This window comes from Mesorhizobium sp. WSM4807, assembly GCF_055811615.1.
This window is the reverse complement of record NZ_JBVVQY010000005.1, coordinates 160,686-269,165: the sequence shown is the minus strand read 5'-3', so window position 1 is coordinate 269,165 and position 108,480 is coordinate 160,686. Positions and strand designations below refer to the sequence as shown.

Annotated in this window: 123 protein-coding genes, 1 tRNA gene and 2 pseudogenes (1 of these 126 cut by a window edge); 67 read left to right on the top strand and 59 right to left on the bottom strand. The window is 61.4% G+C overall.

Translation table 11 applies throughout. The features are described 5' to 3' along the window. From AC0L3N_RS09205 to AC0L3N_RS09170, 8 genes are all read right to left on the bottom strand, one after another. Window positions 1–164 carry the start of a 5-(carboxyamino)imidazole ribonucleotide synthase gene (locus AC0L3N_RS09205; RefSeq protein ID WP_473547207.1) on the bottom strand. It extends 913 nt beyond the left edge of the window, so only the first 164 of its 1,077 coding nucleotides appear in the window; the start codon lies at window positions 162–164; its stop codon lies off the left edge, out of view. Beyond that, complete coding sequence (purE, locus tag AC0L3N_RS09200; protein ID WP_123150292.1) at window positions 161–658, bottom strand: 5-(carboxyamino)imidazole ribonucleotide mutase; 498 nt, start codon at window positions 656–658, stop codon at window positions 161–163. Before purE ends, AC0L3N_RS09205 begins: the two co-directional genes overlap by 4 nt. A gap of 103 nt (window positions 659–761) precedes the next feature. Beyond that, window positions 762–1,967, bottom strand: a complete 1,206-nt coding sequence (locus AC0L3N_RS09195; RefSeq protein WP_473547205.1) for an aminotransferase class V-fold PLP-dependent enzyme — start codon at window positions 1,965–1,967, stop codon at window positions 762–764. 24 nt (window positions 1,968–1,991) lie between these two features. Further along, window positions 1,992–2,453 carry a RidA family protein gene (locus AC0L3N_RS09190; RefSeq protein ID WP_473547203.1) on the bottom strand — a complete coding sequence of 154 codons (462 nt, stop codon included), beginning with the start codon at window positions 2,451–2,453 and terminating at the stop codon, window positions 1,992–1,994. 36 nt (window positions 2,454–2,489) lie between these two features. After that, entirely contained in the window at window positions 2,490–3,284 is a 795-nt protein-coding gene (locus tag AC0L3N_RS09185; RefSeq protein WP_473547201.1) for an amino acid ABC transporter ATP-binding protein, read from the bottom strand. A 4-nt stretch (window positions 3,285–3,288) separates the two neighbouring features. After that, window positions 3,289–3,939, bottom strand: coding sequence for an amino acid ABC transporter permease (locus tag AC0L3N_RS09180; protein ID WP_123150180.1), 651 nt, complete (start codon window positions 3,937–3,939; stop codon window positions 3,289–3,291). 1 nt (window position 3,940) lies between these two features. Beyond that, window positions 3,941–4,606 (bottom strand): amino acid ABC transporter permease, encoded by a 666-nt coding sequence (locus AC0L3N_RS09175; protein ID WP_258121662.1) that lies wholly within the window; start codon window positions 4,604–4,606, stop codon window positions 3,941–3,943. 70 nt (window positions 4,607–4,676) lie between these two features. After that, window positions 4,677–5,558: a transporter substrate-binding domain-containing protein gene (locus AC0L3N_RS09170; protein WP_473547199.1), complete on the bottom strand. Its 882-nt coding sequence runs from the start codon at window positions 5,556–5,558 to the stop codon at window positions 4,677–4,679. A 140-nt stretch (window positions 5,559–5,698) separates the two neighbouring features. On the opposite strand from AC0L3N_RS09170, the gene AC0L3N_RS09165 reads away from it, so the two are divergent. Beyond that, the gene (locus tag AC0L3N_RS09165) at window positions 5,699–6,502 is read left to right on the top strand and encodes an IclR family transcriptional regulator (protein ID WP_473547197.1); all 804 of its coding nucleotides are present in this window, start codon (window positions 5,699–5,701) and stop codon (window positions 6,500–6,502) included. 32 nt (window positions 6,503–6,534) lie between these two features. Here AC0L3N_RS09165 and AC0L3N_RS09160 read toward each other — a convergent pair whose 3' ends face one another. Next, entirely contained in the window at window positions 6,535–6,738 is a 204-nt protein-coding gene (locus AC0L3N_RS09160) for a YdcH family protein (RefSeq protein WP_077380473.1), read from the bottom strand. A 239-nt stretch (window positions 6,739–6,977) separates the two neighbouring features. Here AC0L3N_RS09160 and AC0L3N_RS09155 point away from each other — a divergent pair, with 239 nt between their 5' ends. The 5 genes from AC0L3N_RS09155 (at window position 6,978) to AC0L3N_RS09135 (ending at window position 11,707) form a co-directional block, all read left to right on the top strand. Next, on the top strand, window positions 6,978–7,157 hold the full coding sequence (locus tag AC0L3N_RS09155) for a YdcH family protein (RefSeq protein ID WP_095495322.1): 180 nt from the start codon (window positions 6,978–6,980) through the stop codon (window positions 7,155–7,157). Between the two features lie 414 nt (window positions 7,158–7,571). After that, entirely contained in the window at window positions 7,572–8,825 is a 1,254-nt protein-coding gene (gene ispG / locus AC0L3N_RS09150; protein WP_473547195.1) for a flavodoxin-dependent (E)-4-hydroxy-3-methylbut-2-enyl-diphosphate synthase, read from the top strand. A 4-nt stretch (window positions 8,826–8,829) separates the two neighbouring features. Continuing rightward, a complete protein-coding gene (locus tag AC0L3N_RS09145; RefSeq protein ID WP_473547193.1) occupies window positions 8,830–9,699 on the top strand; it encodes a transglycosylase SLT domain-containing protein in 870 nt (289 codons plus the stop codon). An 89-nt stretch (window positions 9,700–9,788) separates the two neighbouring features. Then, window positions 9,789–10,526 (top strand): class I SAM-dependent methyltransferase, encoded by a 738-nt coding sequence (locus tag AC0L3N_RS09140; protein ID WP_473547287.1) that lies wholly within the window; start codon window positions 9,789–9,791, stop codon window positions 10,524–10,526. A gap of 272 nt (window positions 10,527–10,798) precedes the next feature. After that, window positions 10,799–11,707: a LysR family transcriptional regulator gene (locus AC0L3N_RS09135; protein ID WP_473547191.1), complete on the top strand. Its 909-nt coding sequence runs from the start codon at window positions 10,799–10,801 to the stop codon at window positions 11,705–11,707. Between the two features lie 27 nt (window positions 11,708–11,734). On the opposite strand, the gene AC0L3N_RS09130 is transcribed toward AC0L3N_RS09135, so the two are convergent. Continuing rightward, window positions 11,735–12,652, bottom strand: coding sequence for a polyprenyl synthetase family protein (locus AC0L3N_RS09130; RefSeq protein WP_473547189.1), 918 nt, complete (start codon window positions 12,650–12,652; stop codon window positions 11,735–11,737). A 78-nt stretch (window positions 12,653–12,730) separates the two neighbouring features. Here AC0L3N_RS09130 and AC0L3N_RS09125 point away from each other — a divergent pair, with 78 nt between their 5' ends. The 3 genes from AC0L3N_RS09125 to AC0L3N_RS09115 all read left to right on the top strand — a co-directional run bounded on the left by AC0L3N_RS09125 (window position 12,731) and on the right by AC0L3N_RS09115 (window position 14,467). Then, the gene (locus AC0L3N_RS09125) at window positions 12,731–13,501 is read left to right on the top strand and encodes a biosynthetic peptidoglycan transglycosylase (protein ID WP_473547187.1); all 771 of its coding nucleotides are present in this window, start codon (window positions 12,731–12,733) and stop codon (window positions 13,499–13,501) included. Between the two features lie 137 nt (window positions 13,502–13,638). Beyond that, a complete protein-coding gene (gene rpmF / locus AC0L3N_RS09120) occupies window positions 13,639–13,821 on the top strand; it encodes a 50S ribosomal protein L32 (protein ID WP_029348751.1) in 183 nt (60 codons plus the stop codon). Window positions 13,822–14,065: 244 nt separating this feature from the next. Continuing rightward, entirely contained in the window at window positions 14,066–14,467 is a 402-nt protein-coding gene (locus AC0L3N_RS09115; protein ID WP_095495317.1) for a hypothetical protein, read from the top strand. Between the two features lie 130 nt (window positions 14,468–14,597). Here AC0L3N_RS09115 and AC0L3N_RS09110 read toward each other — a convergent pair whose 3' ends face one another. After that, window positions 14,598–14,828, bottom strand: a complete 231-nt coding sequence (locus AC0L3N_RS09110; protein ID WP_095495316.1) for a hypothetical protein — start codon at window positions 14,826–14,828, stop codon at window positions 14,598–14,600. Between the two features lie 79 nt (window positions 14,829–14,907). Next, a complete protein-coding gene (locus tag AC0L3N_RS09105) occupies window positions 14,908–15,435 on the bottom strand; it encodes a winged helix-turn-helix transcriptional regulator (RefSeq protein WP_473547185.1) in 528 nt (175 codons plus the stop codon). 100 nt (window positions 15,436–15,535) lie between these two features. On the opposite strand from AC0L3N_RS09105, the gene AC0L3N_RS09100 reads away from it, so the two are divergent. The 6 genes from AC0L3N_RS09100 (at window position 15,536) to AC0L3N_RS09075 (ending at window position 19,040) form a co-directional block, all read left to right on the top strand. Continuing rightward, entirely contained in the window at window positions 15,536–16,417 is an 882-nt protein-coding gene (locus tag AC0L3N_RS09100; RefSeq protein ID WP_473547285.1) for an alpha/beta fold hydrolase, read from the top strand. Between the two features lie 63 nt (window positions 16,418–16,480). After that, window positions 16,481–17,137 carry a glutathione S-transferase family protein gene (locus AC0L3N_RS09095; RefSeq protein WP_473547183.1) on the top strand — a complete coding sequence of 219 codons (657 nt, stop codon included), beginning with the start codon at window positions 16,481–16,483 and terminating at the stop codon, window positions 17,135–17,137. A gap of 5 nt (window positions 17,138–17,142) precedes the next feature. Continuing rightward, on the top strand, window positions 17,143–17,487 hold the full coding sequence (locus AC0L3N_RS09090; RefSeq protein ID WP_473547181.1) for an ArsR/SmtB family transcription factor: 345 nt from the start codon (window positions 17,143–17,145) through the stop codon (window positions 17,485–17,487). A gap of 10 nt (window positions 17,488–17,497) precedes the next feature. Continuing rightward, the gene (locus tag AC0L3N_RS09085; RefSeq protein ID WP_473547179.1) at window positions 17,498–17,953 is read left to right on the top strand and encodes an SRPBCC family protein; all 456 of its coding nucleotides are present in this window, start codon (window positions 17,498–17,500) and stop codon (window positions 17,951–17,953) included. Between the two features lie 44 nt (window positions 17,954–17,997). After that, complete coding sequence (locus tag AC0L3N_RS09080) at window positions 17,998–18,606, top strand: glutathione S-transferase family protein (protein WP_473547177.1); 609 nt, start codon at window positions 17,998–18,000, stop codon at window positions 18,604–18,606. A 161-nt stretch (window positions 18,607–18,767) separates the two neighbouring features. After that, window positions 18,768–19,040: a hypothetical protein gene (locus AC0L3N_RS09075; protein ID WP_473547175.1), complete on the top strand. Its 273-nt coding sequence runs from the start codon at window positions 18,768–18,770 to the stop codon at window positions 19,038–19,040. A 148-nt stretch (window positions 19,041–19,188) separates the two neighbouring features. Here the strand turns inward: AC0L3N_RS09075 and AC0L3N_RS09070 are convergent, their stop codons facing one another. From AC0L3N_RS09070 to AC0L3N_RS09060, 3 genes are all read right to left on the bottom strand, one after another. After that, window positions 19,189–19,476: an ArsR/SmtB family transcription factor gene (locus AC0L3N_RS09070; protein WP_473547173.1), complete on the bottom strand. Its 288-nt coding sequence runs from the start codon at window positions 19,474–19,476 to the stop codon at window positions 19,189–19,191. A 31-nt stretch (window positions 19,477–19,507) separates the two neighbouring features. Further along, a complete protein-coding gene (locus AC0L3N_RS09065) occupies window positions 19,508–20,755 on the bottom strand; it encodes an MFS transporter (protein ID WP_473547171.1) in 1,248 nt (415 codons plus the stop codon). 84 nt (window positions 20,756–20,839) lie between these two features. Next, the gene (locus AC0L3N_RS09060) at window positions 20,840–21,034 is read right to left on the bottom strand and encodes a DUF1192 domain-containing protein (RefSeq protein ID WP_202365646.1); all 195 of its coding nucleotides are present in this window, start codon (window positions 21,032–21,034) and stop codon (window positions 20,840–20,842) included. Window positions 21,035–21,224: 190 nt separating this feature from the next. Between AC0L3N_RS09060 and AC0L3N_RS09055 the strand changes: the two genes are divergently transcribed. Beyond that, window positions 21,225–22,238, top strand: coding sequence for an NAD(P)H-quinone oxidoreductase (locus tag AC0L3N_RS09055; RefSeq protein WP_473547169.1), 1,014 nt, complete (start codon window positions 21,225–21,227; stop codon window positions 22,236–22,238). Between the two features lie 131 nt (window positions 22,239–22,369). Beyond that, window positions 22,370–22,510, top strand: coding sequence for a DUF1127 domain-containing protein (locus tag AC0L3N_RS09050; protein WP_065011316.1), 141 nt, complete (start codon window positions 22,370–22,372; stop codon window positions 22,508–22,510). Window positions 22,511–22,702: 192 nt separating this feature from the next. Here the strand turns inward: AC0L3N_RS09050 and AC0L3N_RS09045 are convergent, their stop codons facing one another. Continuing rightward, window positions 22,703–23,251: a LysE family transporter gene (locus AC0L3N_RS09045; RefSeq protein ID WP_473547167.1), complete on the bottom strand. Its 549-nt coding sequence runs from the start codon at window positions 23,249–23,251 to the stop codon at window positions 22,703–22,705. Between the two features lie 420 nt (window positions 23,252–23,671). Here AC0L3N_RS09045 and AC0L3N_RS09040 point away from each other — a divergent pair, with 420 nt between their 5' ends. Beyond that, complete coding sequence (locus AC0L3N_RS09040) at window positions 23,672–24,367, top strand: DUF1013 domain-containing protein (RefSeq protein ID WP_473547165.1); 696 nt, start codon at window positions 23,672–23,674, stop codon at window positions 24,365–24,367. Between the two features lie 64 nt (window positions 24,368–24,431). Here the strand turns inward: AC0L3N_RS09040 and AC0L3N_RS09035 are convergent, their stop codons facing one another. From AC0L3N_RS09035 to AC0L3N_RS09015, 5 genes are all read right to left on the bottom strand, one after another. Next, window positions 24,432–25,151 (bottom strand): helix-turn-helix transcriptional regulator, encoded by a 720-nt coding sequence (locus tag AC0L3N_RS09035; RefSeq protein ID WP_095487267.1) that lies wholly within the window; start codon window positions 25,149–25,151, stop codon window positions 24,432–24,434. An 18-nt stretch (window positions 25,152–25,169) separates the two neighbouring features. Beyond that, complete coding sequence (locus tag AC0L3N_RS09030) at window positions 25,170–25,580, bottom strand: hypothetical protein (protein WP_473547164.1); 411 nt, start codon at window positions 25,578–25,580, stop codon at window positions 25,170–25,172. Window positions 25,581–25,587: 7 nt separating this feature from the next. Beyond that, on the bottom strand, window positions 25,588–25,953 hold the full coding sequence (locus AC0L3N_RS09025) for a VOC family protein (protein ID WP_473547162.1): 366 nt from the start codon (window positions 25,951–25,953) through the stop codon (window positions 25,588–25,590). Window positions 25,954–26,006: 53 nt separating this feature from the next. Further along, the gene (locus tag AC0L3N_RS09020; protein WP_473547160.1) at window positions 26,007–26,609 is read right to left on the bottom strand and encodes a DJ-1/PfpI family protein; all 603 of its coding nucleotides are present in this window, start codon (window positions 26,607–26,609) and stop codon (window positions 26,007–26,009) included. Window positions 26,610–26,693: 84 nt separating this feature from the next. Beyond that, entirely contained in the window at window positions 26,694–26,861 is a 168-nt protein-coding gene (locus AC0L3N_RS09015) for a hypothetical protein (protein ID WP_082982284.1), read from the bottom strand. A 269-nt stretch (window positions 26,862–27,130) separates the two neighbouring features. Here AC0L3N_RS09015 and AC0L3N_RS09010 point away from each other — a divergent pair, with 269 nt between their 5' ends. Both AC0L3N_RS09010 and AC0L3N_RS09005 read left to right on the top strand, forming a co-directional pair. Continuing rightward, window positions 27,131–28,084: a ring-cleaving dioxygenase gene (locus AC0L3N_RS09010; protein WP_473547158.1), complete on the top strand. Its 954-nt coding sequence runs from the start codon at window positions 27,131–27,133 to the stop codon at window positions 28,082–28,084. Window positions 28,085–28,141: 57 nt separating this feature from the next. Beyond that, window positions 28,142–28,321 (top strand): hypothetical protein, encoded by a 180-nt coding sequence (locus AC0L3N_RS09005; RefSeq protein WP_292213750.1) that lies wholly within the window; start codon window positions 28,142–28,144, stop codon window positions 28,319–28,321. A gap of 13 nt (window positions 28,322–28,334) precedes the next feature. Here AC0L3N_RS09005 and AC0L3N_RS09000 read toward each other — a convergent pair whose 3' ends face one another. The 7 genes from AC0L3N_RS09000 to tkt form a co-directional block, all read right to left on the bottom strand. Continuing rightward, on the bottom strand, window positions 28,335–29,066 hold the full coding sequence (locus AC0L3N_RS09000; RefSeq protein ID WP_473547156.1) for an SGNH/GDSL hydrolase family protein: 732 nt from the start codon (window positions 29,064–29,066) through the stop codon (window positions 28,335–28,337). Window positions 29,067–29,165: 99 nt separating this feature from the next. Beyond that, entirely contained in the window at window positions 29,166–29,906 is a 741-nt protein-coding gene (locus AC0L3N_RS08995; RefSeq protein ID WP_473547154.1) for a DUF899 domain-containing protein, read from the bottom strand. A gap of 117 nt (window positions 29,907–30,023) precedes the next feature. Then, a complete protein-coding gene (locus tag AC0L3N_RS08990) occupies window positions 30,024–31,049 on the bottom strand; it encodes a class I fructose-bisphosphate aldolase (RefSeq protein WP_473547152.1) in 1,026 nt (341 codons plus the stop codon). 129 nt (window positions 31,050–31,178) lie between these two features. Further along, window positions 31,179–32,375 carry a phosphoglycerate kinase gene (locus AC0L3N_RS08985; protein ID WP_473547150.1) on the bottom strand — a complete coding sequence of 399 codons (1,197 nt, stop codon included), beginning with the start codon at window positions 32,373–32,375 and terminating at the stop codon, window positions 31,179–31,181. 109 nt (window positions 32,376–32,484) lie between these two features. Beyond that, window positions 32,485–34,374 (bottom strand): potassium/proton antiporter, encoded by a 1,890-nt coding sequence (locus AC0L3N_RS08980; RefSeq protein WP_473547148.1) that lies wholly within the window; start codon window positions 34,372–34,374, stop codon window positions 32,485–32,487. A 253-nt stretch (window positions 34,375–34,627) separates the two neighbouring features. Then, window positions 34,628–35,638, bottom strand: a complete 1,011-nt coding sequence (gene gap / locus AC0L3N_RS08975) for a type I glyceraldehyde-3-phosphate dehydrogenase (RefSeq protein ID WP_473547146.1) — start codon at window positions 35,636–35,638, stop codon at window positions 34,628–34,630. A 154-nt stretch (window positions 35,639–35,792) separates the two neighbouring features. Then, complete coding sequence (gene tkt / locus AC0L3N_RS08970) at window positions 35,793–37,784, bottom strand: transketolase (RefSeq protein WP_473547144.1); 1,992 nt, start codon at window positions 37,782–37,784, stop codon at window positions 35,793–35,795. 305 nt (window positions 37,785–38,089) lie between these two features. Between tkt and AC0L3N_RS08965 the strand changes: the two genes are divergently transcribed. The 4 genes from AC0L3N_RS08965 (at window position 38,090) to AC0L3N_RS08950 (ending at window position 40,598) form a co-directional block, all read left to right on the top strand. Continuing rightward, a complete protein-coding gene (locus AC0L3N_RS08965) occupies window positions 38,090–38,362 on the top strand; it encodes a DUF4164 domain-containing protein (protein WP_023797069.1) in 273 nt (90 codons plus the stop codon). A gap of 12 nt (window positions 38,363–38,374) precedes the next feature. Then, entirely contained in the window at window positions 38,375–38,740 is a 366-nt protein-coding gene (locus tag AC0L3N_RS08960) for a cell division protein ZapA (protein ID WP_095495292.1), read from the top strand. Between the two features lie 175 nt (window positions 38,741–38,915). Further along, entirely contained in the window at window positions 38,916–39,575 is a 660-nt protein-coding gene (locus AC0L3N_RS08955; protein WP_258121696.1) for a peroxiredoxin, read from the top strand. A gap of 150 nt (window positions 39,576–39,725) precedes the next feature. Continuing rightward, entirely contained in the window at window positions 39,726–40,598 is an 873-nt protein-coding gene (locus AC0L3N_RS08950) for an MBL fold metallo-hydrolase (RefSeq protein ID WP_473547142.1), read from the top strand. Between the two features lie 251 nt (window positions 40,599–40,849). Here the strand turns inward: AC0L3N_RS08950 and AC0L3N_RS08945 are convergent, their stop codons facing one another. Beyond that, on the bottom strand, window positions 40,850–41,467 hold the full coding sequence (locus AC0L3N_RS08945) for a hypothetical protein (protein ID WP_473547140.1): 618 nt from the start codon (window positions 41,465–41,467) through the stop codon (window positions 40,850–40,852). 92 nt (window positions 41,468–41,559) lie between these two features. Here AC0L3N_RS08945 and AC0L3N_RS08940 point away from each other — a divergent pair. Then, window positions 41,560–41,649: pseudogene (locus AC0L3N_RS08940) on the top strand (DUF2274 domain-containing protein); the annotation flags it as partial. A 105-nt stretch (window positions 41,650–41,754) separates the two neighbouring features. Here the strand turns inward: AC0L3N_RS08940 and rpoH are convergent. Further along, a complete protein-coding gene (gene rpoH, locus AC0L3N_RS08935; protein WP_095495287.1) occupies window positions 41,755–42,666 on the bottom strand; it encodes an RNA polymerase sigma factor RpoH in 912 nt (303 codons plus the stop codon). A 207-nt stretch (window positions 42,667–42,873) separates the two neighbouring features. Then, window positions 42,874–43,959 (bottom strand): RluA family pseudouridine synthase, encoded by a 1,086-nt coding sequence (locus AC0L3N_RS08930; RefSeq protein ID WP_473547138.1) that lies wholly within the window; start codon window positions 43,957–43,959, stop codon window positions 42,874–42,876. Window positions 43,960–43,984: 25 nt separating this feature from the next. On the opposite strand from AC0L3N_RS08930, the gene AC0L3N_RS08925 reads away from it, so the two are divergent. The 5 genes and pseudogenes from AC0L3N_RS08925 to AC0L3N_RS08905 form a co-directional block, all read left to right on the top strand. Continuing rightward, complete coding sequence (locus AC0L3N_RS08925) at window positions 43,985–44,362, top strand: fimbrial protein (RefSeq protein ID WP_473547136.1); 378 nt, start codon at window positions 43,985–43,987, stop codon at window positions 44,360–44,362. Beyond that, on the top strand, window positions 44,359–44,766 hold the full coding sequence (locus tag AC0L3N_RS08920) for a VOC family protein (RefSeq protein ID WP_473547134.1): 408 nt from the start codon (window positions 44,359–44,361) through the stop codon (window positions 44,764–44,766). Before AC0L3N_RS08925 ends, AC0L3N_RS08920 begins: the two co-directional genes overlap by 4 nt. Window positions 44,767–44,857: 91 nt before the next feature. After that, window positions 44,858–44,932: transfer RNA gene (locus AC0L3N_RS08915), tRNA-Glu, on the top strand. A gap of 104 nt (window positions 44,933–45,036) precedes the next feature. Then, window positions 45,037–45,336: a hypothetical protein gene (locus tag AC0L3N_RS08910; protein WP_473547132.1), complete on the top strand. Its 300-nt coding sequence runs from the start codon at window positions 45,037–45,039 to the stop codon at window positions 45,334–45,336. 155 nt (window positions 45,337–45,491) lie between these two features. Then, window positions 45,492–46,241, top strand: a pseudogene (locus AC0L3N_RS08905) (Abi family protein); the annotation flags it as partial. Between the two features lie 54 nt (window positions 46,242–46,295). Here AC0L3N_RS08905 and AC0L3N_RS08900 read toward each other — a convergent pair. Continuing rightward, on the bottom strand, window positions 46,296–46,640 hold the full coding sequence (locus tag AC0L3N_RS08900; RefSeq protein WP_473547130.1) for a hypothetical protein: 345 nt from the start codon (window positions 46,638–46,640) through the stop codon (window positions 46,296–46,298). Window positions 46,641–47,274: 634 nt separating this feature from the next. On the opposite strand from AC0L3N_RS08900, the gene AC0L3N_RS08895 reads away from it, so the two are divergent. Beyond that, window positions 47,275–47,439 (top strand): type II toxin-antitoxin system antitoxin, encoded by a 165-nt coding sequence (locus AC0L3N_RS08895; RefSeq protein ID WP_473547128.1) that lies wholly within the window; start codon window positions 47,275–47,277, stop codon window positions 47,437–47,439. Window positions 47,440–47,454: 15 nt separating this feature from the next. On the opposite strand, the gene AC0L3N_RS08890 is transcribed toward AC0L3N_RS08895, so the two are convergent. From AC0L3N_RS08890 to AC0L3N_RS08865, 6 genes are all read right to left on the bottom strand, one after another. Continuing rightward, window positions 47,455–47,748, bottom strand: coding sequence for a hypothetical protein (locus AC0L3N_RS08890; RefSeq protein WP_473547126.1), 294 nt, complete (start codon window positions 47,746–47,748; stop codon window positions 47,455–47,457). Between the two features lie 443 nt (window positions 47,749–48,191). Next, window positions 48,192–48,491 (bottom strand): hypothetical protein, encoded by a 300-nt coding sequence (locus tag AC0L3N_RS08885; RefSeq protein ID WP_473547124.1) that lies wholly within the window; start codon window positions 48,489–48,491, stop codon window positions 48,192–48,194. Between the two features lie 78 nt (window positions 48,492–48,569). Then, the gene (locus tag AC0L3N_RS08880) at window positions 48,570–48,815 is read right to left on the bottom strand and encodes a hypothetical protein (RefSeq protein WP_473547122.1); all 246 of its coding nucleotides are present in this window, start codon (window positions 48,813–48,815) and stop codon (window positions 48,570–48,572) included. 306 nt (window positions 48,816–49,121) lie between these two features. Beyond that, window positions 49,122–49,631 (bottom strand): ferritin-like domain-containing protein, encoded by a 510-nt coding sequence (locus AC0L3N_RS08875; RefSeq protein WP_095488657.1) that lies wholly within the window; start codon window positions 49,629–49,631, stop codon window positions 49,122–49,124. A 647-nt stretch (window positions 49,632–50,278) separates the two neighbouring features. After that, window positions 50,279–50,455, bottom strand: coding sequence for a hypothetical protein (locus AC0L3N_RS08870; RefSeq protein WP_023801603.1), 177 nt, complete (start codon window positions 50,453–50,455; stop codon window positions 50,279–50,281). A 504-nt stretch (window positions 50,456–50,959) separates the two neighbouring features. Continuing rightward, entirely contained in the window at window positions 50,960–51,883 is a 924-nt protein-coding gene (locus AC0L3N_RS08865; RefSeq protein WP_473547120.1) for a glycoside hydrolase family protein, read from the bottom strand. A gap of 417 nt (window positions 51,884–52,300) precedes the next feature. On the opposite strand from AC0L3N_RS08865, the gene AC0L3N_RS08860 reads away from it, so the two are divergent. Next, window positions 52,301–53,473 (top strand): glycosyltransferase, encoded by a 1,173-nt coding sequence (locus AC0L3N_RS08860; RefSeq protein ID WP_473547118.1) that lies wholly within the window; start codon window positions 52,301–52,303, stop codon window positions 53,471–53,473. 2 nt (window positions 53,474–53,475) lie between these two features. Then, window positions 53,476–54,642, top strand: a complete 1,167-nt coding sequence (gene glf / locus AC0L3N_RS08855; protein ID WP_473547116.1) for a UDP-galactopyranose mutase — start codon at window positions 53,476–53,478, stop codon at window positions 54,640–54,642. Window positions 54,643–54,665: 23 nt separating this feature from the next. Here glf and AC0L3N_RS08850 read toward each other — a convergent pair whose 3' ends face one another. Both AC0L3N_RS08850 and AC0L3N_RS08845 read right to left on the bottom strand, forming a co-directional pair. Then, a complete protein-coding gene (locus tag AC0L3N_RS08850) occupies window positions 54,666–55,814 on the bottom strand; it encodes a glycoside hydrolase family 1 protein (RefSeq protein ID WP_473547114.1) in 1,149 nt (382 codons plus the stop codon). A gap of 947 nt (window positions 55,815–56,761) precedes the next feature. Continuing rightward, window positions 56,762–57,253 (bottom strand): inorganic diphosphatase, encoded by a 492-nt coding sequence (locus tag AC0L3N_RS08845; RefSeq protein WP_473547112.1) that lies wholly within the window; start codon window positions 57,251–57,253, stop codon window positions 56,762–56,764. A 311-nt stretch (window positions 57,254–57,564) separates the two neighbouring features. Here AC0L3N_RS08845 and AC0L3N_RS08840 point away from each other — a divergent pair, with 311 nt between their 5' ends. Then, window positions 57,565–59,025 carry a glycoside hydrolase 5 family protein gene (locus AC0L3N_RS08840; protein WP_473547110.1) on the top strand — a complete coding sequence of 487 codons (1,461 nt, stop codon included), beginning with the start codon at window positions 57,565–57,567 and terminating at the stop codon, window positions 59,023–59,025. Between the two features lie 151 nt (window positions 59,026–59,176). On the opposite strand, the gene AC0L3N_RS08835 is transcribed toward AC0L3N_RS08840, so the two are convergent. Then, window positions 59,177–60,226: a YihY/virulence factor BrkB family protein gene (locus AC0L3N_RS08835; RefSeq protein WP_473547108.1), complete on the bottom strand. Its 1,050-nt coding sequence runs from the start codon at window positions 60,224–60,226 to the stop codon at window positions 59,177–59,179. Between the two features lie 693 nt (window positions 60,227–60,919). Here AC0L3N_RS08835 and AC0L3N_RS08830 point away from each other — a divergent pair. The 5 genes from AC0L3N_RS08830 to AC0L3N_RS08810 all read left to right on the top strand — a co-directional run bounded on the left by AC0L3N_RS08830 (window position 60,920) and on the right by AC0L3N_RS08810 (window position 64,690). Continuing rightward, entirely contained in the window at window positions 60,920–61,177 is a 258-nt protein-coding gene (locus AC0L3N_RS08830) for a DUF3606 domain-containing protein (RefSeq protein ID WP_473547106.1), read from the top strand. Window positions 61,178–61,371: 194 nt separating this feature from the next. Further along, entirely contained in the window at window positions 61,372–62,097 is a 726-nt protein-coding gene (locus AC0L3N_RS08825) for a Crp/Fnr family transcriptional regulator (RefSeq protein ID WP_473547104.1), read from the top strand. 657 nt (window positions 62,098–62,754) lie between these two features. Continuing rightward, window positions 62,755–63,423: a hypothetical protein gene (locus AC0L3N_RS08820; protein WP_473547102.1), complete on the top strand. Its 669-nt coding sequence runs from the start codon at window positions 62,755–62,757 to the stop codon at window positions 63,421–63,423. Continuing rightward, entirely contained in the window at window positions 63,420–63,815 is a 396-nt protein-coding gene (locus tag AC0L3N_RS08815; RefSeq protein WP_095486764.1) for a phage holin family protein, read from the top strand. The genes AC0L3N_RS08820 and AC0L3N_RS08815 overlap by 4 nt, the downstream gene beginning before the upstream one ends. After that, window positions 63,812–64,690, top strand: a complete 879-nt coding sequence (locus AC0L3N_RS08810; RefSeq protein WP_473547100.1) for a hypothetical protein — start codon at window positions 63,812–63,814, stop codon at window positions 64,688–64,690. The genes AC0L3N_RS08815 and AC0L3N_RS08810 overlap by 4 nt, the downstream gene beginning before the upstream one ends. A gap of 51 nt (window positions 64,691–64,741) precedes the next feature. Here the strand turns inward: AC0L3N_RS08810 and AC0L3N_RS08805 are convergent, their stop codons facing one another. After that, entirely contained in the window at window positions 64,742–64,951 is a 210-nt protein-coding gene (locus AC0L3N_RS08805) for a KTSC domain-containing protein (protein ID WP_473547283.1), read from the bottom strand. Between the two features lie 278 nt (window positions 64,952–65,229). On the opposite strand from AC0L3N_RS08805, the gene AC0L3N_RS08800 reads away from it, so the two are divergent. The 4 genes from AC0L3N_RS08800 to AC0L3N_RS08785 all read left to right on the top strand — a co-directional run bounded on the left by AC0L3N_RS08800 (window position 65,230) and on the right by AC0L3N_RS08785 (window position 69,057). Further along, on the top strand, window positions 65,230–65,652 hold the full coding sequence (locus AC0L3N_RS08800; RefSeq protein ID WP_473547098.1) for a YidB family protein: 423 nt from the start codon (window positions 65,230–65,232) through the stop codon (window positions 65,650–65,652). Window positions 65,653–66,278: 626 nt separating this feature from the next. Next, complete coding sequence (locus AC0L3N_RS08795; protein WP_473547096.1) at window positions 66,279–66,806, top strand: hypothetical protein; 528 nt, start codon at window positions 66,279–66,281, stop codon at window positions 66,804–66,806. Between the two features lie 752 nt (window positions 66,807–67,558). Next, a complete protein-coding gene (locus AC0L3N_RS08790) occupies window positions 67,559–68,140 on the top strand; it encodes a VOC family protein (protein ID WP_473547094.1) in 582 nt (193 codons plus the stop codon). 26 nt (window positions 68,141–68,166) lie between these two features. Next, the gene (locus AC0L3N_RS08785) at window positions 68,167–69,057 is read left to right on the top strand and encodes a glutathione S-transferase family protein (protein WP_473547092.1); all 891 of its coding nucleotides are present in this window, start codon (window positions 68,167–68,169) and stop codon (window positions 69,055–69,057) included. Window positions 69,058–69,518: 461 nt separating this feature from the next. Here AC0L3N_RS08785 and AC0L3N_RS08780 read toward each other — a convergent pair whose 3' ends face one another. Further along, on the bottom strand, window positions 69,519–70,403 hold the full coding sequence (locus tag AC0L3N_RS08780) for a GNAT family N-acetyltransferase (RefSeq protein WP_473547090.1): 885 nt from the start codon (window positions 70,401–70,403) through the stop codon (window positions 69,519–69,521). Window positions 70,404–71,076: 673 nt separating this feature from the next. Here AC0L3N_RS08780 and AC0L3N_RS08775 point away from each other — a divergent pair. Continuing rightward, window positions 71,077–71,223: a hypothetical protein gene (locus tag AC0L3N_RS08775; RefSeq protein WP_473547088.1), complete on the top strand. Its 147-nt coding sequence runs from the start codon at window positions 71,077–71,079 to the stop codon at window positions 71,221–71,223. A 114-nt stretch (window positions 71,224–71,337) separates the two neighbouring features. Here the strand turns inward: AC0L3N_RS08775 and AC0L3N_RS08770 are convergent, their stop codons facing one another. Together AC0L3N_RS08770 and AC0L3N_RS08765 are read right to left on the bottom strand one after the other, a co-directional pair. Then, the gene (locus tag AC0L3N_RS08770; RefSeq protein ID WP_473547281.1) at window positions 71,338–71,553 is read right to left on the bottom strand and encodes a hypothetical protein; all 216 of its coding nucleotides are present in this window, start codon (window positions 71,551–71,553) and stop codon (window positions 71,338–71,340) included. Window positions 71,554–71,929: 376 nt separating this feature from the next. Then, a complete protein-coding gene (locus tag AC0L3N_RS08765; protein WP_473547086.1) occupies window positions 71,930–72,292 on the bottom strand; it encodes a hypothetical protein in 363 nt (120 codons plus the stop codon). Window positions 72,293–73,108: 816 nt separating this feature from the next. Between AC0L3N_RS08765 and AC0L3N_RS08760 the strand changes: the two genes are divergently transcribed. The 6 genes from AC0L3N_RS08760 to phoB all read left to right on the top strand — a co-directional run bounded on the left by AC0L3N_RS08760 (window position 73,109) and on the right by phoB (window position 79,506). Beyond that, entirely contained in the window at window positions 73,109–74,113 is a 1,005-nt protein-coding gene (locus tag AC0L3N_RS08760; RefSeq protein ID WP_123150221.1) for a PstS family phosphate ABC transporter substrate-binding protein, read from the top strand. A 118-nt stretch (window positions 74,114–74,231) separates the two neighbouring features. Beyond that, window positions 74,232–75,620, top strand: a complete 1,389-nt coding sequence (gene pstC / locus AC0L3N_RS08755) for a phosphate ABC transporter permease subunit PstC (protein ID WP_473547084.1) — start codon at window positions 74,232–74,234, stop codon at window positions 75,618–75,620. After that, complete coding sequence (gene pstA / locus AC0L3N_RS08750; RefSeq protein WP_473547082.1) at window positions 75,613–77,226, top strand: phosphate ABC transporter permease PstA; 1,614 nt, start codon at window positions 75,613–75,615, stop codon at window positions 77,224–77,226. The genes pstC and pstA overlap by 8 nt, the downstream gene beginning before the upstream one ends. 12 nt (window positions 77,227–77,238) lie before the next feature. Further along, the gene (gene pstB / locus AC0L3N_RS08745; protein ID WP_077373276.1) at window positions 77,239–78,054 is read left to right on the top strand and encodes a phosphate ABC transporter ATP-binding protein PstB; all 816 of its coding nucleotides are present in this window, start codon (window positions 77,239–77,241) and stop codon (window positions 78,052–78,054) included. 38 nt (window positions 78,055–78,092) lie between these two features. Then, a complete protein-coding gene (gene phoU / locus AC0L3N_RS08740; protein ID WP_123150226.1) occupies window positions 78,093–78,800 on the top strand; it encodes a phosphate signaling complex protein PhoU in 708 nt (235 codons plus the stop codon). A gap of 16 nt (window positions 78,801–78,816) precedes the next feature. Then, window positions 78,817–79,506 carry a phosphate regulon transcriptional regulator PhoB gene (phoB, locus tag AC0L3N_RS08735; protein ID WP_006328038.1) on the top strand — a complete coding sequence of 230 codons (690 nt, stop codon included), beginning with the start codon at window positions 78,817–78,819 and terminating at the stop codon, window positions 79,504–79,506. 190 nt (window positions 79,507–79,696) lie between these two features. Here the strand turns inward: phoB and AC0L3N_RS08730 are convergent, their stop codons facing one another. After that, entirely contained in the window at window positions 79,697–80,944 is a 1,248-nt protein-coding gene (locus tag AC0L3N_RS08730) for an ROK family protein (RefSeq protein ID WP_473547079.1), read from the bottom strand. A gap of 267 nt (window positions 80,945–81,211) precedes the next feature. On the opposite strand from AC0L3N_RS08730, the gene xylF reads away from it, so the two are divergent. The 4 genes from xylF (at window position 81,212) to AC0L3N_RS08710 (ending at window position 86,372) form a co-directional block, all read left to right on the top strand. Further along, window positions 81,212–82,252, top strand: coding sequence for a D-xylose ABC transporter substrate-binding protein (xylF, locus tag AC0L3N_RS08725; RefSeq protein WP_095494387.1), 1,041 nt, complete (start codon window positions 81,212–81,214; stop codon window positions 82,250–82,252). Between the two features lie 142 nt (window positions 82,253–82,394). Further along, entirely contained in the window at window positions 82,395–83,726 is a 1,332-nt protein-coding gene (locus tag AC0L3N_RS08720) for a sugar ABC transporter permease (RefSeq protein ID WP_473547077.1), read from the top strand. A gap of 94 nt (window positions 83,727–83,820) precedes the next feature. Beyond that, entirely contained in the window at window positions 83,821–84,615 is a 795-nt protein-coding gene (locus tag AC0L3N_RS08715; protein ID WP_065007457.1) for an ATP-binding cassette domain-containing protein, read from the top strand. 113 nt (window positions 84,616–84,728) lie between these two features. Continuing rightward, window positions 84,729–86,372, top strand: a complete 1,644-nt coding sequence (locus AC0L3N_RS08710; RefSeq protein WP_473547279.1) for a CHASE domain-containing protein — start codon at window positions 84,729–84,731, stop codon at window positions 86,370–86,372. 95 nt (window positions 86,373–86,467) lie between these two features. On the opposite strand, the gene AC0L3N_RS08705 is transcribed toward AC0L3N_RS08710, so the two are convergent. The 6 genes from AC0L3N_RS08705 to AC0L3N_RS08680 form a co-directional block, all read right to left on the bottom strand. Further along, the gene (locus AC0L3N_RS08705) at window positions 86,468–86,710 is read right to left on the bottom strand and encodes a YMGG-like glycine zipper-containing protein (protein ID WP_123150232.1); all 243 of its coding nucleotides are present in this window, start codon (window positions 86,708–86,710) and stop codon (window positions 86,468–86,470) included. 82 nt (window positions 86,711–86,792) lie between these two features. Next, window positions 86,793–87,119 (bottom strand): hypothetical protein, encoded by a 327-nt coding sequence (locus AC0L3N_RS08700; protein WP_473547075.1) that lies wholly within the window; start codon window positions 87,117–87,119, stop codon window positions 86,793–86,795. A gap of 221 nt (window positions 87,120–87,340) precedes the next feature. Then, on the bottom strand, window positions 87,341–87,523 hold the full coding sequence (locus AC0L3N_RS08695) for a hypothetical protein (protein WP_473547073.1): 183 nt from the start codon (window positions 87,521–87,523) through the stop codon (window positions 87,341–87,343). Between the two features lie 163 nt (window positions 87,524–87,686). Further along, on the bottom strand, window positions 87,687–88,721 hold the full coding sequence (locus AC0L3N_RS08690) for a sensor histidine kinase (RefSeq protein ID WP_473547071.1): 1,035 nt from the start codon (window positions 88,719–88,721) through the stop codon (window positions 87,687–87,689). A gap of 150 nt (window positions 88,722–88,871) precedes the next feature. Beyond that, on the bottom strand, window positions 88,872–89,039 hold the full coding sequence (locus tag AC0L3N_RS08685; RefSeq protein WP_023797107.1) for a DUF1328 domain-containing protein: 168 nt from the start codon (window positions 89,037–89,039) through the stop codon (window positions 88,872–88,874). Between the two features lie 245 nt (window positions 89,040–89,284). Further along, window positions 89,285–90,079, bottom strand: a complete 795-nt coding sequence (locus AC0L3N_RS08680) for a response regulator (RefSeq protein WP_258121726.1) — start codon at window positions 90,077–90,079, stop codon at window positions 89,285–89,287. 236 nt (window positions 90,080–90,315) lie between these two features. Between AC0L3N_RS08680 and AC0L3N_RS08675 the strand changes: the two genes are divergently transcribed. Together AC0L3N_RS08675 and AC0L3N_RS08670 are read left to right on the top strand one after the other, a co-directional pair. Then, window positions 90,316–90,510 carry a NepR family anti-sigma factor gene (locus tag AC0L3N_RS08675; RefSeq protein ID WP_473486924.1) on the top strand — a complete coding sequence of 65 codons (195 nt, stop codon included), beginning with the start codon at window positions 90,316–90,318 and terminating at the stop codon, window positions 90,508–90,510. 3 nt (window positions 90,511–90,513) lie between these two features. Beyond that, complete coding sequence (locus AC0L3N_RS08670; RefSeq protein ID WP_029348707.1) at window positions 90,514–91,065, top strand: RNA polymerase sigma factor; 552 nt, start codon at window positions 90,514–90,516, stop codon at window positions 91,063–91,065. Window positions 91,066–91,105: 40 nt separating this feature from the next. Here the strand turns inward: AC0L3N_RS08670 and AC0L3N_RS08665 are convergent, their stop codons facing one another. After that, window positions 91,106–91,477: a response regulator gene (locus AC0L3N_RS08665; RefSeq protein ID WP_473547277.1), complete on the bottom strand. Its 372-nt coding sequence runs from the start codon at window positions 91,475–91,477 to the stop codon at window positions 91,106–91,108. Window positions 91,478–91,816: 339 nt separating this feature from the next. Here AC0L3N_RS08665 and AC0L3N_RS08660 point away from each other — a divergent pair, with 339 nt between their 5' ends. Both AC0L3N_RS08660 and AC0L3N_RS08655 read left to right on the top strand, forming a co-directional pair. Next, complete coding sequence (locus AC0L3N_RS08660) at window positions 91,817–92,143, top strand: ElaB/YgaM/YqjD family protein (RefSeq protein WP_123150242.1); 327 nt, start codon at window positions 91,817–91,819, stop codon at window positions 92,141–92,143. An 11-nt stretch (window positions 92,144–92,154) separates the two neighbouring features. Further along, the gene (locus AC0L3N_RS08655) at window positions 92,155–92,619 is read left to right on the top strand and encodes a hypothetical protein (protein WP_473547069.1); all 465 of its coding nucleotides are present in this window, start codon (window positions 92,155–92,157) and stop codon (window positions 92,617–92,619) included. A gap of 101 nt (window positions 92,620–92,720) precedes the next feature. On the opposite strand, the gene AC0L3N_RS08650 is transcribed toward AC0L3N_RS08655, so the two are convergent. Further along, window positions 92,721–94,238 (bottom strand): sensor histidine kinase, encoded by a 1,518-nt coding sequence (locus AC0L3N_RS08650; protein WP_473547067.1) that lies wholly within the window; start codon window positions 94,236–94,238, stop codon window positions 92,721–92,723. 196 nt (window positions 94,239–94,434) lie between these two features. Here AC0L3N_RS08650 and AC0L3N_RS08645 point away from each other — a divergent pair, with 196 nt between their 5' ends. After that, a complete protein-coding gene (locus AC0L3N_RS08645; RefSeq protein WP_473547065.1) occupies window positions 94,435–94,635 on the top strand; it encodes a hypothetical protein in 201 nt (66 codons plus the stop codon). A 29-nt stretch (window positions 94,636–94,664) separates the two neighbouring features. Here the strand turns inward: AC0L3N_RS08645 and AC0L3N_RS08640 are convergent, their stop codons facing one another. After that, the gene (locus AC0L3N_RS08640) at window positions 94,665–95,585 is read right to left on the bottom strand and encodes a diacylglycerol/lipid kinase family protein (protein ID WP_473547063.1); all 921 of its coding nucleotides are present in this window, start codon (window positions 95,583–95,585) and stop codon (window positions 94,665–94,667) included. A gap of 293 nt (window positions 95,586–95,878) precedes the next feature. On the opposite strand from AC0L3N_RS08640, the gene AC0L3N_RS08635 reads away from it, so the two are divergent. Further along, window positions 95,879–97,333 carry a PRC-barrel domain-containing protein gene (locus tag AC0L3N_RS08635; protein ID WP_473547061.1) on the top strand — a complete coding sequence of 485 codons (1,455 nt, stop codon included), beginning with the start codon at window positions 95,879–95,881 and terminating at the stop codon, window positions 97,331–97,333. Window positions 97,334–97,383: 50 nt separating this feature from the next. Here AC0L3N_RS08635 and AC0L3N_RS08630 read toward each other — a convergent pair whose 3' ends face one another. Beyond that, window positions 97,384–98,961 carry an alkaline phosphatase family protein gene (locus tag AC0L3N_RS08630; RefSeq protein WP_473547059.1) on the bottom strand — a complete coding sequence of 526 codons (1,578 nt, stop codon included), beginning with the start codon at window positions 98,959–98,961 and terminating at the stop codon, window positions 97,384–97,386. A 217-nt stretch (window positions 98,962–99,178) separates the two neighbouring features. Between AC0L3N_RS08630 and AC0L3N_RS08625 the strand changes: the two genes are divergently transcribed. The 6 genes from AC0L3N_RS08625 to AC0L3N_RS08600 all read left to right on the top strand — a co-directional run bounded on the left by AC0L3N_RS08625 (window position 99,179) and on the right by AC0L3N_RS08600 (window position 104,395). Next, window positions 99,179–100,111: a VOC family protein gene (locus tag AC0L3N_RS08625; protein WP_473486991.1), complete on the top strand. Its 933-nt coding sequence runs from the start codon at window positions 99,179–99,181 to the stop codon at window positions 100,109–100,111. A gap of 10 nt (window positions 100,112–100,121) precedes the next feature. Beyond that, complete coding sequence (locus AC0L3N_RS08620; protein WP_473547057.1) at window positions 100,122–100,745, top strand: alpha/beta hydrolase; 624 nt, start codon at window positions 100,122–100,124, stop codon at window positions 100,743–100,745. A 3-nt stretch (window positions 100,746–100,748) separates the two neighbouring features. After that, window positions 100,749–101,048 (top strand): GNAT family N-acetyltransferase, encoded by a 300-nt coding sequence (locus AC0L3N_RS08615; RefSeq protein ID WP_473547055.1) that lies wholly within the window; start codon window positions 100,749–100,751, stop codon window positions 101,046–101,048. A 184-nt stretch (window positions 101,049–101,232) separates the two neighbouring features. Then, the gene (locus AC0L3N_RS08610) at window positions 101,233–102,291 is read left to right on the top strand and encodes a dipeptidase (protein WP_473547053.1); all 1,059 of its coding nucleotides are present in this window, start codon (window positions 101,233–101,235) and stop codon (window positions 102,289–102,291) included. Window positions 102,292–102,427: 136 nt separating this feature from the next. Further along, window positions 102,428–103,714: a flavin monoamine oxidase family protein gene (locus tag AC0L3N_RS08605; RefSeq protein ID WP_473547051.1), complete on the top strand. Its 1,287-nt coding sequence runs from the start codon at window positions 102,428–102,430 to the stop codon at window positions 103,712–103,714. A 276-nt stretch (window positions 103,715–103,990) separates the two neighbouring features. Then, entirely contained in the window at window positions 103,991–104,395 is a 405-nt protein-coding gene (locus tag AC0L3N_RS08600) for a hypothetical protein (protein WP_473547049.1), read from the top strand. Window positions 104,396–104,481: 86 nt separating this feature from the next. Here the strand turns inward: AC0L3N_RS08600 and AC0L3N_RS08595 are convergent, their stop codons facing one another. Together AC0L3N_RS08595 and AC0L3N_RS08590 are read right to left on the bottom strand one after the other, a co-directional pair. Further along, on the bottom strand, window positions 104,482–106,569 hold the full coding sequence (locus AC0L3N_RS08595; RefSeq protein ID WP_473547047.1) for a GAF domain-containing sensor histidine kinase: 2,088 nt from the start codon (window positions 106,567–106,569) through the stop codon (window positions 104,482–104,484). Window positions 106,570–106,626: 57 nt separating this feature from the next. After that, a complete protein-coding gene (locus tag AC0L3N_RS08590) occupies window positions 106,627–107,406 on the bottom strand; it encodes a response regulator (protein WP_189522455.1) in 780 nt (259 codons plus the stop codon). A gap of 47 nt (window positions 107,407–107,453) precedes the next feature. Here AC0L3N_RS08590 and AC0L3N_RS08585 point away from each other — a divergent pair, with 47 nt between their 5' ends. Further along, window positions 107,454–108,140, top strand: coding sequence for a response regulator transcription factor (locus tag AC0L3N_RS08585; RefSeq protein ID WP_123150254.1), 687 nt, complete (start codon window positions 107,454–107,456; stop codon window positions 108,138–108,140). A gap of 39 nt (window positions 108,141–108,179) precedes the next feature. Here the strand turns inward: AC0L3N_RS08585 and AC0L3N_RS08580 are convergent, their stop codons facing one another. Continuing rightward, on the bottom strand, window positions 108,180–108,347 hold the full coding sequence (locus tag AC0L3N_RS08580) for a hypothetical protein (protein ID WP_123150255.1): 168 nt from the start codon (window positions 108,345–108,347) through the stop codon (window positions 108,180–108,182). Window positions 108,348–108,480 lie beyond the last annotated feature (133 nt).

The window sequence follows — 108,480 nt, the reverse complement described above, 5'->3', positions numbered from 1 at the left end:
TAGGTGGCGGTGATCTGCCGGTTTGCGACCTGTGCCGCCGGGCAATTCGGCTGCGGTTCCAGCACGACTATGCGGTAGCCGAGGCGGGCCGCGGCCATGGCCAGCATGCGGCCGAGCTGGCCGCCGCCGACGATGCCGATGGTCGATCCCGCGGGCAGGCTCATGGCGTGTCCGTGGGCTCGGCAGCGACCCTGGCGGTCTGGGCGGCGCGCCAGGCATCGAGTCGGGCAGCGAGCTTTTCGTCGGTCAGCGCCAGCACGGCCGCGGCCAGAAGGGCGGCATTGGTGGCGCCCGCCTTGCCGATGGCCAGCGTGCCGACCGGAATACCGGCCGGCATCTGCACGATGGAGAGCAGCGAGTCCTGTCCGGAAAGCGCCTTCGATTCTACCGGCACGCCAAAAACCGGGAGCGGCGTCATCGCCGCCGTCATGCCGGGCAGGTGCGCCGCACCGCCGGCGCCGGCGATGATCACCCGAAAACCGGCGGCCTTGGCGCCCTTGGCAAAATCATAGAGCCGGTCGGGAGTGCGATGAGCCGAGACGATCAGCCGCTTGTGCGGAATGCCCAGTGCCTCCAGCGTTTCGGCGGCGTGGCGCATCGTCGCCCAGTCGGACTGGCTGCCCATGATGACGGCGACGTCGGCGCGGTGATCGTCCAAGCTTCTGCTCCCGGCGGCAAAGGCGCGCATTAGCGGAATTCGGGATCGACGGCAAGGATGTGGTGCCTCCGCGCAGCATTCGGGCGCGAGGCACCATCATTACCTAATCCGGCCAGCGCAAGGCGCCGGCGCTATCCTTGCGGGCGGACTTCATCGCATCCGCCGGACGCTCGGCCGCGCTCAACACGGCCCGCAGGCGTTCGGCGACGATCTCCGCCTCGCCAGGATGAAGATTGCACGGGTCGAGGAAGAAGTGACCGCGCTCGACCTCGTGGTTGCGGACGATAATAGGGGGCGAACCGGCCGCCAGCGCCGAGGCAAGGCCGGCGGCGGTGAACCTGCTTTCGGGCGTAACAAACACCTGCAGGCGGTCGAGCGGATTGCCGGTCGGATCGGGAATGATATGCGCAGCGATACCGGGCGAGCCCTGCAATGCGTCCTTCCACAGATGCAGAGCGGCTTCTTCCCGCTTGCGGATGCCGGCGTGGTCGCGCCGCTCCCAGGCCTCCAGCGCGGCCATGGTTCCGGCGATGCTTTCCTTGCCGACCTTCATCGCCCGCGCAACGCCACGATTCTGCAGATAGGCGGCCCGCACCAGATCCTTGCGCCCCGTCACGATGCCGCTTGTCGGTCCGCTGAGGAATTTGTGCCCACTATAGACGACGATGTCGACGCCGCGTGCGAGAAAGCCGCGCAGGTCGTATTCGGAGGCGGCGTCGACGATCACCGGGACACCCCTGGCGTGGCAGATCTCGCAGAATTCCTCGAGCGAAAGCATGCCGTATTGCACCGTGTGATGCGCAACGACGTAGAGGCCGGCCGCGGTGCGGTCGCGGATCGCGTCGCGCACATGATAATCCTGCGTCACGCTGACCGTGCCGGCCGCTATGGTCCTGGCCCCGGCAAGCCGGATCGACTGGTCGATCGGCGCGCCGTAATTGACGATGTGGCCGAGCTGGACGATGACCTCCGACTTGAGGCCCTCGGTGTCGTCCGGCAGCCGCTCGATCGCGAGAAGGTTGGTGCCGGTCATCGTGCCGGCAATCGCCATGGTGATGCCGCTGGCGCAGCAAGCCGTGATGAAGCCGGCCTCGCCTCCTGTGAGGCGCGCGACGACCGTGCTTGCGGCGCGTTGCAGATCGTCCATTTCCACCCATTGCGAAGCGATCTCCGACATCGCGGCGATCGCTTCCGGGACGATGATCGAGGCGCCGAGCGCCGTCATCGTGCCGGAAACATTGATAATCGGGCGAAGGCCGAGCCGTTCGCGGATTGTCGTATTGGAGCCGTTTGCGGAATAGTTTTTCATCTCGAGAGATCCCATTGGTGGATGTCAGGCAGCGATCTCGACGACCGCCTCGATTTCGACCGTAATGTTTCCCGGCAAGGAACCGACACCGATCGCCGAGCGGGCGTGCCCGCCGATACTATCGAAGACTTCGGCGAAAAGATCGGAACAGCCATTCACCACCTGCGGATGGTCGCTGAAGGTCGGGATGGCGTTGACGAAGCCAAGCAGCTTGACGACGCGCACGATACGGCAGAGGTCGCCTGCCGCGGCGTGCATGACGGCGAGCAGGTTCAGGCCGGTGAGACGGGCATGCTTATAGGCCTCTTCAACGGTGACGTCCTCGCCCACCTTGCCGGTGCAAAGCGTGCCATCGGCGCGCAGCGGCCCTTGGCCGGAGAGGAAGATCAGCCGCCCGCTTTCGGCGTGGGTGACGAAATTGGCGATCGGCGTCGGCGGCTCGGGCAGCGTCAGGCCCAATTCGGCGAGCCGGATGTAAGGCGTCATGAAAAGGCTCCTTGCGACAGCTTTCGCCGCCCGGTGTCAGAAATGCGAGGCACGAAACCGCGCCAGGAAGCTGCGAAGACGCTCATTGTCGATCTCGGTGCCTAGAATGTCGGCAGGCGGGCCCGCGGCGCTGACACCGCCATCCGCCATGAAGACGATGCGGCTCGACGCGTCGCGCGCAAAGGCCATCTCGTGCGTGACCATCACCATCGTCATGCCGTCCTCGGCCAGGCTGCGCACGACCTCGAGCACCTCGCCGACGAGTTCCGGGTCGAGCGCGGAGGTTATCTCGTCGAGCAGCAGGATTTTCGGCTCCATCGCCACCGCCCGGGCGATGCCGACGCGCTGCTGCTGGCCGCCGGAAAGCTCGGCGGGCAGGCTGTCGGCCTTGTGGGCAAGTCCGACCCGGCCCAGCCAGTGTTCGGCAATGGCGTGTGCTTCGGTACTGCTCTTGCCGCGCACCTTGCGCAGGCCAAGCATGATGTTGCCGGCCGCCGTCAGATGCGGAAACAGGTTGAAACTCTGGAACACCATTCCGGTCTCGGCGCGCATCTTCGCCAGGTCGCGCTCGCTGCGGCGCTGGCGTGTTCCCGTGTCGCGGAAGCCGACCTCCTTGCCGTCGATGCGGATGGAGCCGCTGTCGTAGCTCTCCAGGAAGTTGACGCAGCGCAGCAGCGTGGTCTTGCCGCTGCCGGAAGGTCCGATGACAGTCACCACTTCGCCGCGTGTCACCTGCAGGCTGACGGAGCGCAGGACCTCGACGGATCCAAAGGATTTGGAAACGTCGGAGATGTCGAGAAGCGCCGGATTGGCGGGCGGGGAGATGGACATCTTGCTATTCCCGGATGAAGGAGAAACGCCGCTCCAACCGTCGGCTGGCCAGGGAGAGCGCGTAATTGACGACGAAATAGATGACCGCACCGAGGATGTAGAGCGGCATCGCTTCGTAGGTGCGGCCGATGACCTGGTTGATGGCGTGCATCAGGTCGGTGATGCCGAGCAGCGAGACCAGCGCGCTGCCCTTCACCGCATCGGTGACGCCATTGATCCAAGGCGGCAGGAAGCGCCTGAACGCTTGCGGGAAGATGACGTAAGCCAGTCGCTGGCGAAAGGTCAGCCCGATCGCCATCGCCGCTTCGGACTGCCCCTTTGGTATGGAACCAACCGCACCGCGCAGATACTCGATGACCTGTGCCGTCTTGAACAGAGTGAGCGCCAGCACGGCTGCCCAGAAGGATTCCAGATGGATGCCGACGGCAGGCAGGCCGTAATAGACGAAGAAGATGAGCACCAGGATCGGAATGCCGCGAATGGTGTCGCTGAAAATGCGCACTGCCCAGCGCAGCGGAGCCGGGCCATAGACAAGGCCGACGCCCATCATCACACCGGCGATGAGCGACAATACCACGACCAGCAGCGACACCCACAGTGTCACGGCAAAACCCTGGGCCAGGAAGGGCAAGGCATAGGCGATCTGGCCAAGCATCCTAGTGCGCCGCCCTGAACCGGCGCTCGACAAGCCGAAGCGCATAAAGAAGCGCGTAGCCCGTCAAGAGGTACATCGCCGTCACCACAAGGTAGACCTCGACGATCCGGAAGGTGTTGAAGTTGATCCACTGGGCGCCGTAGGTGAGCTCGGGCACCGAAATGACCGAAGCAACGGACGTGTCCTTGAACAGCGATAGGAACGTGTTGGAAAGCGCGGGCAGCGTTATGCGCAGCATCGTCGGCAGGCGCACATGGAGCAGCCTTTGCCATGGCGTCAGGCCAATCGCCTTGCCGGCGTCGAGCTGCCCGCGCGGAACCGCTTCGAGCCCCGAGCGGAACACCTCGACCAGATACGCGCCGCTATAGAGCGACAGCGTGGCAATGAATGAGGTCTGCGCGCTGTAGGCGATGTCGACCACCGTCGGCAGGCCGTAGAAGACGAGATAGACGAGCAGGATCAGCGGTACGTTGCGGATGAATTCGACATAGGCGGCGATGGCGGTCCGGACCAGCCGCCCGGCCGATACGTACCAGACCGCCAGAAGCAGCCCGATGACGATGCCGATCGCGATGGAGATCACTGCCAGCTCAAGGCTGAGCAGCAGCCCGCCCCAGAGCTTGTCGAAATGCCGCCAGATCAGGTTGAAGTTTAGGGTATAGCCCATGTGTCCCTGTCATATCGAGGGCTGTCGACGAGAAGGAGGCGGAAGGGCGCGGCCCTTCCGCCGGCTTGCATCAGATGACCGGGAAGCCGGGATGGCGCGCCGGCGGCTCCTGTCCGAAATAGTCCTTGAATGCAGCGTCATAGAGCGCCGTCTCATGGCCGAACATGGCGGTGTCGAAGGTCGTGTTGACGAAGGTCAGCCAGTCGGGGTCGCCTTGCCGAAGTGCGGCGCCGTAAAGCATCGAGAACCAGCTCTTGCCAGCATCGAAGTATTTGTCCGGATTACGTGAGGCGAGCCAGCGGACCGTCGACAGATCGACGGCGGCGGCGTCGACGCGCTTCGATTCCAGTGCCTGCAGCACGTTGGCCTGCGTGTCAATCTGCATCACCAGCGCCTCCGGCAGGACGATGTGCACATTGGCCTCGGCATCGACGTTTTGCAGGATGGAAATCCGTGTCGCCGAACCGCCGGCAAGCAGCTTGTCGAAGGTCTTGTTTTCGGCGTTCGGAAGGGTCAGCAAGGCGATGCCTTCGACGTAATAGGGCCGGGAGAAGTGGATCAGCTGCGAGCGCTGGGCGGTCATGGTCATGAACTGGATCGAGATGTCGACCTTGTTGGTGGTCACGTTCGGAATGCGCTGGGCCGGATCCTGCATGACGAATTCGACCTTGGTCGGATCGTCGAAAAGCCCCTTGGCAAGAATGTGCCCCATGGTGATGTCCATGCCGACCAGTTCGCCGGCATCGTTTTCGAAGTGCCATGGCGCGTTGGTGCTGCCGGTGCCGACGATCACCTTGCCGCGCTCGAGAATGGTGCGCAGCAGGCTGTCCGGTGCCGCTTGCGCCGCCGCCTTCTGAACATCGACCGTTGCTGCTGCGCCCACTACTCCGGCCGTTGCAAGCCCGGCCATTCCCAGTTTCAGAAATTCACGTCTTTTGGATGTGTCGTTCACGGCGACCTCCTTTTCGTGTTGTGTTCCCCTTTGCCGATACATGCATCAGTGATCTGCTGGATTGAGTGATCTGCTGGATTGTCTCTTACAAAAGACACATGTATCCTGTACAAGACAGATACTAACATCAGGAATAAGTAATGCAAGATGGCAATGCCTTGGCAGTTCGGCCGGACGCTGGTCCGGACGAAGACAGGATTTCGGGCTCTCGCGAGAAGGGTCTCAACCGGGTGCTCCATATCCTGGAGTTTCTTCACGCGAACCAGCGTGCGATCGGGATTGGTGATCTCGCCAAGGGAGTGAATGCGCCGCGCTCGACGATCTACACGCTCGTGCGCTCGCTCGTGGATGCGGGCCTGCTGGAAATGGCCGGCGACGGTAATCGGGTCTATTTCGGGAAGAAGCTTTATCTCTACGGAATGGACTATGTGCGCGGCAACGACCTGCTCAGGCGAGGGCGTCAGGAAGTCGACAACCTGTCGCGCGAGACAGGCGAGACCTCCGAATTGTGCATGCTGCAAAGCGGCCGCTACACGATTGTCCATTCCAGTCCAGGTACCAGGCCGTTCCGGATCAGTTCGGCCACAGGTCTGCAGATCCCGCTTCCCTGGACCGCTTCCGGGCGGTTGCTTCTCGCCGGTTTCGAAAGGGCGGTGATCGAAGACATGGTGTCCGAAGATGATCTCGTCCTGCCAGACGGCCGCAGATTGCTGCTGGACGACTTCATAGCCGATATCGCTACGGCTGGGGCTGCCGGCTACTGTGTAACCTCAGGTCTTGTCGACGCCTATACAAAATGCCTTGCCGCGCCGGTCTTTTCAGCTGCCGGCAAGGTCGAGGCGACGATATGCCTGGTGGTTCCAATCGATACCTCCGAGGAGAAGACCGGCGATCTCATCGCCCTGCTGCGCGAACGCGCCGCGAGGCTTTCGATCATGGGATGAGCAGAATTGTCGCGACCGTAAGTGGGATTCGCTCACGCGATGATGTCGGGGATGATCCGGTCTTCCAGTGCCATCAGCCGGTCTTTCAGGAAAAGTTTTTTCTTCTTCATGCGCTGGATCTGCAGAGGGTCGCAGTTCATGGCGATCATCGCGTTGATGGCCGCGTCGAAATCGGCGTGCTCCTGCTTCAGCCGAGAATATTCGAGGCGGATATCAGCCTGTTCCTGTTCGGACATTATCTACCGTCTGCACGTCTGCGGCGCCCAAAAATGGGCCTGATTGGGCGAGGCCGGAGGTATCTTGCACCGGCGCGCAGCCAATACCACATTTCGTATTGTCGTGGAATGCTACCACGCAGCATTCGACATCGATGCCCGATAGTGGCACACTGTCATTATGCCGTCACAGAAGCGAACTTGCGGTGGACGCGCCTTGACGGCTGCGATCGAGGAAACCATGAAAGGGAGAACCAATCATGTCTCTTGCATCCCATCTTGATGAGCTGCAGCGGAAACACGGCGACATCGAACGCGAAATCGATGATGCGATGAACCATCCATCGGTCGACGACCTCGAAATCGTGAATCTCAAGCGGCGCAAGCTGGCACTCAAGGACGAGATTGAAAAACTGAAGGCGAAACCGACCAAGCACTGACGCTCTTCTACAGCGCCGCGCGTCCTTTGGACGCGCAAAGGACGCTGGAGTACTCCTGATTTGGCGCATGATCCCACCGAAAATCGATTTTGATTTTCGGTCATGCGCAGGGGTAACTGCGCCGCTTTGGCGCGCGACATCTTTTCCGGTGGCAACCAACGCCGCCGGAGCGTTCTTTTATTTTGTTGCAGCGACATGGACAGGAAAGATGGCTTGCCACCGTCTTCCTGTTATCGATTTGGCAGGTCTGCCTGCCTGTCGCCATTGACAAGCCATCTTTGCTCCTCCACCTCATGCCGGGACCTTCTACAGCGCCGCGCGTCCTTTCGGACGCGTAAACGACGCTGTATTTTGATTTTTGCGCATCATTCTTTCCGGAATTCGGGGTGATGGGCTAACAAAGGGCAACCGGCCATGACCGGATATTTTTCCTCTCCCTTCCCGCGCCGCACCTCGGTCGGTGTCGATGTCGGCGGCGTGATGGTCGGCGGGGGTGCCCCTGTCGTCGTCCAGTCGATGACCAACACCGACACCGCCGATGTCGACCAGACAGTCGCTCAAGTTGCGGCGCTGCATCGCGCCGGCTCCGAGATCGTGCGCATCACCGTAGACCGCGACGAGAGTGCTGCCGCCGTGCCCGCCATCCGCGAGCGGCTCGGACGGCTCGGCATCAACGTGCCGCTGGTCGGCGATTTCCACTATATCGGCCACAAGCTGCTTGCCGACCATCCGGCTTGCGCCGAGGCGCTGGCCAAATACCGCATCAATCCCGGCAATGTCGGCTTCAAGGACAAGAAGGACCGGCAGTTCGCGGCGATCGTCGAGATGGCGATCCGGTACGACAAGCCGGTGCGTATCGGCGTCAACTGGGGGTCGCTCGACCAGGAGCTTTTGACCCGGCTGATGGACGACAACCAGCGGCAGGGCTTTCCGCTGACCGCGCAGGAAGTAACGCGCGAGGCGATCGTGCAGTCGGCGATCCTATCGGCCGAAATGGCCGAGGAGATCGGCCTTGGCCGCGAGAAGATCATCCTGTCGGCCAAGGTCAGCGGCGTGCAGGATCTGATCGCGGTCTACACCGAGCTTGCCACCCGCTCCAACCACGCGCTGCATCTCGGCCTCACCGAGGCCGGCATGGGTTCGAAAGGCATCGTCGCCTCGTCCGCAGCGATGGGCATCCTGCTCCAGCAAGGCATTGGCGACACGATCCGCATCTCGCTGACCCCGGAGCCGAACGGCGACCGCACGCGCGAGGTGCAAGTGTCGCAAGAACTGCTGCAGACCATGGGGTTCCGGCAGTTCGTGCCGATCGTCGCCGCCTGCCCCGGCTGTGGCCGCACGACCTCTACCGTGTTCCAGGAACTCGCCCAGAATATCCAGGCGGATCTGCGCAGGAACATGCCGGTGTGGCGTGAAAAATATCCCGGCGTCGAGAACCTCAAGGTCGCGGTGATGGGTTGCATCGTCAACGGTCCGGGTGAATCCAAGCATGCCGATATCGGCATTTCGCTGCCCGGCACCGGCGAGACGCCGACGGCGCCGGTATTCGTCAACGGCAGCAAGGCGGCGACGCTGCGCGGCCCTTCGATTGCCGCCGACTTCGAAAAAATGGTCGCCGATTATATCGAGCAGCGGTTTGGGCAACCTGGCAAGGCTGCGGCGGAGTAGGTCGATGCGGGGCTTCCCGTGGGCGACGCCGATTTTGCTTGGATTGGTTTTGCTTGGCGGGCTGGGCTGGGCGACAGCCGCCCACGCCGATCCGCCGCGCCCCGCCAAGCAGCGGCTGCTCGACCGTGTTTGCAACTTGATCGAGGCCCATGCGGATCAAAACGGCCTGCCCAAGGATTTCTTTGCCCGGCTGATCTGGAAGGAAAGCCGCTTCGATCCCAACGCGGTCAGTCCGGTCGGCGCCGAAGGCATAGCCCAGTTCATGCCGGGTACCGCCAAGATACGCGGTCTCGCCAATTCCTTCGATATCGAACAGGCCATCCCCGCCTCGGCAAAATATCTTGCCGAGATGAAAACCGGCTTCGGCAATCTGGGCCTGGCGGCCGCCGCCTACAATGCCGGTGAAAGCCGGGTTTCGCGCTGGCTGAGTTCCGGTGGCTTCCTGCCGATGGAGACCGAAGACTACGTTCTGGATATCATGGGCGAGCCGGCCGACAGGTTCACCGACATCGCCTATGCCGGCATCATCCAGCCGCTCGACAAGAAAGCGAGCTTCGCGGTCGCCTGCCGCAAGCTGCCGGTCATCAAGTCCCAAACCGTGGCCATGGCGTCGATCAACATCAAGCCGTGGGGCGTGCAGGTGGCCGGCAATTTCCGCCGCGCCGCCGCGCTCAATCAATGGAATGGTGTGAAGCGCCGGTTTCCGGCCTTGCTTGGCGGCCATAATCCGGTAGTCAGCCGGGTGCGCTCGCCGATCGGCAGGCGCGGCATCTATGCGGTCCGGATCGGCGCCGACTCCAAAGCCAAGGCCGACAAGATCTGCCAGAAACTGCAAAGCGTCGGCGGTGCATGCATTGTGGTGCGGAATCGGTAGGGTTACCGACTGATTGGCCGCCAAACCGCCGAAGCTGTGCTTTCATTTCACGAATTCTGCTGATCCATGGCTCGAGCTATAGGCCCATGATGACCGACCGTCTCTACAGCGATCCCGATCTCGTCCAGCTTTACGATATCGAAAACGAAGGCGGCGTGGACTTCGACAATTGCCTCGGCTTTGCCAAGAATGCGGGCTCGGTTCTCGACCTCGGCTGCGGCACCGGACAATTGGCCGCCGCGCTCGCCGACCGGCGCAGCGTGACCGGCGTCGATCCGGCGCCGGCGATGCTCGATATCGCCCGCCGCAGAGCCGGCGGGCAGAGGGTCGACTGGGTCGAGGCCGATGCGCGAAACGTCCGGCTCGGACGACGCTTCGATCTGGTGCTTTTGACCGGGCACGCCTTCCAGGTGTTTCTCACGCCAGAAGATCGAGAGGCGGTACTTCGCACGATCGCCGCTCATCTGGCTCCCGATGGGCGCCTCATCTTCGACACGCGAAATCCAGCCACGGAGGAATGGCTCGAGTGGACGCCGGAACGGTCGCAACGGGAACTCAGTCATCCCGGATTGGGCACGGTAAGAGCGTGGAACGATTTCCGGCACGATCCCGCTACCGGTGTCGTCACTTACTCGACCCATTACGAAATTCCCGACAGCGGACGGGTGCTCAGCGCCGAATCGAAAATAGCCTTCCCGACAAAGGAAAGCCTTGCGCAGATGCTGGACCAGACCGGGCTGGTCGTCGAAGAATGGCTCGGCAGCTGGCGTGGCGAGCCATACGCTCCGACATCGCCCGAAATCATTCCGATCGGCCGGCTGCGCTAGCCCGGACGTTGCTCCTTGAGCGGTTCCTCATTTTTTGCCGTGACCGAATGAGCACGCGGACAATCCGAAGGCATAACCGGCCAATTGCGGCGCTGCGCTGGCGACGTGCCCACCGATGCAGTTCGTGAGCATCGCGCAGGTTTGGCTGTTCTGAACTCATCGCACTCTCTGCCAGTATTTTTGGATGCTGAGGAGGAAATTATATTATGTAGTGCGTGCGCCGATAATCGGTGATAAATTCCGATTATCTGTGACGAAATGGAATAGATGACATGGACCGGCAAGAAACGATGGGTGTGTTCCTGTCGGTTGTTGAGGAAGGCGACTTCTCGGCGGCGGCGCGCCGGCTGCGGATGACCCCCTCGGCCGTCAGCAAAATCGTAGGTCGCCTGGAATCCCGCCTCGGCGTGCGCTTGCTGCAGCGCTCGACGCGGCGCATCAGCTTGACGGCGGAAGGCAGCACCTATGCCGACAGCGCTCGCCGTATCCTGAGCGACATCAAAGAGGCTGAAATCGCGATTCAACCCGGCGCAGAACCGCGCGGCCGGCTGCGCGTCAGTCTTCCGAGCGCCTTCGGCCATCTTGTGATCGTGCCGTTGTTGCCGGCTTTCATCGATCGCTACCCGGCTATTGAGCTCGAGCTGATGTTTACAGATGCGATCATTGACCTGTTGGCTGAGGAGACGGATGTCGCCGTGCGTGTTGCCGCCCAGAGCGATTCCAGGCTGGTGATGCGGCGGCTGGCGCCCAATCACCGTGTCATTTGCGCGTCAGCTCGGTATCTCGAAAAACACGGCACACCGATGACGCCAGGCGACCTTCAACATCATACATGTCTCGGCATCACATCACGCGGCGGCCTCAACATCTGGGAATTCGATGGCCCGGACGGTCCGCAAAGCATGCGTATCCGCAGCCCGATAGAGGCCAACAGCACCGAAGCCCTGCGCCGGCTGGCGCTCGCCGGTGTCGGCATCATCCGCATGTCGGAGATATTGGTCGGGCCGGACATCAGGGTAGGCAGGCTGACCGCATTGCTCACCGGATACAATCATCATGACGGACCGCCAATCTGCGCTGTTTATCCGCCTGGTCGAATTCTGTCGCCGCGTGTGCGCGTGTTCGTGGATTTTCTGGCCGAACAGTTCACCAACCCTCCTTGGCTACACGGCGCGCCGTAAGACGTCGGGAGTACAGTTGGAACAGCGTCAGCTGTTGCGGGCCGCCACGAATTTCGCTGCCTGCTTCAGAAGCACGGCGTGTTCGCCATAGGGATGAAGCAAGGCGTGGGCCTGATCGACGAGGCCTTGAAGCTGGTCGCGCGCCCAGTTGGCGCCGTGCAGTTCCACCAGCGTCGCCTTGCCGGCGGCGGCATCCTTGCCGGTCGCCTTGCCCATCTGGTGCGCATCCGCCGTCAGATCGAGCAGGTCGTCGGCAAGTTGAAAAGCAAGTCCGATCGCCGAGCCGAACTCCGCCAGTCTCTCACGGTCGGCCGCTGCCGCGCCGGCAAGGATTGCGCCCGCCTCGCAGGCGAAGCGGATCAACGCGCCGGTCTTCATCGCCTGAAGCCGGATGATGCCGGCTTCGTCCGGCCTGATACGCTCGGCTTCGAGATCGAGCATCTGGCCGCCGACCATGCCGCCGGCTCCGGCGGCGCGGGCCAGCGCCAGCACCAGCGCCGCCCGTCGCTCGGCCGGCAGCATCGTCGCTTCGTCGGCAATGATGTCGAAGGCGAGCGCCAGCAAGGCGTCGCCGGCGAGGATGGCGGTCGCCTCGTCGAAGGCCTTGTGCACGGTCGGCTGGCCGCGGCGCAAATCGTCGTCGTCCATGGCCGGCAGATCGTCATGGATCAGCGAATAGCAATGCACGCATTCGAGCGCGGCCGCTACGCGCAGCGCCGCCTCGCCGTCGGCGGAAAACAGCGCGGCGCTTTCCATGACCAGGAAAGGGCGCAGGCGCTTGCCGCCGTTCAGCACGCCGTGGCGCATCGCCTCCATCAGACGCTGCGGCCGCGCGATCTCGCCTGAAAGCGGGCGGTCGCCGAGCAACTGCCTGAGCAGCGCCTCGATCGGCCCTGTGCGTGCGACAAGCGCTGCCTCGAACGGTATTTGATCGTCTTTCGTCATGCCGGGGACGGGTAGCCGACACTCAGACGTTGCGCAAGAAGCCAAGCGCCATTATGCCGGGGCAGGGAGCAGCATGGATTGAGCGGCTTGGCGGAACCGATCGTCGATCACGAAACCGAAGGGCTGGACATGGTGAGGCCGAAACGCGGCAACCGCATCGGTCTCAAACGTTGGCCCCGGCACTGGGTCCGGCGCGGTATCACTGTCGCCGTCGTGCTGGCGCTGATGCCAGTGGTGCTGACCTTTCTCTATCTGCCGCCGTTCGTGCATCCGGTATCAACACTGATGCTGAAGGATTTGGCGATGTTTTCCGGCTATGACCGACGCTGGATCTCGATCGACGATGTGGCGCCGGCGCTTGCGAATTCGGTCATCATGTCGGAGGACGGGCAGTTCTGTTTCCATCGCGGCATCGACCTTGGCGAGTTGAGGGGCGTCGTCGACGACGCGCTGGCCGGCGAGATGACGCGCGGCGCATCGACCATTACCATGCAGACCGTGAAGAACCTTTATCTGTGGTCGCGGCCGCTGGGCTCGGTCCGGAAAGTCGTCGAGCTGCCGCTGGCGGTCTATGTCGACATGGTGATGTCGAAACGGCGCATCATGGAAATCTATCTCAATATCGCCGAATGGGGGCCAGGCATCTATGGCATCGAGGCCGCCGCCCAGCATCATTTCGGAGTTTCGGCAAAACGATTGTCGCGTCGCCAGGCGGCACTGCTTGCCGTCACCTTGCCGAACCCGATCGCACGCAACCCGGCGAAGCCCGGACCGGGGCTGAGGCGGCTGGCGGCGCTGATCGAGCGGCGCGCGGGTCGGTCCGGCGCCTATGTAGGCTGTCTGCGATAGCTTAAAAAAAATTGCGACGGCGCTGGCCAAAACGGCGCAGGGCGTGTATAGGCACCCGACTTTCTCAGATTCCGGCCCTGAAGCGGCCCTTTCACGAGGGCAGCCGGGGCATTTTGACCATGTAGTGGAGCATATCCATGGCCGTACCGAAACGAAAAACCTCTCCGTCGAAGCGCGGCATGCGCCGTTCGGCCGACGCCTTGAAGGCCCCGACATATGTCGAGGACAAGAATTCCGGCGAGATGCGCCGCCCGCATCATATCGACATGAAGACCGGCATGTATCGCGGTCGCCAGGTTCTGGAACCGAAGGAAAGCTGAAACAGCTTTCGACGGTTTGTGACTATCGAAGGACCGGCCATTGCGCCGGTCTTTTTGCATTGTGCGCAGATGATCGCCCACCAGTTCATTTTCGAACAGCCCAGCAGCCATGCCGGGTGGCAGCCGGGCCGGCTGGCACTGTTATTTCGCACGGTCTTTGTCCGTGTTCGCGGTCATGTGCGAAATTTCTTGACGGCGAACGCCCAGCGCATACTAGAGAAGGTTGTCCAACCGGAGCCGCCTGATGTTCGGTGCCATCCCGCTGCTGATCGTGCCCTTCGTCCTCTATAATCTCGGGCTTCTGGGAATATTCGGCGGCGGCGACGACCCCTGGGCAAGCGAAATGTTCTCGATCCGCATGATGTCGGGCGGGGTGTTCTCGATGACGCTCGGCGATCTGATCGTGCTGATCGGGCTGATCCTCTTCTTCATCGAAATCGTGAAATCGACGCGCACGTCAAACGCTTCGGTCATGGACCACCTGTTGTCGACCTTCGTCTTCGTGGCGTTCCTGGTCGAGTTCCTGCTGGTGAAGGGTGCGGCGCACTCGGTCTTCTTCACGCTGATGGTCATCGCACTGGTCGACGTCCTGGCCGGTTTCTCGGTGTCGATGCGGGCGGCCACTCGTGACATAAACGTGAACTAGAGGCCCGGCCTTAGCCTGGATCGGCGGTGAAGCCAGCCGTCTTGATGCCCGCGGTGGCGGCTTTGAATCAGCGCATGATCCTTTCCGGAAACCGATTCCGGCTTCCAGTGTCATGCTCAAGGAACCAGCTCTATTTTTTCTTGGCGCGCGGCTTCTTTGCCGGAGCAGCCGGCGCATTGGCGAGATCTTCCGCTTCCTTGGCGAGGCGCAGCGCCCTCAGTTTGTTGGTCTTTATTTGGCGGGCGTCGCTCTCGGCGACATATTCCGCCATCGCCTTCTGACGAACCGTGGCTGCCTCTTCCTGCTTCTTGAAACGCAAATCGGCCCGCGCGCGGGCAGTATCCTTAGAGTTCTCAACCAAGGGCTTTTCCAATCCCGTAAATTATAGCTTTCAATCCCTTTAATAGCAGAGCCGGCTTGCGATGGGGAAAATAAGTTGGTCAGGCGCCAGGGTCGCACCCGGCGCCCGGCGCCTTTCGGGCGACAACCGCCTCGTATCCAGCCTGCAAACTCGCACGCACGGTGGCATCCGGCGGCGTGTCGGAAGGTGTGCCCAGATGTTCGTGGCGCAGCTCGTCCATGAACTTTTCCCACATCGGCGGGCCGCCCTTTTCCAGAAGCTCGGCGCGGATCGAGAGTTCCTCGCTGACCGGCAGCCAGACGCGACCCCAGGCGCCGAGATGCGCCAGGATCGGCACCAGCGTTATCGCCATTTCGGTCAGGCTGTAGATCGCCTTCTGCTTGTGGGTGGGGTCGTCGGCCCTGGTCAGCATGCCGAGTTCCATCAGCCGCTTCAGACGATCGGCGAGGATGTTGGAAGCGATGCGTTCCAGCGATCCGTTGAGCAGGTCGCGAAAGTGGCGTTTGCCGCCGAAAATCATGTCGCGAAGAATGATCAGGCTCCACCGGTCGCCAAACACTTCAAGCGACAGGTTGATCGGGCACCCAGACCGACGATCGATGCTCATGCGATTCTCCAACAGAAACCGGTTGCATTATCATATCAGTTTTATTATCGTGCAACTGATTGCAAAATGCAATCAGTTTAGAGAGGAGGAGACTGCAATGATGATGAAGGCTGCGGAACCAGAAATCGCGTCGCAGACGTTTGGCGACCCCACGCACCCATCGGTGCTGCTGATCATGGGCGCCATGGCTTCTATGCTCTGGTGGCCGGAGGCGTTCTGCTGGACACTGGCCGGCAAGGGTCTGTTCGTGATCCGCTATGACAATCGCGATACCGGCCGTTCGATCAAATATGCGCCGGGCGAGCCGCCGTACACATTCGATGACATGGCAGACGACGCCATCCGCGTTCTCGACGGCCATGGCGTCGCGAAAGCGCATGTGGTCGGCATGTCGATGGGCGGCATGATCGCGCAGCTTGTGGCGCTGAAACATCCATCACGGGTCGTCTCGCTTACGGCGATCAGCACTTCTCCTGTAGGAATCGACACGTCGCATCTGCCTGGCACGACCGAGGCCTATATGAAGCATTCGGCCGAAGGCGCGAAGGTCGACTGGTCTGACCGAGCCCAGGTGGTCGACTTCATCGTCAAGGACGCGCATGCGATCGCAGGCACCGCGCATCCATTCGACGAGAAGCGAACGAGGGCTTTCGTCGAACAGGACTACGAGCGGTCCGGCGGTTTTCTAAGCGCGACCAATCATTTCATGCTCAAGGGCGGGGAGGACTGGAAGGGGCGGCTGGGTCAAATGACGGCGCCGCTCCTCGTTATCCACGGCACCGAGGATCCGATCTTTCCGGTCGAGCATGGCGCCGCTCTTGCCGAAGCAGTTGCCGGCGCGAGGCTTGTCCGCATTGAAGGCGGCGGCCACGAACTCCATCCCGACGATTGGGCCGCGATCGTTGATGCCATCGTCGCCCATAGCCAAGCCCAGATAAGCGCGGAGCCGGACCTCGACACACCATCGGCAATAGTTAAGTAATCGCTTTAGTGTTGAGCTCTGTAAGCCATGCAGCGGCGAACCATCAAGGGAACGAGCAAAACGATGTCCTTGACGATGCATCTCCATCCGCTGGCCTCCTTCTGCTGGAAGCCGCTGATCGCGCTCTATGAGAACGGCACGCCGTTCACGTCGGTCGTCGTCGATCTCGGCAATGAACAGTCGCGCGCGGCGTTCCTGAAATTGTCGCCGGCGGGCAAGATGCCGGTGCTGCGCGATGAAGCGCTGGACCGGACGGTGCCGGAATCGACGATCGTCATCGAATATCTCAACGCGTATTATCCCGGCCCGGTCGAGCTGATCCCTGCCGATATCGATCTCGCCCGCCAGACCCGCCTCGCGGACCGCTTCTATGACTTTTACGTGCAGCACCCGATGCAGAAGATCGTCGGCGACCGCCTGCGGCCGGAAGGCAAGACCGATCCGTTCGGCGTTGAGGAGGCTCGCGCCCAGCTGCGCAGCGCCTACGCCATCATCGAACAGGACATGCAGTCGAGGACATGGGCGATGGGCGAGGCCTTCACGATGGCCGATTGCGCCGCCGCCCCGGCATTGTTCTACGCCAACAAGGTCGAGCCGTTCGGCGACAAATATCTGGCGGTGAGACGCTACCACGACCGCTTGCTGCAACGCCCGTCTGTCGCCCGCGTGATCGAGGAAGCGCAGCCCTATTTCAAGCTCTTCCCCTACAACAACGGCTAAGCCCGATGCTGCAGGATACCGCCAAACTCGACCTGATGTTCCGGGCGCTCGCCGACCCGGCCCGGCGGCACATGGTGGAGCGGCTGTCGTGCGGCCCCGCCTCGGTAAGCCAGTTGGCCGAGCCGCTGGCGATGTCGCTGTCGGCGGTCGTCCAGCACCTGAACGTGCTCGAGGCGAGCGGTCTCGTCTGCACCGAAAAGCTCGGCCGGGTGCGCACCTGCCAGATCGAGCCGAAGGCGCTGAGGACCGCCGAACACTGGATCAACGAACGGCGCCTGGCCTGGGAACAGCGGCTCGACCGACTCGGCGCCTTTCTCGCGGAAACCAACGACGAAACCGAAGGAAACTGAGGAGGCCACCATGAGCGAACGCTCCGTCGTCCATTCGACCATAGTGCTCGAACGCAGCTACGACGCTTCGCCGGCGCGGGTGTTCGCCGCCTGGTCCGATCCCGCCGCATTGCAGCGCTGGGGCTCGCCCGGCGAGGAGTGGGAAAGCAGCATTGACTGCTTCGAGTTCCAGGTGGGCGGCATTGCGCTCAGCCGTTTCGGACCGAAGGGTGGCGAGAGTTATGTGAACGAGACGCGCTACCTCGACATCGTCCGCGACCAGCGCATCGTCTCGGCTGGTGGCATGACCAGCAGCGGCCAGCGGTTGTTTGTCGGCCTGCTGACGGTTGAATTCAGTCCAGAAGGCACAGGCTGCCGGCTGGCGATGACCGAGCAAGGCGCCTTTCTTGACCGCCATGATCAGCACGAAAACCATCAGGCTGGCTGGAGCCAGATGCTCGACAACCTGCGGGTGGAATGCGCGTGAGCGCCGCAGCCTGAGCCAAAGACCAGCAGAATCGGGAGGATAGTATGAAACTCTACTGCGGCATTGGTCCGAATTCCTACCGCGTTCGCATCTTCATGGCTGAGAAAGGCATCGACGTTCCGCGGGTTGAAGTCGACCTGACAAAAGGCGAGCACAAGACGCTGCAATTCCTTCAGCTCAACTCACTGGGCCAGATTCCCGTGCTCGTGCTCGACGACGGGACGGTGATCACCGAAAGCATCGCCATCTGCCGCTATCTGGAGGCGCTTCATCCAACGCCGGCACTGTTCGGCTCAGACGCGGTCAGCCAAGGCAAGGTCGAGATGTGGAACCGCCGCGCCGAGATCGAGATCTTCGGAACGATCGGCAGCATTGCCCAGCATTCCGATCCCATGTTTGCGGAGCGGCTCGTGCAGTTCCCGGCTTTCGCCGAAACGCAGCGCGAGGCCGTTCCGGCAAAGTGGGCGTGGCTTGACCGCGAGATCGTCGATGGCCGCCCGTTCATCGCCGGCGACCGGTACTCCGTCGCCGACATCACCGCCGCCGTCGCAGCGTGGCTTGGCGCCTTCTTCGGAGCCGACATCCCGGACTCGCTCGTCAATGTCCATCATTGGCTCGACCGTGTTCAGAAACGTCCAAGTTGGAACGCTTAGGCCGATGCCCGACACTGTTTCATGGGACGATATGCGGCTCAACGCCAAGCACCTGAATCCTAAGGAGCTTTCGCCATGCCTGTCAAAAGCAGAACGGACCTGGTCCGCAGTTACTTCACTTCGCCGCCTACCGGGCCAACGACCGCAGCGTCATCGAGGCGGTGCTGACAGACGATTTCACCTTCACCTGCCCCTATGACGACGCCATCGACCGCGCGACCTACTTCGCGCACTGCTGCCCGAACAGCACGATCGCCGTCGAGAGGATTTGCGAGGACGGCAACGGTGCTTTCGTTCTCTATCGCTGCGAAAGGCTCGACGGCAAGGTCTTCCGCAACACCGAATTGCATTCGTTCCAGGACGGTAGGCTGCACAGCGTCGAGGTCTCGGCGCTACCTACAAGGACAGCGTTTTCATCCCGCAACAACCATTGAGCTAGCTCATCGGCCTGCCAAGGAGGTATGACGGAGCAGTGTGCCTTTCTCGACAGCCATGATGATCTCGGCACCCGTAAGCAAGCATGGCACGGGCGAGCTGCTCGACGCGCCTGGTGCGCTACTGGCAAAGATGCGACGGCGCATCTCAGTTTCCGGGCGAGCCAAGCTGCTCTGCATCCCAGAACTGGTCGAGCCAGATGTTGAGCTTCCGGAAGCCGGCATTGCTGACCGTATAGACGCGCCTTGTCCCTTCCGGCTTGGCGTTGACCAGTCCGGCATCGAGCAGCACCTTTAGATGCTGCGAAACAGCCGGGCGCGAGACCGGCAACCCGGCGGCCAGTTCGTTGACGGTCTTCGGGCCGCGCCGGAGCTCTTCCAAAAGATGGCGCCGGTTGGGATCGGCAATCGCCATGAAGGCGTCAGAAAACATCATGCCTTATTTGTGGGGCAAAGTTTTCTAAATCTCAACCGTTGGTTTCAGGCTTTCTGCGCGGATCGAGCCGCAATGCTTCCGGCGTGATCGAGCGCTCGGCCGGTTGCGTCTTGAAGGCGTCGCGGTCTTCGATCGGCACCGGCGCGCGCCGGCTGATGCGCAGCAGCGTATAGCCCGCCAGGCAAAGGTGCGCGAAGGCCGTCGCAAGGAACAGTCCTTCCGGCCGCATCCAGCCCATCAGGCCGGCGGCCAGCAGCGGCCCGATCATCGTGCCGAAACCATAGAGCAGCAGCAGGCCGCCCGACACCTTGACGAAATCCTCCGCCCGGGCGTGGTCGTTGGCATGGGCCACGGCGATCGAATACAGCGTATAGGCAAAAGCGCCGTAGGCGGCGGTGCAGACGATGACGAAGACGCCGGAGCGCGGCTCGAACAGGAAGACCGCGACGGCGAACAGCGCCGCGCCGAAGGCCAGGCCCGCCAGCACAAAGCGGCGGTCGGTCTTGTCGGAGAGACGTCCGGCCGGAAGTTGCATGGCGGCACCGGCGACGACCACCAGGCTCATCATCAGCGCGATCTCGGCCGTGGAAATGCCGATGCGGGCACCATAGACGGCACCGAGCGTGCCCCAGGCGCCGTTAGCAATGCCGATCAAAACGCAGGCAATCGCCGACACCGGCGAATTGACATACAGCCCCTTGACGTCGAGCGAGACGTCCTGCAACGGCTTGGGGTGCGAAGCCGTCGACACCGCGGTCGGAATGAGCGACAGGCAGAACAGGATGCCGGTGATCATGAACAGCGAGGCCGACTTCACGTCGCCGCCGGCAACGATCATCTGGCCGCCCATGATCGAGGCATAGGTGACCATCATGTAGAGGCCGAAGACGGCGCCGCGGTTCTCGTTGGTGGACTTCTCGTTCAGCCAGCTTTCGATGACCATGAAGGCGCCGGCCATGGTAAAACCGGTGAAGGCGCGCAGCAGGATCCAGACATATTCGTCGATGATCAGTCCGGTGAGCAGTGCGACGATGGCTCCCGATGCCGCAAAGGCGCCGAAAGCGCGTACGTGACCGGCGCGGCGCACGATGCGCGGCGCAAAGAAGCAGCCGGTGACGAAGCCGCCGGCCCAGGCCGTGCCCATCAGGCCGAGCGATGCGGTCGAGAAACCTTCCAACTGGCCGCGCAGCGGCAACAGCAGCCCGTGCAGTCCGGTCGCCGCCAGCAGGAAAGCGGTGCCGCGAAGCAGCGAAAGGATCGGTCGGTAGCTTGCAAACATTTAGCTGATCCGGCTGGAATTTAGGGAGGATCTGAAGACAGTCGCATTCGAGCTTTTCGGCGGCGGGCGCTTCGGCTCTGGAAACTATTCGCGGCGGAACAGCGCCTCGGCTGCTGATTTGGTGGTGCTCTTGGTCTTGAGCTCGGCTTCGAGCCGGGCGATCTCGTCGCGCAAGATGCCGATCCGCTCAGACAGTTCGTCGACGGAGAGCAGCGACAGATCCTGCCCGATCTCATGCGGGCGGGCTTTCTTTTTGGGTTCGTCGTCGAAGATCGCCATCGTCGCTCCTCGCTCATGCGCAAAATTTGACTGCTACAGCGTCCTTTGCGCGTCCGATCCGACGCCCGGCGCTGCAGTGGCCATTTGCCTGATTTGGCAATCAGCATACATAGGGCAGGGGCACGGATGCAAATAGTCGGCAACAAACCGGCAGCTGGCAAGAAACTGGCGAAGCGAGACGGGAAAATTCATGGCGAGTGGACAGGACAAGATTCCGGCGACGATGACGGCCATTGCAATCTCGGAACCCGGTGGACCGCGGGTGCTGAAACCGGAAACGCGCGACGTGCCCGTGCCCGGTCCCGGCGAAATCCTGATCCGGGTGCGCGCTGCAGGTATCAACCGGCCGGATGTGCAGCAGCGCAAGGGCGTCTATCCGCCGCCGCCCGGTGCGTCGGACCTGCCGGGTCTCGAAGCGTCGGGCGAAGTTGCAGCTCTTGGCGACGAGATATCGCGCTGGCGCGTTGGCGACCGGGTCTGCGCGCTGACGCCCGGCGGCGGCTATGCCGAATATGTCAAGGTCCATGCCGGCAGCGTGCTGCCGCTGCCCGCCGGCTTTACCCACACCGAAGCAGCGGCGGTGCCGGAAAACTACTTCACCGTCTGGCATAATGTCTTCGAGCGCGGCGGCCTGAAGAGCGGCGAGACGCTGCTCGTCCATGGCGGCTCTTCCGGGATCGGCACCACGGCGATCCAACTCGCCTCGGTCTTCGGCGCCTATGTCATCACCACCGCCGGCAACCAGGAGAAGTGCGACGCCTGTCTTAAGCTTGGCGCCGACCGGGCGATCAACTACCGCGAGGAGGACTTCCTCGCGGCGGTCAAGGACGCGACCGGCGGCAAGGGCGCCAACGTCATCCTCGACATGGTCGGCGGCGACTATGTGGCGCGAAACTACGAGGCCGCGGCTGTGGAAGGCCGCATCGTCCAGATCGCCACGCAGAGCGGGGCGGTGGCAAGCGCCGATTTCTCGAAGATGATGGCCAAGCGGCTCACCCACACCGGCTCGATGCTGCGGCCGCGCACCGTCGAATTCAAGGCGGCAGTCGCCGCAGCACTGGAGGCGCAGGTGTGGCCGCTGCTCGGCACCCGCAAGGTAGCACCCGTCATGGACATGATCTTCCCGCTCAAGGAAGCGTGGCGGGCGCATGAGCGGATGGAGGAGGGCGAGCATATCGGCAAGATCGTCCTCGATGTCGGCTGACGGTCGGTGAACAAGCTGAACAAAAGCTTAATTGTGCAATGCAACAACGCATTGCGGCCATGCACAAGCGTCTGTTCAACTTTTCATCAACGATGCCTATTTGAGCGGCATCGAAACGATGGAGGACTACCATGAACCCGATCCGTGCTTTCCGTAACTGGCGCATGTACAATGAAACCGTGCGCGAACTGAACCGCCTGAACGCCCGTCAGCTCAACGACCTCGGCATCAACCGTGGTGACATCGAGAGGATCGCCCGCAAGGCGCTTTGATCTCGAGCGTGATCTCGCCCGAAAGCATCAAGCCGCTTTTTCGCGAAGTGGTGCTTCGGTCCGAGATCATGCTTTAGAAGCCAGAGCCGCAGCAGACGGGTTTCCGTCGCCGGTTCCGAGCCCGCTGGACCCTGTCCGGCGGGTTTTGTCGTTTTGAGGTCCGTCAAGCAGCGGCGGTTGCGTGTACCTGGCTCAATAGCCAAGTGCGGCGAAGCCGAGCGCCACCAGGGCTCCTCCCAGCACGATGTCCGCATGCTTTCGGAAACGACTGTAAAATCGTCGTGTCGCCGGTTGGGAAATGGAAAGGCCGAGAAGACCAAACCAGGCGATCGCAATGGCAAACACCAGTGCGACCACGGACAGGTGAGTTGCCCCACGAGCATTTAAATTCAGCGTGGAGGATGCGAAAAACAGCGCGGTGGCAGGATTTGCCACTGCCGTGACAAAGCCCAGCCGGAAGTATCGAGCGATTGGAACCGGCCTCGGCTCGTTGATGCCGGTCTTGATAGACTGCGCCCGCCGCATCGAATTCCAGCCGATGAAGACCAGCACTGCGCCGTATAGGCTGGCGGCCATCTGGTGTGCGATGCCCCCCGGCGGCAGCGCGCCGGCTCCCGTCGCGACGATAGCCGCCAACGAACTCGCGCCAAGGGCGATACCAGCGGCTGCCGAAAGCGCTGTGGCACGCGAAGCGGTTAGCCCGGCCTGCGCGACGACAGCAAAATTGGCGCCCGGCAGCATTGCCAACAGCGCATAGGAAATGGCGAACGGAAACAACCCCGCCGCGACAGCGTGCCCGGTTTCCAACATCGATCAGCCCACATCGGCGGCGGCCTGCTCTCCTGAAGGCAGCCGCTGCCGCCGAGGGCGAAATGTCTATGAAACATGTCCCTTCTAACAGTCGGCAAATGCCGACATGAGGACGTTTTTGTTGACGGATTATCGGCCGCGCCCGCTGAGCGGCTCACCGAAAGCACGGTGCCGAAGCCAAACCGGTTGATTTGACGCGTTTCGATCTCTCCCGCCAATCTCGCGAGTACCTTCCAAAACCGTTGCGAAACGGCAACGGAGTGGTTATATACGCAGCGAATTTCCCATTTTGGTGGCTCTAAAACCACCGCCCGCGCGGGAACGCGGGCGAACGAGAAGGATATTTTGCAAATGGCCAATACGCTGCTGATGCCCAAGGCGACCGCCGTCTGGCTGGTCGACAACACCGCGCTGTCCTTCGAGCAGATCGCGCAGTTCTGCGGGCTGCATCCGCTCGAGGTCAAGGCAATCGCCGATGGCGAGTCGGCGCAGGGCATCAAGGGCATGGACCCGATCATGACCGGCCAGCTGACCCGCGACGAGATCGCACGCGCCGAGAAGGACCCGAACCATCGGCTGAAACTGTCCGATCCCAAGGTGCGGGTGCCGGAATCCAAGCGCAAGGGTCCGCGCTACACGCCGCTGTCGAAGCGCCAGGACCGGCCCAACGCCATCCTCTGGCTGGTGCGTAACCATCCCGAGTTGAAGGACGCGCAGATCGCGCGCCTCGTCGGCACCACCAAGTCGACGATCGACCAGATCCGCGACAGAAAGCATTGGAACTCGGCCAATCTGCAGCCGATGGATCCGGTGACGCTGGGTCTCGCCTCGCAGATCGATCTCGACATGGAAGTCAACCGCGCCTCGCGAGGCCGCGAGCAGGCACAGCCGGCCGGCGACACGCTGCTGCCGGCGGCATTGACCGAGCGCCTGGTGCCGGCGCCGGAGAAGCCGAAGGACGAGGATGCGGAGCTCGACGCCAACGCCGTCTTCGCCAAGCTTTCGGCACTGAAGTCGAAGGACGAGGATAAGGACGACGAGAAGTGAGTCGGCCATAGCCGATCAATTACAAAAAGCCCGCCTCACGCGGGCTTTTTTCGATCTCGCGGTGTCAGGTTCGCGCGGCCCGGTCCGGCGCCATGCCGTAGTCTTCGCTGCGCTCCACCGCACGATAGAAATCGGCGAGCTGCTTGCCGCGCTCCGGCTTGAAGACGCGGCCGGCGATGACCACTGAAGCGATGCGGTCGATGCGGAAAGCGCGAAAATCGTCGCGCATCTCGCACCAGGCGACCAGCGTCCACACCTTGCCCCAGAACCACAGGCCCAATGGTCTGATGTCGCGCGCGGTGCTGCGGCCTGCTTCGTCGGAGTAGTCGATTGTCAGCACCTGGCGTTTTTCCACCGCGCGTTCGATCAGGTCGATTGCTTCGCGGGCGGCGTCGCTCACCACCCACATCGGCGTGTGGATCTCGGTGCGGGCGATGCGGTCTTTTTCGGCATCGGGCAGCACGGCGCCGATCTTGACCAGCGCCTCGTCGGCGGCCCGCGCCATCGCAGCGCCGCCAAACGCGCGCACCATGCGGGCACCGGCGACCAGCGCGACGATCTCGTCACGCGTGAACATCAGCGGCGGAAGGTCGAAACCCTCCCTCATCATGTAGCCGACGCCGGCCTCGCCGTCGATCGGCACGCCGGTCGACTGCAGGTCGGCGATGTCGCGGTAGATTGTTCGCTCGGAAACCTCGAGCCACGTGCCCAGCTTCTGGGCGGTGACCAGACGGCCACCGCGCAGATGCTGGACGATCTGGAAGAGCCTGTCGGCGCGGCGCATCGTATGGTCCCTCGGTGTTTATGATTTCAGCCCTTCGCACTTGCGCTGCGCGGCGACGAATGCCGCGCCGAAGGACAATTTCCCTGTTGTCGGCGTCTTTGCATCCAGCACCCGCCAGAACGGCGCGATGTCGCTCAGCGTCATGCCGCGTTCCAGATCCTCGTTGGCTGCCTCGGCGACAGTGCGCAGATGATAGCCGATGGTGACCGGACATGTCACTTCGGCGCCGTGCTCGTTGGCGAGCGCAGCGCGCAATGCGCGGACATCCATGTCAACGCCCCTTGGAATGGAGCGGATGAAATCATCGACCTGCCGTGCCGTGGGCACCAGCATCGGCTGGCCCTCGACAATGTCGCCAACAGTGCGCGGCGTCGGCTTGATACCGTTGATGCCTGGCGTGTTCAGCCTGTCGTTCCAGCTCTTTACCATGCGTCACCTAGACGAAGAGTCCAAAACTGTTGCCGTCCGGGTCGAGGCAATAGGCGAATGTGCCCGCCGGAATTGAGATCACAGGCGAGACGACCTGACCGCCGTTCTGCTTCACCCGTTCGATGGCATCCTCGATCGGCGCGGCAACCGACAGATGGATGGTCGGGCCGGTTCCCGGTGCTGCGGGTTTCCCGGGGTAGACGTGCCCGGAGGCCGTTCGGTCCTGCGCGGTGAACATGGCCATCGGGTTCGGGCCGCTCTCCTCCAGAATGAGATCGTTCTGAAGCACCGACCCATAGAAGGCGCGCGCCCGATCCATGTCGGTGACCGGGATCTCGAACCATGCCGAGGCTTTTGCCGGGATGAATGCCATGTCTGTCTCCTGATACTGTCGCACTATTGCACGCCGCTCCTGACACCATACTGTCAGGAGGCTTCAGCATATTCCCCTTCGGCATACTCCTTGGCGAACAGCGTACGCATCTGTGCGAGATCGCTGCTTCTCTGGGGATAGAGCGTCTTCAAATAGGCAAGAGCGAAGGTGCCGGGAGCCGAACCCGGCGCGGACACGATGCGGCCGTCGGCGACGGCATAGGGCACGTCCTGACAGTTCTGGGCACCCGGGTAACCCGGTTCCTTTTCATTGATCCAGTCACGGCCATTGCTGGTGTGTTTGGCCTTGTCGAACAGGCCGGCACGCGCAAGTGCCAGCGTTCCGGCGCAGATGCCGCCAACCACGCCGCCGCGCGCCGCAATCGCCGTCAGCAGTCCGGAGACATCAGGCGGGGCATCGACCCACTGGTCGGAGCCGATGACCGCGACGGCGTCGAGATCGGTGTTTTCATCAACCTCGGCGGAGCGGTCGGGCGCCAGCACAAATCCGCTGGCCGAGGTCACCGGCTTGCCGTTCGGGGTCAGCGACACCGCGCGTGCACCGAACCATTCGACCGCCGAAGCCGCCAGCAAGCCGTATTCCCAGTCGGCGAAGCGATCGATGAAAAGAACGCCGATGGTCTTCTGTTCGGACATTTCCTGCTCCGTCTTTCGGCCCGCCGACTTATTTATCTGGGCGCTGTGGCGTCCGCATCCAACTGCTGCCACGAAAAAATCGCCTCAATGGCCGCGGCCGTGGCGGCCTTCGTAATTATCCGGCCAACCGATGTCCTTGCGGATGCTCTGCGGCAAGCCATTCATGAAACGCCGGGTGCGGATTTCGTTGCGCATCGTCCTGATCTTGCCGACATAGTGCTGCACGCTGCGCAGAATGGTAAAACCGTTCATAGCTGGTCTCCTCTCTTTCGATGGAGACACTATCGCACACCCCTCCTGACAGCAGTCTGTCAGGAGGCTTGATGGCCTTGGTTATGCTGCCGGTTGTCTTCCCGATCTCGCCGGTGCGAGGCACGCCGGCCTGTTCATCGCATGTCCCTGTCAGAGTTGAGATCGTTCAGCTTGCAGCGACGGATTGTCGGAATTCGCATCCTTCTGCGATAGGGTCGGCGTTCTGATATTGAAGGAGAAAAATTTTCCAGAGATCACGGAGGACGACCATGGGCCTGCAACTGACGGGAATCCACCATTTAACCGCTATCACCGCGAATGCGCCGGAAAACCTTCGTTTCTACACCGGCACTTTGGGGCTGCGGCTGGTCAAGAAGACAGTCAATCAGGACGACACGTCAGCCTATCACCTTTTCTATGCCGACGCCGAGGCGACGCCTGGCACCGATCTTACCTTCTTCGATTGGCCGGTCGGACGCGAACGGCGCGGCACCAACAGCATCGTGCGGACCAGCCTGAGGGTCGCCAGCCCCGAAAGCCTTGCCTGGTGGAAGGAGCGCCTGGCCGGCGAGACCGTCGCGACGGGAGAGATCGGCGATGTTGGCGGCTACCCGTCGCTGGATTTCGAAGACCCAGAAGGCCAGCGCCTGCGTCTCGTCAGCGATGGCGGCAAGGGCTGCAGTCATCCCTGGGCTCAAAGCCCGGTCCCAGTCGAGCACCAGATACGCGGGCTCGGGCCCATCGTTATCAGCGTTCCCGACATCACCAACACTGAAACCGTGCTGACCAGGGTGATGAATATGCGCAAGGCGGGGGACTATGCCTCGCCGGATGGTCAGGGCCAGGTCCATGTCTTCGAAATGGGAGCAGGCGGCCCGGCGGCGGAGCTTCATGTCGCGGTGCAGCCAGGCCTTGCGCCGGCAAGGCAAGGCGCCGGCGCGGTCCACCACGTCGCATTCAGGGCGCCGGACCAGGAGATTTTGCACCAATGGACGGCGCGGTTGGCCGAGTTCCGCCTGCCGTCAAGCGGTGAGGTCGAACGATACTACTTCCGTTCGCTCTACTTCCGTGAGCCGAACGGCATATTGTTCGAGATTGCCACCGACGGCCCCGGGTTCACGGCCGACGAGCCACTGGAAACGCTGGGCGAAAGGCTGGCTTTGCCGCCATTCCTCGAACCGAAACGGGCTGCGATCGAGGCCGGTCTCAAGCCGCTGGCATAATACCTCTCAGCGTTATGGCGATCTGGTGCCAGCGGAGCACTTTGACAGCCGACCGCGATGCTGATCAAAAGCGGCATGTCGAAACTCCTCGCGCTCGTTATCGTCGCCATGATGGTCATTCAGCTGATCAAGCCGCTTGGCTGGCCGGGGCTGAAGCGGCGCAGCGATTTTTGGAAGCTGGCGGTGCTGGCGATGGCGGCGATTTCGATAACAGCGGCGCTGGGGCATTGGACGTAGGGCTGGCGGCCCGCTATGCGAGGCGTGGTTCCTTGGCCAGCACCAAGTCGACGAGATGTTCCGCCCAGGCCCGGTAGCCGGCTTCCGAGGCATGAAATCCGTCGGAGGCAAAACCGGCGTCGGCATCGGTGATCGGCAGGCGCGGCGCCGGCACCGCGCCGCGTTCGAGGCAGAGGCGCTCGCCCATCCGGTTCATCTCGGCGGCGCGGATCTCCAGGATTTTTCCGAGCAGCGGCGGCATTGCCGGTGCCCGGGTGAATTCCAGCACCGGCGACCACACCACGCGCGCCTCCGGCCATTTGGCGCGCAGCGCGTAGAGCAGGCCGCCAAAATCGCTCTTGAAGCGTGGCACCGAGTGAAAGTTCTTGGTGTCGTTGGTGCCGATGGCGAGCACGATATGCGTCCAAGGATCGGCCGACAGATTGGGCAGCACGTGGTCGCGGATCTGGCCTGAGGTCGCCGAGTTGAAGCCGGCTGCCCGCCAGCGCACCGCACGGCCAGTGCGTTTCGAGATCAGATCGGCCAGTTGCGCGGCCAGCCCGTACTCGGAATTGCCGATGCCGACCGAGGCGGCGGAAGAATCGCCAAGCATCAGAAGCGAGACCGCCGGCACCTGGCCTGATATCTCGTGCATGACCGGACCTTGCGCCGGCAGCATGCGGGTGGTGCGGCGGCGCACGCCGAGCCCCTGCCAGACATAGACCGGAAAGACGAGCCAGGTGAGGAGGGCTAGAAAGCGCTGCATCGCAAACCGTTAATGGGGCAAGTCCGTTTAAGGGCATAGCGAGCAGCACTTAGCGCATATCGGGCCAAAGGCGAAAGACCTTGCGTCGGCTGCCGGTCGTCAATGACAACAGGCGTCCTGCATTTCGGACCTGTCTGCGTATTCGTCATGCAGCCGCACCCAGTCCATCAGGCTGTGGTGGGGACCGGTCTCGTTGCGGCCCTTCGGCGTCAGGTCGAGATAGTGATAAGCGCCGATCAGCGGATCGCCGCCCCTGGAGCGCGACATGAAGGTCAGGAAGATGTCGCCGTTCTCATCCCTGTAGAACACGCTGGTGCCGGGAAGGTCCTTCGATTTCAGCGGGCGCTGCTCGAAATTGTAGGTCGTGTCGCCGGATGCGATCTGCTTGTCGGTGAAGGAAACCTGCATGTCGAAGTTGAAGTCCGAGGCGTAGGACGACACCCAGTCGAATTTCCAACCCATGCGCTGTTTGTAGGGCAGGAACTCGGCCAACGGCGCCCGCGAGATCACGACCAGCGACACATCGTGGTGCTTGAGGTGCTGGTTGGCGCCGTCGATGTGGTCGGCAAGGAAGGAACACCCTTCGCAACGGTAGTCGGCGCCCGGCCCGAACATGAAGTGGTAGACGATCAGCTGGCTTGCGCCGGCGAATAGTTCGGCCAGTTTCTTCGGCCCTTGTTCGGTCTCAAAGACATAGTCCTTCCGGATCTTCAACCAAGGCAATTCCCGCCGTTCGGCGGCGATGCTGTCGCGAAATCGCGTCAATTCCTTCTCACGCGCCAGATGCGCCTTGTGTGCCTGGAACCAGTCTTCCCGTGAAACAATCTTGTTGTTTGGCATCAGCCTGCTCCTCTTTGAGCCCTAAGGACGTTTGGGCTCAACGCGAGCCGACACGGCCCTCGCTTTTTTCCGGAGCAAGAGGAACCCGGGCACACGGCCCGGGTTCGAAAAATCCGGTCAGGCGGCCTGTTCCAGTTCCGGCTGCCATTTTCCAAGCGCGGCCAGATGGTTCATGTGGGCGCGGTGGGCGAAGGCGGCCTGGGCAGCGGCGACGTTGGCCGCCTTGCCGCTCCACGCCTTCTGTGGCGCCGCCTGCAAGGCTCGGCCATAGGAGAAAGTCAATTTCCATGGATGCGGGCCGATGGCATTGATGGCATTGAGGTTGGCGGTCGCCTCCTCGTCCGATTGCCCGCCGGAGAGAAAGGCGATGCCCCCAATCGCGGCCGGCACCGTTTCGCGGAACAGTTTTATGGTCTTTTCGGCGACTTCCTCGGGGCTGCTGATCTTGCCCGACTTCTTGCCGGCGAGAACCATGTTCGGCTTCAGGATGGTGCCTTCGAGGACGACGCGAGCCGCGTAGAGCTCGGTGTAGAGTTTTGTCAGCGTTGCCTTGCTGATCTCGTAGCAGGTACCGATGTCATGGGCGCCGTCCATCAGCACCTCCGGCTCGACGATCGGCACGATGCGGGCCTCCGCGCAAAGCGCCGCATAGCGGGCGAGCGCATGGGCGTTCGAGCCGATCGACGTGGCGGAAGGCACGCCTTTGGCGACGTCGATGTCGATCACCGCACGCCATTTGGCGAAACGGGCGCCGAGCTTGTAATAGTCGGCGAGCCGCTCGCGCAAGCCGTCGAGGCCTTCGGTGATCGTATCGCCGGGGTACCCAGCCAGAGGCTTGGCGCCGGCATCGACCTTGATGCCTGGGATGGCGCCGGTCGCCTTGATGATGTCGACGAGCGGCGTGCCGTCCGCGGCCTTCTGGCGGATGGTCTCGTCATAGAGGATGACGCCGGAGATGTATCTGGTCATCGCCTCCTTGGCGCGGAACATCATCTCGCGATAGTCGCGGCGGCTGTCGGCGGTCGATTCGACGCCGATCACGTCGAAGCGCTTCTTGATGGTGCCGGAGCTTTCGTCGGCGGCCAAAAGACCCTTGCCGTCGGCCACCATCGCGGCGGCAATGTCCTCGAGACGTTCGCTCATTGTGCATCCTCCTGAAACAGTTGTTCCAAACTAGCAGACCACTAGTGCAAGGCAGGTTCAAGTCGAACCATTCCGAGTGGAAAACTCGAATCGATTGAAACGCGCAAACGCCCTCGTTCGCCTCTCGCCTCAGCGCTTCAGCACATCGACACCGGGCAGCGGCTTGCCCTCCATCCATTCCAGAAAGGCGCCGCCGGCGGTTGAGACGTAGGTGAAGTCGTCGGCCACGCCGGCATGGTTGAGTGCTGCCACCGTGTCGCCGCCGCCGGCGACCGAGATCAATTTGCCGGCCTTGGTGCGGGCCGCGGCGTGCTTGGCTGCCGCCACCGTCGCCCGGTCGAACGGCTCGATCTCGAAGGCGCCGAGCGGACCGTTCCAGACCAGCGTCGCGGCGCGGTCGATCCAGTCGGCAACGGTCTTCACGGTCTTTTCGCCGACATCGAGGATCATGGTGTCGGCCGGCACCTCTGATATGGCGACGGTTTCGCTGGCGGCGCCCGCCTTGAATTCCCTGGCGACGACACCGTCGACCGGCAGGATGACGGCGCAGCCGGCTTCGGCCGCCTCGATCATGATCTGCTTGGCGGTGTTGGCGAGATCATGCTCGCACAGTGATTTTCCGACATCGGTGCCGCGCGCGGCCAGGAAGGTGTTGGCCATGCCGCCGCCGATGACCAGCGCGTCGACCTTCTTCACCAAATTCATCAGCAGGTCGATCTTGCTCGAGACCTTGGCGCCGCCGACGATGGCGACGACAGGGCGCGCGGGATTGCCGAGGCCCTTTTCCAGGGCGTCGAGCTCGGCCTGCATGGTACGGCCGGCGAAAGCCGGCAGCAGGTGCGCAAGCCCTTCCGTCGACGAATGGGCACGGTGGGCGGCGGAAAAGGCGTCGTTGACGAAGACGTCGCCATTGGCGGCGAGCTTTTCGGTGAAGGCCGGGTCGTTCTTCTCCTCGCCCTTGTAGAAGCGGGTGTTTTCGAGCAGCAGCACATCGCCGTTGTTCATGGCGGCGACGGCGCTCGCGGCCTTGTCGCCGATGCAATCGGCCGCGAAGCCGACAGGGCAGCCGAGCACCTCCGCGGTCGCCTTGGCGATCGGCTCAAGCGAGAATTCGGGCGACGGTCCATCCTTGGGCCGGCCGAAATGGGCAAGCAGGATGACCTTGGCGCCCTTGCCGGAAAGCTCGGCGATGGTCGGCGCGATGCGCTCGATGCGGGTGGCGTCGGTGACCTTGCCGTCGGCGACAGGAACGTTGAGGTCGACGCGCACCAGCACGCGCTTGCCATCGATATTGCCAATGTCGTCCAGTGTCTTGAAGGCGGCCATGCTGTTCCCTTTCGCAAAAAACGCCGGGACCTTAACCCGCACCAACGACGATGCAAGACCTGCAATGGTGCTACGCGGAAAATATGACCACGGCCTGTGTCGGGAGCCGTCAGCCCCCGTCGGTTGCCTTTTCCACCGCCGGCTGTGGAGCGGGTTCCGCGTCCGCCGGCGCCTCGGCCCTCCGCTTTTTGATCCGCTTGCGCCAATTGCGCACAAAGGCAACGATGCGGTCGGCGATCTCGCCGGCACTCAGGAACACCGGCACCCGTGCCACCGGCGCGGTCGGCTCGAGGGAAAGACCGAGACCAGTAATCTTGCCCTTGTCGTCGACGTCGCGGACGATCAGCTCGATCGGACCAATCAGCACGCGGTCGGCATATTCGGCATGGCCGCCGAGCCGCTCCGTCACAAGGTCACCGACGGTCAGCTTGCGTTCCTCCTCGGTCAGGCCCGGCGCGTAAGCGGCTTCCAGTTCCGCGGCGGAGCGCGCCGGATCGACTGCGAAGGCGCCGAAGAAGTCCGCATCCTCGGGATCGACCACGGCGCGGCTGGCGAACAGCTTGTCGAGCAGTGCTGGATAGCGATCCGGCACGAAGATGTAGACATGGTCGCCGGCGGCGAGCCTGCCCATGTCCTGGAAGCGCATGGAGCGTCCGTCGCGCAGCACCAGTGATGGCCGCGCCCAGCGCGGAATGCGCTCACCGCGCGCCACCGGGCTGCCAGGTGCTACGCGATAGGCGAGCAGTTCGTGATGGGCGGAGCCCGGCAATTCGAGTTCGACCTTGTCCAACGGACCCAGGCGGGCCGGCACGATCAGGCCGAGGCGGCGCGCCAGCGGTCCGACGGTCCATCCCTGGATCACCAGCGACACCAGCACGACGATGAAGGCGGTGTTGAAGATGAGGCGGCCATTCTCAAGGCCGCCAAGCAGCGGCGTGATGGCGAGCAGGATCGACACGGCGCCACGCAGACCCACCCATGAGACGAAGGCGACTTCCGGGCGCGGCAGACGGAACGGCATCAGGCAGAGCCAGACGGCGATCGGCCGCGCCACGAATATCAGGAACAGGCCCAGCAGCACCGCCGGCAGCAGGATCGCCGGAAATTGCGAGGGCGTCGCGAACAGGCCGAGGATCAGGAACATGATGATCTGTGCCAGCCACGACATGCCGTCCTGGAAGCGCTTCAGGATGGTGACGGCGCGGATGTCGGAATTGCCGGCGATGAGGCCGGCGAGATAGACCGCCAGAAAACCGGAGCCGCCAATGGCGCCGGCGGCGGCGAACACCATCAGCGACAGCGTCAGCACGAAGATCGGCAGCAGCCCGTGGTCGAGATTGAGCCGGTCGACGAGGCGCACGATGGCGAGGCCGCCGAAAATCCCGACGATGGCGCCAAGCCCCATGTTGAGAAGGAAGCCGAGGACGAGGTCGGTAACCAGCACCCTGGCCTCGGGATTGGCGTTGGCGGCGATGATCTCGACCAGGCTGATGGTCAGGAAGATGGCGATCGGATCATTGGTGCCGGATTCCACCTCGAGCGTGGAACGCACGCGTTCGCGCAAATTGATCTCGCCGGCGCGCAACAGGAAGAACACGGCTGCCGCGTCGGTCGACGCGACAGCGGCACCGAGCAGGAAGGATTCCAGCCAGCTGAGATCGAGCAGATAGTGGGCGACGACGCCGAACAGGCCAGTGGTCAAAAGGACGCCGATAGTCGCCAGCGCCAGTGCCGGTCCCGCCGCCTGTCGCAAAGCGTTGAGCGGTGTGCCGAAACCGGAATCGAACAGGATGACCGCCAGCGCCAGTGAGCCGGCAAAATAAGCCAGCCGCGCATTGTCGAACTGGATGCCGAGGCCGTCGGTTCCCGTGGCCAGGCCAATGCAGAGAAACAGCAGCAAGAGAGGGGCGCCGAAGCGGAAGGCGATCAGGCTCGAAAACGCGGCGGCAACGACGAGTGCGGCGCCGACCAGTGTCACGAGATAGATCGCATGCTCCATCCGCCAATCGCCCCTCGAATTCGTGTTCCTCTCGCTTTACGAGAGAGTGAGGCGAAGACATGACCGCTGCAAGGCGGGAGGGTGGTTTTTTGCCCTATGCCGCTGATTTTTGAGTGTTTTGGCGCTCAAGGCGCGGTCTTGCCAATCAAACCGTCAGAGCGCCGTTTGCGCATCCAAAAGGGCGCTGGGCGCTCTCATGAAAACGCCCGGACAGAGCCGGGCGTTTTCAAGTCGCAATAAGATGGTTCTGCGATCAGGCGATGGTCTTGCCGAACGCGACGGCGGTGTCGGCCATGCGGTTGGAAAAACCCCATTCATTGTCGTACCAGGACAGCACCGAAACGAAGTTGCCGTCCATGACCTTGGTCTGGTCGAGCGCCATGATCGAGGAATGCGAATCGTGGTTGAAGTCGATCGATACGTTCGGGTGATGGGTAACGGCGAGAATGCCCTTCAGCTTGCCGTTGGAGGCGGCGATAACTGCCTCGTTGATCTCCTGCACGGTCGTCGGCCGCTTTGCGATGAACTTGAAATCGACGACCGAGACGTTCGGGGTCGGCACGCGAATGGAGATGCCGTCGAGCTTGCCCTTGAGGTCGGGCAGCACCAGGCCGATCGCCTTGGCCGCACCGGTCGAGGTCGGGATCTGCGACAGGGCCGCGGCGCGGGCGCGGTAGAGATCCTTATGCATGGTGTCCAGCGTCGGCTGGTCGCCGGTGTAGGAGTGGATCGTCGTCATCATACCCTTCTCGATGCCGACGGCCTCATGCAGCACGGCTGCCAGCGGCGCCAGGCAGTTGGTGGTGCAGGAGGCGTTCGAGATGACGATGTGGTCCTTGGTCAGCTTGTCATGGTTGATGCCATAGACGACGGTGAGGTCGGCGCCCTCCGCAGGCGCCGAGACGAGGACGCGCTTGGCGCCAGCGGTCAGATGCGCCGCGGCCTTGTCGCGGGCGGTGAAGATGCCGGTGCATTCGAGCGCAATGTCGATGCCGAGCTCCTTCCACGGCAACTGCGTCGGGTCCTTGATCGCGGTGACCTTGAATTTTTCGGTGCCGACGGTGATCTGGTCACCGTCAACCGTCACATCATGCGGGAAGCGGCCATGCACGCTGTCGAAGCGCAGCAGATGCGCGTTGGTCTCGACCGGGCCGAGGTCGTTGACGGCGACGACGTCAATGTCCTTGCGGCCGGATTCGTGGATGGCGCGCAGGATGTTGCGGCCGATGCGGCCGAATCCGTTGATGGCAACTCTGACGGTCATTTTTCTCTCCCTGGGAGTTGGAGGCCGAAGATCAAGTCCGCAGCTTCATAACGGCGGGCTGCCAAAGAATCCAGCCGTCGATGGGTTGGATTTAAGTCCACCAGGCGGAGGCTGCCCGCAAAACCGCTATGCGCGGTCTCGCGGGCGCCTGGCTTTACTCACCGTGCAGGCGGGCTTCCGCTGCCCTCACCGTCGCTTCGGCGGTGATGCCGAAATGCGGATAGAGCTGTTCGATCGTGCCAGAGGCGCCGAAGCCGGTCATGCCGATGAAGATGCCGTCGGTGCCGATGAAATGATCCCAGCCCTGGCGGATACCGGCTTCGATGGCGATCTTGATCGGTGCGTTGCCGATCGTCTTGTTGCGATAGTCGGCGCTCTGCTTGTCGAACAATTCGAAGCATGGGACAGAGACGACGCGGGTCGGATGGCCGCGCTTCTCCAATGCCTCGCGCGCCGCCAGCGCAATCTCGACCTCGGAACCCGAAGCAAAGATCGTCACCGCCGCATCGCCAGTGGCGGCGGCCAACTCATAGGCGCCCTGGCGGCTGAGGTTTTCCGCAACGAAGTCGTTGCGCACCGCCGGCAGGTTCTGCCGGGTCAGCGCCAGCGTCGAAGGCGTCTTTTCCTGTTCGATGGCCAATTGCCAGCATTCGGCGGTCTCGACCGCGTCGGCCGGGCGGAAGACATTGTGGTTCGGAATGGCGCGCAGCGCGGCCAGATGCTCGACCGGCTGATGGGTCGGGCCGTCTTCGCCGAGACCGATGGAATCATGGGTCATGACGAAGATCGAGCGGATGCCCATCAGCGAAGCAAGCCGCATCGATGGACGGGCGTAGTCGGAAAAGCACATGAACGTGCCGCCATAGGCGATGATGCCGCCATGCAGCGTCAGTCCGTTGAGCGCGGCCGCCATCCCGTGCTCGCGGACGCCGTAGTGAACGTAGCGCTGGCCGTAATCGTCTGATGTGATGTTCTTGGTCTGGCTGGTCTTGGTGTTGTTGGAGCCGGTCAGGTCGGCCGAGCCGCCGATGGTTTCCGGCACCGCGCCGTTGATGATTTCGAGCGCCATTTCCGACGATTTGCGGGTGGCGACCTTTGGCTTGTCCGTGCTGAGCTTCTTCTTGTAGTCGGTGATGACGGCGTCGAAATTCGCCGGCAACGTGCCACTGATGCGACGCTCGAATTCGCTGCGCAATTGGGCGTCGGCCTTGGCAAGGCGGCCTTCCCAGTCGGTGCGTGCCTTGATGCCCGTCTTGCCGGCGTCGCGCCAGGCATCGAGGATATCGGCAGGAAGCTCGAAAGGCGGATAATCCCAACCGAAGAATTTTCTCGCGCCGGCGATTTCCTCAGCGCCAAGCGGCGAGCCGTGTGCCTTGTTGGTGCCGGCCTTGGTCGGCGCGCCGAAGCCGATCGTCGTCTTGCAGGCGATCATCGTCGGCTTGTCGGAATGGCGGGCCGCCTCGATGGCATAGGCGATCGCTTCCGGATCCTGGCCGTCAATGTGGCTGGCGTTCCAACCGGATGCCTGGAAGCGGGCAACCTGATCGGTGTTGTCGGCCAGCGACACCGGGCCGTCGATCGAGATGTTGTTGTTGTCCCAAAAGACGATCAGCTTGTTCAGCTTGAGATGTCCGGCAAGTGCGATGGCCTCCTGGGAAACACCCTCCATCAGGCAGCCGTCGCCGGCCAGCACATAGGTGTAGTGGTCGACGAGGTCATTGCCGAAGGCGGCATTCATGATGCGCTCGCCGAGTGCGAAGCCGACCGAATTGGCAAGCCCCTGGCCGAGCGGGCCGGTCGTCGTCTCGATGCCGGCGGCATGGCCATATTCGGGATGACCAGCCGTCCTCGAACCCAACTGGCGGAAATGCTTGATCTGGTCGAGAGTGATGTCCTCATAACCGGTCAGATAGAGCAGCGAATAGAGCAGCATCGAACCGTGGCCGGCCGACAGGATGAAACGGTCGCGATCGGGCCAATGCGGGTTCTTCGGATCGTATTTCAGGAAACGCGTGAACAGCACCGTGGCAATGTCGGCGCAGCCCATGGGCAGGCCGGGGTGGCCGGACTGGGCCTTTTCGACGGCGTCCATGGAAAGAAAACGGATCGCATTGGCCATCCGGTCATGTCGTTCACGCGAGGTCATGCTTCCTCCAGTGTGGGGGTTTGGGGCCTTGGGAGAGCCCTGGAAAAGGGTGCGCGACACATAGCAGGCGCGGCTTTTTAGTCAACAAACCGGCGCGCTTTTGCCGATCTTGTTAGTCAATAAACCGGCGCTTTTGCCGGTCTTGTGATGGCGCCAGATGGGCCTTGGGGGCTCTACATTAGCGTTAGCAGGGGACAGTCGCGAGAGCTTTGTTGACGTTGGCTTCACACGGCGGGTAATGTTTCAGACATAACGCGTTCTGAACGTGGATGATTCGGTGATGGGCAGGGCGCAGGACGAAAGCCATGACCGGGGAAACGACACTCAAGGAAGTCATCGCCAGGCTGGGTAAGGCCATCGAGGGGCTGGAAAATGCCGTCGCGGCCAAGCTTGAGCACGAGCGCGATTATACGGAAGCCGAGGCGGAGGTGCAGCGCATGAACGCCGACCGCTCGCGGCTGGCGCAGGAACTCGACAATTCCGAAGCGCGCGCCGAACGGCTCGAAGACGCCAACAAGGAAGTGTCGCGTCGGCTGGTGACCGCCATGGAAACCATCCGCGCCGTGTTGGACAGATAGGGGGCTGGCCCAATGGCACAAGTCACGGTTTCCATCGACGGCAAGCAGTATCGCATGGCTTGCGACGAGGGCCAGGAAGAGCATCTGATCGACCTTGCCGAGCGCTTCGATCGCTATGTCTCGCATCTGAAGGATTCTTTCGGCGAGATCGGCGACCAGCGGCTTACGGTGATGGCCGGCATCATGGTCATGGACGAGCTTTCGGAATTGCAAAAACGCGTCAAGGGCATGGAAAGCGAAGTGCTGACGCTGCGCAAGACGCGTGACGATGCGCTGACCAAGGCCGACAAGAACGATTCCGTGCTGACCCAAGCGCTTGGCGCGCTCGCCCAGCGCATGGAAGACCTGGCGACGACGCTGGCGGTGAACAAGGGCTGAGCCAGCGCAGCGGAAATTCTTGCTGCCTTTGCCGAGAAGCAATGAAAATATTTTCGCAGTCGGCCTTGATGCCGGCGCAACAGGCGTTTGAAGGATGACGCCGGAGTGGTAGAAAGGCAAAAGCAGCGCCGGTCAGTGCCGGCTGCAATCTGCACTCACAGGGTAGGGACACGTCATGAGCCTCCGTATCAACGATACCGCGCCGGATTTCACGGCCGAAACCACGCAAGGGACGATCAGCTTCCACGACTGGATCGGTGACGGCTGGGCGGTGCTTTTCAGCCATCCGAAGAATTTCACGCCGGTCTGCACGACCGAACTCGGCACGATGGCCGGCCTGGAAGGCGAGTTCAAGAAGCGCAACGTCAAGATCATCGGCATTTCCGTCGACCCGGTCGAAAGCCATGGCAAATGGCAGGATGATATCAAGAAGGCGACCGGCCAATCGGTGAACTATCCGCTGATCGGCGACAAGGATCTCAAGGTCGCCAAGCTTTACGAGATGCTGCCGGCCGGCGCCGGCGAAACCTCGGAAGGGCGCACGCCCGCAGACAACGCGACGGTGCGTTCGGTCTACGTCATCGGCCCCGACAAGAAGATCAAGCTGGTTCTCACCTATCCGATGACCACCGGCCGCAACTTCGATGAGATCCTGCGCGCGATCGATTCCATACAGTTGACCGCCAAGCACCAGGTGGCGACGCCGGCGAACTGGAAGCAGGGCGAAGACGTCATCATCACCGCCGCTGTTTCCAATGAGGACGCGATCAAGCGTTTCGGCGCCTACGAGACGATCCTGCCGTATCTCCGGAAGACCAAGCAGCCCTCCGCCTGAGCGGCCAGGGCGGCACGGAAGGATTTTCGGCCTTTTTGCTTCGGCGAAGCATGCGGTGCTTGACGGCGTGGCGCTGGCGAATGACCATGCTCTTCTTTTACCCCGGCAGGGAAAACCATTCCTGCCGGGTGGGAGTTGAGGGAGCCGGGATTGGACGCAACATCGGCCAAGCTGCAGGTGGCAGGCTTTTACGACAAGCCGAGCGGGTCCATCCAGTATGTCGTCGCCGACCCGCAGACGCGACGATGCGCAATCATCGATCCGGTCCTCGATTTCGACGAGAGGTCCGGCGCCACGGCGACGAAAAATGCCGACGCTCTGCTCGATTTTATCAGGGAAAACGGGCTGGAGGTCGAGTGGATCCTCGACACGCACCCGCATGCGGACCATTTCTCGGCGGCCCACTATCTCAGCACGAAGACAGGAGCGCCCACCGCGATCGGCGAGAAGGTCGTCGGCGTCCAGAAATTGTGGAAGGCGATCTACAACTGGCCGGATTTTCCTGCCGACGGATCCCAGTGGAACAGGCTGTTTGCCGATGGCGAGACCTTTTCGGTCGGCGGCATTCCGGCAAAGGTGCTTTTTTCACCCGGCCACACGCTGGCCTCGATCACCTATGTGATCGGCGACGCCGCTTTCATCCATGATACGCTGTTCATGCCGGACAGCGGCACGGCGAGAGCGGACTTTCCCGGCGGCAGTGCGGCGCAACTCTGGCGCTCGATCCAGGATATCCTCGCGCTGCCGGACGAGACACGTCTGTTCGTCGGTCATGACTACCAGACGGGAGGACGCGAACCCTTGTGGGAGAGCACGGTCGCGGAACAGAAATCCAAGAACACCCATGCTGCCGCCTGCAGGACAGAGGCCGATTTCGTGGCATTGCGCGAGGCGCGCGACAGGACGCTGCCGATGCCGAGGCTGATCCTGCACGCACTGCAGGTCAACATGAATGGCGGGCGCTTGCCGGAACCGGAATCCAACGGCCGCCGCTATCTGAAGTTTCCGCTCGATTGCCTGTGATGAGATGGATCGCTGCTGGCACTACAACTCTAATTCAAACACGGCGCCGCCCCTCATCGCCCTGCCGGGCACTTCTCCCCGTATAGTGACAGTATAGTGACGGGGAGAAGGACGCTTTCACTGACGATTTCGCTAATTTTCGACGTTGCAAAAAAGAGTGGCGGCGGTGCCATCTGCCTCTTCTCCCCGTCGCTACGGAGAAGGTGGCGGCAGCCGGATGAGGAGCGGCGCAGACGTCAGCTAGTCTAGCTTCATGGTTTTGTTCGGCGGACTAAATGTTCATACGTGATTTGCCAAGGGTCGATCTCGGAAGATCTTTCCTCGCCGATCCAATGGAAGCTGTTGGCAGTGATCTCAGTGAAACGCCATCGAGTTTTCAGACCGCGCGAGTCAGTGCCGAGTTGGACAATGTCCTTACCCTCGGCCCGCCCGATCTGGCGCGAGTGATCTCGGTTGAGCGGGTCGTTCCATATGATGTGCCAGCCATCGATCCCAGGATCGAAGATGCGCAAAGTCGTGCCATACATCGTGGACGGCGCAGGGCGCTTGGGCCTGATCCAGACGTCCTGAATCGCGCGGCCTTCGAGCACCCAGCCAAAATGGCATTCTCCATTCCACTTCTGGATTGTGCCGTCGTCGAGGTAGTGGACCGTGTCCATTTCCCAGCTTCCAATTAGCCATCCGTACAGGTCCATGTCTTTCGCTCGGTCGGCTGGAGGACCTTCGGATCCGAGAGCGGTGAGAAACGGAGAAATCGTCATCGTCATACTGCCTTTGGTTTCCAAATAGGCGAGCTCAACTGCCCAGCGCAGCCGCGGCGGCCCATTGTCGCGCCCGCTTGCCGCAAGCGCCACCTTATGAAATTTCACGACGGAAGCCCGTGTCGGCGCCGGAACATTGCCGCCACAATTTGCAGCGTTGCGGTTTCCAGGGCTTGGGGAAAATTGCTATAATGCCGCATGAGCCGGCCAGGCTGATCACACCGATGATTGAGCGATTTATGGCGACGGATCGGGCGTTCGCGAAGGCGCGGCGGAACCCGCAACCCTAGCTAGAATATGGCACCAAGGGACAGTTCTCCCGGCAGTAGGAGGACCCATAAAAAAGGCGGCGCCAGTTACCTGACGCCGCCTTTATTTGTTTCCGTCGGAAGGCTTTACGCCGCCGGCTGCGCCTCGATGGTGCGTAGCGCCTGCATCTGGCGCTTGGCTGCGGCCTTGACCGCGTCCTGCACCTTCTCGAAGGCGCGCACCTCGATCTGGCGCACGCGCTCGCGGCTGATGTCGAACTCGGACGACAGCTCTTCCAATGTCAGCGGCTCCTCGGCCAGGCGGCGCGCCTCGAAGATGCGCCGCTCGCGCTCATTGAGCACGGCCAGAGCGCCCGACAGCATGCCGCGCCGGTTTTCCAGTTCGTCCTGCTCGATCAGCGCTTCTTCCTGGCTTTCGTGGTCGTCGACGAGCCAGTCCTGCCATTCACCAGATTCACCTTCGCTCGCCCGGATCGGTGCGTTGAGCGAGGCGTCGCCCGACAGGCGGCGGTTCATCGACACCACCTCCGCTTCGGACACGTTGAGGCGGGTGGCGATCTCGGTGATCTGGTCAGGCTTCAAATCGCCGTCGTCGAGCGCCTGGATCTTGCCCTTCACCTTGCGCAGGTTGAAGAACAGGCGCTTCTGGTTGGCGGTCGTGCCCATCTTGACCAGGCTCCACGAGCGCAGGATGTATTCCTGGATCGAGGCCTTGATCCACCACATTGCGTAGGTGGCGAGCCGGAAGCCGCGCTCCGGTTCGAATTTCTTGACGGCCTGCATCAGGCCGACATTGCCTTCCGAGATCACCTCGCCGATCGGCAGGCCGTAGCCGCGATAGCCCATGGCGATCTTGGCGACGAGCCGAAGGTGGCTGGTGACGAGCTTGTGCGCAGCCGTGGTGTCCTCATGCTCGGCGTAACGCTTGGCGAGCATGTACTCTTCCTGCGGCTGAAGCATCGGAAAGCGACGGATTTCTTCCAGGTAGCGGCTGAGGCCGCCTTCGCCGGAAACGATACTGGGTAATGATTGGGCCATGATAGCGCCCCTCTCTCTTGGAGTGGTGCCCCCGAAATTCGGCAGGCATATATCGCGAACGCCAAAGGCTCGTTCGCGACAACCGGTGTATATAGGAACAAAACCAGAAAGGACAGCATTGGTTCAACACGAAACAGTGTGTCACGCCAAAGTGAACAACGCCGGTCAGGTTTTTGCCGATCAGGTTTTGAATGGATGGAAGGCGGTTCAGAGTATGCGAAAGCCGTCAACGAGTTCCTCCATCTCCCTCGGTGCAGGCGCCTCGAACCTCATCGTTAGATGGGTAGTCGGATGCCGAAATTCAAGCAGGCGGGCATGCAACGCCTGTCGCGGAAATGCCTTCACCCGACCTTTCAGCGGCTCGGGCAGCCGGTTCGCCTTGGTGCGAAAGGCCTGGCCGTAATCGGGATCGCCGACCACCGGATGGCCGATATGGGCCATGTGGACGCGGATTTGATGGGTGCGACCGGTCTCGAGCCGGCATTCGACCAGGCTCGCCGCGGCAAATTCCATTTGCTGCTCGCCAAAGCGCTCGATCACGGTGAAATGGGTGACGGCATGGCGGGCATCGTCGCGGCCCTCCGGCACCACGGCGCGGCGCACGCGGTCGGCGGCGCGGCCGAGCGGCTCGTCGACCGTGCCTGTCGGTCTCGTCGGGATGCCCCAGACCAGGGCCAGATAGGCGCGTTTGAGATCGCCGGTCAGGCCATGGTCGGCAAAGGCCTCCGACAATGATTTGTGGGCACGGTCGGTCTTGGCGACGACCATGACACCGCTGGTCTCCTTGTCCAGGCGGTGGACGATGCCAGGCCGACGCACACCGCCGATGCCGGAAAGACTGTCACCGCAATGGTGGATCAGAGCATTGACCAGCGTGCCGGTCCAGTTGCCGGCACCCGGATGGACGACCAGCCCCGGCGGTTTGTTGATGACGATCAATTCGTTGTCTTCATAGAGGACGTCGAGCGGGATGTTCTCGCCTTGCGGCTCCGCCGGCTCCGGCTGCGGCATGTCGACCGACACGCGGTCACCGGCCGCCATCTTGCGCTTCGTCTCGTTGACCGGCTGGCCGCCGACCTTGACCGCGCCCTGCCTGATCAGCATCTGCACCCGGCTGCGCGACATGTCCGGACCGAGCTTGCCAGCCAGCCATTGGTCGAGGCGCTGGCCGGCCGCATCGGGACCGGCTTCCAGCACTATTGATCCCCCGTTTGGCGATCCCCCGCCTGGCGATCCGCCCTCCATTAATCCATCCTCTATCAATATGGGGGCCTCTTCGTTATGAGCGCTCATCGAAAATCGTTCTGGAATGTTTGCCATGGCTGCTGCCGACGAAGACGAGGAAAAGCCGCTCGACCCCGAAGTCGAAAAGGTGCGCAAGAAGCTCGTCCGCTTCGTCGCCATCAATCTCGGCCTGCTGTTCCTCGCCCTTATGGTGGTGATCGCAGCCCTTGTCTACAAAACGCGCACCGCGCCACCAGCAGCCCCATCCCTTGCCGGCGACATCCAGGTGCCGGCCGGCGAGCCGCTGACCGGCGACATCGTGCTGCCGGTCGGCGCCAAGGTCATCAGCCAGTCGCTCTCCGGCAACCGCGTCTCCATCGATGCGGAGCTTGCCGACGGCAGCCGCGCCATTTTTGTCTACGACTTCACCGAGCGCCGTATCATCGGTCGCTTTTCGATCCGCAACAAATGACTGCTTTTGCGGAAAATCGCCGCATCGCCACGGTCGCGCTTGTCGTTCCCAATTACGACGAGGCGATCGCCTGGTATGTCGACAGGTTGGGCTTTTTGCTCACCGAGGACGTCGATCTGGGCGGCGGCAAGCGCTGGGTCACGGTGGCGCCGGCCAACGGACAAGGTGCGCGGCTGCTGCTGGCCGAAGCGTCGGACGATATGCAAGCAAGCCGCATCGGCAATCAGACCGGCGGCCGCGTCTTTTTGTTTCTCGAAACCGATGATTTTGTCCGCGACCACGCGACGATGCTCGAAAAGGGCGTCGAATTCCGTGAGGCTCCCCGCCACGAGGCCTATGGCACAGTGGCGGTTTTCGCCGATTTCTATGGAAATCTCTGGGACTTGATCGAACCAAAACGATAGGTTTGCAACAGGTGTTTTTCCGGGGACCATCGACTGTCCGAAGCCCAGTTGCTTTTTCCCGGCCGTCAGCCTATATCGCCGGTTCTTGAACGCGCCCATCGTCTAGCGGTCAGGACACCGCCCTCTCACGGCGGGAACAGGGGTTCGATTCCCCTTGGGCGTACCAGCAAAATCAAGCACTTAAGCCTAACCGGCCAGATTTCATCGAATATCTACCGAATAAACCCCCGCGAATTTCCGTGAATAGATTCGGCGTGAGCCGGAACCGCTTTGTTGCTTTTCAACGGTTCCCTGCCACTATCGGCAGCTCCACGCGACATGACATCAAGCGATGACCCACCACAGCCCCAACTTGCAGGGCAGGTGACAAAAAAATTTGTGATTCTGGATCAACGGGTTGCTAACCAAAACGGCCATTTCCGTCCGATTTTGGCCAAACCGGTTATTGCCTTGTTGAGGAGGATAGGCCATATCTCCACGCAACAACACCCGCCACGCCTCGGACAAAGCCTCGGCTTTGCACTGCGCACCCTGGCGGGTTTTTTCTTTTTGGCGAACGAGATCTATTAGGCATGAAGTTCACAAAGCCTTCGCTCTCTATCGCTGACCAAATCGCCCGGATCGAAGGTCGCGGAATGGCTGTGCCGGATCACGCGATCGCCGGCCACTGTCTTCAGCACATAAGTTACTACCGGCTTCGAGCATATTGATTACCCTTCGAAGAGGCCGCGCCATCCCCAGGAGAACATAGGTTCACAGATGGCACCTCTTTCGATGACGTGCTTGCACTCTACGTTTTCGATAGACGGCTTCGACTGCTTGTTATGGACGCGGTGGAGCGGATTGAGGTGTCCCTACGTGGCGCCTGGGCAAACCATCTAGCGATGAAATATGGGCCGCATGGGTACCTCGACCCGACGCTATACCGCCGCACAGACCGCTTTGCTCAAGCATTTGCGCAGCTCATCGAGGATATTAAGCGATCAAAGGACACGTTCATCGTTCATTACAAGAACAAGTATGACGACCCAGAACACCCGCCAATCTGGATGACCGCAGAGGTTATTTCGCTCGGGCAGCTTTCAATGTGGTTGAGCAATTTGAAGCATCGATCCGACCGTCAGACCATAGCAAAGGCATTCGGCCTTGACGAAATGATTTTGGTTTCCTTGGCACACCACCTTACGTATGTACGGAACATCTGCGCTCATCACGGACGCCTCTGGAATAAACAGATCACGGTGAAAATGACCGTGCCCAAATATCCAGCCAGCCTGAAATTGGCTATGAATTCGGCTGTTCTTGGCCGGATCTATAACACGCTGGCAGTGCTAGGCTATCTAATGGGCATTGTAGCGCCGGGATCGCGCTGGCGCGGAGACTTGATCGAGCTGATAGATTCGTGCCCGTTGGCGGAGCCTGCTGCAATCGGCTTTCCGCAGCACTGGAAAACATTTCCGGCTTGGCGCATTTAGGTAAAAAGCCCGCTAGCAAAACGGTAGCGGGTTATGGCCCTCATTTGGGACGTGTTAGATCCAGCGGTCCCGGCGCTGGTCGCCGGCCACAAGAACAAGGCCCAACAGCAAGCCTACAGCCGCGCCTAGCATGAAGGCGGACGACACCGTGCCAGGATTTTCTTGAACGAGACCGGAAGCCGTAGACGCCCTTTTCCGAAGTGCTTGCGTTGTCCGAGACACGCTATCGGCCGCGCCCTCATACCAACCAGTGGCTTCCTCGACCACCTCTTCAGCGCGCTCCGCGAGTGTCCGATTGATCTTGTTGATCTCGCGCTTCAGCTGCGCAACTTGCTTCTCCAAGGCTTCCTGAGCTTCGCGCTGCGTCTCCGTCGCGGCTTCGTTTGGGTCGTCGGCCATTGTGATCTCCCTTTGGGTGGGCTCAACGGCCGCCGCAGCGTAAGGTTCCTCAGCGACAAAAAAGCCCGCCACCGTGAAGGCAGCGGGCTTGCTGGTGTGCGGGTTAGTGCTTGTCGCTGCCGTCGCGGTCGGCTGTTGTCGAATGGGCATTCGCGAAGGCGGATTGGCATCGGGTTGGTTTCCGTTCAATCTCGATCGGTGCGGCGCTCATATTCCCCGTGCCCTCTTCCAGTCCATTTGATTTTGCTGACACCGGATTCTGACAAAATCCCTGATCGATTGAAAATCGTCGCCACGGGCGCACCTCTCTTTGACAGCGGCGATGATCGCTAGAATTTCTATCCTCAATCGGTGTGCCTCTTCCGGCGGCAGCTCCAGCAGCATTGCATCGAGACTTTCTTCCGCGTAGCTGGGATCGCGTCAGCGACAGACGGCGCTGCGGTCGCGTCGATGATCGTTGAAGCGGCAGCCAAGGCCGCCGCAGCGGCAGCGGCAGTTGAAGTAGCCGCGAGGCCAAGCAGAGGGCGGCGGCGGTTGATATCGGGCATGCCTTCGGCGGCTGCCCGAACAGTGATGTTCGGCATTTGGTTTCTCCCGTGGTTAGTTTGCTTACCCTCTCACAGGATCGCACACCATGGTCAGGACGGCTCCGATTTCGTTCCGCATCGAACAGGGGTTGAAAAATGCTCTGGAGGAAGCGGCGAAGGATGACATGCGGTCTGTGTCATCGATGGTCGAGAAGATCCTGACCATGTATCTGCGGGAAAAGGGCTACCTGCCGAAAGGCGCAGCAGAATAGCTATGCTCGTCACCGTCAGCCGGGAGGAGTGTAGAGCGGCTCTCTGCATCGATGAACCAGGCACTGGCCATCGCGCGTCGGCACAAACCCTACCGCTGGGATTAACGACCAGTCGCACGCATTGCTGTACTGGCGGACGTAGAGGGCATAGGTGTTCGGGCCGGTGGTCAGCACCACCGAGCCATGGCTCTGGATTAGCGCCTGCGTCTGTTGGCAGGTCATGGCGCGGGTGTCTGGTCTGGCCTGGGCGAGGGTTGTGAAGGCAAGCGTGACCGCTGCCAAGGTCAACGCAATCCGGCGAATGGACATGACGAGACTCCCATGATGAGCCATTTGGTTGACAACCTCGCATGTCGCAGGGCAGCTGTGCAATGGCGGCCTCCAATCGGAATTCCGGACTGGAGCAAACCGCCCGCCCCGTGCGAACTGACGGCGTGCCGCTGGAGCCCGCAACCGAGGACGCTCTCAACTCCATCGCGGCTGAAATGAAAATTGGGCCGGTCGGACCTCATTCAGATCGTGCTGCGCGAATGGCTGGAAACCAACGCCTATCTGCCAGTGCGCGAAATCGATGAAGAGAGCGAAACAGACGGGAGCGCGTAGGGCTTCAGTCTACCGCTCTCGCGTAATTAGCGGATTCGCCAAGCTCGATACTATTCACCGCGGAACCCCATCCGCCCGGCCGGCGCCAATACAGGCAAGCTATCCCAACTCCCCTAAGCGGCGCCGGCCTTCCCCTTGGTGTTGCCCAATCAGCAATCTTCGGTGGTCTTCTTCATTTGGCCGGGGGCGGCGGTCTTGGCGTCCGTGTCCTGCTGACCAGGGGCGGCCTCCTGCGCGCTGCCGGTCTGCTGGCCAGGTGCGCAATCCTTGGCCGAGTTCGGGTTCGTGCCGCTGGTGGTGGTTGTGTCAGTTCCCTGATCAGTGCTGGGCGTGGTCGTGGTCGTTGTCATTGTCGTAGAAGTTCCGCCCGAAGTTCCGCTCGTCGTCTGGGCAAACGAAAGCCCGGCGGAAAGCGCCAACACGGCCGAGGTCAAAAGGATTCGTGTCATATTCTTTCTCCTCTGTTAAGCGCACGAACGCGCTCACAAACCAACCTGCGGACAAAAGGAATGTTCCAGTGATGGTGCTCATCCCCGGAATCTTTCCGTGTGCCAAACGATCTTGCCGTCGACCTTAATCGGCTTGTGGATCATCAATCGCTTGGGCAGGTGCTCGGGATGCACTTCGAGCAGGGTAATCGTGATCTGCGGCCTGCAACGGCTGCAGTCGAATTTGAGCTTCAGCGGGTCAGCGCCCCCACCATAGACCATCATGAGGTCGGCCGATCGGCAGTAGCGGACATTGCCGCAACTGCATTCTGCCTTGACCAGCATGTTGTGCCGGGTCGCCTGCCCAGTCGATCGGATCGTGCGCCATGAGAACGAATAAGGAACATTTTCCTTGATCGTCAAGAGCGGCTGTGGAACCTTTCCACCAAACTGGAGTGAGAACATTCCCGATCAGCGACGAGCTGATCCGCCTTCCCGGTGCAGATTCAGCACCATAGGTGCGAGCATCCCGCTGTGGCAAGAATGCTGCTTCGCCAGGCCGAGGCAGACGCCGCACTGGTTCTGTTTCGAGCACCGCGCCGAAGGGGAGCGGTTTCTGTAGGCAGCAATCAATCAGAATGTCCGCCTACGTCACCGTTTCGCGGCATCGGAATCCCGCTCCTCGCGTCTGAGGAATTCACTGGTGACGGTGCCGAGTTTGCTTTCCAGCCATTCAGCCATCGCCTCTTCCTCGCGCAGGTTTGCCTTGCACGCGCTTTGGGTCTCGGAATCGCCGACCTCGCCGGCTGCGGCGATGAGCATTTTGTAGCTTGCGATCTCCATATGCTCGAATGTGTAGCTGGCCAGCGATCCTTTCATCACCTCGTCGCCTGCGAACAGGCCGCTGATGCTCTGTCCCATGGCGATTAGCTTACCGCCGGCGTCTTTAAGCGTTGATGATCCTTCCCCCATGCGATCGAGGCATTGTTCGAGACGTTTTGCCTGTTGCCTCGTTTCTTCGAGGTGCAGCGTCATCCGGTCGCGTAGCTCGGGATAGTTTTCGAGACGCTCGATTTGGCCGCTCAACATCGTCTCGGCCTGTTCTTCCATGGCGTGAGCGTCGCGAAGCCACTGCGTCAGACGTTCCTTGGAGTCGGTCATGTCTGTCTCCGTTGGTCAGCATAATTTTACTGCCATCGCAACGCCGCCACAGACCGTTAGTTCCGATCGCCCGCAAGCGCGGTCGAAAGCTTGGTCCCCAACCGGGAACAAACACTCAACGACCGGCGTTTCTTGCACGAGGACCGGACTGCCGTTCTCCTCGGTTTGGCTGTGAAAGCCCGCTTTCTTTTGCACGCGCAGCGGGGGCTCGAAGGCATTTCAAATGCCGCGCCCGCGTTTCAATCGCACCTGCCTCAGCCCTCACGATCTGGCTGTTTGTGAACGCGTCTTTGATCAGGTTTGCGCAGATGAATAAATCGATGTTTTTAGCCGGGATGTAGAAGTCTTAGCTGTGACGATTGTCGCGGTTTTTCGAAACATTAGTAACCGATGAGCGCAAATTGCTGGAGGCAGTCCGGTCTCGTCACAACATCCGGCTTGACGCGGAGAAGCCGCTCGATGGGCAAAAACTAATCATTCCAAACATCGGTTTAACGACACCTCGCTCTTTGGGTTCGTGGCGCGGCATTGGCCAAACATCGAGAATGAAGGCCAACCAAGCGGTTGGCTTGTTTGCGACGACGGCTCGATGGACTCGGCGGACTTCATCCACTTTGATGACGCTACGCTTTGAACGCCAGGGCGTCTCACCTCTTCTTGGTGGCTGCCGATGCGTTCTGCCCAGCCTTCCCACTTGCTTTGGCATCCTTGGAATGCGCCGCCAAAGCGGGCCCGGCGCCGGTGTCTTTCTGCATGTTTCCGCTGCTCGATTTCGCAGGGTTTGCTGTTTTAAAACTCTTGAGCAGTTTGCTGAAGAAACCCATGGTCGCCTCCATTAAAGCACCGGTAGGCAGAAATGCCCCGCTACCTCCTTGGTTCCGCGGAATCTGATACTGTCGCATTCGACTTGGCCGAATTGCTGTTGATGCCCAGTGCAGCTTCTCAGAGGGACCATCGACACTGCGCAGAGCAAGGCAGAGTCTCACCAGCGAAGGGACTAGCGAAGGCTGGATGGCGCAGCGCCTTTACGCTGGGCGCGATTTCGCGCAACGCTCAAAGCGGGCTATGAAGAGAGTGAGAATTCCCCGCTACCTTTCGGGCAGCGGGGTTCCTCGATCAGAGGCGGTTGAGGTCACGAGCCCGATCCCGCTTGATCTCGTCGGGAGTATAGTCTTCCGCCTCGGCGTCAAATCCTGTCCAACCGCCGGCCTCGTAGTCTCTGCGACGTTCGGCTAAGTCGACCGATCTGGATTGATTGAGGATCTGCTCGGCACGCGGCAGCAACTCGATTACAAAGATGATTATCTGAAGTGGGCTGGTCGTCCCTGTTAGGCGACTCGTGAAAGGACTTGCTGATCCAGGTCGCACCTAGCCAGTCCGAAACGCCAGCGATGGTTCGTTGCCTCACGTCTGCTCTGGTAGAACAAAGTCAGTTTCCCGCCCTCGATCATCACCGTCGAATGGCCGTTCTCCCCAGGCTCACCAGGATCAAGCACAGGGCCGACCGACACGTAGGGACCCTGGACGTCGTCGGCGATGGCGAAGAACACGCGCTGACGACTTCCGCGCGGACCGTCGGGAAGGAAGCAGGTGGCGTTGAGAAGCACGCGACCATCGGGCAATTCGACCAGTTGGGCGCCCTCGATGCCCCATTCGTAGTCCGGATGCTCGCGCGAGTTGTGATGGGGAACGTCGAGATGGTCCAATATCTTGCCGAGACGTTTCCACGGCCCGAACCAGGAATCGGATTGGCTGCGCGCCAGATAGACGTCAGGCTGCGCCACCCTGGTGAATTTAGGCATGCCTGAATAGACGATGTAGCGCTTGCCGCCGATGATCGCCGGATGGGGATCGTAGATCCCGTCCTCATCGGTGTCCGGCCGGGACAATATCGCCGGATTCAGCACCACCCAATGAAAGCCATCGTTGGACACCGCATGCTCGCAACGTCCGCCGGACTTCATGAATTCGGTCTGGATGAACATGTGGAAAACGCCGCATTCATGGATGACGCCGGGCGCCGCTATGCCCGATCCGGTTACCGCCAAGTCGAGCGCCTCATGCTCAGTCCACGGCCCATAAAGGTCCGGAGCCGTGGCATGTAGTATTTTCCAGCTCTCGGTCGTGACAGTGCCGCTGGAACCGAAGACGTGCCAAAGCGTGCCGTCGAACACCGGACAAGGATCCTTCAGATCATCCACGGACCGCGGGTGAAACAACGGAAAGACGTTGGTTTCAAAGTTGAACTTCATTCCTTGCGGCTCTCTCACGGTGGCTGCCTGCATCGACCCATGCGTCGGGCCATCTGTGGCGACCAAAACGAATCATGCGCAGCTCATTAACTCTTATACCTGCGCTCATGAATGGTTGTTGAACGATTGAGCGGATTTCAGCCGTTCTGTGGCAATGCGCCACATTTGGCGAGATCTGAAGCTGCAAGGGCCTCCGCCTTGGCCGAGGCGACATGTCCATCGGGTGTTGGTAGCAGCGCCGCTTCTCTTCGAACAATCGCGCAAGTGGCCGGCTCGGCGGCTCCAGCCAATTAAAATCCGTGGAACAACTTACTCAAATGAAAGTTTAGACGTACGGATGAGGCTTCAGCAGGAGCCTGCTTCGATTAACATATGTTAATCTGGAGAATTACACACTATAGCTAAAGGGATTCTTACATGAAAATAGCGGGCGGCAAAAAAAATAAATCAAATATCCCCCTGAAATCGTTTATTTTACTTTGCTTTTCTCACCTCAGGTGGGATTTCGTACACCAACGCCCGCAGCATATTTTGACGCACGCCTCAAAGCAGCAGCAGCTAATTTACTTTGAGGAGCCGGTCTACGAGGAAATACACTGTCCTTCGATGCGGGTGAACAATCGGTCTGCAATGATCACAATCGTAACCCCGGTTCTTCCGGTCGGCATTTCCGCAACAAAGGCAGACGCCATCCAGCGCAGGTTCGTCAACCAGATCGTCAACTCAACTCCGCATGACCGGCTGACCATCTGGTACTACACGCCCATGGCGCTGCGTTTCAGTGACCATATAGCGTGCGATGTATGCGTCTACGACTGCATGGATGAACTCTCCGCCTTCAAGAACGCACCGGCAGAGTTGCAGCAGATGGAAAAAGCGCTTTTCCAGCGCGCTGATGTCGTGTTCACGGGCGGGCAGAGTCTGTACGAGGCCAAACGAAGCCTCCACAAGTCGATTTTTCCCTTCCCCAGCAGCATAGACGTTGCGCATTTCCACAAGGCAAGAGAGCCCGGCGATGACCCTGTAGACCAGGCAGACATACCTCACCCGAGAGTAGGCTTCTTCGGGGTGATCGACGAACGGCTCGACGTTGAAATGATCGCACAGGCGGCTGCGGCAATGCCCGAGGTGCATTTCGTCATGCTCGGCCCGGTGGTCAAGATCGACCCGCTAAGCCTGCCGCGCGCAAGTAACTTACATTGGCTGGGTGCCAAGTCCTACGCCGACCTGCCTCGCTATCTCAGGCACTGGAGCGCCGGCTGGATGCCCTTCGCGCTCAATGAGGCGACACGCTATATCAGCCCGACCAAAACTCCTGAGTTCCTGGCCGCCGGATTGCCGGTGGTCTCCACGGCGATTGTGGACGTCGTGCGCACCTATGGTGCCGAAGGCCTGGTCGACATTGTTGACGCCGAAGACATCGAAACCAAGCTTCGGTCCCTTCTGTCACGTCCCCGGAATTTCCTGTTGAAGGAGGTCGATGCCTACCTCGCTAACATGTCCTGGGAACGAACGTGGGACGGAATGGCTGCCCATATTCAGCGCGCCTATGCAATGAAAAGCATTGTGCCTTTGCGCCGGGGAGCCTGACCATGTTCGATTGGTTGATTGTCGGCGCCGGCTTCGCTGGCAGCGTGCTCGCTGAACGCATCGCATCGCAACGGCAGGAAAGCGTCCTGCTCATCGACCGGCGAAACCACGTCGGCGGCAACGCTTATGACTGCTATGACGAAGCGGGGATTCTGGTCCACCGCTATGGGCCGCATATATTCCATACCAACGCCCGATCGATCATCGACTACCTCTCGCAATTCACCGAATGGAGGCTTTACGAACATCGCGTACTGTCGTCGGTCGACGGAAAACTGCTGCCGATACCGATCAACCTCGACACGATCAATCGCCTGTACTGTCTTGAATTGACGCCCGAGCAGTTGGAGGAGTTCTTCGCATCCCGGCGAGAAACGGTCGAGGAAGTCCGGACCGCCGAAGACGTGGTTGTGAGCACCGTTGGCAGGGAACTCTACGAAAAATTCTTTCGCGGCTATACAAGGAAGCAGTGGGGCGTCGATCCGGCCCAACTAAGCAAGTCCGTGACTGCGCGGGTCCCTACCCGGACCAACCGCGATGATCGCTACTTTGGCGACACTTTCCAGAATATGCCGGCTGGCGGGTATACACGCTTGTTCCAGCGCATGCTGGACAACCCAAGGATCAAGATCATGCTGCAGACCGATTATCGCGAAATTCGCGACAAGATCCCCTTTCAGCGGATGATCTACACCGGGCCGATTGATGAATATTTCGACTGGAGCCTTGGTCGTCTGCCTTATCGGTCACTGCGGTTCGAACACGTGACGCTTGATTGCGAGCAGTTTCAGCCGGTCGCCGTTGTCAACTATCCGCAGACGGAAAACTATACCCGCATTACCGAGTACAAGCATCTGACCGGTCAGCAGAGCCCGAAGACCAGCCTGACTTACGAATATCCAAACGATATCGGCGATCCCTATTACCCGGTGCCGCGGGCGGAAAACGAGGCGCTGTACAAACGCTATGAAGCACTGGCAGCGGCGTGCTCCGACGTGTGGTTCGTCGGGCGCCTAGCCACGTACCGCTACTACAATATGGATCAGGTCGTCGGTCAAGCTTTGGCGACGTTCGCGCGCATTCAACAGAGCCTGCCGGCAACGGGCACCGTGCAGATGCTTACGCAGCGGACGATGCTCGGCCAACATTCGGAGCAGTTCCCCACCTAAGTGGCCCGCTCCTTCTTCGACCGCTACGAAACACCTGTCGCGAACAATCTGCGCTGGCGATCCAATTCATCGGCAACCGGCTGGCGAAGACTGCGCGAACCGTCGGCATGAATCGTAGAGAACAAGCCGACTTCCGCGTGGCGCGAATTGTCCCAGCCGGGATACGCGGTCACCGGGTACAGGCATATACCCTGAACCGGGGCACCACGGCTCATTGCGTCACGGACCTCATCGCAAACATAATGGAGCCATGCCGGCCGGCCTGATCCTTCAGCGCCTGTCTCGGCGATGAACATGGGCTTTCTGTAGCGCTCTGCGACTTCGACCAACATTTCAGAAAGCGCCCGATATTCGTGGTGGCCCATCGGGATCGTTGGCCCCTGAAAGTACCATTGGTTGTGCGGATAAAAGTTAAGTCCGATGACGTCGACACAGTCCTCGCTGCCGCCCAATTCGGGCTCGGCACGGCCCGTCAGCATGTCATAGGCTTCAAACTGGCCCTGACGAACATTTTCCGCGCGCCGCTGCTCGGCACGACTACGGTCACGGGGCGCAACATGGATTAGCGGTTCAGCCCATATGAACCGGCAATCAGGTTCGGCATCGCGCATCGCCTTGACGCCCGCAACCGCTGCCCTCACAAGCTGTCGCTTGAACCATCCCCGCTTCTTCGGCCCCACGCGTGGGAAATAGCCGACCTCTATCGCCCATGCGAAAAATGAGATCTCATTGATCGGGCACACTAGGGGAGCTACTCCCGTGACGGAGCGGTGGACCCGGACAGCTTCAGCGGCGAAGCGGACATAGGCTTCTGTAAAGTCTGGGGCGCCTTGGTCTACGTGATCTGGTGAGCCATAGTGGAAGATATCCCAGACGACCTGCACCTCCGCCGCGTGGGCTGCTTCGATCATTGAGATCCAACCCGACCAGTCGAAGACTCCTGGCGCAGTTTCAATCAGGTGCCAGCGCAAGCCGTCGCGGATCGTGCGAAGCCCAAGGGCAGCACAGCTGCGATAGTCGCCGAGAGCGTGTTTGTCGTGTGCGGTTGCGCGAATCAAATCGAGGCGCACTCCGTCGCCGCGCCGATGCGAGGAACATTCGAAGCCAGCCATGAAGAAGCTGGCAAACTCGGACGGATATTCGCCTGGCGGACGCGCTGGCTCGTTGCTCATACGTGCGACCCGTCGGCCAAGGCTCGCGCCAGCGCTGCCGCTAGGCGATCGGCCATTGCTAGGCGGTCGACCATTGCCAGTTTCGACCCCACCACAATTTCGTTCGCGCCGCCATCACGTCGCCTCTGAGTGGTGCGGGTGCAAGCGTCGAATGTTGACCAAGCGAGCGCGAGCGGAGCCGAGTCCAGGTGTTGTCGGTGAGCAGAGGTCGACCTCAGGATGACAGACTGGCGCTCTCAAGCCGAGCCTTGTTGATCGTTGTCGCGCTGCATTGTCCCTCCTAATGGAATCCGAGGAAGGAGAAGATCGCAAGCACGACAACGATACATCCGATGAGATGGCGCAATCTGCCCCACATTACGTACCGAACTTGCCTGAGACCGTGAGGTTCCCCTTGGGCTGAAATATTTCTGGTTGGCGGGCGACCCGCTAACTTACCATTTCTGCTCTTTATCCACGAAGCGACGCACGGCTATGTATATTGCAGGCGGCGCCCCGCACTGAATCAGCCCAAAAGAGCCCATCAGAAGGAACTGCTTTCGAGGCGCCGCAAGTGCGGTCACGCCCCCGTTTCAATTGGTTGGTCGGCCGGTTCTTCTCGCTCGGCAATTTCCATCAAATATTCCTGTGTTGCGCCCCGCACTGGGCCCAGTTCGGTGCGTTTCGTGCATGGGTCGCATCAAGGTCTCGGACATGTTATCACTGCCTCCTCGCGTTCGGGGGGACGTGGATGAGCATCGTCCAAAGGGTCAGTCCAGTTCTAGATCAGGCGATTGCCGCAATCCTCAATAGGGCGGACCAGGGAACACCGTCTGGATCAAAGCGGCAGTGAACCAAATTCGGCAGGCTGCGCCAGCAAGGGTTGCGCACCTTCGGCTTCTCCCACACTTGGCGTCCAGGCAGCCTTGTGTTCTCGAGCTACATTCTTATCGATATTGTGGGAACGCTCAGAGACCGGCGGCTCGCTGTTTCCGCTCGAAAGTTCTCATAGCCCGCTGGATGTTCCGGAGCGCTTGGCTGGAATCGTGCCACCCTTCGAATTCGATTTGTTTGTCGGTGCCGGACACCGACGCTAGGAAAAACTGCTCGATCTCGGATCGCAGACGATCGGGAACATTCTCGCCAAGGAGAGACTCGCTATGGGCGTCTTGCTTGTGCGGGCAAAATACAAAGCGATCGTTCCTCACGGTCTGGCCGTTCTCCGTTTGCATGACACAAAGGGCCGCCAGCAGATCGCACTTGATGACAACACCGGGAGCGCTGGTGGCCTCATGGATGACCAGGCCGTCGAGGGCGTCGCCATCGTCGCCCAGTGTAGAAGGCAGAAAGCCCCAGTCGTACGGGTAGGCCAGGCCCGCTGGAAGCGGCCGCGTATATTCGAAAAGCTTCTTCTTGGGCTTGTAAGTCAACTTTGCTTCGGCGCCACGCGGTGTTTCCACGACCACCCTGATCCGACCCTTCGATGTAGTCGTAGGCAGTGTCAGATAATTCGCCACGTTTGGTCCTCGCCAGTCCATGCCAATGGCTCTAGGCTTCTCTAAGCAGCGGATGGCCGATTTGTTCCCAACGTGCCTACGCTCGACGCCTTCGAGGCCGTCGCTTAGGAGAAGGAGATGTTCCTTCGCTCCGACTAGGGCAGGGGCATCCTTGCACCGCAAATAGATGAGAGTCCATCGGCCTGCCAAGCCCGGCGAAACATTTTGCCACCGCGGCAGTTATACTGCTCCGCGGACGAAAATTCGAGCATGCCTTGAACGATATTAGATTGGCGATACCGCTGGTCGGGGAAGTGGAAGACGCTGCGCCGAGATCGGCTGCCGGCCTGCCTTGGATCAAGGTGGCCGGTTCCTATTTCGTCACCGAGGACGGCGAGGCATGGACGCCGATCGGGCAGAATGATGCGGTAAGCTGGCCCGAACTCAATGGCCTGTTCCGGCGCGCCGATATGGCCGGCGTGGAAGCTCATCTCCGTTGGTTGAAGGAAAGCGGCGTCACCTGCCTCAGGCTGATGCTGGAATATGCCCAGGTTCGCCATCGCTATTTCGAGAAGCCGCAGGGCCGCTTCGTGCCGGCGATGGTGCAACTGTGGGACGACCTCTTCCGTCTTTGCGAAAAACAGGGTTTAAGAATCCTGATCACCCCCTTCGATACGTTCTGGCAGTGGCGCCAATGGCCCCACCACCCCTACAACCGCAACAACGGAGGCGTGCTGGACCACCCGTCGCGATTCCTGGTCTGCGCCGAGACGCGCCGCGCGATCAAGGCAAGGCTGGAATTCGTGGTTCGCAGATGGAGCGGCAGCGGAGCCCTCTTCGCATGGGACCTCTGGAACGAGATCCATCCCGAGCAGGCTCAGGGCAGCGCAGACGGCTTCGGCGCCTTCATCCATGATCTCAGCGATTTTGTGCGCCGGCTGGAAACGTCACTTTACGGCCGCTCTCACCCGCAGACCGTCTCGCTGTTCGGACCTGAGCTTCGCTGGCGGCCCCACATGCCGCTGCCAGGGCCGATCTTCCGCCACCCAGACCTCGACTTCGCCTCCCTCCATCTCTACGAGGAGGGCACGATCGATGACCCCAGTGACACGGTGGCGCCGGCGCTCGGCATGGCGCGGATCGTCGGAGAGGCGCTCGGCGAAATCCGTGACGGCCGCCCTTTTCTCGATTCCGAGCACGGCCCGATCCACTCGTTCAAAGACAAGAAGATCACGCTTCCGGAACCTTTCGACGATGAATATTTCCGCCATTTGCAATGGGCTCACCTGGCGGCGGGGGGCGCCGGTGGCGGCATGCGGTGGCCAAACCGCACCCCGCACGTGCTCACCCCCGGCATGCGGCGGGCGCAGCGTTCGCTGGCCGATTTCCTGCCTCTTATCGACTGGGTTTCGTTCCGGCGTGCCCATCTCGGCAACAGGATGCGGGTTTTCGGTCCCGACGGCGCGGTTGTTGCCTGCGGCGACGATTCCCAGGCAGTGGTCTGGCTGGTTCGCCGCGACACGATCGGGCGAAACGGTATGCTTCGTGCCGGCGCTGTGCCGGTTCCGGCCGCCTTGGAGCTGCCCGGGTTGGCCCGCGGCACCTATCGCGTCATCGCCTGGGATACCAACGCCGGCAGGCAAACAGCGGAATGGCAAGCGAATTCGGACGGCTGGCTGAAGCTTGATGTGCCGCCGTTCTCCGCCGATGTCGCGCTTGCCATCCGCGGGGTCTGAGCAGGATGGGGACTGCGCCTGACGGTATTCATACGCTCGCGATCTGACTTGCCATAGCCCATGATGAGCCGTCCTTGCAAACTTGTCGCCAATGCTGATGTCAGTGATTGCGCCAAGCGAAGTTGCGCGGAGATTCCAAGTGATCTGCGCGCTAAGTGTTGTGCTCGCCCGAACGCGACTGCTGGTCGGCGGCATCGGCCGATCCGCCCAGCGTGTCGGCGACCGTGGCACCTCGCGCACCCATCGGCTGCTGCGCACCTGTGGTGGTGTCCTTGGCGGTCTGATGCTCCATCTCGGCATTCAGCTCCGCACCCACAATCAGGACAATCACGGAGATCCAGGTCCACATCATCAAGCCGACGACTGCCCCCAGGGCTCCATACGTCGCGTTGTAGTCGGCGAAGTTTTCAAGATAATAGGAGAATCCTATCGAGACTGCGATCCAGACCACAGCCGCGAGGAAGGCGCCCCATGTCGCCCATTGCCACTTTGCCCTTTCGCGGCTGGGGCCGTAGCGATAGATCAGCATAATCCCGAGGCCGACCATGATCAGCATCATCGGCCACCGAAAGATCCGCACAAGGGCTTCGGTCCAGCCGCCGAGGTTCAGCAGCGCAAGCATGGCCGGCACGATCCCCACCGAGACGATAAACCCAATACCGATGAGGATGGCGCCAAGTGTGAAGCCCAAGGCCAGGAGATTCAGATGGATAAAGCCGCGCTTTTCACTCTCCTCGTAGGCGATGTTCATGGCTTCGAATAGCGTCTTGATGCCGTTACTGGCGCTCCACAGTGCGACCGCAAGGCCGAAGATGAAGCCGAAGCTGAGCGCGCCAGTCTTCTGAGCGGCCAAGGACGCAAGCTGAGATCTGATAATATCCAGACCGCCCGAAGGCAGTACGCCGCCAAGGAACGCAATGTGCTCAGCGATGGTCTGAGGATCGGCGACGAAACCGTAGATGGACACGAACGCGGCAAGCGCTGGAAAGAGGGCAAGGAGCAGATAGAATGCGGCCCCGGCCGCAATCAGCATAACACGGTCCTCGGTTACCTCAGCAAAGAGCCGCCACAGCACGTCCTTCCAGCCGCGGCTGGGAATCTCTGACGGCCATTCGGCATCGCGCCCGCGGCCCTCCCGTCCGGCCCGCCGCTCAAGTTGCACTTGAACTTCGTAAGCGTCGTCGGTTGTTTTCTTCGACATGGCTGCCGGCCCGGAGCATCTTCTTCGCGGGGCAAACGTATAATAGCGCCAAAGGATGCAGGTGCAGACCTGCGCTCACAAATAAACATCCGCCGACTGCAGAAACACTGCGCCATTCCCATGCGACGAGTTGATTTAATAGCAACACTGCCCTGCCCACGACCCTCAATGGCTTGTTCGAGCGACCAATGAGAATACGCCTGCTTTCCACCATGTCGGCCATTCGCGGCAGTCGGCTGACTGCGTTTTAACTTAGCGCGGCCGGCCGGCGCGGATTATGGCATGGGCGATCGCGAGCTGCGCCTCTCTCGGCGCGTCCAGCCGGCCTCTAGCATGCAATCGACCATCGCTTGAAAGCCAGGCTCCATCGCCTCCTGACAGTTGAAGCTGGGCGAAATCGCGGACCCTGCACATGGCTAATTACCCGAACTCACCCCCAGGCAATTACTCGTGCAGACGCAACTCGAAACTTGCGGCTCATAACGATCTGCGAGCGGTAGCTGTCGAACTTGGCCTCGTGAATCCAGTCGTCACCTTGGGGCGGCTTGGCTACCAGGTAGGCATCGGCGGAATGAACTCGAGCCCGCCGGCGCGGCACTCACAGCTTTGCCCACCTGATTGAGTCTGGGTCGGCGGCATATGTGTCAGCTAGCCAGAACATAACGTGATTCTAATAAGAGGCAGCAACAAAAGATGCTGATCCGCGTTGCGCTTGATCTGAAGGCCAGCAGGGAGGGCACCAAAATGGCCGACGACAAGAGCAATAGAGGTTCTGGCGACGGAAACCGCGTCGCGAGTGACGGAGAATATGAGTTCCGCTATTTCGCTAACAAGTTCGGCCTCTCAATACCGCAGATCCGCGAGCTTTTTGGGAAACACGGTAGTGATCGCGAGACCCTGTATCGGGAGGCTCGGAAGCTCGGAACGCAAAGTGCCGTTCTCGAACAATGACCAAACTTTCACAACGGGCCCATTACCGGCAAGCGACATAATGAAGAGGTCGAGCATGAGAGCGACCATTTCTATCCGGGTTCGACAGGCGGCAAAGTTGTAGATGCTCGGGACCTGCGGCAGGTCATCTGGCACGATCTGCCGAGGCACGAGCCGCTGGAACTCGATTCCTGATCTAGTCAAAAGGGACCGCGATGATCGGCAAAGACCTCTTGGTTCGCATGCTCGACCGCCGCGACACCCTGCAGCCAGGCGAAATCGCGCTTATTGAGGCTATTCCGGTCCGGCCGGTAACTTTCGGACCAGATGAGGAGATCGTCAGGGAGGGTTCCCGCCCCGCCGAAACCTGTCTTGTCGCGAATGGTTTCGCAGTTCGAAACCAGGCTATTCGGGAAGGAAAGCGTCAAATAACGGCAATTCACGTGCCGGGAGACTTTGTTGATCTGCATAGTTTACTGCTAAAAGTGATGGATCACAGCGTGAGCGCCCTGGGTTCGTGCGATGTAGTTTTCATTCGACACAAAGACCTGCTCACAGCAATGGATGGCAGTCCACATCTCACCCGGATGCTCTGGCTTTCGACGACTATCGATGCCTCAATCCAACGGACTTGGATAACCTGCCTCGGGCGTCGCTCCGCCAAACAGCATCTCGCACATATAATTTGCGAGTTGTATGTCCGGTTAGAAATAGTTGGATTGGCCTCTGACCAGACGTTCGCGATTCCACTGACCCAGGCGGAATTGGGCGACGTGCTTGGTCTATCAGTAGTTCACGTGAACCGGACGCTGCAGGAACTTCGAGCGAAGGACCTGGTTAGCTGGAAAGACAGGAGGATTGTTATCCTGGATTTCCAGCGATTGGCGTTACTGGCCGACTTTGATGCGACCTACCTAAATCTCTTTCATGAACCGCGGTGACCGCCTCGGCCAGGACGCGCCAGCGCGCCAATGCGGCATCAAGATTTCTCGTGAATTAAACAATGTGAATGAGCCCTCGCTCCGGATCGATTACTGCTGGGTTCAATAGGCACAGATGACGTCCAAGAAGGATTGCACATGCGTGAACTCGAAAATCTCATCGAACATTATGTAAATATTCGGAGGCGGCGCCATAGTTTCATATCGACGGGGCTCGCCGTTAAGGCGCTCAAACAGATTGTTCCGGCATGTTCGGTCTCTGATTCCGACCTAGCGAACATGATTGCTAATCGTGCAATAGACTACAACCTTCCGGTGAGCTTTGACCTTAATGAGAGCTAGGCATGGTGCCTCATTATACTAGCTGACCATGAGCCTTTTGAGGTCCGGTGCACAGAGGCGCGGACCAATCTCCGCACGGCCGCCTAGGTCCGCGTCTTGGCACACGGCGCGTGCGAACTTCCAAGAGACTTCATCAGGCTCGCCGGTTGTTTCACTATCGCTAATTTAGCTGGAAGTGATGGAACCTGTTTGCCCCCGGGAAGTTCGTTAGGCAATGGAGGAGATTGCCACCATGAACAGTGTCATCTATCTCATCGGCCTCGTCGTCGTCGTGCTTGCGATCCTCTCCTTCCTCGGATTCCATTAGGAGATACCATGCAGCGCGAAGACGATCAGGGCCGTAAGCCGGCCGATTTCGAAACAGCGAAAAGCGAACTGTCCGAGCGGTTCCAGCAGGAAACGCAGACCGCGACAGAGGCGCTACATGACGCTCGCGATGAACTCACCAGGAAGGCGGGCGATTACGCTGCGGAAGCGAAGCAGGAATTATTCAACAAAGCCGAGGGAACACAGCGCGATATCAGCTCCAACCTAAAGGCCTTTAGCGGAGCGTTGCGAGCGGCAAGCGAGCATCTGGCCAATAATGATCAACGGACCGCTTCAAAGTTCACCCTTGATGCCGCCGGCGCACTTGAACGCCTTTCATCTTCGTTGAAGGACAAACCATTCGAAGATGTTCTTGGCGAGATGCGGTCGTTCGGCCGCGAAAACTCAGGGGCGCTGATCGCCGGTTCAGTATTGGCAGGCTTGGCGCTGGGGCGGTTTATCAAGAGCTCGCCGCCATCTGCCCGGGCCGAGACACAGAGTCGATCGCAAACACACAGGGATTCAGAAACGGTTTCGAACTCGGATGAGTCCGCTACGCGATCGGCAGAGGCCCCCGACCCGACGCCGGCCCGCTCCAGCCAGCGCGACGATGACTTGGCCGGCGATGATCTGGCCGGCGACGACTGGGCAGGCGCAAGCCTGGAGCAGAACCCATGACCAACAATCAGGAAAGTCGCGGCCTCGCAACCCTCGTCAGCGATCTGGCACAGCAGGTCACAACCCTGCTTCAAACCGAAAGTAGGCTGTTGCGGGCCGAAATTTCGGAAAAAATTAGCAAGGCCGGCGCAGGCGCCGCCGAGGTTCTGGGCGGCGCGATATGCCTTCTCGCGGCCTTGATAGTGCTTTTGCAAGCACTCGTAATCGCCCTGGCGAGTGCCGGCTTGGGAGCGGGATGGTCCTCGCTGCTGGTGGGGATCGTCGTCGCGATACTGGGGATCATTCTCTTGCGCTCTGGCACGAAAAGCATGGCTCCTTCCGAGCTGACGCCCGATCGCACACAAGACCAACTCAAGCGCGACGCGCGCGTGATCAAGGATCAAATCAGATGAGCGACAAATCCGCAGCCGAGCTTGAACGCGATGCCGACATCGCCCGGGCGAAAGTAGCAGACACCGCCGATTCGATCCGCAGCAAGATGACACCGGGTCAATTGATCGACGAATTTACTGGAATGTTCGCCGGCGAAGGATCCGCCATGCTTGGCAACCTCAAGTCGCAAGTCAGGGACAACCCGTTGCCGCTGACGTTGATTGGAGCCGGCCTGGCCTGGCTGATGCTCGGCAACGGCACGTCAGCGTCTAGTTCAGCTGCCGCCGCTTATCGGACAGGAACGGGTCCTGACGCTTTCTCCGACCTGCGCGGCGATGATTTCAGCCAGGGCAACGAAGGGTCCGGAATCGGGGCGATGATATCCGATACCGCCGGTTCGGTTACATCAGCTGCAAGCGGCGCGGCCGAAGCTGCAACAAATGCTGTGACGGGTGCCAAGGAGAGGATGACAACAACCGCCGGCCAGCTCGGCTCAAGCGCCAGCGAGATAGCGGCTCGGACGCGCCAATCGGCACAGGACCTCTTCGAGCGCGAACCGCTGGCTATCGCCGCAGTCGGCCTTGCGCTGGGCACTGCTATCGGGGTGATGCTGCCCCACACAGCCACAGAGGACGAGCAACTTGGCGCCTACCGCGACAAAATTCGCGACAGTGCGGAGGAGGTTCTCGAAACGGGCCTGGAGCAAGCAAAGCAAGTTGCCGCCGAGGCCTACGAAACGGTCAAGGAAGAGGCCGACCGGCAAGGCTCGGGTGGAGATGCCGACACGCTAGCAGACAAGGTCGGCAAAGTTGTGGAATCGACCGCAAAGCGAACCGAGGAAGCCATTCGCGATCGTTTGCCGGGGTCGTCGGACGAGTCTTCTACCACCTCATAGCGTCGCCACCAGCCTGAATGACGGGCGTGGTCCATAGGACGTCATCCGGCATCATCGCCGGTCGCAACCACACGATACCGGAAGTGATTGCGGATGTGGTCGTTGAAGTAGCGGCCCTTGGCAAAGGCGGCTTTGAAACGCGGCGAAGGTATCCGGCGGCACTTCCTCAAATTGGTAGCATTTACCGCTGGCCACGAACCACACCGAAAGGACTTTGCGCTCCGGATCGTATTCCGTTTTGCGTATCGAGGTGGACGGCATGACGGCGGCTCGATCAAAGGCATTCAACGATCGGAGAACCCGTCGAGTTCCTCGTTGGGAGGATTTGGCGCAAGCTCAAGCGCGCGAATCGATCGAGACGATTGGCATCACGGATCGTCCATCAGTCTGCGCGGGGCGCGCGTGCTGAAGTCCCGCCAGAAGCCGACCGCGAAGCCGCAATCGCTCGGCTCACCGAACGGTAAACCAGCCCAGTAGCAATACAGTGGAACCTTTCAAAGCCAAATGCCTTGTCCCTCCTCCATGGAAGGAGACGCGAAATGAGCCTTGACATTGGAAAAGTCGCCATAGCCTTGCTTGGCCTTCTTGCCTACAAGAACAGGGACAAGATCGGCGAGTTAATCGCCGGTAGGAACTCGACAGATCCCAAAAGCGCCGGCTCTCCCGGCGGCCTCGGCGATATCCTGGACCGTCTCAGGAATGCGGGTGCGGGCGATCAAGTTGATTCTTGGGTCGGTACAGGATCAAATCGCCCCGTTCAGCGCGATCAGGTTGAGAAAGCCATCGACCCGCAAACGTTGAGCGATCTCGCGGAGCAAACCGGATTGTCCCGCGACGAACTTCTTGACCGGCTCACAATAGAACTGCCCGACGCGGTGGACAAGCTTACTCCCGACGGCCAGATGCCTGTGAGCAACAGTCCAACTCTCCTCGACGAGATACCAGGAGCTAGTCGCACCTAGCGCGAAAAACGCCCGCGCCTCCGGGAGAGGTCGCGGGCTGATCGGAGGGGACAATCCGATCTCGCAGCATTTCTATGACCACAGAAATATTGCTGTAGGACGAGAACGTCCTGCCCGGTGCCAGTGTTCCACACGGAAACAAATGAGCCCGCCGCACTTGCAGGTGCGATGGTCGATCAAGCGTTCACCGAGCGAGGGCTTTGATGACCGGCTACTCGCGACTATCGAAAGCCACGAACAGGCCCAGGGCAGCAGCGACTTCAACGATCGCCTCGATTAGATGGTCGTCGCATGCGGTCAAATCAGGGGCAGACTGCCGAACGCGGTTTAATGCGGCTTTGACCGAGAGTTACGGATACTTGATGGGCAGCTATCGCTGCGAAACCAGTGCGCCCACCCAACACTTTATCGCCCCAGCATGAACGCGGCCATAGGGTACTTGGACGACATGATCCGACAGACCCTCTCTTACCTGCCGCCGGCATCATGAAACAACAAAGCCATCGCAAGGGTGGTCTTCCAGCGCTTCAATAACAGTCCGCTAGGAAGTATTGTGCGGCTTAATCCTTCGGATGGCAGGTTTAGCTTCGGTGGAGGAGGAGATACGTTGTGATACGATTTCGAATTTGGAACAGCTGGACAACTTTAAGCAGCAGCGAGCGCTCGTTACTTGGTTTCTCGATAGCGCGTACAGCCGTGATGTGATTGAACTCATTTTCAAGGCACGGGAGGGATTTGACATACATGTCGGCGCGGCTTGGCATCTGCTCATCCCCTATGTCGGTGGAGGCTATGCCATTGACAACGAGCTTTGGCTCGAAGGGTACGGCGTCAAGTTGGCGCGACAGGTCATTGATCAGAACGGCATAGCCGCCAATGAATTGCCCGTGATCCTCTTTGAGAACTACGATGGCGAGGGCGACTATTTCTACGTGTCGCTGGCCAATATGGGCGACAAGGAAATTCTTTGCACAATCGGCGAGATTGCCGACATTGTCGTTGCTCAATACAAAAGCGGACGCCAAGATCCAGTGGAGTACAGGCTCGATGTCACGGAAGCCGTGAAGCGCCATCAGCGTGTGAGGGCAACGGTCAAGTTCGTGAAGAAGAACGCATTGGCTGTTCTTGGCGTCGCAGTCGGTCTGAAGTCTTAGCTCGATCATCGTGGCTGCCCTCTGCTCCGCTGATTGCAGCGGTCCATCGTGGCAGGGCTGGCAGGCCGGAACCTACTTGCTGCGATCCCAGAAGATGGCCTTTCCCACGATGCGGCGTGGAGCGATGGACTACGGTGGCGCGCTGTCTGCACCATGCGCAGCGGGGGCGCTAGCTTCATCCCACTTGCTGTCATATCCCCGCGGGCGGGCGGTCGGCGCTGCTGATCGAAACGAGCCTTCCTCTCGCGGTTGGTGACAACCATGTGCTGGCAGCGCCGGCTTCGCCGGACCCGCGAATTCTGCCTTGGTCTTGGTTTCATCGACGATCTTCTTGGGCATGCGGACTTTCTTCGGCTTCTTCGCTTCAACGTACGTCTTCAGCTTGGCAGTGGCGGCAGCGCTCTTGAGATAGGTCTTTTGTTCATTCTGCGGCCCGTATCAGGTTAGCAGAGGGGGAAATTCGTTTTTCTTTCAACGCCGGGTTTTGTGGGTTGGCAGATGCAAGCTGTTGAAAATGCTTGAATGTGCTACAGCCCTGGGGCGTACCAATCCTCCCTTAGCTTTCATCAATCTGAAGCCATCAGTCGATTTCCATCGGCGTCGCATAGCCGCGAATTTGCTGTGTTCGCGCTTCTGGCGCACGGCTGTCGATTGAATTAGCATCGTGTCATGGACCCTGAGGCACGGCTCGATGCGGTGCGCAGGACGCAGATCCGTGGGCAGTGATGCCAAGGGTCCAAGGGAGGAGAGCAATGCAGAAACTTCAATCGCAGGGCGTTCATCACATCACGCTGGTCGGCGCCGGGCGCCAGACTTCGATCGATTTCTGGGAAGGCGTGCTTGGCATGCCTTTTATCTTCGAGCAGCCCAACCTCGACAAGGCAAGCGAAAGCCACCTCTATTTCGATCCGGGTGACGGCCGGCTGATCACCATCTTCACCGACGAGAGCCGCACGCCGGTCAAGCGGCGCACGCCGACCGATACTGGCTGCGTCCATCATATCGCGTTTGCGGTGTCGCGCGTCACGTTCCTGCAGGCGGTCGCCCGGCTCGACGAGCGCGGCATCAAGCACAGTGGCGTCAAGGATCGCGGTTTTATGGATTCGATCTATTTCGAGGATCCGCTCGGCCTGCTGATCGAGCTCGCCTCCTACCGTTTCGAGCCGCCGGCGGGCTTCACCCATGCCGACGTGCTGATGCAGGCGCACAAGATTCGCGTTGCGCGCGGCGACTATGCAATAGCCGAAGTGCATCTTGCCGACGCGATCCAGGCGCTCGTCGAGCGCTCCCGCGCGACCTTGTCGGAGGACCGCACGCCGAAAAATCCGTACTGACGACAGGCCAAACAAGGGAGGACACAATGGCAAAGATGACAACGAAGAGTGCGAAGAAGCCGGCCGCCAAGGCCGCTACGAAACCAGCTGCCAAGGCCGCGACAAAGCCTGCAGCCAAGGCGGCGAAAGCTTCCGCCGAGCCGGCAGCGAAAGCCGCCGCAAAGCCTGCAGTCAAGGAATCCGCGAAATCCGCGCGGAAGACCAAGGCGAAATCAGGAAAGAAGCCGGCGCTGACGCTCAGCATGCTGAAGCCGAGCGTCAACAATATGAGCGTTCGGGTGTTTGCACGCGCGGCCGGGCTCGATCATTCCGAGACCGACGTATGGGGCCACACGCGCTCGCCTGAATACATGGCGCGAAACCCGGCCCATCTGACCCCGATGATCGAGGACAAGGGCTTGCCGAGAGGCGTGCTGTGGGAAAGCTGCGCCATTATGCAGTATCTCGCCAACAAGCATGGGCTGGAGAAATTATATCCCAAGGCGCCGGCCAAGCGGGCAATGATCGACAGCGCCATGTTCTACCTGATCGGCACGCTCTACCCCTATGTGGCGCGCGCCACCTATCCTGCGCTGAACTTCCCGCAATATGCCGGCGAGGTTGGTCACAGCGACGCCGACCCCGACAGGAAGTCGGAAGCCCAGAAGGCCGCGGCGGCCGCAATTGCTGAGCCGCTGGAGGTCTTTCACAGCTTCTTCAGGAACGGCAAGCCGTTCATCGGCGGCAAGAACCCGTCGATCGCCGACATCCGCCTGGCGGCGACGCTCGAATTCCTGGCCGTCATCGACTACGCGCTGCCCCAATGGGCAAAAGACTACATGGCGGCGATCGAGAAGAAGCTCGGCAAGGCCTACGCCGAGCCGGCCGCCGACGTGCGCGGCTATATCGCCTATGTGAAGTCGCAGGCCGGGGCGTGAGGCTTTCGCTCTAACGGTCTTGGTTGCCCAGGCCGACCTAAACCGAGACCGAAGGCCCGCCGCCTTTTACGGGACGTAAGAATGTTTGAAGCGTCGACGACGAAGCGACGGTTGACCTGGAGGCAGCGGTCCTGATGATCGGGCCTGCGCGGGTGGCGTCCATGGAAGGGACTGTATATGACCCGCAAACTACCCTTATTCGCCGCGTTCGGTCTGGCGCTTGCTGCCCTGGCGGCGTGTGACCAAACTCAATCGGCAGGAACGCAGGCGACGACCGCTGGCCAATTGCCGCCACCTCCAGCCGACACGATGACGCCGGCACCCGCAACCCCGCCGCCAGCTCAGACCGCCCCTGCTCAGTAGCGATTGTAGGTTCAAAAAAATGGAACCCTCGCCGGAGGCGGGGGTTCGGTTTCGGCATTGCGGCCGCAAATCGTCGCGGCCTGATGCTGCGCCTTCGTTCAGGGACCGAATATCACCAGCTCGGTGAACGTTAGATCTCCGAGCGAGGGTGGTCTGGGGCCTTTGAAGTACTTCAGTCCTCTGTTGGGGCGGTACCACCCGAACAGGCCCGCAATCGGTCCCTTGGCGTCGACGACGCAAAGCAGGATGCCGCTTCGCCAGAGAAAACGCCCGATGGCACCCGCGCACCGGCTCAAATCTGCGAGAGAGCGGCAATAGACGATCTGATAGGATGGGATAAGACCGCGCAATATCCGGCGCGGCATCAATACGAAGGGAAACGCCGCTCCGTCGCAAATGCAAATCAACGACAGGCAGCCCAGCGCGGCGTGTTCCGAGAGTATGTATCTCTCACTGTCGGACAGCATCGCCATTTCCGCAAGATCGGGACGAGCTTCGAGCACGCGACATGACCGCTGCACCGAACTGAAAGCCGGCAAGAAGGCAAATTGTCCGCTGGAAAAGAGGCGAAAGCCGAGCGCCAAATTGTGCTTTAATGTAGCAGGCGCCGGCGAAACGTTCGTGTAGGTCACGTCTCTTTGCTTGAGAATCGTCGTAATCAGCTTGATGGCATAGGGACGGAATTCTTCGTCGACGGACCAGCTCGAAAGGTTGCAGCGGATTTCGTCGCCTGCCTGCCTGCGATAACGGGTATAAAGGGTCAGCACGACGCCGACGATCCGACCAGTCTCCTCCAAAGCAAAGCCGTATTGTTGGCATTCGGCGATAGCAGGCCGCTGCGACAAACGGGTCAGCGCTTGTATCCAGTAACTCCGGTCACGCTCCGGAAAGCCCCGGCACAGGCAGTCGACTACTCCTTCCCAATCGGCTTCGCGAATTGGTCGACAGCGAACGCCGGGAGGCAGAGCGCCAAGTACGGCCATAATAAACCCCAGAACACGATCGTTACTTGGATATGCTTCACATGCTAACACATTGGTGTACAACGATTAATAATATGTGCCGCATTTAAGGACGACTTTCCGCACTCATCACCAAAACGCAGATCAGATTGGCCATGCCGCGTCGACGAGCAGCTCCTCGTCAGTTAAGGATTCGTTAACCAAATCCCTATCTACTGCTTGGCAATTCACCTCCAATTCGTGACCACGGATGTACTGGCGCGGTCGAGGTGGAAGGAAAGGTCGGCCATGTGCCGGCCTTTTGTTTCGTTTCCCGGGAAGCTGCGGCCTGACTTCGCGATTGTCGTTTGGCATCAAGCCTTCAAAACATCTGGCCTTTGCAAAACATCTGGCCTTTGCAAACATATTGTCTTCGCCGCCATCGTCCGTACCATATTGCTGTGCGGCAAGGCGGAGGGACGAGGACTTGCAATGAAACGCACGGCAGGACTGTCGGTGACTGCCGGCTCGATATTGGCAGGCGCCAGCTGTCAATCGAATGGCGCATCGCTGAACACCATGGACGATGTCGGGGCTGCGATCCACGCGTGCTGGACCCCGCCGGCGAATGCCGGGAATTCAACCGTCACATTGAGTTTCAAGTTTCAAGCGCAACGGCACGCTGATCGGCCCGCCCAGGCCGACTGCCATCAATGTGACCGACGACGCGAAGGCGCGGCAATCCTTTGTCGATGCAGCGATCGCCGCCCTGGAACGCTGCTTGCCGCTTAGCTTTTCGCCGGCGCTCGCCCAAGGGATCGCAGGCAGCGTCTTCACCCTGCAATTCGGCTCGCCCAAATAGTGACCGGGCGTCATCCCAGGCAAAGCCCGCTCGTTTCTGGGCGGGCAATTCTAGCGAAGCGTTAACTAGGCGGCGTCACCTCAAGCGATCGGACGGTTTCCGGTTCACGAGATGTCAGTGTTGGGCGCGTCTCGCATTGACATGGCGTGCCAATTCCGGCGTCTCGAAGACGTAGTCGCTCCAAGCCGATTCCGGAATCTGGCCGGCCAGATAACATTCCAGCAAAAGACTTTGCTCAGGACCGAGAGGTCTCGGCGCGCGCTCATGGTCCAGTCCCAGCGAGTGAAACAGATTTCTGGTCAGGCCCGAGACAGTGAAGTGAATCGACATGTGCGGTCTCCTTTTGACCATCCAGCGCATGACCCAAAAATCGGGATCAACCTTCGCTCCGCTGCCCTTCGGTTCGGCAAGGACCATGCGCCGAACCAACGTCACAGCGGCCCTTTCTGCGTCCAAAGAGACGCGCGGCGCCGCAATACGGACGCGCGGCGCTGCAATGGCCGTTTAACGTCGAAGGCGGGATAAGGTTTCAACTGACTGGCGACACCGGATTGATCGGGGCGCCGGATCGATTGGTCAGCCTGAAACCCACCAGTCAGTTCATGCTTTCGGCGATCGCGTGCGCGTCTCACCGAACCGCTGCGTCAGGGTGCGCAGCAGCGTCTGAGGACGGATATTTGGCTGCCACCGTTTGAATGCCGGCCGGCTATTCGCAGACCATGCGGACCCGTTTTCCGGGTTGGCTGACGTTCCTGCAGGTGAGCGGTTTTGCCGGCTCGGATGACGGCATCGGCGGATCGTTGGAGATCCTCCGCGTGTGCCTTCTCGGCGCCACCGGAGTCTTGATACCGGGGGCCGTCGCCCTTTTCGGCGTTTCGGGCGCCACAGGAAAGACATCGGTCTGCAGCAACTGCGGCTGTTCGGGCTGCGCCTGCTGCGGCGGCCTGTCCCAGAACCGCCGGACATCGAGCGGCCTTGGAATGACGACGGTGCCGTCGTAGCTGCGCGAGCAGCCGCTCCCGAACAGCAGCATCGGGCACAGGATAAAAGGCAGGATCCGTCCCAACATCGGCAACACCCTTGCGGGATTTATAACGCGGCTTCGGCTCTACCGACAACCGTCGGAATACACCGCGGGCAAGGCTAGCGCATGACCCGGAGAATCGGAATCGATTTCGCTGGAGATTATGCGCAAAATCAAAGTGCCGCAGCGTCCCTAGTGAATCCAAAAGGACGCGCGGCGCGCTTGCAAGGCGATCGCGAACGATGCCCGGAGGTGGGCATGGACGATTACCTGCCCAAGCCCATCAGCCCCAGGGCCTTGTTCGAAAGGTCGAGCGCTGGCTCGGCGCGGATGGAGAAATCCGGCGCAACGCGGGATAGACATCCGCGTCAGGCTGTAGAGTTCAGCCGCGATTCGGCGACACGTTGCGGCAAGACTATGGTGCGATCGCACCATACCAAAGCGCGCGTCCGGTTGGGACAATAAGCGCATTCGAGTTCCGCCCTCCAGTTACGGGCGGGAGCAGCGACCGCCGGCAAGAAGCAGGGTCAGATTTACCCCAACGGACCTGTTTCGGCGATGGCGCGGCCATGACCTCCTTGGCCGCATGCAACGCGCTCCCGCCCGGATTTTCTTTTTCGGCGCCAATTGTCTCGCCTGTCGAGGGCAAATGCCGGCCGGAAATCGTGCAAGCTGCTGATTCCAGCGGCAAACCACGGCCGTGCCGGCGAGACCCGCGGCGCCTCCTTTTTGACACGGCAGTGCGGCGTTACCGGGCTGACATCAAACTGTCATGTGACTGTAATAATCGGGGGCTATTGGCCTCAGCGGGCGCCGAAGGAATGGCGCCGAGAGACCATTTTCCGAACAGGAGCAGGCCACATGAAGAAATTCCTCCTTACGGCGTCGGCCGCGGCGCTTGCGCTCGCCGCGTCGGCTGGTTATGCCGCCGCGCGCGACCAGATTCAAATCGTCGGTTCGTCCACAGTGTTCCCCTTCACGACGGCTGTTGCTGAAAAGCTCGGCCAGAGCGGAAAGATCAAGACCCCGGTCGTCGAGTCGACTGGCACCGGCGGCGGCATGAAGCTGTTTTGCCAGGGCGTCGGCGAAAATACCGCCGACTTCACCAATGCCTCGCGCGCCATCAAGGACAGCGAACTTAAAACCTGCAAGGCAAACGGCGTGACGCCGGTCGAGATCAAGGTCGGCTTCGACGGCATCGTACTGGCCAACTCGAAGGCAGGGACTGTCGTCGATCTGACCAAGGAACAGGTTTTCAAGGCGCTCGCCAAGAACGTCGCCGTTGACGGCAAGGTCGTCGCCAATCCCTACGTGAACTGGTCGGATGTCGATGCGTCGCTTCCCGCGACAAAGATCGAGGTGCTTGGCCCCCCGCCCACGTCTGGCACGCGCGATGCGTTCGTTGAACTCGTCATGGATGCGGCCTGCCAGGAAGAAGTGAAGGCGGCTAATGAAAAGGGCTGCGGCGAGATCCGCGAAGACGGCGCTTTTGTCGAGGCAGGCGAAAACGACAATCTGATCGTCCAGAAGCTGGAAGCCAACCCCAATGCCTTCGGCATCTTTGGCTTCTCGTTCCTTGACCAGAACGCCGACAAGCTGCAGGGCCACAAGGTCGACGGCGTCGAGCCGACCTTCGAGAACATCGCATCCGGCGATTACGGCGTTTCCCGCTCGCTCTATGTCTATGCCAAGAAGGAGCATGTTGGCGTCATCCCCGGCATGCAGGAGTTCATCGCCGAGTACACCTCGGAAGGTGCATGGGGTCCTGATGGTTATCTGGCCGACAAAGGCTTGATTCCGCTGCCGGACGCCGAGCGCGCCAAGTGGGCCGAAAACGCCAAGGCCCTGAAAGGCATGGGCTCCTGATGTTTCGGGGTCCGGGCGCGTATCCGCTCTGACCCCTCATGCTCTAAAGCACAAAGCGCGGGACCCAGGTCCCGTGCTTTGAGCCGGTGAATGACCGGCGGTCGAGGGGACGTCCTGAATGGTCGGTTATCTCGTTGTTCTACTGTTAGGTCTGGCCGCTGCGGCCTATTGGATCGGCCGGACACGCGCAATTGCCAGTGTCAACGGCGACGTCGCGCGATTGCATTCGCTGCCTGGCCAACATGGCATGTTTCTGGCGCTTTTGGCTGCCGGTCCCGCGCTGCTTGCGCTCGTGTTGTGGTCGCTGGTGACGCCGGGAATTGAATCGTCGATCATTGCCGACCGCTTCGCCTCCGAGTTGTCGGGAATGGGCGTTCCGCAGGTCGAAGCTTTCATCCGCGACGCTCGCGCGATGGCCTTTGGCGGGCTTGTCGGCTTCGCCGACCCGACGAAAGAGGCAGCCGCTGCCGTCTACAAATCGATCCATACGACCAGCACCTGGATCATCTGGGCCGTCGCGCTCGTGCTTTCCGCGTCCGGATTTTACTGGGCCTATTCGCGCATCGCCCAAGCCTACCGGGCGCGCCACGTGGTCGAGCGCGTTCTTCGCGCATTCTTGATCGCCTGTTCGGTGGTCGCAATCCTGACGACGATCGGTATCGTCCTGTCGCTTATCTTCGAATCCCTGCGGTTCTTCCAACAGGTGCCGTTCTATAAGTTCCTGTTCGGCACGCACTGGTCGCCGCAGAGCGCCTTCACCGGTGCGGGGACGGAAGCCGGGGCGGTCAACCAGGACATTTTTGGCGCGGTGCCGCTCTTTGCCGGCACGTTGCTCATCACCTTCATCGCTATGCTGGTGGCCGCACCTATCGGGCTGATGGCTGCGATCTACCTTTCGGATTACGCCTCCAAAAGCGTCCGCGCGGTGGCAAAGCCGGTACTGGAAATCCTCGCCGGCATTCCGACCGTCGTCTACGGCTTCTTCGCCGCGCTGACGGTTGCGCCCTACTTCCGCGGTATGGGCGAAAGCCTGGGCCTCAGCGTCGCGTCCGAATCCGCGCTCGCCGCAGGCGTGGTCATGGGTATCATGATCATTCCCTTCGTTTCCTCGCTTTCCGATGATGTGATCAATGCCGTTCCGCAATCCCTGCGAGACGGTTCCGCCGGCCTCGGCGCGACCAAGTCGGAAACCATCCGCAAGGTGGTCCTTCCCGCTGCCCTTCCGGGCATCGTTTCGGCGATGCTGCTCGCCGTCAGCCGCGCAATTGGTGAAACAATGATCGTGGTCATGGCGGCGGGCCTGGCGGCAAACCTCACGGCCAACCCGCTCGAAGCGGTCACCACCGTGACGGTGCAGATTGTGACGCTGCTTGTAGGCGATCAGGAATTCGACAGCGCCAAGACGCTTGCAGCCTTCGCACTCGGCCTGGTGCTGTTCTGCATCACGCTTACCCTCAACATCGTCGCATTGCGCGTCGTCCAGAAATACCGAGAGCAATATGACTGATGCGATCGCGTCATTCGGCGCCGGCCGGCGGCCGGTCAGCGTTCATACCGACAATGCCGCGAAGGCGCGGCTGAAGGGTCGTTACCGCACTGAAACGTGGTTCAAATGGCTTGGCGCCGCAGCCGTCGCGTTGGCCGGCTTATTCCTTGTGCTGCTCCTGTCGACGATCGTCACGCAGGCGATCCCGGCGCTGCGGCAGAACTATCTGACGCTGCCGATCGATCTTTCGGCGGCCAAGGTCGACCCGGCGAAACTCGACGCCGCCAACTACGACGCCATCGCTCAGGAAGCGCTTACGGCAAAATTTCCTGATGTGACGAGCCGTCAGGACAAGCGCCTGCTGCGCGGACTGATTTCCACCGGCACAGGCGTCTTCCTGCGCAAAGATATTGCGGCTGATCCGGGGATGCTCGGAGGAACAGTGGACTATGCGGTTCCACTTGACGATTTTGCCGACCTTTATCTCAAGGGGTTGCTTGCCGACGTCGGTTCGGACGAAGCGATTTCGACAAGCGTCACGCCTTCGGAAACCAGCGGCGACATCGATCTGACGTTCGGCGACGACGCCATGCTGACGCTGGCGCGTGGCAATGGTGCGACCGAGGGCGAAAACGGTATGCTCACGCTGACGAGCGGCGCATCGTCGCTGCTGGTCGCGTTCAATGGCGGTACGGTCAAGCTGACCGCGCTGTCGCCTGGGGCCAACGGGACGGCGGTCGCAAAAGGCACGGTGATCGAGGCGCTGGACAGCACGGCGCCCGCAGCGAGCGGCCAGGCATTCCTGCGCGTCATCGACACGCCAGAAGCATCGCGAAAGATTTCCGACAAGATGATCGTCTGGCTCGACACGCTGAAGAGCGCCGGCCTGATCGAAAGCCGGTTCAACTCGATCTTCTTCTTCACCGGCGCAAGCCGCGAGCCGGAACTGGCCGGTGTCTGGGGCGCGGTCGTCGGATCGTTCCTGACCATGATCGTCACGCTCGCCATCGCCTTCCCGATCGGCGTTTCGGCGGCGATCTATCTTGAGGAATTTGCCCCCAAGAACCGGCTGACGACGATCATCGAAGTGAATATCAACAATCTGGCGGCGGTGCCTTCGATCGTCTTCGGCCTGCTTGGACTTGCCGTATTCCTGAATTTCTTCGGCATGCCGCGCTCAGCCCCGGTGGTCGGCGGCATGGTGCTGGCGCTGATGACCCTGCCGATCATCATTATCGCCTCGCGCGCTTCGTTGCGCGCCGTGCCGCCGTCGATCCGCGAGGCGGCGCTCGGCATCGGAGCGTCCAAGGTCCAGACCGTATTCCATCACGTCCTGCCGCTGGCGATGCCGGGTATCATGACCGGCACCATCCTCGGAATGGCGCATGCGCTGGGCGAAACCGCGCCGTTGCTGATGATCGGCATGGTCGCCTTCATTGTCGACATTCCCGGCGGCTTCACCGATCCCGCGACGATCCTGCCGGTGCAGATATTCATGTGGGCGGATTTCCCGGAAGCTGGATTCCAGCAGAAGACTTCGGCGGCGATTTTGATTTTGCTGCTGTTTTTGGTCATCATGAACGCCATCGCGGTGATACTGCGCAGGCGCTTCGAGCGGCGCTGGTAAGGAGTAGAGGATATGAACATCATGACGGAAGCCGGCGTTGAGCAGAAACTGAGCAGCGGAACCAATGCCCCTTCGATCAAGATGAAGGGCGAAAAGGTCTCTGTTCATTACGGCGAGAAGCGAGCTCTGTTCGACGTGGATATCGATGTCCGCGAGAACCAGGTGACGGCGTTGATCGGCCCATCGGGCTGTGGCAAGTCGACATTCTTGCGGTGCCTGAACCGAATGAACGACACCATCGATATCGCGCGGGTGAGCGGCAAGATCACGCTCGACGGTGAGGATGTCTACGACCCGAAAATCGATGTCGTCGAGCTGCGAGCTCGCGTCGGCATGGTGTTCCAGAAGCCGAACCCGTTTCCGAAGTCGATCTATGAAAACGTCGCCTACGGTCCGCGCATTCACGGCCTGGCCAGGAGCAAGGCCGAGTTGGACGGCATCGTTGAATCGAGCCTGAAGAAGGCCGGCCTGTTCAACGAGGTCAAGGATCGCCTGCTCGAGTCGGGCACCGGTCTCTCCGGCGGACAGCAGCAGCGCCTGTGCATCGCGCGCGCCATCGCCGTATCGCCGGAAGTGATCCTGATGGACGAGCCCTGTTCGGCGCTCGATCCGATCGCCACCGCCCGCGTCGAGGAACTGATTGACGAACTGCGCCAGAACTACACGATCGTCATCGTCACCCATTCGATGCAGCAGGCAGCGCGCGTGTCGCAACGCACGGCGATGTTCCATCTCGGCTATCTGGTCGAGGAGGGCGCGACCGACAAGATGTTCACCAACCCCGACGACAAGCGCACCCAGGACTACATCACCGGCCGGTTCGGCTGAGCGGTCCGGCGGCGAATTTCGAACACGAGGACAGTATCATGGGTGAACACACCGTCGCATCTTTCGACGAGGAACTGGAGCACATCGACAGGCTGATCCGCGATATGGACGAGCTCGCCGCCGCGATGGTCGCAGCCTCGATCCGCGCGTTGCTTGCATCAGACAATGCGATGGCGCAGCGCGTCGTCTCGGACGACGCCATCATGGATGCGCGGCAGCGCGAACTCGACGATAGTGCGATCACGCTGATCGCCAAGCGGCAGCCGATGGCGCAAGATCTGCGCGCCGTGGTTGGCGCAATCCGCATGGCCGGCGATCTCGAGCGCATCGGCGACCTGGCCAAGAACATAGCCAAGCGGGTCAGCGCAGTCGGGCAGAGCGCCACGCCGCGTAATCTCTCGCACGGTATCGACGCGATGGCGGATCTCGTTCTTGTGCAGCTCCGCGGCGTGGTCGAGCACTATGTGTCGCGCAATGCCGGCGCGTTGAAAGAACTGCGCGCCGACGACCAGAAGATCGACGTGAAATACACGGCGGTTTTTCGCGAACTCCTGACCTACATGATGGAGGATCCGCGCAACATCACCGCCTGCACGCATCTTCTGTTCTGCGCCAAGAATCTCGAGCGTATCGGCGATCACGTCACCAACATCGCCGAAAACGCCTACTATGTCGTGACCGGGCAGCAATTGCCGGCGGATCGCCCGAAGCTCGACGAAACGACGATGTCGGCGCCGGCGACATGACGGGGGTGACCGGTCGATGATCGCGCCACGCATCATGGTGGTGGAGGACGAAGAGCCGCTGGGCGTCCTCCTCCGCTACAATCTGGAATCCGAAGGCTATCAGGTCGAGGTGGTGACGCGCGGCGACGAGGCCGAAATCCGGCTGCAGGAAAACGTGCCCGATCTTCTGGTGCTCGACTGGATGGTGCCGGCGGTTTCCGGCATCGAGCTTTGCCGACGCCTTCGGATGCGCCCCGAAACCGAGCGGCTGCCGATCATCATGCTGACTGCACGCGGCGAGGAGAGCGACCGGGTGCGCGGCCTCTCGACAGGGGCCGACGACTATCTGGTCAAGCCGTTCTCGACACCGGAATTCATGGCCAGGATCAAGGCGCTGCTGCGCCGCGCCAAGCCCGAAGTGCTGTCCAGCGTGCTGAAGGTCGGCGACATCGTGCTCGATCGCGAATCGCACAGGGTCTATCGCAAGAAGAGCGAGATCCGGCTCGGGCCAACCGAATTCCGGCTGCTCGAATTCATGATGCGGCACCCGGGTCGGGTCTTCTCGCGCAGCCAGTTGCTAGACAATGTCTGGGGCGAGACGATCTACATCGACGAGCGCACGGTGGACGTCCATGTCGGACGGTTGCGCAAGGCGGTCAACAATGGTCGCATGCCCGATGTCATCCGCACCATCCGCGGCGCGGGCTATGCGATCAGGGAAGACTAGCTGATATCCAGGTGATGCCGGCCTGCGACCGGCGATTTCCTGCGCTTCCGGTACGTACCCAAAAGTACGCTCCGTTCCGGTTCTCGGAACTCACGCAGTCTGGTCGGCTCGCGCCCGTCTTCGAGCCGGCGCGGCCTGACCTGAATCTCAACACATCCCCAAGTTGCAATCCGTTCCTTGCCTTTCGGAGTCAGGCCACGTGCTTCCTGATCATGCCGGACTTCCCTTGTATGCCCGGCGCGAAAATCTCCTGGTCGACGAAGCTCAGCGCCCGCAAGGCGCAGCCTTCGCGGATCAGCGGCAGCTCGTTCGTCTCGGTGTCGAAGGAAATCGAACCCGAATGATGGCCGCCGGCGGTCTGGGCGATGGCCTCGCGCAGGGCCGGCTCGATCAGGTCGAAGGCGGCAGCGCTGGCGCCGACCATGGCGACCGGCGCCGGATCGATCAGCGCGAACAGGCTGCCGAGCCCGAAGCCGAGCGCTTCGCCGGCCTTGCGGTAGGCTTCGCGCTCCGGTCCGTCCGCCTGGCGCGCCCGGGCCGCCAGTGCCCGCATCTCGGCGTCGCTGACATCGGCGACCGGCTCTGCGTTCTCGCTCAATTGCCTTGCGTTGCGCCAGATGGCGTAGTTGCCGGCATAGGCCTCGACGCAGCCGCGCCGCCCGCAGCGGCAAAGCGCGCCGCCCGGCCGATGAATCATGTGGCCGAATTCGCCGCCCGAGGAATGGGTGCCGGTGAACAGTTCGCCCTTCAGCACCAGCCCCATACCGATGCCGTGCGAGAGCAGGATGGCGATGAAATCGTCGCGGTAGCGATCCGGCTCGCGCCAGCGCAGCGCCACGGCCATCATGTTGCAGTCGTTCTCCATGATGGCCGGGATGCCGAACTCGCGTTCCAGAATGTCGGCGAAGGCGATGTTAGTCTGCGGCGTGATCGGCGACCACAACATGGCGCGCGCATGCGAATCGGTGATGCCCTGGATCGCCAGCGCGATGCGGGCGACGCTTTGGACGTCGAGGTCGGGGTCTTCGATCCGGCGCCGCACGATGGCGACACATTCGTCGATCAGCTCGTCGCGCGACATGGTCAGCGTGTCCAGCCGGCGTTGTTCCTCGGCGACCACCTGTCCGGCATAATCGATGACAGCGACCGACAGGAAATTCAGCGACAACACGACCGCCAATACCGCAGCGGCTTCCGGATTGAGGCTGAGGCCGACCTGCGGTCGGCCGCGTTTCATCGAAACGGTCTCGCTCGCCTTGCTCTCGGTCAGGATGCCTTCCTGGATCAGGTCGGAAGAGATCGCCGATATGGTCGAATGGCTGAGGCCGGTGGTTGCGGCGATCTCGGTCCGCGACGGCTGGCCGGCCCGGCGTACCGCAGAAATCACCATGGCCCGGTTGCGCCGGCGCAAATCGTCATGACGGATTCCAACCGACATTCTTTTGCTTCCTCCCTATTGCCGCGGCCGCTCATGAATCGGAAGCCGTCGGTAATGTCCGACAAATAGTGGCAGAAGCAGCAGGCCCTGTCATTATTTATTCCGAGGCTCGAAATAAGTCGGCAGGGACATCAAAATCCATCGGAATTGATGTTGACAGCGCTTCGCGGTTGGACCAGTATTTTTTCGAGGCTCGAAAAAATAGGGGGCCTTTGTGCCGGCCTTCGGGCCAGTTGGTCGCGCCGTACGCGGCGCAGGGAGGATATCATGAAGAGATTCGCAGCCGCCATTCTGGCGGGGGTCGCCATGTCGCTGACGCTCGCGTCGGTCGCACAGGCCAAGGACAAGGTCATTGGCGTTTCGTGGTCGAATTTCCAGGAAGAGCGTTGGAAGACCGACGAAGCCGCCATGAAGACTGCGATCGAGGCAGCCGGCGACAAGTATATTTCCGCCGATGCACAGTCCAATCCCGGCAAGCAGTTGACCGATGTCGAGAGCCTGATCTCGCAGGGCGCCAACGCGCTGATCATCCTTGCGCAGGACGCCTCGGCCATCGGGCCGGCGGTGCAGAAGGCGCTGGACGAAGGCATTCCGGTCGTCGGCTATGACCGGCTGATCGAGAACAAGGACGTGTTCTATCTGACCTTCGACAACCAGGAAGTCGGCCGCATGCAGGCCCGCGAAGTGTTCAAGGTGGCGCCGGAAGGCAATTACGTCTTTATCAAGGGCTCGGGCGCCGATCCGAATGCCGATTTTCTGTTCGCCGGCTCCATGGAAGTGCTCAAGGACGCGATCGACAGCGGCAAGATCAAGAATGTCGGCGAGGCCTATACGGACGGCTGGCTTCCCGCCAACGCTCAGAAGAATATGGAGCAGTTCCTGACCGCCAACGACAACAAGGTCGATGCGGTGGTTGCTGCCAATGACGGCACCGCTGGTGGCGTCGTCGCGGCGCTAACGGCGCAAGGCTTGGCCGGATCCGTCCCGGTGTCGGGCCAGGACGGCGACCATGCCGCGCTGAACCGTATCGCGCTCGGCACGCAGACCGTATCGGTATGGAAAGACGCGCGCGAGCTCGGCAAGAACGCTGCCGAGATCGCCTCGCAGCTGGCCGACGGCAAGCAGATGACAGACATTGCGGGCGTCAAGGACTTCACCACGCCGGGCGGCAATGTCGTCAAGTCGCTGTTCCTGACGCCGATTGCCATCACCAAGGACAATCTCAACGTCGTCATCGACGCAGGCTGGATCAAGAAGGAAGAGGTCTGCGCCGGCGTGGCAGCGGGCACTGTCCCGGTCTGCAACTGATCCGGCCTTCGCAAGAAGCCTGAAACGCCGCGACTTCACGCCGCGGCGTTTTTTCAAAAAGAATTGTTTTTCCGCTTCTCGCGGCTAACTTCTAAGCTGCTTCCGGCATCCGCGGCAGACGGCAACCCGGTGGGAGGACATCATGACCGATACGACTTCCAACACGCCGGCCGCCGGTACAGCTGCCGATCGGGCGCGTGAATCCGAGCTGAGCTCCGTCGGCCGCTTCCTCAAGGCAACCGAGCTCGACATACGCATGCTCGGCATGGTCGGCGCGCTGCTGGTCATCTGGGTTGGAATCCACATCCTGTCGGGCGGGCTCTTCCTTACGCCGCGCAATCTCTGGAACCTGTCGGTGCAGACCTCCTCGGTCGCGATCATGGCGACCGGCATGGTGCTGGTCATCGTGATGCGCAACATCGATCTTTCGGTCGGCTCCGTCGAAGGTGTGATCGGCATGGTGATGGGCGTCGCGCAGGCCGAATTCCTCATCCGGGTCATGGGCTTCCAGCTTGGAAATCCCTGGATATGGATCATCGCACTGGCTGCCGGCGTAGCGCTCGGCCTCATGATCGGCGCGCTCCAGGGCTTCATCATCGCCTATCTCGAGGTTCCGGCCTTCATCGTGACGCTGGGCGGCCTGCTGATCTGGCGCGGCATGGCGTGGCTGATGACGAGCGGGCGCACTGTCGCGCCGCTCGACGCCACATTCCAGCTCATGGGTGGCGGGCCGCGTGGCTCGATCGGGGCAACCGCAAGCTGGATCGTCGGCATTCTCGCCTGTGTGGCCGTCGCCTTGATGCTGCTCAACGGCCGGTCACAGCGCAAGCGGTTCAAATTCCCGCTGCGCCCGGTCTGGGCGGAGAGCTTGCTTGGTGTTGTCGCCTGCGCCGCCATCCTTGGCGCCGTCTGGATCGCCAATTCCTACCCCTGGCCGATCGGCATCGTTCGCCAGTACGCTCAGCGGACCGGCATCACCGTTCCCGAAGGCGGCCTGTTCATCGCCCATGGCATCGCCATACCGGTGCTGATCGCGGTCGCAGTCGGCATCGTTATGACCTTCATCACCAGGCGCACCCGTTTCGGCCGCTATGTCTTCGCCATTGGCGGCAATCCGGAAGCGGCGGAACTCGCCGGCATCAACACGCGCTGGGTGACCATGAAGGTGTTCATGATCATGGGCGTGCTGGCCGCGCTCAGCGCGGCGATTGCGTCGGCCCGTCTCAATGCGTCGACCAATGCGCTGGGTACGCTGGACGAGTTGCTAGTCATCGCGGCTGCGGTCATTGGCGGTACGTCGCTGGCCGGCGGCTCCGGCACGGTGCTCGGCGCGATGCTGGGCGCACTTCTGATGCAGTCGCTGCAGTCCGGCATGGTGTTGCTCGGCATCGATTCACCGCTTCAGAGCGTCGTCGTCGGCGCCGTCCTGGTCGTCGCCGTTTGGCTCGACACCGTCTACCGCAAGCGGGTCTGAGCAATGATCCCGAGCCGAAGCGCCGCGTCAGCGAAAATTGGACGCCGGTTTCGACGAGACCGTGCTCAAGCAAAAACCATAGGGAGGAACGATCATGGCTGACACAACTGCGCCCACGCCACTGATCGATATGCGCAACATTTCGATTGCCTTTGGCGGCATTCGTGCTGTCGACGATGCGTCGATCGACCTTTTCCCGGGCGAGGTCGTGGCACTGCTTGGCCACAACGGCGCCGGCAAGTCGACGCTGATCAAGATCCTGTCCGGCGCCTACAAGCGCGATTCGGGCCAGATCTTCGTCAATGGCGAAGAGGCTTCGATCTCCAATCCGCGCGACGCCAAGAAATACGGCATCGAGACGATCTACCAGACGCTGGCGCTCGCCGACAATGTCGACGCCGCCGCCAATCTCTTCCTCGGACGCGAGCTGATGACCGGCTGGGGCACGCTGGACGACGGCGCCATGGAGGCCGAGGCGCGCAAGGTGATGGGCAGGCTCAATCCCCGTTTCCAGCGCTTCAAGGAGCCGGTGGTCAAGCTTTCGGGCGGCCAGCGGCAGTCGGTGGCAATCGCGCGCGCCATCCTGTTCAACGCCCGCATCCTGATCATGGATGAGCCGACGGCGGCACTGGGGCCGCAGGAAACGGCACAGGTCGGCGAATTGGTCATGCAGCTCAAGGCCGACGGCATCGGCATCTTCCTGATCAGCCACGACATCCACGATGTGTTCGAGCTTGCCGACCGCGTCTGCGTGATGAAGAATGGTCGGGTCGTCGGCACGGCGCGCACCAGCGACGTGACCCAGGACGAGGTGCTCGGCATGATCATTTTGGGCAAGTGCCCGCCCGGTGCCATTCCGGGCCCAGGTGCACTGAAGATCGCCGCCTGAAGCGTCAAATACCTGTCATGTGATATGCCAGTCGTCATGATGGTTTGGCCGCGCCATTGTGTTGCCACGGGGACTTGCCCATAAGATGGGGAACCATGGGCCGCAGCAGCAACTTGAAGAAGTTCTTCCCGATCGTCGCTTTCATCGCCGTCGCGCTGATCAGCCTGACGATGGCGGGATTCGCCTATTTCGCCACGCAGGAAGCAGCGCGCATCAAGTTCGAGGCGACGGCGGACGACGCGCTCAACCGGATCGACAGCCGCATCGACCTGCATCTGTCGCTGCTGCGATCGACCCATGCGCTGTTCGAGGCGCGCAATGGTGGCATTTCGCGGGGCGAGTTCAAGGCGTTCTTCGAAGCGCTTGGTATCAACGACAATTTTACCGGCCTGCGCGGTATCGGCTTTCTCCGGCTGGTGAGAGCCGGCGACGAGGCAGCTGTCGAGCGTGCCATCCTGCACGACTATGGCGCCAGCGATGCGATCTATCCGGCTACGACAACGCTGCCATGGCGTACGCCCATCACGCTGTTCGAGCCGCTGGATCCTTCCAATCAATCCAGCATCGGCTACGACATGTTCACCGAACCGGTGCGGCGCGAGGCGATCGAAAGGGCGATGGCCGACAACCAGCAGCACGCGAGCGGGCGCGTGCAGCTAGGCCAGGAAACAGGTGCTGCGCAGACCTTCACCGGCTTCCTGGTCTTCGTGCGGCTCAACGTCGAAACCGCCCAGGACGGCATCGATGCGTCCAGATCCTCGACATCAGGCTTTCTTTATGCGGCCTTCCGCGCCCGCGATCTGTTCCAGACCGCGCTCAGCCGAACGCCGCTGCTGCCGGTGAACATCGAAATCTATGACGGCAAGGTGGATGCCGACCATCTTTTGTTCCAGTCGGAAACGCCGCCGGCGTCGAGCTTCGGTGACAGGCTGGTGGTTTCTCGCGAGATCACCATCGCCGGACGTCCATGGACCGTCCTGTTCAGACCGACAAGCGCGTTCTCGCAACCTTCCTCGCGCGCCATTCCGGTGATGCTCGGCCTGTTCGGACTGCTGCTCGCGGGAACCATCGCGTTGGTGGCCCGCTATCAGGAGCGGGCCTATGACGCGGTCTCGCTGCTTCATGAGACGACGGAAAAGAGCTTGCTCGAAAAAGACCTGATGCTGCAGGAGATGAAGCACCGCATCAAGAACTCGATCACGCGGGTGCTGGCGATCGCGCGCCAGACGGCGTCGCACGCCACTGACGTCCACGAGTTCTCGTCCTCTTTTTCGGCCCGGCTGCAAGCGATGGCGGCTTCCCAGGACATGCTGACGCGCTCGCGCTGGCAGAAGGCCGATCTCGCCGATCTCTTGCGCATCGAGCTTGGCCAGGTGTTCGGCAAGGAGCTTCCCGAGGGGATATTGTCGGGGCCAGAGGTGTTGCTCGACGAGACGACGACGCAAGCGCTCGGCCTGACCTTTCATGAACTGGCAACGAACGCGCTGAAATATGGCGAAACCGGCAATTCGGTCAATGCTAGAACGGGCGAGTGGTCACTCAAGGTCGACTGGTCGGTCGAGGGCCGCAAGAGCGACCGGACGCTGGTCCTCAACTGGCGCGAAGCCGGCCAGAAGAAGCTCGAACCACCTGTCAAAACCGGTTTTGGCACCAAGCTGATCGATCTGAACGTCACGCGCGAATTGGGCGGTACGATCAATCGCGATTTTCACGATGGCGGGTTGAGCGTGGAAATCAGGATTCCACTGTCGGACTGAAACGCTGCCGCAAACCGACCGTTTTCGAAGGCGCAAGTAAACAGAGACCGGCTTGTCCAGTCTCCGCTTCTATGGCCTCATGCGTTTGAAACGGATCAGCAGCGAGCCGTAAACAGACGGCCACGGTTGTCGCGGTACTGGCAATAGCCATTGCGCAGGTTGCGCACCAGCAGGCCGGTACCGGCACCGATGGCTGCGCCCACCAGCGCACCCTCGCCGCCGTCAATCAGGCCGCCGGCCAGAGCGCCGACACCGGCGCCGACGGCGACATCCTTCTCAGTGGTGCTGCAACCGCTGACCGCGATCACGGCAACCATGGCAATAATCATCTTCCGCATAGGGTCACTCCTCGCCTTTTTGTCCTCACTTGTAGCTCTACCCGTCATGTATCATGCGAAAAAGCGTTTTGCCTGCTCGATTTCATTGTTGGCTAAGGGAATCTTTTTCGGGGCGCACGCCGTGCGAGGCAACCTCAAGATCGGAAATCTCCACCGAAGCGTCGAGGGTGCCGTCCGGACGCACGTTCCAGACGATCTGGTCGTAATCATCCTCAAGTGCCGGATCGACGGAAAGGCATTTGGCAATTATGCGCGGAGCCTGACCCTGCACATCGCTCAGGGCAAACGGACGAGCGGCGGTACATTCCTGAGCGGTTTCGAAAACGCTCACCGATACGGGCAGTTCGCGACACTCGGTCATCGTGTTCGAACAGCCAATGACCAGCAATACGGCAGCGATGTGTTCCATGGCGACGGTCCTCCCGCCATAAGAACGGGCCACATCCGTCAAAGTTCCTGCGATGTAGGCTGGCGCGCGACTGATTGGAGAACAGGTCGACATGAGGCAAGCACAAGCCGCCGGCCACTTTGGGTCCGACGCTTTAAATTGTTTTTTATGCAAGTCGTCATCGCAAAACCGCTGCACACCCTCGGGTCAGGCCCGAGGGCATGCTTTTTGCGCGACATGCATTAGGTCAACTGGAACGCGGCGACCAGGACGACCACTACAGCCAGCCCGATCGCGGCGAGGCCGGGGGTCGGGAGGGGAGCACGGGGCGACGGCATCGCGGATGCTTCGAGATCCTGAAACCCGCCCATCGAAACGCGTGCGGCCTGTTCCAGCCTGTTGATGTCGGCAACCGTCAAAGCCATTCCTCCCGTACTGCGCAGCAACTGCGATCGAAAACGTCATGCGGAGCGGTGTCTGGGAAAAACAGCATCGGACTTTATGGTCAACAGATGGTTAAGCCGGCGCGGCCGGTATCGATCCCCAGCCCTCTTGGCCCCTGCTCTCTTGGGCTCGGCTGTTGTCCGTTCAATCCGTCTCGAAATTGCCGCGAGGAACGACAAGACGATATTCGAGGCGGTCCCCGGTGATTTCAAGTGTCGCCGTACCGTTCAACGACGCAGGCACGACGCGCTCGAGCGCGACGCTGCCAAAGCGCTTCTCACTGGGCTGATTGTCATTGGCTCCGATGGCTTCGGCCCATGTCAGCGACAGTGCGGTCTCGCCAGCGGAAGCGGCCGTCAGATCGGCCGTCACCTCGACGAAGCCGTCGGCTCGCGACAGAGCGCCGTAGCTGACCGAATTGACGGCAAGCTCGTGCATGGCCAAGCCGATATGCAGGGCGGCATTGGGGTTGAGGTACGGATTTGCACCCTGGAAACGCAAGCTGCGCACAGGGTCGGCTCCATAGCGGCCGACCTGGCCGGACACCAGTTCGCGCAGTGCCGCTCCCCGCCAGTTCGACGAGGTCACCAGGTCCTGGGATGAGGCAAGCGACTGCAGCCGGCCGCGAAAGCGTGTCAGGAAATCACCGAGCGTGTCCGAATAACGGCTGGTCTGGGTGGCGATGCTCTGGATGATTGCCAAAAGGTTCTTTGAGCGGTGGCTGACCTCGCGCAGCAGCGTCTTCAGGGTCTGCTCGCGACGTTTCTGCTCGGTCGTTTCGACCATGGTGGTGACGACGCCCTGCACGGCGCCGCCGTCGTCGTGATCCGCGTCTACCCATATTTGGAACCAGCGAACGCCATCGTCGGCGGGAATGCTGAGCTCAAGATGTTCCGGATTGCCGGATGCGACGACATTGCGTTTGGCCGCACCGATACGCTCCGCCTGCGCCAGCGGCAGGATGCCGTTGCTGTCGGCCGTATCGGAAGCCCATGGCGGGCGCATGTTGCGGGCCCAGACGGTTTTCATCTCGCGATCCTGATAGAGAACCGAAATGCCGGCATTGTGCAGCGCATGGAGAAGGGCCCGGCCTAGCTGCATTCCACTCTCACCGGACTGCAAAGCGATGATCTCATCGCTCCGTCCGCTGTCTTTCATGTCTCCGGCTCTGGATTGCATCGTTCACTTTACCCGCCCAATGCAGGCTGAACGGCTGACGGAAAAATGGGTTCCCAAAAGAGGTCCGCCGAGCGACGTCCGGTAAGGTACTCCGCCCGGCGGTAGCTGGAAACCGCTTGAGGGGTGCGGCTCCCAGTGTTCGATCGCAGTTCACGACGCGCGTTTGAACAAGCCCGCGATAAGCGAAATGATCAGGAAAGCGAGAAAAATGAAAAACAGTATCTGCGCTATCCCGGCCGAGGTGCCGGCGATGCCGCCGAAACCAAGAGCGCCTGCAATGATCGCAACGACGAGAAATACGAGCGCCCAGTAAAGCATGATCCATCTCCTTCAACTGGTACGGCCAAAACGTCTTTCGCTGCCGTTTGTTCCTCCATTTCCCGAAAAAGACGATCCCTGGAAATCTTTCCGGCCCGAATGAGTTGTCATGCGCCGGGGAAGTTCAAGGCGCAAGTGACGTTTGCCGGTCGCAAGGGGCCAGCGTCATTCGGTCTGTGCAAAACGGGCGATCTGAAACGGGCGATCCGTGGAACGGGGCAGCGCGAGGCTGGGCCTGCCCGGTCCTATGCAGCGGCTTTCGCATGCCGGTCGAAGAACAGCGCCTGGCTGATCAGGGCCTTGACCATATCCGGATTGAACGGCTTGGTGACGAGGAAGGCCGGCTCCGGCCGCTCGCCGGTCAGGAGGCGCTCGGGAAAGGCGGTGATGAAGATCACCGGCACCGGCGTGGACGACAGGATCTCGTTCACCGCTTCGATGCCCGAGCTGCCGTCGGCAAGCTGGATGTCGGCCAGCACCATCTTCGGCCGCGTCTTTGTGAACATCGCCACCGCCTCGGCGTGGGTACGCGCAGTTCCGACGACGCGATGGCCGAGGCTTTCGACCATTTGCTCGATGTCCATGGCGATCAGCGGCTCGTCCTCGATGATCAGCACATCGGTTGCCACCTGGCGGGAAATCTCGTTGCTGGCCTCGGCGAGAAGTTCGGAGAACTCCTGATCGTCGACGTCGAGAATCTCCGCCGCCTCGTCTTCGCTGAAACCTTCGACGGCGACCAGCAGGAAGGCTTGGCGGGGGCGGGGTGAGATCGCGTTCAGATTGGCGGCGGCGCGCTGTTCCCACGCCGACTGCGGGTGTTCTTGCGGAACGCGGATGGCGACCGAGGTGAACAGCCTGGCGAAGACCTTGTAGAGCGCGATGCGGTCGTTCGACGCGTCCGGAAAGATGTCGATGTCGGCGATGATGGCTTCGAGCATCGCGGCGACCAGCGCGTCGCCACTCTCCTGCGATCCGGAAACGGCCCGCGAGAAGCGGCGCAGGAACGGCAGGTGCGGAGCGATGGTTGCGGATAGGCTCATGATGGACGTCTCCCTCTGACGTAATTGCATAGATTGCAGGCCAAGGTGATTACAAGCCCCGAAAATAAACCCTGAAAATATAAACGCCGGCTTTCCGAAAAAGTTCCGATGGTCTGGAACTAATGTAAGAGGACGGCGTTTGAGGTCGGGACGGGCAACCAGACGAGGGGACCGCCTGCTTTGCATCGTGTATTGAAGGGCGGCAGGGTGCTGGGAACAAAGGGCGAAATGAAGACATGACGAAAGATACCACGGCTGGTGCTGCAAACAGGCGCCGGGCAGCTTCCGGCGACCCGCTCGGGCCAAACTCGGAAATCGGCCGCAAACTCAAACAATATTACGATGAGCTGGTCTCCGACAACGTGCCGGATCGCTTCGCCCAATTGCTCAGCCAGTTGGAGCGGGCCCAACCTGCACGGAAAAAGGACTGAGGCATGGCGGCCGTGTCCCAGAGCTTCAAGACGGATCTGCTCGGCTCGATTCCGAGCCTGCGGGCCTTTGCCGTGTCGCTGACGCAAAACGCCGACAAGGCCGACGATCTGGTGCAGGAAACGCTGGTGAAGGCCTGGGACAAACATGAAAGCTTCGAGCCGGGCACCAATCTCAAGGCATGGCTGTTCACCATCCTGCGCAACGAATTCTATTCGCAGATGCGCAAGCGCGGCCGCGAGGTGCAGGACAGCGACGGCATCATGACGGCCAGGCTAGCCGTCCATCCGGCCCAGCACGGTCAGCTCGACCTCAAGGACTTTCGTAGCGCGCTCGAGCAATTGCCCGAGGATCAGCGCGAAGCCATCATCCTCATCGGCGCTTCGGGTTTTTCCTACGAGGAAGCCGCCGAGATCTGCGGCTGTGCTGTCGGAACGATCAAGAGCCGCGTCAGCCGCGCCCGCACGCGGCTGCAGGAAATCTTGAAGATTTCCGGCGATGACGAGTTTGGGCCGGATGCGATATCGGCTCAGGTGACGGGGTCGAACGCCGCCTGAAATACCGACCCCCGGTAATACGGGCCCCGGTTTCCGGGCATCAAACAAGAGGGCCGCGCCCGCACGCCGCCGCCACTGCCTGCACGAGATCGTCTCCCGAATAAGGCTTGGTGACCAATCTGATATCGGGAAAGGACACCTTGATTTCGTCCATTTCGGAATAGCCCGAGGCGAAGACGAAAGGCACGCCCGATTCGCGCAGCCGCGAAGCGAAATCGAGTGTCGAAGCGCCGCCCAGCATGAGATCGACGATGGCTGCGTCGAATTGCGAGGCAACGCTCTTCCGATCGATCTCACCCAGATCGCGGGCGATGATCACGTTGCCGGCGCCGTAGTCGCGGCAAAGCTGCTCGACATCCATGGCGATCAGGAATTCATCCTCCAGAACAAGAATCCGCAATCCGTCAAGCAAGGGCACGTGGCAATGTCTCCGTGGGGCGCAGGGAAAAGGGGAAGCGCAGGGAACAGAGGAGTCATGATCTCTATTTGGCTTCCTGTCATCTAAAGTTATTTGGCATCCTGTCATCTAAAGGCATGCCCGTCGCAGATGACGGAAATCTCGATCCTTAACGAAAGCTCAACTCGCTGGGAGGGTTGAGCGAGGATCGCCGGCCGATGATCTGACGCCGGTCCCGGGACGCTGGGGTCGGGCTGGACTCATACGCGGAAACACCCTTTCATGACCTCATTCCGATTTCGGAACCTTGGCGTGTATCGAGCGTTTGGAGCCAAGCAAGCAAGGAGTTAAGCAATGGCGACTGCTGCAGGAAAGGCCGCGAACGCAAGCCGGGCGGATTCGGATCTTGAGGCCGACATCAGGCAATTGAAAGCCGATATCGAAAAACTCACCAAGCAATTGGCCAAGACCGGCGAACATGGTTATGGGACGGCCCGCCGCGCCGCGACCGAAGGTGTCGAGCAATTGCGCGCCCAGGGCGAAGCAGCCTTCGATACCCTGCGCAGCAACGCCAAGGACATCGAGGCGCAAGTGGTGGCGAGCGTGCGCGAAAAGCCGGTGACGTCGCTGGCAATCGCGGCAGGCGTCGGCTTTCTGTTCGCGCTTCTCGCGCGCCGCTAGTCTCAGCCCAGATGGGAATGCTGGCATCGTTGATCTCGGGCCTCGTCTCGGGTGAAGCCGCTGCAGCCGTGCGCCGCGCGCGCACGGCTGCAATCGTCTATGCGCTCGCAGCACTTGCAGCATTGTGCGGCGTCGGTTTCCTCGTCGGAGCGGCCTATATCTGGGTGGCGGGTCGCTACGGGCCGATGGCAGCCTGCCTTGGGTTCGGGGTCGGCTTCCTGGTGATCGCAGGGCTCCTCCTGCTCATCCATCAGCTGTCGGCCGGCGCGCGCGCCCGACGCCGGGCGCGGAGGCGCAATGCCGACATGAAGGCGGTCGGCATCACGGCCGCGCTCGCCGTACTGCCGGCGCTACTCAAGGGGAAAGGCGGCCTGGGCACGATACTCGGCCCGGCGATTGCACTCGCCGCCTACGCCATCTACCGCGAGAACGTAAAGCCCGATGCCGACGATCCGGATGCCGGCGAAGCGAAATAGCTCGAAGCGATTCTTCTTGTTGTTTGACCACAATCTTATCCGAAAACCGGGCTCCACTTTTCGCTGACGCGGACCTTCGGTTCGGGATCATGGCCGGGCCGTCACTTCGGCAGATACTCCAGCGGCATCGATATTTCGGCGAACACGCCTTCCGGCCGGAATTCGTGGGTCACTTCGCTGGAGATGACCTTGGCCAGGCTGCGGCGGATCAGGATCGAGCCGAAGCCGTGGCGTTCGGGCGAGGCAACTTCAGGCCCGCCGCTTTCGCGCCAGGTGAGCACCAGGCGCCGTGCGCCTTTCCGGCCCTGTGCCTGCCAGTCGAGATCGACCTTGCCCGAAGCCGCCGACAGCGCTCCGTATTGCAGCGCGTTGCTGGCCAGTTCATGCAGGATCAGGCCGAGCCCGACTGCCTGGTCGGGCGAAAGCAGCAGATCGGCGCCGGAGATCGTCATGCGCGGCTGTTCGGCGGTATCGAACGGCTTGACCTCGATCTGCACGAGTTCGCGGATGCCAATGCCGCGCCACTCGCGGTCGGACAGCAGGCTGTGGGCGGCGCCCAGCGCCTGAAGCCTGGCGCTGAAGGCTTCAAGGAACTCGCTCGGCTGGCGGGCATGGCGAACGGTCTGCGTCGCCAGCGCCTGCACGGTCGCCAGCGTGTTCTTGACGCGATGGTTCAGCTCGCGCAGCAAGAGCCGTTGCCGCTCGTCGCCGAGCTTGCGTTCGGTGATGTCGTAATTGACGCCGAAGATCAGCGTCGGCTTGCCGTCGCCGTCGCGCTCGATGACACGGCCGCGCGTCGCGAGCCAGCGCGGCGGACTGAAGCCCTTGATGCGGTATTCGCCAAAATAATCGTCGCCGCCGGTCAGCGCGTCACGAAAGCGCGTCTCGGTCTGGTAGACATCACGTGGGTCGATGGCGGCAAGGATATCGCGCGCCCTCAGCCGATTCGAGCGCGGCAGGCCGAACAGTTCGGACAACCGGACGTCGCATTCGATCACATCGGTGTGGATATCCCATGCCCAGCTTGCGAGCGAGGCGGCATCGAGCGCGATGCCGCGCCGTTTTTCCTCGCGCGCCAGCGCCGCAGCGACGCTGGCGCCGTTGCGGGTGGCGTCCTTCAGTGCGAACAGGCTGGCGGCGAGGCTGGCGAGCGCCGTCAATTGTTCGAGCTGGGCGGCAGACGGGGACGCGCGCGGCTTCCGGTCGAACACGCAGAGCGTGCCGATTCGGGCGCCGGCCACCACAATCGCCGCACCCGCATAGAAACGGACATGATGCTCGCCAGTGACCAGCGGGCTGGCGTTGAAACGTAGATCCGTGGTCGCATCGGTCACCACCATCGGCTCGTCGCCGGCGGCAATGGTATGGGCGCAGAAAGATGTATCTGTCGCGGCCTCGGTCTCATCCAGGCCGACACAGGACTTGAACCATTGCCGCTCGATATTGAGCAGTGTCACAAGCGCGATGGGCGTTTGCATCACTGCGGCGGCGAGCCCACTGATATGGTCGAAGTCAGGATCGGCCGCCGTGTCGATTGCATCGAGACCGTGCAGTACGGCAAGTCGGTCCTGCGCCCTTACCACGCTAAGGACATCGACCGGCAGATTCGGCTTTTTCACTACCCTGCTATCCACAAGGCCCCCAAATGCATCGGCTTGCAGCCATTCGCGCCAGGCCAGTTGCCTGGCTCTGAAACCGGAACCTTCGCCTTGAGGAACCGTTACCCAACCACGTTTTGTCAGCCGCGCCCGCCAGCGCCAAACGACTTGCCGGCGCTAAACGACATGCCGGCGCCCAACGAAATGGAGGCCGATCATGCCCAGGATCGTTCCTGAAGACAAAGCCCGCCAGGGACGCTGGGGGTGGCATACTTTCCGTATCCTGATCGCCGCGCTGCTGTTGGCGTTTATCGCCTGGGGCATCGCGGAGATTTATGGCAACATGATAGACAAGACGTCGACAACCGAACAGGGCGAGCTTCCCAGGGACGAACAGGGCGAGCTTCCCAAAGGCTGAAGCTTTCCGATCGACTGTGCCGGGATGCATCACGCGGCCTTCGCTTGGACAGCGCGCGCCGGGACGAGAACGTTCAGCGCGCCAGGGTGGATTTCGATTGTCGTTTCGCGGTCAAGCCTGACCAGTTCGCCATCCATGACGGCGCGGAATTTCTTGGCTGCCGAGTGGACTTTCAAAACGGCCCGGTCGGCCTGGTGGATTTCCACGTGCTCACTGTCGCGCCATTTGCCGCGCGCCATGTCGAAAAGGAACCTGACCAGTTCGCCACGCCGCCGCGCGACCGTGATATAGATGCCGAGCACGCCGCCGGCGGGATTGTCGGCATAGGGCAGATGGCCCTCACCGAACAGATTGTTGGTGATGCCGATGCCGGTGGTGCGCGTCATGATCTCGGCTTCGCCGATGGTCAGCGTCACCTTCATTGCCGACGGGTTGTTGATCGCCGCCCAGGCAGCCTTCACTGAAGCCCGCATCTTGCCCAACCGCGAGCCAAACGCCATGGTTTGGCGAAGCTGAACCATCCTGGCATGCATGCCGATCGAGAACTGATGCACGAACGGCTTGTCGTTGGCGGTTGCCATATCGACTGCGATCACCTCGCCGTCGGCAAAGGATTCCACGGCCGCGTCCAGGGTCTGTGGGATGCCGAGCCCGCGCGCGAACAGGTTCATCGTGCCAGCCGGCAAAATGGCAAGTGCCTTCTTCCTGCCCATCAACTGAGCCGCTGCGGCCGAAATGGTGCCGTCGCCGCCGCCGGCCAGCACAATGTCGACGCTGTGCTTCGAAGCGATGCGGTCTAGCGTTGAGACGATGTCCTTGCCGTCAACGATGTCGATATCGATGGTGTGACCTGCTGCCTCCAACGTCTGGCGCATCCGGTCCGTGAAGGCGGAAAAATCAATCGTACGCAGGGTGCCGCCCTCCTGGTTCAGCACCGCCGCAAATCTCATCCCCCCGCTCCGTTTTTTCTTGCCAACCATTGGATAATCATCGGCCAGGACAGACCCAGCCACAGGTTGGAACGGGGCGGCTGAAAAAAAGTTCCGCAGCTCTGACGAAAATACAGGAGCGAATCTCACCGGCCGAACGCATGATTGAGCGCGATTCGGGTGGTTTTTTCACGACGCTCGCCGTGGTGTCGGAACAACGGCGCGGTCACGACGTTGTGAATATGTAACGCCGCGACCAATCTCCCACCCGGCGGCTCGTGGCGTGAACGAAATAACGCTCGAGGAGGATTATGATGATCCGCACCCTTTTAACCACCACCGCACTGGCAGCGTTGATTGCGACCGGTGCGTATGCGCAGGAAGCCACAACCCCGGCGCCGACCCAGGATCCGGCGGTTCAGGAGACCGCTCCGGCTGCGCCCGTTCCACGCGCCGAGGGCAGCCTGGTAACCAACATCGTCGGTGAATCGGTCTATAACGGCACAGGCGACGATGCCGAGAACATCGGTAATGTCAGTGATGTCGTCTTCGATGAAAACGGTCAGGCGAAATCCGTCGTCATCGGTGTCGGCGGCTTTCTTGGCGTCGGCGCCAAGAATGTCACTTTCGACTACAGCAAGCTGCAATGGGCCGAACGGGGTGGCGACCGCTGGCTGATCGCCGAAACTACAAAGGATGAGTTGATGGCTCAGCCGGACTTCGACCGCAGGCCTTACGATCCGCCTCCTGCGGCCACCGACACCACGGCTACGGCTCCTCCAGCCCCTTCTGGCACGACCGATACCACCGCACAGAACGCTCCGGCGGCTCCGGTCGAACCGGTTCCGGCCGAACCCGTGAAGCGTGCCGACGGTAACCTTGCCACCAATATCATCGGCGAAACCGTCTACAACGGCACTGGCGACGACGCTCAAAACATCGGTGACGTGAACGACATCGTCCTGGCCAAGGATGGCAAGGCCGAGTCGCTGATCATCGGCGTCGGCGGCTTCCTTGAGATTGGCGAAAAGAATGTCGCCTATCAGTTCGACAAGGCCAAGTGGGCGGAGAGGGATGGCGATCGCTGGCTGGTGGCCGAGACCACGAGAGAGGGTCTGGAGGCGCTGCCGGAGTTCGACCGCAGGCCCTATGATCCCGCCCCGGCGACTACCGCATCGACTGACGCGGCGACGCCGGCGCCGGTGACCACCACCCCTGCTGTCACTCCAGCCCCGGCGGAAAAGACCGCGGAAGCTCCGGCGGCAACGCCTGACACCGCTGCTCCGGCACCGGCGGACAAGATGGCGAAGGCCCCGGCGGCAACGCCTGACGCGGCTGCTCCTGCTCCAATGGACAAGACAGCCGAGGCTCCGGCTGCAGCAGCGCCTGACGCCACCCCCGACCAGACACAGACCGCGGCGATCGACAAGTCGGCGCTGACCGAAATGCCGGTCGACAAAATCCGGTCCGAGGATTTGGTTGGAACCACCGTCTATGGCGCCAACGATGTCAACCTTGGCGAGATTGGTGACGTCGTGCTGACGGGCGACAAGAAGGTCGACGCCGTTATCATCGACGTCGGCGGTTTCCTTGGCGTTGGCGAGAAGGAAGTGGCGATCGGCATGGATAACCTGAAATTCATGACCGACAAGGATGGCAAGCGCTATCTCTACACGAACTTCACCAAGGAGCAGCTCGAGGCGCAGGCCCCCTATGACAAGGCCACATATGTGCAAAACCGCGACACACAGCGCATGATGATGCGCTAGTTTACTCCAACGACGAAGGAGGCCCGTGCCGGCAAAGGCGCGGGCCTTTTTTATGACTGGAAAGGCGGCAGGCCTGCGACGTGGCCGACAACGCCGTCCTCGGTCAGTTCGGCAAGCGCCAGCGACTGATCGAGATGTTCGGCCCGCCAGGCAAGCAGCCTTTCGGCAAACTCCAGCCGGACCGGCAGATAGGCCGGATCGGCAGCGACATTGGTTAGTTCGTCCCGATCCTGCTCCAGGTCGAACAGCAGCGGCGGCAGGCCGCCGCCGAAATGTACATATTTGAATTCCTTCGTGCGGATAACGGCCAGATTGCACTGGCGCGGACCGATGCCGAAATGGCGCTCGGCATGACCATCGGCAATCGAGCGGAAATCGAACTCCCAATGCGCGGCCTCGCGCCAGTTGTTCGGCTCCGTGGCATCCAGGAACGGCTTCAGCGACTGTCCGTCGAGATGCGGCGGGGTTTCCTCGCCAAGCAGATCGAGCAAGGTCGGCGCTATGTCCACCGCCTCGGTGAAGCGGTCGACGCTGGCGCCGGCCGCTTTGCGGCGACGCGGGTCGCGGACGATCAGCGGAATATGATAACTGCCGTCGAAGAAGCCGCCCTTGCCCAGCATGTAATGGTCGCCCATCATTTCGGCATGGTCGGAGGTCAGCACGACGATGGTGTCATCCCAGGCATCCGCTGCCTTGACTGCCTGCCAGATACGGCCAAGCTGCGCGTCGACTTCCGAGATCATGCCGTAATAGAGCGCGCGGATGCGGCGAAAATCGTCGTCGCCCCAATCGCGCACCTTGCCCTCGGCGCCAGGGCGGAAATTCGAACGCTCCTGCAGGTTAAGGTTGTAGGCAAGGTAGGGATGGCATTCTGTCTCGGCCTGCCAGCTCACGGCGCGGTGGAAAGCCGGTCCCTCGGCAGGATCATACCTGCTGTTGTAGGGCTCCGGCACGATGAACGGCGGATGCGGGCTGAGGAAGGAAAGATGCGCGAACCACGGTGTATCGCGCTCCTGTTCGCCAAGCCAGCGGAGGAATTCGCCGGTCAGGAAAGCGGCTGGGGATTCGTCCTTCGAGTAGACGGGCGGCGCGTTGGTCACTGCGCTGTCGGTCGTGCCTCCATGCTCGTCGGCTGGGCGATGGATGTCGGGAAAGCCGGCGCCGCTATCGATGCCGAGCGCCTTGAGCCACGACAGCCATGGTTTCTGGTGCTCCGGCAGGAGTTGGCGCACGGTGAAGCCGGGCAGCACGCCTTCGTAGCTTTTCAGCCGCGGGTCGCCCGGCGCCAGCGTGCGCGGATCGGGCGATACGTCGGTATAGCCGAACAGCGTCGGATCATAGCCGAGGCTGCGCGCCGAGAGCGCGATGTTGCCATGGCGGGCGTCGAGCGGCGTGCCGTTGCGGCAGACGCGGTTGTTCATCTGGTAGAGGCCGGTGTAGAGGCAGGCGCGTGCCGGCGAGCACGGCGCCGCGCCGCCATAATGCTGTCGAAACAGTACACCCTCGGCGGCGAGCGCGTCGGCATTCGGCGTCCGCACCACCTTGTGGCCTGCCGCCGACAGGCACTCGCCGCGCCACTGATCGCAGGTGATCAGGAGAACATTCGGGCGTCTGTCTTTTCTGACCAATGCTGTATCCTTCATTGAGAACGTGCCGCTCATGGAGCCGAATTTTTGTGGCGACGCAAGCCTGAGGTGTTCGCGAAACGGTGAACAAAAGTTGTCTTATTGTTCACTTATAGAGCACAGTCCATTCTGTGTTTGCGACCTTTGCCGTCGGCCGGCGGGTCCTCATATTGGCGTGGAGCGCGGCAAGGGCCGCACAGGACAAGGGAAGGAGCAGGAAATGCTCGACCAGATCAAGGGCCTGCATCACGTCACTTCGATGGCCAGGGATGCACGCCAGAACAATGAGTTCTTCACAAAAAAGCTCGGCCTGCGCCGGGTCAAGAAAACCGTCAACTTCGACGCGCCGGATGTCTACCATCTCTACTATGCCGACGAGGTCGGCACGCCCGGTTCGGTGATGACCTATTTTCCTTTCCCCAACATCGGCAAGGGCCGCCACGGCGTCGGCGAAGTCGGCACCACGATCTATTCGGTGCCCGAAGGCACGCTTGCCTATTGGGAAAAGCGTTTTGCCGATGAGGGCGTCGCCGGCCTCTCGCGCGACGAGAGCTTCGGCGAGAAGCGCCTTGGCTTTGCCGGTCCCGACGGCGACGGGTTTGCGCTGGTCGAGAACAACGCCGACACCCGTACGCCGTGGGCGAAGGGCGATGTTCCCTCCGACGAGGCGATCCGCGGCTTTCACTCCGTGTCGCTCAGGCTGAAGGATGGCGGCGCCACCGAAGAGCTGCTGAAATTCATGGGCTATGAAGAAGTCGACACATCCGGCACTGTAAAAAGGCTGGCGGTGAAGAACGGCAACGGCGCCAATATCGTCGACATCGAATCGCTGCCGGGCGCCGCTTTTGCCGATCTCGGCGCCGGCTCCGTCCACCACGTCGCCTTCGCCGTCGAAAACCGCGCCAAGCAGCTCGAAGTGCGCAAGGCGCTGATCGACACCGGCTATCAGGTGACGCCGGTGATCGATCGTGACTATTTCTGGGCGATCTATTTCCGCACGCCGGGCGGCGTGCTGTTCGAAGTCGCCACCAACGAGCCGGGCTTCGACCGCGACGAGGACACCGCCCATCTCGGCGAGGCGTTGAAGCTGCCGTCGCAGCACCAGCATCTGCGGCCCTATCTCGAGCAACATTTGCAAAAGCTGGAAGGCTGAGGTCAAGGCCATGAGCAAGGACGCTTACATCTACAAGACACTGCCCGGTTCGCCTGATGGATCGCTGCTCTTCGTCTTCCATGGCACCGGGGCCGACGAGAGCCAGCTTCTGTCGCTCGGGCGTGATCTCGCTCCGCAGGCGACCATCATATCGCCGCGCGGCGATGTCTCGGAACACGGTGCCGCGCGCTTCTTTCGCCGCACCGGCGAGGGCGTCTACGACATGGACGATCTGGCGCGGGCGACAGACAAGATGGTTGGCTTCGTCAAGGCACATGTCGAGGCGGCAAAGCCCTCGTCGGTGCTTGGCCTCGGCTATTCCAACGGCGCCAACATCCTGGCCTCGGTGGTGTTCGCGGCGCCCTCTCTGTTCGACGCGGCGGTGGTGATGCATCCGTTGATTCCGTTCGAGCCGGAAATCGAGGGAAGTCTCGCCGGCCGCCGCATCCTGGTCACAGCAGGCAGGCGCGATCCGATCTGTCCGCCCAACCTGACCGCTCGGCTCGAAGCCTATTTGCGCGCCGATGGCGCCGATGTCACAGTGGAGTGGCACGACGGCGGCCATGAGGTGCAGTCGAACGAGATCGAGGCGGCGCGGCGGTTCCTGTCCGCTACGCCGGTAGAAGGAGCGTAAGCAATGCTTGACCAATTGCCGGAGATCGAACTGAAGGATCGCGGTTCCAAGGGCCGTTATCTCTTGCGCGGGCCTGATGGCGCCGAGGCGGAGATGACCTTCACCAAGATCGGCGAGCACCAGATCATCATCGACCACACCGAGGTGCCGGATGCGTTTCGCGGCCAGGGCGCCGGGCTTCGCCTCGTTACCCGCGCCGTCGAGGACGCGCGCGCCGCGGGCAAGAAGATCATCCCGCTTTGTCCGTTCGCCAATGCCCAGTTCCATCGTCACCCGGAATGGGCCGACGTGCTGAAGCAATAGCGCTGGTCCTACCACAGGCCTTAGCCCGCGGTGACGGTTGAGGGCGGGCAGCCACAAGGGCATCCATCGCTGTGGCATTTGCGCAGATCGCCTGTCCTACCCGGTGGGTTGTCTTGCCTAGTGGGTATCGCCTTGCCTAAGTAGGTATATTGCCGCCCGACCGATCGAATCGAATGATCCCTTGATGACCGAAACCGACCTCGTTCCCGTCTTCGACGGCCACAACGATACGCTGCTCAGGCTCCATCAGTCGAAGGACGCGGATGTCGAGAAGCTGTTCATCGAGGGGACGCAGGGTGGCCACATCGACCTGCCGCGCGCGAAAAAGGGCGGCTTTGCTGGCGGCATGTTCGCGATCTTCCCACCGCCGCTCGAGAAATCCAAGCGCAGTGCGGTGCCACCTGCGCCGAGCGATACTGAGCCCTTGCCGCCCGAGCTTCCGCGCGCCGACGCGCTTGCCTCCACTATCACGATGGCCTCGATCCTGTTCAGGCTGGAACGAGCGTCGGCGCTCACCGTCTGCCGCAGCGCCGGCGACGTGCGAAACGCGATGGCGCAAGGGTCGATCGCGGCGGTGTTCCATATAGAAGGCGTCGAGGCGATCGACCCCGAACTGACGATGCTCGACGTGCTGCATGCGGCCGGCTTGCGCTCGCTCGGCATCGTCTGGAGTCGCCCGAACGCTTTCGGCCACGGCGTGCCGTTCCGTTTCCCGTCGACGCCCGACACCGGACCTGGTCTGACCGATGCCGGCAAGGCACTGGTCAAGGCCTGCAACCAGCTCGGCATCATGGTCGATCTTTCGCACCTCAACGAAAAGGGGTTTCGCGACGTCGCCGAGATCAGTGCCGCACCGCTGGTGGCGACCCACTCGAACGTCCATGCGATCTGCGGCCATTCCCGCAACCTCACCGACTGGCAGCTCGGCGCGATCCGCGAGTCGGGTGGCATGGTCGGACTGAATTTCGCGACCGGGTTTTTGCGCGAGGACGGCAGGATGAATGCCGATACCAGTCTCGACATCATGGTGCGCCATGTCGATTCACTGCTGCAGGCGCTGGGCGAAGACGGCGTCGGCCTCGGGTCCGATTTCGACGGCGCCATGATCCCGGCTGTGATCGGCGACGTCACCGGCCTGCCGAAGCTGCTCGATGCGTTCACCGAGCGCGGCTTCGGTCGCGCGCTGATCGAGAAGATCGCCTATCGCAACTGGATCAGTATGCTGGAAAAGACCATCGGCTAAAGCGTGTCGCCCGGCAGAGTAGCCAGCGGCCTGCGATATATCGATCGAGCGGGGTTTTGATGATCTCGACAAGACCGTTGTCTCCGGAGCTCAAGCCGCGGATGATTGCGGACTTCGAGAACTTCAGGGCCGGCTCTTGAAGCGCCAGACCGTACGAACCGATGTCGCCATCGTCGGCGCCGGTTTTACCGGCCTGTCGGCCGCGCATGAATTGAACAGGGCCGGCATCGATTTTGTGCTGCTCGAGGCGCGCGGCCGTGTCGGCGGGCGGGTCGAGTCCAGGTGGAATGGGCTTGGCGAGCTGATCGACAGCGGCGGTCAGTTCCTCTGCGAGGACATGCCGGAACTGATGGCCCTGGTGCGAACGCGCGGTAAGACGTTGGTCGAGACCTATGTTAAGGGCGAAGTCATTGCCCAGCCGCTGACGGGCGAAAAGGAAGCCGAGCGAATCTACTACGCCTCGATGGCGATCCGCGACCGCATGAACGCGATTGCACCGGCCGATCCGACTATTGCCGGCTTGACCGTCGCCGCATGGCTCGATCGCCAGAACGATCCCGGTGAGGCCAAGGCGGCTTTTCGCTCGATGATCGAAGGCCTGTGGTGCCAGGCGCTCGAAAAACTGCCGCTTTGGCACCTCATCGACAATGACCGCCGTATCACCAATGAAGTGTCGGAACTGCAGTATTTCGTGCATGAAACCATGCAGTCTCTGGCGGATGATCTGGCTGGCGATCTCGGCGACCGCCTGCGATTGAACACGCCGGTCAGAACGATCGAGCGCAGACTGGGAGGCGTTCGTCTCGCGTCGACGACGGGCTCGATCACGGCGCGAACGGCGCTGATCGCCATACCGCCGATGATGGCTTCGAAGCTGGATTTCGCGCCGCCGCTGCCGGTTGCCTTGGAAAAGGCCCTCGGCGTCTGGCAAAGCGGCGCGGTGATCAAAATGCAGGTGCGCTACCCCACAGCCTTTTGGCGCGCCAAGGGCTTGAGCGGCATGGTGATGTGGCGCGATCCGCCGGCACTTTTTGCCTGTGACGTCAGCAAGGATGGCGGCCACCCTGCGTTGGTCGTCTTCGTCGGCGGGCCGCTTGCCCTACGCTGGCGGGAATTGGGAGATGCCGCGTTGCGCGCGGAGGTTACGGCGCGGCTCAAGGAGGCGCTCGGCACGGACGCAGGCAGCTTCACCGATTTCAGCTGTCGCGACTGGACCGATGATCGCTGGAGCGGCGGCGGCTACAGCGATCTCATCATCAATACGAGTGCCACCGACGCCGAACAAACCATCCTGGCCGGCGCGCCGCCAGTGTATTTCGCATCCTCGGAATTGTCGCCGTCATTTCCGGGCTATGTCGAAGGCGCAATCGTGGCTGGGCGCATTGCTGCACAGAAAATCCTCTCGGAATTTAATCCGCAATAGTCACAAGCGCCTCATGGTCGCAGGCGAGGCGTCTCAAGGTGGCGACCGGACGTCGCCGGGCCAGAGCGGCGGCGTGATTTGATCCCGTGAACATGCGACTGCATGAAACAGTTCGGCAACGAACTTCCTCGCCCTCGCATGACCGAATATGCCCGGTACTGCCCGAATTCCCGTTTCAAATCTGTTACACGGTCAGTTTGCGCGCGTCGTTCGTCCGTTACCGGGTGCGGCTAAGTTCCTTTCAACAGAAAAAGAAAATCAATGAAGGGAATGGCGATGCATACGAATATCCAGACTGCCTACAGCGGCCGCCTGCAGGCGGAGCGCAACGATCGGCGGCCGAAGCTGGCGCTGCGCCGGCGCGCCAACGACCATCCGATGGCGCTGTTCGTGGTGCTGGGCGCCGCCGCGTTCGTCGGCATGGCCTTCGCGCCGACGGTCGGTCCAGCCTTTGCTTCGCTGAACCCGCCGGCAAACATCGTCAACGGCGCGCCGACCACGACCAAGACCGCGCGTCTGCCGATGCCGGAGATCGATTTTGTCTGCAAGGGGCAGGCCTGGGGCGCCGAAAGTGCGGACTGCCTGCGCGTCATCGCCGAGCAATCCGGCATTCACAAGGCTCGCGCGGTCCGCGTGATCGCCAATGCCGCGCCGCTGACCCATACGCCGAACGTTTTTTGATGCCCCCGAGCGACCCTCCAGCGCTCCAGGCAGGCTCCCGCCGCATCCTCGGCTGGGAGCTTTCTTTTGAGGATCCTAGGCCGGCTCTAACCGCCCAACGCGGCCTGCTCGGCAATGGCCGACAGCACGCCGCGCACGTCCAGCGTGCTGAACGGCTTTTCCAGGATCTGCGGACGCTGCGGCGCGGGCAACGCCTCGATTTCGGCTTTCGCGCCGATCAGGTCGCCGGTGACCAGAACGAAGCGCCGCGCCAGATCAGGGTTTTCGGCGAGCAGTTCGCGATAGACTGATATGCCGCTGGTGCCGGGCATGCGCAGATCGGAAAAGACGATGTCCGGTGGCATGTGGCCGGTCAAGGTCGCGGCGGCCGATGCCCAGGCCGGCACGATCCGCGACTTGATGCCCATCAATTCCAGAATGTCGGACAGCGACGCGGCGACATCCGGCTCGTCGTCGATGATCAGCGCATGGCGCAATCCGCTCGAGCGCGACGGGGTTTCGCCGGCGGCGGCCGCGCCGGCGGCGATCGCCGGCAACTGGACGACGAAACGGGCGCCCCTCGGCAGAACTTCCTCGAACCAGACATCGCCATTGTGCCGTTCGATGATCGATTTCGAGATCGACAGGCCGATGCCGGTGCCGACGCCGACCGGCTTGGTGGTGAAGTAGGATTCGAAGATGCGGGAGCGTATCGCTTCCGGCACGCCCAGCCCGTTGTCCTCGACCGAGAAACAGGGATTGCCGCGATCGCTGCGAAACGTGCGTACCTTGATCAGCCGGTCGCCGCCGATGCCGGCCAGAGCGTGCTGGCTGTTGATGAGGAAGTTGGCAGCCACTTGCGTCACATGGTCGGCGTCGGCCATGGCCAGCAGCGGACCGCTGGCGAAATCGGTATCGATAATGATGCCGGTTGACCTGGCGCCGTAGGCTGTCACTTCGAGTGCCGCGCGGACCACCTGGTTGAGGTCGGTTTCGGCCTGCGACGCGGGATGCAGGCGGACCATCGAGAGGAAGCTCTTGACTATGCGGCCGCACCGCTCGGCGGCTGCTCGCACCTTCTCGGCCCGCACCTTGGTCTGCGGGTCTGAGGCGAACTCGTGCAGCAGCGTCGATTGGGCGACGACCACGGCGAGCGGGTTGTTGAGCTCGTGTGACACGCCGGCAAGCAGGGAGCCCATCGCCGCCATCTTCTCGTTCTGGTGCAGCTTTTCACGCTGGCGGCCGATCTCCTCTTCGGCGCGCAATTTGTCGCGAAGGTCGCGGATCGAGCCGAAAATCAGGCGGCGGTCGGCGACCCGCATCTCGGTCGCGGTCAGTTCGATCGGAAAGACCTCGCCGGCCGCATTCTGGGTTACGGTCTCGATCCGCTGGCCGACCATCGGCGCGCCGCGGCCCGACATGTATTCGGCGCCCGACACATAGCCCTTTCGATAATATTCCGGAACGACGGTGTCGAGCAGGTCCTTGCCGAGGATGTCGCTGCGCTGGTAGCCGAACATCTTTTCGGCGGCCGGATTGAATTCGATGATCGAACCGGTCTCGTCGATGACGATGATGGCGTCGAGCGAAGCCTGCAGCATGGTGCGGCGGATGACTTCGCTGGCATGGGCATCGGAAAGCGATCGTTCGATGGCGTCGCCTATGGCCAGTGCCACGATGTGCAGCGTTGCCTCTTCCTCGTCGGTCCATTCGCGCTCGTTGACGCAGTCGTTGACCGCCAGCGTGCCCCACAGATGGCCATGCGCAAAGACCGACACCGACAGGAACGACTTGATGTGCTGCTTTTCGAAGTCGATTCTCAGAAAACCTTCGAGGTCGCGCGTGTGTCCCGCGAAGATCTTGCCTTGCCGCTCGTCCTCCGCCAACCGTTCCAGCAGTGGGTCCGAATTGACAACCGACTGCAAGATCACCGTTGGCGATGCCAGTTCGCCGCCAAATCGCGGGTTGATCCAGTAGGCCGCGACCGACTGGGCAAAGCCCTGGCCGGGCAGCTCGCGCAGCCGAAACAGGATGCCGCGCTGGCAATCCATGGCCTCGCAAAGCCTTTCAAGGATGCCGTCCATCTCGCGCTGCCAGTCGCCGGCTTCGCGAAGCCGGCGAACGACATGGACAGCCGCCATCGCCGCGCCCTGCCTGACGCCTTGCATACCGCTGCGTGCTGCTTCAGCCGTCATGGTCAGCCGTCATTTCACAGTCGTGCCCGGCCACAGTGGTACCAGTGGTCGCGCCGCTCAGTTGCTTTCGCCGGTCGGCAGCGAGAAGATATAGCCTTCGCCGCGGACCGTGCGCAGGAATTTCGGATTGGCAGGGTCCGCCTCGATCTTCTTTCTCAGCCGCATGATGCGGATATCGACCGCGCGTGACGATTCCGGATCTTCCACGAAGCCGATCGCCTCGGAGATCGCCGCACGCGTCAGCAAACGGTTGGCACGTGTCAGGAAGACCTCCAGCACGTCGAATTCGCTCTTGGCCATGTCGATGACCGTCCCATTGGTGCCGGTGACGAACCGGCCGTCGAGATCGGCATGGAAAGGGCCGAAGCTCATGAAACGGCGGTTGGCAGTTGTTTCAGCCTTGGCGCCCTGTGGTTCGGCCGGCTGCGGCACGCGGCGCAGCACGCTGCGGACCCTCGCCAGCACCTCGCGCAATTCGTAAGGTTTGACGATGTAGTCGTCGGCGCCGAGTTCCAGCCCGACTATGCGGTCGAGCGCGGTGCCGGCGGCAGTGGCATAGATGATGCCGATCGGCATTTTCGAGCGCAGCCAGCGCCCGAGCGACAGGCCGTCCTCGCCCGGCATGGCGATGTCGAGGATGGCCAGATGAAACGACTGCGTTTCCAGCAAGGTTCGCGCGGCGCTGGCACTCTCGGCCGTCGCGACATCGTAGCCGCTGGCGCCGAGATACTCGGCAACCGCGTCCCTCAGATCGGGCTCGTCCTCGACGATGACAATTCGTGCCCGCACTATGCTCTCGCTCCCGCTTTCAGCGGAAAGTAGATTGGGTATAAACATCATGTCCAGCACTCATCTTGGGTTGCCGGTTGCAGGGTGGAAAAAAAATGGTTGCACGATCCGTCATCGCGCTTGTTTCGGTCGCCGAAGTGGTCGCGACCGATCTCGCCGACCATCTCGAACGGCGTGGCCATGACGTGCGCGCGGTGCGGCAGCCGTGGGAGGCCGAATCCTTGCTTTCCGGAAAGGGCATCGATGTCGTCGTCGTCGGCGACAGCCTCAGCCAGGCGGAAGGGCGTGATCTGCTCAGGCGCCATGGCGGCGAGGGCGGGCCGGATTTCATCCTGATCTGCCGGCCGGCCGATCTCGTCGACAAGGTGCTGGCGCTCGAACTCGGCGCCGCCGACGTCGTTGAGAGCCCGCTCAACGTCAGGGAACTCGCCGCCCGTATCGGCGGCTTGCTGGCACGGCGCGGCAGGAACGCCGGGGAACTGGTGGTGCTGGAGAACGCGACGGTCGACCTCCGGTCGGCCATGGTCATGCATCGGTCCGGCACGGAAGAGCAATTGTCGCCGGGTCAGGTGGCGCTGCTCAGATTGTTCCTGGCCAGTCCGCGCAAGGTCTTGACGCGCGACGACATCATTGCCGCCGCGCCCGCCGAAAATGCCGATGCCTTCGATCGCTCGATCGATTCGCGCATCGTGCGGCTGCGCCGCAAGCTCGACACCGAAACCATAACCACCATAAGGGGTGCGGGCTACCGGTTCGATCCGCCGACGCAGTTCGCCGACTGAGGCCGGGGCCCTCACCGTACTGTCCACAGGCCCAGGCGCTCAGCGCACCACGAGAAGCGACGGACCTGTCGGCATTTCGCTGGCCGCGACGAATTCGCTCGCATGGGCACGATCCCTAAGAAGCACGGTGGCGAGGCCGGCAAAGCCGAGCAGGCCCTGTGCGTAGAGCAGTGCGGAAAGCACCGAAGCTGCAAATTTCGTGTTCATCGTTTTCGTCCCCCAATTTGGTTTTAGATTCGCTTCAGGGAAACCCCCGAAGTGCCCCCCCCCCCCCCGGCGCCCCCCCGCGCCGGGCGGGGCCGGCGGGGGGGCACGCGGCAAATGGGGGGGGGGGGGCGCG

Excerpts from the sequence above, each read along its gene's own strand:
- AC0L3N_RS09195 (WP_473547205.1), bottom strand. The coding sequence starts at position 1,967 with ATGAAAAACTATTCCGCAAACGGCTCCAATACGACAATCCGCGAACGG.
- AC0L3N_RS09190 (WP_473547203.1), bottom strand. The coding sequence starts at position 2,453 with ATGACGCCTTACATCCGGCTCGCCGAATTGGGCCTGACGCTGCCCGAG.
- AC0L3N_RS09185 (WP_473547201.1), bottom strand. The coding sequence starts at position 3,284 with ATGTCCATCTCCCCGCCCGCCAATCCGGCGCTTCTCGACATCTCCGAC.
- AC0L3N_RS09180 (WP_123150180.1), bottom strand. The coding sequence starts at position 3,939 with ATGCTTGGCCAGATCGCCTATGCCTTGCCCTTCCTGGCCCAGGGTTTT.
- AC0L3N_RS09175 (WP_258121662.1), bottom strand. The coding sequence starts at position 4,606 with ATGGGCTATACCCTAAACTTCAACCTGATCTGGCGGCATTTCGACAAG.
- AC0L3N_RS09165 (WP_473547197.1), top strand. The coding sequence starts at position 5,699 with ATGCAAGATGGCAATGCCTTGGCAGTTCGGCCGGACGCTGGTCCGGAC.
- AC0L3N_RS09160 (WP_077380473.1), bottom strand. The coding sequence starts at position 6,738 with ATGTCCGAACAGGAACAGGCTGATATCCGCCTCGAATATTCTCGGCTG.
- AC0L3N_RS09155 (WP_095495322.1), top strand. The coding sequence starts at position 6,978 with ATGTCTCTTGCATCCCATCTTGATGAGCTGCAGCGGAAACACGGCGAC.
- ispG (WP_473547195.1), top strand. The coding sequence starts at position 7,572 with ATGACCGGATATTTTTCCTCTCCCTTCCCGCGCCGCACCTCGGTCGGT.
- AC0L3N_RS09145 (WP_473547193.1), top strand. The coding sequence starts at position 8,830 with ATGCGGGGCTTCCCGTGGGCGACGCCGATTTTGCTTGGATTGGTTTTG.
- AC0L3N_RS09140 (WP_473547287.1), top strand. The coding sequence starts at position 9,789 with ATGACCGACCGTCTCTACAGCGATCCCGATCTCGTCCAGCTTTACGAT.
- AC0L3N_RS09135 (WP_473547191.1), top strand. The coding sequence starts at position 10,799 with ATGGACCGGCAAGAAACGATGGGTGTGTTCCTGTCGGTTGTTGAGGAA.
- AC0L3N_RS09130 (WP_473547189.1), bottom strand. The coding sequence starts at position 12,652 with ATGACGAAAGACGATCAAATACCGTTCGAGGCAGCGCTTGTCGCACGC.
- rpmF (WP_029348751.1), top strand. The coding sequence starts at position 13,639 with ATGGCCGTACCGAAACGAAAAACCTCTCCGTCGAAGCGCGGCATGCGC.
- AC0L3N_RS09115 (WP_095495317.1), top strand. The coding sequence starts at position 14,066 with ATGTTCGGTGCCATCCCGCTGCTGATCGTGCCCTTCGTCCTCTATAAT.
- AC0L3N_RS09105 (WP_473547185.1), bottom strand. The coding sequence starts at position 15,435 with ATGAGCATCGATCGTCGGTCTGGGTGCCCGATCAACCTGTCGCTTGAA.
- AC0L3N_RS09100 (WP_473547285.1), top strand. The coding sequence starts at position 15,536 with ATGATGAAGGCTGCGGAACCAGAAATCGCGTCGCAGACGTTTGGCGAC.
- AC0L3N_RS09095 (WP_473547183.1), top strand. The coding sequence starts at position 16,481 with ATGTCCTTGACGATGCATCTCCATCCGCTGGCCTCCTTCTGCTGGAAG.
- AC0L3N_RS09090 (WP_473547181.1), top strand. The coding sequence starts at position 17,143 with ATGCTGCAGGATACCGCCAAACTCGACCTGATGTTCCGGGCGCTCGCC.
- AC0L3N_RS09085 (WP_473547179.1), top strand. The coding sequence starts at position 17,498 with ATGAGCGAACGCTCCGTCGTCCATTCGACCATAGTGCTCGAACGCAGC.
- AC0L3N_RS09080 (WP_473547177.1), top strand. The coding sequence starts at position 17,998 with ATGAAACTCTACTGCGGCATTGGTCCGAATTCCTACCGCGTTCGCATC.
- AC0L3N_RS09070 (WP_473547173.1), bottom strand. The coding sequence starts at position 19,476 with ATGATGTTTTCTGACGCCTTCATGGCGATTGCCGATCCCAACCGGCGC.
- AC0L3N_RS09065 (WP_473547171.1), bottom strand. The coding sequence starts at position 20,755 with ATGTTTGCAAGCTACCGACCGATCCTTTCGCTGCTTCGCGGCACCGCT.
- AC0L3N_RS09060 (WP_202365646.1), bottom strand. The coding sequence starts at position 21,034 with ATGGCGATCTTCGACGACGAACCCAAAAAGAAAGCCCGCCCGCATGAG.
- AC0L3N_RS09055 (WP_473547169.1), top strand. The coding sequence starts at position 21,225 with ATGGCGAGTGGACAGGACAAGATTCCGGCGACGATGACGGCCATTGCA.
- AC0L3N_RS09050 (WP_065011316.1), top strand. The coding sequence starts at position 22,370 with ATGAACCCGATCCGTGCTTTCCGTAACTGGCGCATGTACAATGAAACC.
- AC0L3N_RS09045 (WP_473547167.1), bottom strand. The coding sequence starts at position 23,251 with ATGCTGCCGGGCGCCAATTTTGCTGTCGTCGCGCAGGCCGGGCTAACC.
- AC0L3N_RS09040 (WP_473547165.1), top strand. The coding sequence starts at position 23,672 with ATGGCCAATACGCTGCTGATGCCCAAGGCGACCGCCGTCTGGCTGGTC.
- AC0L3N_RS09035 (WP_095487267.1), bottom strand. The coding sequence starts at position 25,151 with ATGCGCCGCGCCGACAGGCTCTTCCAGATCGTCCAGCATCTGCGCGGT.
- AC0L3N_RS09030 (WP_473547164.1), bottom strand. The coding sequence starts at position 25,580 with ATGGTAAAGAGCTGGAACGACAGGCTGAACACGCCAGGCATCAACGGT.
- AC0L3N_RS09025 (WP_473547162.1), bottom strand. The coding sequence starts at position 25,953 with ATGGCATTCATCCCGGCAAAAGCCTCGGCATGGTTCGAGATCCCGGTC.
- AC0L3N_RS09020 (WP_473547160.1), bottom strand. The coding sequence starts at position 26,609 with ATGTCCGAACAGAAGACCATCGGCGTTCTTTTCATCGATCGCTTCGCC.
- AC0L3N_RS09015 (WP_082982284.1), bottom strand. The coding sequence starts at position 26,861 with ATGAACGGTTTTACCATTCTGCGCAGCGTGCAGCACTATGTCGGCAAG.
- AC0L3N_RS09010 (WP_473547158.1), top strand. The coding sequence starts at position 27,131 with ATGGGCCTGCAACTGACGGGAATCCACCATTTAACCGCTATCACCGCG.
- AC0L3N_RS09005 (WP_292213750.1), top strand. The coding sequence starts at position 28,142 with ATGCTGATCAAAAGCGGCATGTCGAAACTCCTCGCGCTCGTTATCGTC.
- AC0L3N_RS09000 (WP_473547156.1), bottom strand. The coding sequence starts at position 29,066 with ATGCAGCGCTTTCTAGCCCTCCTCACCTGGCTCGTCTTTCCGGTCTAT.
- AC0L3N_RS08995 (WP_473547154.1), bottom strand. The coding sequence starts at position 29,906 with ATGCCAAACAACAAGATTGTTTCACGGGAAGACTGGTTCCAGGCACAC.
- AC0L3N_RS08990 (WP_473547152.1), bottom strand. The coding sequence starts at position 31,049 with ATGAGCGAACGTCTCGAGGACATTGCCGCCGCGATGGTGGCCGACGGC.
- AC0L3N_RS08985 (WP_473547150.1), bottom strand. The coding sequence starts at position 32,375 with ATGGCCGCCTTCAAGACACTGGACGACATTGGCAATATCGATGGCAAG.
- AC0L3N_RS08980 (WP_473547148.1), bottom strand. The coding sequence starts at position 34,374 with ATGGAGCATGCGATCTATCTCGTGACACTGGTCGGCGCCGCACTCGTC.
- gap (WP_473547146.1), bottom strand. The coding sequence starts at position 35,638 with ATGACCGTCAGAGTTGCCATCAACGGATTCGGCCGCATCGGCCGCAAC.
- tkt (WP_473547144.1), bottom strand. The coding sequence starts at position 37,784 with ATGACCTCGCGTGAACGACATGACCGGATGGCCAATGCGATCCGTTTT.
- AC0L3N_RS08965 (WP_023797069.1), top strand. The coding sequence starts at position 38,090 with ATGACCGGGGAAACGACACTCAAGGAAGTCATCGCCAGGCTGGGTAAG.
- AC0L3N_RS08960 (WP_095495292.1), top strand. The coding sequence starts at position 38,375 with ATGGCACAAGTCACGGTTTCCATCGACGGCAAGCAGTATCGCATGGCT.
- AC0L3N_RS08955 (WP_258121696.1), top strand. The coding sequence starts at position 38,916 with ATGAGCCTCCGTATCAACGATACCGCGCCGGATTTCACGGCCGAAACC.
- rpoH (WP_095495287.1), bottom strand. The coding sequence starts at position 42,666 with ATGGCCCAATCATTACCCAGTATCGTTTCCGGCGAAGGCGGCCTCAGC.
- AC0L3N_RS08930 (WP_473547138.1), bottom strand. The coding sequence starts at position 43,959 with ATGAGCGCTCATAACGAAGAGGCCCCCATATTGATAGAGGATGGATTA.
- AC0L3N_RS08925 (WP_473547136.1), top strand. The coding sequence starts at position 43,985 with ATGGCTGCTGCCGACGAAGACGAGGAAAAGCCGCTCGACCCCGAAGTC.
- AC0L3N_RS08920 (WP_473547134.1), top strand. The coding sequence starts at position 44,359 with ATGACTGCTTTTGCGGAAAATCGCCGCATCGCCACGGTCGCGCTTGTC.
- AC0L3N_RS08900 (WP_473547130.1), bottom strand. The coding sequence starts at position 46,640 with ATGGCCGACGACCCAAACGAAGCCGCGACGGAGACGCAGCGCGAAGCT.
- AC0L3N_RS08895 (WP_473547128.1), top strand. The coding sequence starts at position 47,275 with ATGGTCAGGACGGCTCCGATTTCGTTCCGCATCGAACAGGGGTTGAAA.
- AC0L3N_RS08890 (WP_473547126.1), bottom strand. The coding sequence starts at position 47,748 with ATGTCCATTCGCCGGATTGCGTTGACCTTGGCAGCGGTCACGCTTGCC.
- AC0L3N_RS08885 (WP_473547124.1), bottom strand. The coding sequence starts at position 48,491 with ATGACACGAATCCTTTTGACCTCGGCCGTGTTGGCGCTTTCCGCCGGG.
- AC0L3N_RS08880 (WP_473547122.1), bottom strand. The coding sequence starts at position 48,815 with ATGCTGGTCAAGGCAGAATGCAGTTGCGGCAATGTCCGCTACTGCCGA.
- AC0L3N_RS08875 (WP_095488657.1), bottom strand. The coding sequence starts at position 49,631 with ATGACCGACTCCAAGGAACGTCTGACGCAGTGGCTTCGCGACGCTCAC.
- AC0L3N_RS08870 (WP_023801603.1), bottom strand. The coding sequence starts at position 50,455 with ATGGGTTTCTTCAGCAAACTGCTCAAGAGTTTTAAAACAGCAAACCCT.
- AC0L3N_RS08865 (WP_473547120.1), bottom strand. The coding sequence starts at position 51,883 with ATGAAGTTCAACTTTGAAACCAACGTCTTTCCGTTGTTTCACCCGCGG.
- AC0L3N_RS08860 (WP_473547118.1), top strand. The coding sequence starts at position 52,301 with ATGAAAATAGCGGGCGGCAAAAAAAATAAATCAAATATCCCCCTGAAA.
- glf (WP_473547116.1), top strand. The coding sequence starts at position 53,476 with ATGTTCGATTGGTTGATTGTCGGCGCCGGCTTCGCTGGCAGCGTGCTC.
- AC0L3N_RS08850 (WP_473547114.1), bottom strand. The coding sequence starts at position 55,814 with ATGAGCAACGAGCCAGCGCGTCCGCCAGGCGAATATCCGTCCGAGTTT.
- AC0L3N_RS08835 (WP_473547108.1), bottom strand. The coding sequence starts at position 60,226 with ATGTCGAAGAAAACAACCGACGACGCTTACGAAGTTCAAGTGCAACTT.
- AC0L3N_RS08830 (WP_473547106.1), top strand. The coding sequence starts at position 60,920 with ATGCTGATCCGCGTTGCGCTTGATCTGAAGGCCAGCAGGGAGGGCACC.
- AC0L3N_RS08825 (WP_473547104.1), top strand. The coding sequence starts at position 61,372 with ATGATCGGCAAAGACCTCTTGGTTCGCATGCTCGACCGCCGCGACACC.
- AC0L3N_RS08820 (WP_473547102.1), top strand. The coding sequence starts at position 62,755 with ATGCAGCGCGAAGACGATCAGGGCCGTAAGCCGGCCGATTTCGAAACA.
- AC0L3N_RS08815 (WP_095486764.1), top strand. The coding sequence starts at position 63,420 with ATGACCAACAATCAGGAAAGTCGCGGCCTCGCAACCCTCGTCAGCGAT.
- AC0L3N_RS08810 (WP_473547100.1), top strand. The coding sequence starts at position 63,812 with ATGAGCGACAAATCCGCAGCCGAGCTTGAACGCGATGCCGACATCGCC.
- AC0L3N_RS08805 (WP_473547283.1), bottom strand. The coding sequence starts at position 64,951 with ATGCCGTCCACCTCGATACGCAAAACGGAATACGATCCGGAGCGCAAA.
- AC0L3N_RS08800 (WP_473547098.1), top strand. The coding sequence starts at position 65,230 with ATGAGCCTTGACATTGGAAAAGTCGCCATAGCCTTGCTTGGCCTTCTT.
- AC0L3N_RS08790 (WP_473547094.1), top strand. The coding sequence starts at position 67,559 with ATGCAGAAACTTCAATCGCAGGGCGTTCATCACATCACGCTGGTCGGC.
- AC0L3N_RS08785 (WP_473547092.1), top strand. The coding sequence starts at position 68,167 with ATGGCAAAGATGACAACGAAGAGTGCGAAGAAGCCGGCCGCCAAGGCC.
- AC0L3N_RS08780 (WP_473547090.1), bottom strand. The coding sequence starts at position 70,403 with ATGGCCGTACTTGGCGCTCTGCCTCCCGGCGTTCGCTGTCGACCAATT.
- AC0L3N_RS08770 (WP_473547281.1), bottom strand. The coding sequence starts at position 71,553 with ATGTCGATTCACTTCACTGTCTCGGGCCTGACCAGAAATCTGTTTCAC.
- AC0L3N_RS08765 (WP_473547086.1), bottom strand. The coding sequence starts at position 72,292 with ATGTTGGGACGGATCCTGCCTTTTATCCTGTGCCCGATGCTGCTGTTC.
- AC0L3N_RS08760 (WP_123150221.1), top strand. The coding sequence starts at position 73,109 with ATGAAGAAATTCCTCCTTACGGCGTCGGCCGCGGCGCTTGCGCTCGCC.
- pstC (WP_473547084.1), top strand. The coding sequence starts at position 74,232 with ATGGTCGGTTATCTCGTTGTTCTACTGTTAGGTCTGGCCGCTGCGGCC.
- pstA (WP_473547082.1), top strand. The coding sequence starts at position 75,613 with ATGACTGATGCGATCGCGTCATTCGGCGCCGGCCGGCGGCCGGTCAGC.
- pstB (WP_077373276.1), top strand. The coding sequence starts at position 77,239 with ATGAACATCATGACGGAAGCCGGCGTTGAGCAGAAACTGAGCAGCGGA.
- phoU (WP_123150226.1), top strand. The coding sequence starts at position 78,093 with ATGGGTGAACACACCGTCGCATCTTTCGACGAGGAACTGGAGCACATC.
- phoB (WP_006328038.1), top strand. The coding sequence starts at position 78,817 with ATGATCGCGCCACGCATCATGGTGGTGGAGGACGAAGAGCCGCTGGGC.
- AC0L3N_RS08730 (WP_473547079.1), bottom strand. The coding sequence starts at position 80,944 with ATGTCGGTTGGAATCCGTCATGACGATTTGCGCCGGCGCAACCGGGCC.
- xylF (WP_095494387.1), top strand. The coding sequence starts at position 81,212 with ATGAAGAGATTCGCAGCCGCCATTCTGGCGGGGGTCGCCATGTCGCTG.
- AC0L3N_RS08720 (WP_473547077.1), top strand. The coding sequence starts at position 82,395 with ATGACCGATACGACTTCCAACACGCCGGCCGCCGGTACAGCTGCCGAT.
- AC0L3N_RS08715 (WP_065007457.1), top strand. The coding sequence starts at position 83,821 with ATGGCTGACACAACTGCGCCCACGCCACTGATCGATATGCGCAACATT.
- AC0L3N_RS08705 (WP_123150232.1), bottom strand. The coding sequence starts at position 86,710 with ATGCGGAAGATGATTATTGCCATGGTTGCCGTGATCGCGGTCAGCGGT.
- AC0L3N_RS08700 (WP_473547075.1), bottom strand. The coding sequence starts at position 87,119 with ATGGAACACATCGCTGCCGTATTGCTGGTCATTGGCTGTTCGAACACG.
- AC0L3N_RS08695 (WP_473547073.1), bottom strand. The coding sequence starts at position 87,523 with ATGGCTTTGACGGTTGCCGACATCAACAGGCTGGAACAGGCCGCACGC.
- AC0L3N_RS08690 (WP_473547071.1), bottom strand. The coding sequence starts at position 88,721 with ATGCAATCCAGAGCCGGAGACATGAAAGACAGCGGACGGAGCGATGAG.
- AC0L3N_RS08685 (WP_023797107.1), bottom strand. The coding sequence starts at position 89,039 with ATGCTTTACTGGGCGCTCGTATTTCTCGTCGTTGCGATCATTGCAGGC.
- AC0L3N_RS08680 (WP_258121726.1), bottom strand. The coding sequence starts at position 90,079 with ATGAGCCTATCCGCAACCATCGCTCCGCACCTGCCGTTCCTGCGCCGC.
- AC0L3N_RS08675 (WP_473486924.1), top strand. The coding sequence starts at position 90,316 with ATGACGAAAGATACCACGGCTGGTGCTGCAAACAGGCGCCGGGCAGCT.
- AC0L3N_RS08670 (WP_029348707.1), top strand. The coding sequence starts at position 90,514 with ATGGCGGCCGTGTCCCAGAGCTTCAAGACGGATCTGCTCGGCTCGATT.
- AC0L3N_RS08660 (WP_123150242.1), top strand. The coding sequence starts at position 91,817 with ATGGCGACTGCTGCAGGAAAGGCCGCGAACGCAAGCCGGGCGGATTCG.
- AC0L3N_RS08655 (WP_473547069.1), top strand. The coding sequence starts at position 92,155 with ATGGGAATGCTGGCATCGTTGATCTCGGGCCTCGTCTCGGGTGAAGCC.
- AC0L3N_RS08645 (WP_473547065.1), top strand. The coding sequence starts at position 94,435 with ATGCCCAGGATCGTTCCTGAAGACAAAGCCCGCCAGGGACGCTGGGGG.
- AC0L3N_RS08640 (WP_473547063.1), bottom strand. The coding sequence starts at position 95,585 with ATGAGATTTGCGGCGGTGCTGAACCAGGAGGGCGGCACCCTGCGTACG.
- AC0L3N_RS08635 (WP_473547061.1), top strand. The coding sequence starts at position 95,879 with ATGATCCGCACCCTTTTAACCACCACCGCACTGGCAGCGTTGATTGCG.
- AC0L3N_RS08625 (WP_473486991.1), top strand. The coding sequence starts at position 99,179 with ATGCTCGACCAGATCAAGGGCCTGCATCACGTCACTTCGATGGCCAGG.
- AC0L3N_RS08620 (WP_473547057.1), top strand. The coding sequence starts at position 100,122 with ATGAGCAAGGACGCTTACATCTACAAGACACTGCCCGGTTCGCCTGAT.
- AC0L3N_RS08615 (WP_473547055.1), top strand. The coding sequence starts at position 100,749 with ATGCTTGACCAATTGCCGGAGATCGAACTGAAGGATCGCGGTTCCAAG.
- AC0L3N_RS08610 (WP_473547053.1), top strand. The coding sequence starts at position 101,233 with ATGACCGAAACCGACCTCGTTCCCGTCTTCGACGGCCACAACGATACG.
- AC0L3N_RS08600 (WP_473547049.1), top strand. The coding sequence starts at position 103,991 with ATGCATACGAATATCCAGACTGCCTACAGCGGCCGCCTGCAGGCGGAG.
- AC0L3N_RS08595 (WP_473547047.1), bottom strand. The coding sequence starts at position 106,569 with ATGACGGCTGAAGCAGCACGCAGCGGTATGCAAGGCGTCAGGCAGGGC.
- AC0L3N_RS08590 (WP_189522455.1), bottom strand. The coding sequence starts at position 107,406 with ATGTTTATACCCAATCTACTTTCCGCTGAAAGCGGGAGCGAGAGCATA.
- AC0L3N_RS08585 (WP_123150254.1), top strand. The coding sequence starts at position 107,454 with ATGGTTGCACGATCCGTCATCGCGCTTGTTTCGGTCGCCGAAGTGGTC.
- AC0L3N_RS08580 (WP_123150255.1), bottom strand. The coding sequence starts at position 108,347 with ATGAACACGAAATTTGCAGCTTCGGTGCTTTCCGCACTGCTCTACGCA.